A 113,213-nucleotide genomic window follows, 5' to 3' on the forward strand; every position below is an offset into this window, starting at 1 on the left:
CGTCCTGACCCGGCCCGCGGTGGAAGCCGGCGAGCGGTTGGGTTTCCTGCCCGGCGACCTGGCTCAGAAGGTCGACCCGTACCTGCGCCCTTTGTACGATGCCCTGTACGACCTGCTCGGCTTCGACAAGACCCAGAAAATGTTCGAGCGGCAAATGATCGAGATCGCGCCGCTCGCCTATATGCGGGGTCGCACCCTTAATCACGCCTTCATTATTTTGGATGAGGCGCAAAATACCACGCCGGAACAGATGAAAATGTTCCTCACACGGATCGGTTTCGGCAGCAAGGCGGTGGTCACAGGCGACACCACGCAAGTCGACTTGCCGCGCGGTCACAAAAGCGGCCTGATGGAAGCCCAGCACATCCTGAAAAATGTCCGCGGCATTGCGATGACGCGCTTCTCGAGCGTCGACGTCGTGCGCCACCCGCTGGTCGCCCGGATCGTCGAGGCGTATGACGAACATGCCCGTCACGCCGAAGCCGGTCTCGATGTGCCCGACGGTGTGGGCGACACCAAACGCAGCCGCTGATGACTCGCGCCCCCGCCCTGAAACTCACCGTGCAGTTCGCCACTGCGGATTGGCCTACGCACAAGACGGTATTGCCCCGCGCCACCCTGAGCCGCTGGGTCAAGGCAGCCCTGTTTGCCGACGCCGCGCTGACGCTGCGCTTTGTCGATGCCGACGAGGGCCGGATGCTGAATCGAACGTATCGGGGCAAGGACTACGCCACCAATGTCCTGACCTTCGCCTACGCGGAGTCCGAGAGCGACCCGGTCAGCGGCGATATCATCCTGTGCTGCCCGGTGGTCGAGCGCGAAGCCCGGGAACAGGGCAAGGAGTTGCGCGCGCACTACGCCCATCTGATCGTCCATGGCGTGCTGCACGCACAGGGCTATGATCATCAAACCGAGGCCGAGGCCGGTGAAATGGAAGGCATCGAAACCGAGTTGCTGACCGGCATGGGTTTTCCCGATCCCTATCTGGAACCGTCGCCCGAAAACCCGAAAAAGCGGCCCGCAACACCATCATGAACCGCTCGGCCTATCCACCCGATCTCGGTATTGCCCGCCACTTGAGCCAGGAAGAAATGGCCGCCTCGCTCGATGGCGCCCTGCGGCACTGGGACGGCAAGGCCGATATCTGGCTATTCGCCTACGGGTCACTGATCTGGAATCCGGGCGTGCCTGTGGTCGAAACCCGGCGGGCCAAGGTATTTGGCTACCACCGGGGTCTTTACCTGTGGTCACGGATCAACCGCGGCACGCCCGAGCAGCCCGGCCTGGTGCTCGCGCTCGACCGGGGCGGCTCCTGCAACGGAATGGCGATGCGCCTGGGAGCCGATCAGGCGCGCGCTCATCTGGCGACGCTCTGGCACCGCGAGATGGCCATGGGGTCGTATAACCCCGCCTGGCTGCGTTGCACACTGGCCGACGGGCATGACACGCGCGCCCTGGCTTTCGTGATGCGGCGCGACGTCAAGACCTACGCCGGCCGGCTCAACGACGATCTGATCCGTCATGTATTCAGTCGCGCGCAAGGGCGCTACGGCACCACGCACGATTATGTTGCCCGCACCGTGCAGGCCCTGCGCGAGGCCGACATGCCCGATCAGGCGCTCGAAGCCATCCTGCGGCGCTGTCGCTAGCCATGCCGCGACATGCGATTAGTGTATCCTTGAGACTCTCTTGTTAACGCCCGCGCCCAGAAGTGATGGACGCACAGTCATGACCGACCCCTACCCCAGTCGCAAACCCGTGGACAAACCGCGCTCCCTGCTGGAGCGCTTGACCGACCTCATTTCCCCCGAACCCGAATCGCGCGCAGAACTCCTGGAAATCCTCCAGGATGCGCACGAGCGCAATCTCGTCGATGCCGACTCCCTGGCAATGATCGAGGGGGTGTTCCAGGTTGCCGAATTGTGCGCCCGCGACATCATGGTGCCGCGCGCCCAGATGGATGCCGTCAACATCGCCGAGACGCCCGACCAGTTCCTGCCCTTCGTGCTGGAGCAGGCCCATTCGCGCTATCCGGTCTATGAGGGTAACCGCGACAACATCATCGGCATCCTGCTGGCCAAGGATTTGCTGCGCTGCTACGTCAACCAGGACTTCGACGTGCGCGACATGCTGCGCCCGGCCGTCTTCATTCCCGAATCGAAGCGCCTGAACGTGCTGCTGCACGACTTTCGCGTCAATCGCAACCATATCGCCATCGTGGTCGACGAGTACGGCGGTGTCGCCGGATTGATCACCATCGAAGACGTGCTCGAGCAGATCGTCGGCGACATCGAGGACGAATACGATTTCGACGAGGAAGAAGACAACATCATTGCCGCGCCCGACGGCAGCTACCGGATTCGCGCCCTGACTGAAATCGAGCAGTTCAATGAAGCGTTCGGCACCCAGCTGCACGACGAAGAGAACGACACGATCGGCGGCCTGGTGACGCACCAGTTCGGTCGCGTGCCGCGGCGCGGCGAGCGCATCCGCATCAACAACGTGCTGTTCGAGGTGCTGCGCGCCGACGGGCGGCAAGTCCATGTCTTGCTGATCCGCAAGACCCCGCCGCCCCAACCCGTGGCACAGGAATAGGACATGCGCGTGACGACGGCAACACTGCCGCATACCCGGCAGGGCTGGTCGTATGCCACGATCGGCGCGGTATGCGGCGCGCTTCACATGCTGGCGTTCGCGCCGCGCGACTGGTGGTGGCTGGAGATCGCCGCCCTGGCCGGCCTTTATGCGCTGGTCGAGCGCAGCGCCAGCGTGCGCCAGGCCATCGTCAGCGGTTGGGCCTTTGGCCTGGGCTGGTTTCTGGCCGGCATCTGGTGGTTATACGTCAGCATGCATACGTATGGCGCCATGCCGGCGCCCATCGCCGGCCTGGCGGTGGTGCTGTTCGCAATTTACCTGGCACTCTTCCCCGCGTTGGCCGCTGGGCTGAGCAGAAGCCTTGCGCCGCGTCCGGGCGTGCGCCGCATCCTGTGTTTCGCTGCCGCATGGCTGTTATCGGAGTGGTTGCGCGGCACCCTTTTTACCGGCTTCCCGTGGCTTGCCAGCGGCTACGCGCATACCGACGGCCCGCTCGCCGGCTACGCCCCCGTGGTCGGCATGTATGGGGTGAGCGCCGCGGCGGCCTGCAGTGCGGCGCTGCTTGCCACCTTGTGCCGCGGCGGCATGCCGCTGGTGCGGCGCCTGCCGCCATTGCTGGCACTGCTGTTCGTGACCGGACTCGGCTTCGGCCTTTCTCATATTGCCTGGACCCATCCCAGCCACCGGCCGATCTCGGTGCGCCTGCTGCAAGGCGACGTCCCTCAGGAAATGAAATTCGAGCGCAGCGGCGTCGAGCGTGCCATGCGCCTATACCGCGACATGATCGTGGCCAAGCCGGCAGACCTGATCGTCACGCCGGAGACCGCCTTCCCGGTGCTGCTGCAGCAGATTCCGGACGACGTTGCCACGCCGATACGGGCATTTGCCGACGCCACCGGCTCGCACATCCTGCTGGGTGCGGTCGGCGACACGCTCACCCCGCAGGGTCCGACCGACTTCACCAACAGCCTGTTCGGGCTCACCCCCGGCAACCGGACGCTATACCGTTACGACAAGCACCATCTGGTGCCCTTCGGTGAATTCGTGCCCTTCGGCTTTCGCTGGTTCGTCGACCTGATGAAGATTCCGCTGGGCGACTTCCATCGCGGCGACGCGATTCAGCCCAGTTTTGCCGTCGGCCCGAACCGCATTGCCGGCGATATCTGCTACGAAGATCTGTTCGGCGAAGAGATCGCGCGCACCTTGCGGCATCAGGCAGAGCCCGCCGACTTGCTGGTCAACGCGTCGAATCTTGCCTGGTTCGGCGATACCATCGCACTCGACCAGCACTTGCAGATCGCCCGCATGCGTTCGCTGGAGACCGGGCGCCCGATGCTGATGGCGACCAACACCGGCGCAACCGCCATCATCGACGCCAACGGCCGGATCCAGGCGGCTTTGCCGCGCGAGACGCCCGGCGTGCTCGAAGGCTCGGTACAACCCTACGCTGGCCTCACGCCATACATCCGTTTCGGCAACTGGCCTGCGCTGATTCTGGCCGCAGCGGTGCTCGGCGCCGCCGCCGCCATCGCAAAACGTAACAAAACCCGCTAAAATTCAATGTTTTAGCAACAGGCGCCAGCCCGCGACCGCGGCCGGGCGAGTGCGCCTGAATCGACTTGCCGCGCGAACTTATCATGCTCACCTTTCAACAGGTCATCCTGACCCTCCAGGATTACTGGGACAAACAGGGTTGCGCGCTGCTGCAGCCTTATGACATGGAAGTCGGGGCCGGCACCTCCCATACCGCAACGTTCCTGCGAGCCATCGGCCCGGAACCCTGGCGTGCGGCCTACGTGCAGCCGTCGCGCCGTCCCAAGGACGGCCGTTACGGCGAGAACCCCAATCGGCTGCAGCATTACTACCAATACCAGGTCGTGCTCAAGCCCGCGCCGGAAAACATCCTCGACCTTTACCTCGGTTCGCTGCGGGCGCTCGGACTCGACCTGACCCAAAACGACGTGCGCTTCGTCGAGGACGACTGGGAGAATCCGACGCTGGGCGCCTGGGGCCTGGGTTGGGAAGTGTGGCTCAACGGCATGGAAGTCACCCAATTCACCTATTTTCAGCAAGTCGGGGGCATCGACTGCAAGCCGGTGCTGGGCGAAATCACCTACGGCCTCGAACGGCTGGCCATGTACCTGCAAAAGGTCGAGAACGTCTACGACCTGATCTGGACGCAATGGGAAGAGAACGGCCAGCAGCGCCGCCTGACCTATGGCGACGTGTTTCACCAGAACGAGGTCGAGCAATCGACCTACAACTTCGAATTTTCGAATGCCGAACTGCAATTCGGCTTCTTCGACAACTACGAAGCCGAGGCCAGGCGGCTCATCGAGGCGCAACTGGCCCTGCCCGCCTATGAAATGATTCTCAAGGCGGCGCACGCCTTCAACCTGCTCGATGCCCGCGGCGCCATTTCGGTCACCGAGCGCGCGGCCTATATCGGCCGCATCCGCGCGCTGTCGCGCCTGGTGGCGCAAGCCTATTTCGACTCGCGCGCCAAACTCGGCTTCCCGATGTGGTCGTGGGACGGCGCCGACGCCGATACGCTCTCGAAGGAATACGGTGACATTTACACGGCGGCCATGACGGTGCGCTCCGGAGCTGCAGTCGCATGAGTCATAACACCCCCCTCCCGCTGCTGGTTGAATTATTCACCGAGGAACTGCCGCCCAAAGCGCTGGCGCGCCTGGGTGACGCCTTCGCGCAAGGCATCGAGCGCGGCCTGAAAGAGCGCGGCCTGTTGCCGCCCGAGGCGCTCGCAACACCATTCGCGACACCGCGGCGACTTGCCGTGGGTTTCGATGCCGTGCTGGGCAAGGCCCCCGATACGGCGATCCGCGCCAAGGTGCTGCCGGTGTCGGTGGCACTCGACAAAGACGGCAATCCGGCGCCGCCACTGGCAAAAAAGCTCGCCGCCATGGGCTTTGCCGATCTGCCGCTCGACGCCCTCGAGCGCGCCAGCGACGGCAAGGCCGAAGCTTTCTTTTACACCTATACGGCTCCTGGGCTGGCGCTGGCCGAGGCTCTGCAAGCCGCGCTGGATGAAACGCTCGGCAAGTTGCCGATCCCCAAGGTCATGAATTATCAGCGCCCGGATGGCAAATCCGTGCAATTCGTGCGCCCGGTGCATGCGCTGGTGGCCCTGCACGGCAGCCAGATCGTGCCGGTCACGGCGCTGGGACTCGCCGCCGGCAACACCACCCTGGGACACCGCTTTCTGTCACACGGCCCGATCTCGCTGGACGCGGCACAGAACTATGCCGGCCTCCTCGCCGAACAGGGCAAGGTAATCGCCAGCTACGCCGAACGCAAAGCGACGATTCGCCGCGAACTGCTGGCCAAGGCGGGGGGCGATCACGTGGTCATGCCCGAAGCCCTGCTCGACGAAGTGTGCGCGCTGGTGGAGTGGCCTGTGGTCTATGAGTGTCACTTCGAGGCGGCATTCCTGGAGGTCCCGCAGGAGTGCCTGATCCTGACCATGCAGACGAACCAGAAGTACTTTGCCGTGACCGACCGCCCGCTCGAGCAGGGCGGCCGCTTGCGCAACCGCTTTCTGATCGTCTCGAATATTGCCACCGCCACGCCGCAGCATATCGTCGAGGGCAACGAGCGCGTGGTGCGCCCGCGTCTGGCTGACGCCAGGTTCTTCTTCGCGCAGGACCAGAAAAAGACGCTGGCGCAGCGGGTGCCGCAATTGGCTCAGGTGGTCTATCACAACAAGCTCGGCACGCAGCTCGAACGCACCCGGCGGCTCGAGAAGCTGGCCGGTGCCATCGCCGCCGATCTCGGCGCAGACCCGTCTCAATGCGAGCGCGCGGCGCATTTGTGCAAAGCCGATCTGCTCACCGACATGGTCGGTGAATTCCCCGAGTTGCAAGGCACCATGGGCACCTACTATGCCCGCCATGACGGCGAGTCGGAGGAGGTCGCGCTGGCTTGCTCGGAGCACTATCAGCCGCGCTTTGCCGGCGACAACCTGCCGGCCTCCTTGACCGGCACCGTGGTGGCGCTGGCCGATAAGCTCGAAACGCTGGTCGGCATCTGGGGCATCGGCCTGCATCCGACCGGCGAAAAGGATCCGTTTGCGCTGCGCCGCCACGCGCTGGGCGTATTGCGCATTCTGATCGAAAAGCCGCTGCCGCTGTCGCTGCCCGCTTTGTTGGACGCGGCATACGCGCAATTCACCGGCGGCGTCAAGGCGCCCGATTATCTCGCCGACGTCTATCAGTTTTTGCTCGACCGGCTGCGTGGATACCTCAAAGACAAAGGGTATTCTGCCAATGAGATAGAAGCGGTACTCAGTCAGAACCCCGCTCGCATGGACGACGTGCTGATGCGCCTGGAAGCCGTACGCGCGTTCTCCGCGCTGCCGGAGGCCGAGGCCCTGGCGGCCGCCAACAAGCGTATCGGCAATATTCTCCGAAAAGCCGGTGAGGATCGCGAGAGCAGCGGCATCGCATCGATCGTGACCCCGGCGTTGCTCAAGGAGGACGCCGAGCGCGCGTTGGCCGCGGACGTCGCCAGGGTCGCCCCGGTGGTCAGCGAGCGCCTGACCGAGCGGGCCTATGGCGATGCGCTGGCCGCATTGGCACAATTGCGCACCGCCGTCGACGCCTTCTTCAACGACGTGATGGTGATGGCCGACGACATGGCGCTGCGCAACAACCGGTTGGCGCTACTCGCGCAGCTGCATGCGCAGATGAACTGCGTGGCCGATATTTCCAAACTCGCCGCGTAGCGCGCTGCCCATCCCCGGAATCGATACGCCATGGACGCCCGCAAGGAAAAGACGCAGCCGCCCCACTCACGCAAGCTCGTGATTCTCGATCGGGACGGCGTTATCAACGCCGACTCGGATCAGTTCATCAAATCTCCGGAGGAGTGGATCGCCATCCCCGGGGCGCTCGAGGCAATTGCCCGCCTGAATCAGGCCGGCTACCGGGTTGTGGTGGCCAGCAACCAGTCGGGTATCGGCCGCGGGCTGTTCGACATGGTCGCGCTCAATGCCATCCACACCAAGATGCATCGCGCCGCGGCCACCGCTGGCGCGCGCATCGACGCGGTCTTTTTCTGTCCGCACACCGCAGAGGATCGCTGCGAATGCCGCAAGCCAAAGTCCGGCCTGCTCGAGGAGATCGCGCGACGCTACGAACTCAGCCTGAGCGGCGTGCCGATCGTCGGGGATTCGTTGCGCGACCTGCAGGCCGGCGTACCGCTGGGCTGCGATCCGCATTTGGTCCTCACCGGCAAGGGCCGTAAAACACTCGCGCACGGCAACCTGCCGCCACACACCCAGGTGCACGACAGTCTGCAAGCGTTCGCCCTGGATTTTCTTGCCGCAGGGCAGGACTGAACGGGACGGTTGCATGCTTTTTTTTCGCTCTCTGCTGTTTTTCCTGTTCCAGATTTTCTGGACCATCCCCTACGCCGTGGCCTGCATGGTCGCCTTTCCTTTCATGCGTGCGCAAAGCCGCTACTGGTTTGCGGTTGGCTGGTGCCGCACCATGCTGAAGGCCGCCGACGGGCTGTGCGGCATTCGGTTCACCGTCATAGGCAGGGAGAATCTCCCCGACAGACCGGCGGTCGTGCTGTCGAAACACCAGTCCGCGTGGGAAACCATTGCCTTGCCGGCGCTCATGCCGCGGCCGCTGTGCTACGTCTTCAAGCGGGAGTTGCTCTACATCCCCTTTTTTGGCTGGGCTTTGGGCCTTCTGAGCATGATTCACATCAACCGCAAGGACGGCATCAACGCGTTCAACTCGGTCGTCACGCAAGGTAAGGCGCGCTTGGCCGAGGGTTCGTGGATCATCATCTTTCCGGAAGGCACGCGCACGCCGACCGGAAGTCGGCGCAAATACAAGTCGGGCGGCGCACGGCTGGCCACCTCCACGCAGGTGCCGGTCATTCCGATCGCTCACAATGCCGGCCGGGCCTGGCCTCGAAAATCGTTTCTCAAATATCCGGGTCTCATCACAGTGTCGATCGGGCCGTTAATCGAAACGGCCGGCTTGACGCCGGAACAGGTCGGCGGCAAAGTGGAAGCCTGGATCGAGGCTGAAATGGAGCGTATCGATCCGCAAGCCTACCGTTCCTGACCGGTTGAACACCATGCGGCCCGCCCCTGCTGTGCGCCCTGCCTCGCCGCGACGCTCGTCGCCCCATACCGAGCCACAGTCGCAACTCGAACTGCCCTTTTTCGGTGCCGACGACGGCGCGCGTGATGCCGTACCGATGCCCCTGCCGAGCAATCCGCCGGCGGCCGCTCCTGGCACACCGTCCCGGCATCAGCGCGCGCTGGCGCTCGACGGACATGTGTTGAGTTATCACTTCAAGCGATCGTCGCGCCGAACCATCGGCTTTATCGTCGACGAATCCGGTCTCACCGTAACGGCGCCACGCTGGGTGACCATTGCGGATGTCGAGGCCGCCATTGCCGAAAAACAGCGCTGGATTTTTGCCAAACTTGCCGAATGGCAAGACCGGGCGGTGCGCCGCCGTGTACCGCGCGTGACGTGGGTCGACGGCGCCAGCCTCCCTTATCTGGGCCAGCCACTGATGCTGCGGCTTGGCCGCCCGGGCGGTCCCGGCGGCCCGCTTCACGACGCCGCAAGCGGCACGCTTTGGCTGGACCTGCCGCCTCAGGCACAAGCACAACAGATGCGTGATCGCGTCCAGGGGTGGCTGCAGCAGCAGGCGCGGCTGCTTTTTGTCGAGCGCCTCGACTTTTATGCCCTGCGCCTAGGCACGCGTTATACGGCTCTGGCGCTGTCATCCGCAGCCACCCGCTGGGGCAGCTGCAGCGCCGATGGACGGATTCGGCTCAACTGGCGGCTGATCCACTTTCCGCTGAGCGTTATCGACTATGTCGTCGCGCACGAACTGGCCCACCTCAAGGAAATGAATCATGGTCCGCGGTTCTGGCAAACCGTGGCGTCGGTCTTCCCCGATTTCGAAATCGCCCGCGCCAACCTCAAGGAGCATGCGCCGGAACTGGTTCCGGAGTTCTGAAGCACGCTGCGCCATATGGCGGCCCTGCGTCGCACGGGCCTCTGCAAAACACGGGACACGCCATTACAATGACGCTTTCCCCTCAATTAAAAATTAACTTAATTCAATGAACATCCTTCATACCATGCTGCGCGTGGGTGACCTGCAACGCTCGATCGACTTCTACACAAAGATCCTGGGCATGCGGTTACTGCGCAAAAGCGAGAATCCGGAATACAAATACACCCTGGCTTTTGTCGGCTATGGCGGCGAAGGAGCGGCCGAGCTGGAGCTGACCTACAACTGGGGCGTCTCGACGTATGAACTCGGCACCGCTTTCGGTCATATCGCGATTTCGGTCGACGACGCCTACGCGGCCTGCGAACGCATCAAGGCGGTTGGCGGCAAGGTGACGCGTGAAGCCGGCCCGGTCAAGGGCGGCACGACCGTCATCGCGTTCGTCGAAGATCCTGACGGCTACAAGATTGAACTGATCCAGAAATCGTCGGCTGCCGTGACGTTGTGAGGCGTCCGCCCGACGCACTGGCCGTCGGCCTGATGATCGTGCTTTGCGCGATCTGGGGGCTGCAGCAAGTCGCTATCAAGGTCGCCGTGCCGACCGTTCCCGCTGTGCTACAAGCGGGCGTTCGCTCGACCATCGCCACCGTGCTGGTAATGCTTTGGATGGCCTCGCGTGGCCAACCGGTATGGAAGCGCGATGGCACCCAAGGCGCGGGGTTGCTCGCCGGCTTGCTGTTTGCCGGCGAGTTCGCTTGCGTGTTCATTGGCTTGACGCACACGTCGGCCTCGCGCATGGCCGTCTTCTTGTATACGGCGCCCTGCTTTACCGCACTCGGCCTGCACTGGTTCGTGCCCGGGGAGCGGCTACGCAAATCGCAGTGGGTGGGGATCGCCCTGGCGTTCGGCGGCATGCTGTTGGCCTTCGCCGACGGCCTGAGCGCATCACACACCGGACGGAGCACATGGCTGGGCGATAGCCTCGGGATTCTGGCCGGCATTTTTTGGGCCGCAACCACAGTACTCGTGCGCGCCACCTCGCTGGCCGACGCCAGCCCGAGCAGGACCCTGCTTTACCAGTTGGCGGTGTCTTCGATCGCCCTGCTGGCGCTCGCCGGTGTCGACGGCCACTGGCGAATTCAGGCGTTGCCGCCCTTGGTCGTCGCCAGCATACTTTACCAGGCCGCAGTGGTCGCGTTTATCAGCTATCTGGCTTGGTTTTGGCTATTGACGCGTTACATGGCCTCGCGCCTGTCGGTCTTCTCGTTCCTGACGCCGCTGTTCGGCGTGAGCTTCGGGGTACTTTTGCTGGGTGATCAGATCGGCCCGCGCTTTTTGGGTGCCTCCGCCATGGTGCTCACGGGGATCGCGCTGGTCAACCTGCGGCGCTAGCTGGCGGCGTGCACGCGGCAACCGCGTTGGCCAGCGCGACATACTCGGCCACCGGGACCTCTTCGGCGCGACGCGTCAGATCAAAAGCGAGCGCCTCGAAATCGACATGCTCGAGATACTCGGCCAGCGTGTTGCGCAGCATCTTGCGTCGTTGCGAAAACGCGCTGGCCACCACACGTCCCAGCACTACCGGATCGACCGAGGGCAAATCCGCTCGTGCCAGCGGGATCATTCTCACCACCGCTGAATTGACCTTGGGGGGCGGGTTGAACGATGTCGGGGGCACGTCCAGTACCTTGTCCATCCAGTAGCGGAACTGCAGCATGACCGACAGGCGCCCATAGTCCTTGGTGCCCGGTTCGGCCACCATGCGATCGACGACTTCGTCCTGCAGCATGAAGTGCTGGTCGCGCACGCGGTCGGCGAATTGCATCAAATGAAAAAGCAGCGGACTGGAGATGTTGTACGGCAGATTGCCAACGATGCGCAATCCGCCGCTCGGCGCGAGTTGACCGAAGTCGAACGCCAGTGCGTCACCCGCGTGCAGCGTCAGTCGGGCGCCAAAGCGCTTTTCCAGCCGTCCCAGCAGATCGCGGTCGAGTTCGACCGCGTGCAGATGATCCAGATGCTCGAGCAGCGGCGCGGTCAGCGCGCCGAGTCCCGGGCCGATCTCGACCATCAGATCCTGGCGTTGCGGCGCAATGGCCGCAACGATAGCGTCGATGATGCCCAGATCGACAAGAAAATTCTGCCCGAAACGCTTGCGCGCGATGTGGCCCTGGTGGGCCGCCGGCCGGTGCGGGGGTTTGACCATACTGCAAAATTCCTTAGGCGGCGGGTTCGATCCGACGCGCAGTTCGCGCCATCTGGTTCGCCGTGCGCAGTGCCTCGATGAGGCTGCCGCAATCGGCGCGGCCCGAGCCGGCCAGATCGAGCGCCGTGCCGTGATCGACCGACGTGCGAATGATCGGCAAGCCGAGCGTAATATTGACGCCGCGCCCGAAACTGGCGTACTTGAGAACCGGCAGGCCCTGATCGTGATACATGGCCAACACGCAATCGGCATCGGCCAGATAATGCGGCTGAAACAGCGTATCGGCCGGATACGGCCCCATCGCATCAATACCTTCGGCACGGGCGTCGGCCAGCGCTGGCGCGATCACGTCGATCTCCTCACGCCCGAGATAACCGTGCTCGCCGGCATGCGGATTGAGCCCGGTGACAAGGATGCGCGGGCGGCGCTTGCTGAAATAACGGCCCAAATCCGCGTCGATGATGCGCAGCGTAGCCAGCAAATCACCGCGTTCGAGCGCCGCGGGTACGCGGGCGAGCGGCAGGTGCGTAGTGGCCAGAGCAACGCGCAAGCCGCCGCCGGCCAGCATCATCACCACTTTGGCAACACCCGTGCGCTGCGCCAGATACTCCGTATGGCCGGTAAACGGCACGCCGGCGTCGTTGATGGTGCTCTTCTGTAATGGCGCCGTGACCAGTGCGTCGTAGCGCCCGTGCAGTGCGCCGTCGATCGCGTCGTCGAGCAATGCCAGAACATATGGGCCATTACGGGCATCGAGATGCCCGGGCGCGGCCGGTACGGCCAGCGCGTGATGAGTCATGACAACCCGGCCGCCGGCGAGCATGTCGGCCCACTCGGCTTGCAGACCGACCGCGCCGGCCCGCTGCGCCAGCAAATCGGCATCGCCCAGCACGTGGCACCGAACGTCGGTCAACTCATTTTGGGTGTCGAGTTGTGCGAGCGCCTGAATTGTCAGCTCCGGCCCCACTCCGGCGGGTTCACCGGAGGTCACGGCCAGTTCGAGCGGGCGGTCGGCGGTCACCATGACATGAAGCCGTCAGCCCGGCTGGTTCAGCCGGTTATCGACGTAGGCGCTGTCGCGCAGTTGCAGCAGCCAGTTGCGATAGGCAGCCTCCGCTTTGCGCGCACGGATTTCCTGCAGCGCCAGATTGCGCTCCTGATCGCCCGTGACGCGTTCTTCCCGGTGCCCCAACACCTGAATCAGGTGATAGCCGAACTGGGTGCGTACCGGATCGCTGATCTGACCGTCCTTCAAGGTGCTGAGCGCCCGCTCGAATGCCGGCACCGTCTCGCCGGGAGACAGCCAGCCAAGGTCGCCGCCTTGCGAAGCCGAACCGTCCGCGGAATATTTTTTCGCGTATTCAGCGAACGTCCCGTCGCCGGCCTCGATCTTGTGCTTGATCTCGAGCAGTTGCTCACGTGCCTGTTCTGCCGTGACGCCGTTGCCGATCTTGATCAGGATGTGGCGGGCATGAATCTGCGGCACCAGCATGCCGGCGCTCGCGCCGCCCTGACGGACGTCGAGCAGTTTGACGATATGAAAGCCGTCCTTGCCCCGCAGCACTTGCGGCACAACTTCGCCGCCCTTCAAATTCTTGACGGCGTCGAGCAGCAGGTCGGGCAAGCGTTCGGCGATGCGGTATCCCAAATCGCCGCCTTTGGCGGCGGCCTCGCCATTGGAGTATTTTTCCGCCAAGGCGGCGAAGTCGGCACCACCCTTGACCTGGGCAAGCAGATCATCGGCCTTGCGCTTGGCCTGGCTTACCTGGTCGGCTGTGGCGTTGTCCGGCACACCGATGACGATTTGCGCAACGTGATATTCAGTCGGCTTGTCCTGCGCCTGGCCATTGTTCTGGCTCGCCAGATAGGCATCGATCTCGGATTGCGACACTTCCACCTTGCTGTCGACTTCGGCCTGGCGCACGCGCGCGATCAGCATCTGGTCGCGCACCTCCGTGCGGAACACGGACCAGGACACGCCCATCGAGGCCAGGCGCTGTTTGTATTGATCGACCGACATCTTGTTGTCGGCGGCAACCCGTTGAATCGCCTGCGAGAGATCGTCGTCACTGACCGTGATGCCATCTTCCTTGGCTCGTTGCAGCTGAACGTCGATCAGAATCATTTGATCCAGCACTTGCTGCTGCAACGTCTCGTCATCCGGAACCGGACGCCCTTGCAGCGTGAGTTGCCGCTTGGTGTCCCTGACGCGCGCATCCAGCTGATTGCGGGTAATCACGGCATCGTTGACCACCGCGACAATCGAATCCACCGGCCTCAAGGCTGCCGGCTGGTTCGCAGACCCTGCGCCGACCGCCTGTGCGAATGCGCCGCCGGCAACCAGCCACAGGCCGAGGCACAAGCACGAAAGCAGCGAGGCCGGGGCCCGCTGTGCACGAATACGCTTCATGATGACGTCATTCATAGTTGGTGAATCGAGAAGGAATCGGTGTCGGTGTCTGAGGCGCGTAGCCTGGTATCGCCTGTTGGAACGCCCGTGTCACGCTGGTGCCGGTCTTCGACAGGCCTTTCAGTTCGAGTTGAGCGAAAACCCCGGTGTTCGATGTATTGAGACTCGTGGTGTAGCGCTGGAAAGCGATCCGGAACGCCCAGCAATCGGCATCATACTCGAAACCCGCCAGCGCATCGACGACGTTATGCGTATTGGGCGCGTAAGTGACGCTGCCGGCCAGGCCAATCCGGCGCGTCAGCGGCCACTGCGCCGAGAGCTGGATCTGGTCGACTTCGGTGTTGTTGAGCAGCGGCGAGACCGGCAGGTAGTGGTAATACGCATTGAACACACGGCGCCCACCCGGACGCCAGGTCAAGCCGACGTCGGTCTGGTTGACCTGACGGGTGTTCGGGCTGTACTGCAGGTCGGAGGTGAATTGCCAGTTATAGGGCAATTGCGTCGACGCGCCGACCACCACATCCGACATGGTCGAGTCGTCGGGCTCGCCGCCGGGCAGCAGGGTCACCCGCGAGGGCCGGAAGTTATAGCGTTGCGCGATCACGAAGCGGGCCAACTCGGCACCGGTATCGGCATTGATGAAGCGCGAGGTCACACCCACCGTGATGCGGTTGGCGTCGGAGATCCGGTCGTTGCCGACAAAGGAGTTCTCGCTGAAGATCTCCGCCATATTGAAATTGGCCGCGGACGTATCGAACAGCGGAATCGCGTCCTGATTGCGGTACGGCGTGTACACATAGAACAGTCTCGGCTCGAGCGTCTGAATCAGGTTCAGGCCGAACCAGTGCAGATTGCGTTCGAAGTCGAGTCCGGTGTCGAAACTGAGGGTCGGCACCGTGCGGTTGATGTTGTTCGGCACGCCGGATGCCAGATTACTGATCTGATACGAGGTCGCGTTGAAGATGACCTTCGGGATCGCGTAGTAGCCCGGTGTCAGGAACGGATAACTGACTGTCGCCTTGGAGTAGATCCGTTGGCCGTCCGGTTGCGAGGCGGACGGCGTCGGCATGCGGAAATTCGTGTAATCGTTGACGACGTTGATGTCGAACCCATGCCAATCGTACTTGTTATATGTCGCCTGAAACTCCGGCTTGATGTCGTACGGCGGCGCATTCGGCGCAAGCGTCTGATAATCGAGCACCTGCGTCATGAACGACCAGCCGCCGATTCCCCAAGACAGGCCCGCCTGCTGCGTGTATTGGCTGGTCACGCCATACTGGAAGTTATTCGCGCCGAAGTCCTGCGGGTACGTCGAATCCGATACCCTGGTGTAATTGACAAAGGCGCGCACGCCGAACGGCAGAGTCTGGTTGTGTTGCAGCGAGTACAAATACCGGTTGGTGCCGGTCAGGTGGTCGTTATTCAGGTACTCGATATGGAACTTGCCCGCGTAGGTCGGCTCGAGATAGCGGAATTCGGTGTTCCACTGGATGCCTCGCTTGGTCAGGATACGCGGCGCAAAGGTCAAATCGCGGTTCGGTGCGATATTGAAATAGTACGGCTGCATGAACTCGAACCCGCTGGTCGAGCTCTGCCCGAAAGTCGGCGGCAGCAACCCCGAGCGGCGCGCGCTGGTGAGCGGGAACGTCAGGTAGGGGCTGGCGAGAATCGGGACATGCTGAAAGAACAGCACGCCGTTATATGCGGTGCCCACGCCTCGGTCGGTATCGAAATCCATTTCCTTGGCGCGGAAATACCAGGCCGGATCCTTCTGGCAACTGCAGCCGGAATAGGTGCCGTCGGTCACCTTGATCTGAGTCTGATCGGCGATATCGATGCGCTTTGCCTTGCCGCCGCCATTGGTCGCGCCGATATGGTACGACGGCGTGAGCATGAAACCGTCGCCGGCATCCAGATGAAGACTCGCTTGCGGCCCGATAAAGCGGTTGCCGTTGTCGGTCAGCCGCACGCTGCCGGTGGCGCGAACCACGTCGCTGTCCTCGTCGTAATGAATGTGATCTGCCTTGACCACCGAGCGATAGTGCCGCATCTGCGCGGCGCCTTCGAGCGTGACGTCCTGGTCGACATGCCCCTGGGCACTGTCGCTCTTGGTGAAAATCGCCACGCCCTGGTTCGGCCCCAGGGAGAAGTCCTGCAATGCCGGCACGCTCTGCAGTTGCAGACCGCCGGCGCCCGCCACCACGGGCGGCGTCATTTCCTGCGCGACGGCGTGTGCGGCCCACCACCCCGGCAAGGACAGCAGCAGCACGAGCGGTTTCAGCCTCAGCCCCAAGGGCGAATAAGTGGATCTAGGCGGCATGAATGCAAATGGCGAGACAACCAGGGCGCCACCTGCAGGCGGCCAAATTCGCGTCCGATACGGTCTGGGCCGGAACGGGCGAAGCGGTCGGTCGGGTTCGAGAAGTAGGGTGTTTGGAAAACATCATCGGGTATTATATGGCAAGACGTTTTCACCCCCACATCATGACCGCACTTCCTGCCACCGCGACTCCCGATCCGCTCGCGCAAGCCCACGCCGAAGCACGCCAGGCCGCTCTCGAACACTGGCTGGCCGAGGTCAAGGCACCTTTCGCACTCGACCTCGCCACCGTCGCGCCAGCCTCGGTCGATGCAAGCTTTCGCCGTTATTTCCGTGTCGCCAGCGCTTCGCCCGCGCACCCGACCCTGATCGTCATGGATGCGCCGCCCCCTCAGGAGGATTGCCGGCCGTTCGTCCATGTGAGCGGACTGCTGCACGAGGCGGGCCTGAACTCCCCCAGAATACTGGCGCAAGACCTGACCCAAGGTTTCCTGCTTCTGAGCGACCTGGGGCGGTCCACCTACCTGGACGTGCTCGACGAGCATAACGCCACGCGGCTGTATCGCGCCGCCTTCGACGCGCTGATCGCCTGGCAGCTTGCCAGCCGGCCGGGTCAGCTGCCGCCGTATGACAAGGCCCTGCTGCAGCGCGAACTGGATCTGTTTCCGACCTGGTACATCGAGCGCCATCTGAACATGGCTTTGTCGCCATCGCAGCAGGAGGTACTGGCCCAAACCAATACCTTGCTGATCGACAGCGCGCTGGCGCAGCCGCAGGTCTATGTGCACCGCGACTACATGCCGCGCAACCTGATGGTGAGCGAGCCTAACCCGGGCATCCTGGATTTCCAGGACGCCGTGTACGGCCCGCTGACCTACGATGTCATCTCGTTGTTGCGCGATGCATTCATCAGCTGGGAGGAAGACCTGCAACTCGATTGGCTGATTCACTACTGGGAAAACGCCAAACGTGCGGGCTTGCCGGTGCGGCAGGATTTCGGCGAGTTCTACCAGGAATGCGAGTGGATGGGCCTGCAGCGCCATCTTAAAGTGCTCGGCATTTTCGCGCGAATTCAGTATCGCGACGGCAAACCGCGGTATCTGGCAGACACGCCGCGCTTCCTGCAGTACGCGCACAAAGTGGCCGCGCGCTACCGCCCGCTGCACCCACTCGCCCGCCTGCTCGATACGCTCGACGGCAAGAGCGCGGCCGTCGGCTATACGTTCTGATCGATGAAAGCGATGATTTTCGCGGCCGGGCGCGGCGATCGCATGCGCCCGCTCACCGACACCACGCCAAAACCGTTGCTGTGCGCCGGCGGCAAGCCCCTGATCGTCTGGCAGATCGAGCAACTGGCCGCCGCCGGCTTCGAGCGCATCGTGATCAATCACGCGTGGCTCGGCCAGCAGATCGAGGATACGTTGGGCGACGGCCGGCGCTTTGGCGTGCGAATCGACTATTCCGCCGAGAGTGAAGCGCTCGAGACAGCCGGCGGCATCGCCCACGCGCGCGAGCTGCTCAGTGGCGAAGGCGACATCTTCCTCGCCGTCAGCGGCGACATCCACACCGATTACGATTACGCACGCCTGCGCCGGCACGCCGAGCGCCTCGGCGAGCGCGCCGAACCCGGCATGCACCTGGTGATGGTGCCCAACCCGCCGTTTCACCCCGAAGGCGACTTTGCGCTGTGCGACGGGCGCCTGTCGCTCGACCCCGCCCTGGCATCGCAGCGACTGACCTTCGGCAACATCGGCCTGTACGACCTGCGCCTGTTCGATGCCATGGCCCCGGGCACGCGACAAGCGATGACGCCGTTCTACCATGCCAGTATTGCCGCAGGCACGGCCAGCGGCGAATGCTGGCGCGGCGCGTGGGACAATATCGGCACGCCCGCGCAACTGGCCGCCCTCGACCGGCGCCTGAGCGCTGCCGGCAACCCATCGCCAGCAGCGCTAGAATTGCCCTGAGTTGCAGCGCTTCCCATTTACGCACGCCAATCCACCGGACTATTCATGGACGCCCTTCGATATCGTCAACGCCGCGAGCAGATTTTCGATCACATGACGCGCCTGGGCGGCGGTGTCGCCATCCTCCCGACAGCCCCGGAAGCCACGCGCAATCGCGACAGTGACTTCCCCTATCGGCACGACAGTTATTTTTACTACCTGAGCGGTTTTGGCGAGCCCGAGTCGGTACTGGTGCTCGACAGCCGCAATCGCACGGCGACCCTGTTCTGCCGGCCCAAAAACGAAGAACGGGAAATTTGGGATGGGTTCCGGTACGGGCCCGACGCCGCGCGCGAGACCTTCGGCTTCGACGCGGCCTACCCGATCGATGTGCTCGACGAGCGCATCGCAGTCATGCTCGCGGATGCGACTGCGCTGTTCTATCCGCTCGGTACATCCGCGCGCTTCGACCGGCAGGTGCGTCATTGGCTTGCCGCGGTACGCGCCCAGGCCCGCGCCGGGGTCAGCGCCCCATCCTCGGCGCATGACCTGTGCGCCGCGCTCGACGAGATGCGGCTGGTCAAGGATGCGGATGAACTGGCGATCATGCGCCGCGCCGGGCAAATTTCCGCGCAAGCCCACGTGCGTGCGATGCAAGCCTGCCGGCCGGGCATGCGCGAATATCAGCTCGAGGCCGAGCTGCTGTACGAATTCCGTCGGCACGGTTCACAGTCGCCCGCCTACACGTCGATTGTCGCGACCGGCGCAAACGCGTGCGTGTTGCACTACCGCGCGGGCGATACCGAATGCCGCGACGGCGATCTGTGCCTGATCGACGCGGCCTGCGAACTCGACGGCTATGCGTCCGACATTACCCGGACCTTCCCCGTCAACGGCCGTTTCAGCGCGCCGCAGCGCGAACTCTACGATCTGGTGCTGGCCGCCCAGCAGGCCGCCATCGACGCCACGCGCGCGGGAGTCAGCTTCAACGATCCGCACGACGCCGCAGTGCGCGTGCTGACCCAGGGCATGCTCGACACCGGACTGCTGCCTCGCGACAAGCACGGCACGCTCGACGACGCGATCGCCAGCAAGGCCTACACGCGCTTTTACATGCACCGCACCGGGCATTGGATCGGCATGGACGTGCACGATTGCGGCGACTACCGGGAGCCCGCAAGCGGCGGTCAGGCCGGCAGCGAGCGGCCTTCGCGCATCCTGAAAACCAACATGGCACTGACGGTCGAACCGGGCATCTACGTGCGGCCCGGGCCCGACGTGCCGGAGCGCTATTGGCGCATCGGCATTCGCATCGAAGACGATGCCGTGGTCACGCCGGCGGGCTGCGAACTGCTCACCCGCGACGTGCCCGTCAAGGCCGACGACATCGAGGCATTGATGCGGCAATGACGCAGCCAGGCACGCCCCTCGCACAACCCGGAACATTCGATCTGGCGATCGTCGGTGCAGGCCCGGTCGGCGCCGCGCTGGCGCTGATGCTGGCGCAGCGCGCGCCCGCGCTGCGCATTGCACTGATCGATGCGCGCCGGCCGCCGCTGCAGTACGACGCCGATCCGCGGGCGCTGGCCCTCTCGCACGGCAGCCGCCTGTCGCTCGAGCGGCTGGGCGCATGGCCGTCCGGCCCGCGGGAAGCGACACCAATACAGCACATTCATGTATCGCAGCGTCGTCATTTCGGCCGCGTCGTGATCGACCATCTCGAGCACGGCGTGCCGGCCTTGGGATACGTGGTGCGCTACGGCACCGTCATGCGCGCGCTGGACGCGCGGCTCGACGCATTGCCGACCGAGACCTTCACGCATCTGCGGCAAACGCGCGCCACGGCGCATCGGCAGAACAGCGGCGCAGTCACGCTCACGCTCGAGCGGGATGCCGGGACGACTACGTTGCGCGCCGCCCTGGCGATCAATGCCGAAGGCGGGCTTTTCTCGACCCAGCAGCAAAAGCCGCGCACCCGAGACTACCGGCAAAGTGCACTGGTGGCCTTCGTGACCTGCGACCGGCCGCTGCCGGCCTGGGCCTGGGAGCGCTTCACCGCCGAGGGACCACTTGCGCTGCTGCCGCTCGAAAACGGCTACTCGCTGGTCTGGTGCTGCTCGCCGGCGCTGGCCGAGCAGCGCCAGCAATTGCCCGACGACGCCTTCCTGACGGCCCTGAACGACGCCTTCGGTAGGCGGATGGGCCGCTTTACCAGCGTCAGCGGACGGGCGGTTTTCCCGCTTGGACTGAACGCCTTGCCGCATCTGGTCGAGGGCCGCATCGCCGCGATCGGTAACGCAGCACAAACCCTGCATCCGGTGGCCGGACAAGGGCTGAACCTCGGTTTGCGCGATGCGTTCGCACTGACCGAGGCGATTTGCCGCACCTCGCCACCCGACGCAAGTCCGGCGGCGTTGGCGCGCTTCGCGCGGCAGCGCGCCATCGACCGTCAGCTGACGATCGGCCTGACCGACCTGCTGCCCCGGCTGTTTTCGAACGATGCGGCACCACTGGCGACCTTGCGCGGCCTGGCGTTGGCTGGGCTGGAACTGGTCCCCCCGCTCAAGACCGCCTTTGCGCGCCAGATGATGTTCGGCCAGCGGCGCTAGCCGTCCATACCGGACCCAGCGCGGCGGGTATCGCAAGCGGTCGGGCCGGGCCCGGTCAGGGTCCGCCGTCATTTTTCGTGCCAGGTAAAACCGCACATATCCCGCCAATTTGCCGGACGGGGGGTGTTTTTCGCAGTAAAATACAAACTTTTTCCCGGCTTTCTTCGCAACGTGCGCATCGGCTCCCACGAACTCCGCAACAACCTGTTCGTCGCCCCCATGGCGGGGGTGACGGATCGCCCTTTTCGTCAGTTGTGCAAGCGACTGGGGGCGGGTTATGCCGTGTCCGAGATGGTCGCGTCGAACGCGCAATTGTGGAAAAGCGAAAAGACCCAGCGGCGCGCCAACCATGAAGGCGAAGTGGCGCCGATCGCCGTGCAGATCGCCGGCGCCGACCCGTCGATGCTGGCCGAGGCCGCGCGCTACAACGTCGATCGCGGCGCACAGATCATCGACATCAACATGGGGTGCCCGGCCAAGAAGGTCTGCAACGTGTATGCGGGCTCGGCGCTGCTGCAAAACGAGGAACTGGTCACGCGCATTCTCGAAGCGGTGGTCGGCGCGGTCGGTTGTGGGCCGAACGCCGTGCCGGTGACGCTGAAAATCCGTACCGGCTGGGACCGCGCGCACAAGAATGCGCTCAACATTGCGCATATCGCCGAAGCCAGCGGCATCAGCATGCTCACCGTGCATGGCCGCACGCGCGCCGATCTGTACCACGGCGAAGCCGAATATGACACGATCGCCGCAGTCAAGGCCGCCGTGCGCATCCCGGTGGTGGCCAATGGCGATGTCGACTCGCCCGCCAAGGCCAGGCACGTGCTGAGCGTTACCGGCGCCGACGCGATCATGATCGGCCGGGCCGCGCAGGGTCGTCCCTGGCTTTTCCGCGAAATAGCTCATTACCTGGAAACCGGCGAGACCGGTCCGGCGCCGCGCGTGGATGAAATCCAGCAGATCATGAACGAGCACCTGCTCGATCATTACGCGTTTTATGGCGAATTCACCGGCGTGCGCACCGCGCGCAAGCATATCGCCTGGTACACGCGCGGGCTGCCGGGCGCGAATCTGTTCCGGCACCACATGAACACGCTCGACTCGAGCCAGGAGCAACTCGCTGCCGTCAATGAATTTTTCGAACAACAGAAGATGTACTCGGAGCATCTCTGTTACGAACAAGAATCTCCGAGGGAGCTTTTAGCCGCATGAGCAAACACAACATCGAACAATGCGTGCGCGACAGTCTGGACTCGTATTTCCGCGATCTCGACGGCGCACATCCGCACGGGGTGTATGAGATGGTGGTCTCGGTGGTCGAGAAGCCGCTGCTGGAATTCGTGCTGCACAAAGCCGACGGCAACCAGTCGCTGGCAGCCGAATACCTGGGCATCAATCGCAACACGCTGCGCAAGAAGCTGCAACAGCACGGCTTGTTGTAATCCCGTTATCCCGTCTCCTCCATTCCCGCCATGATCAAGCAAGCCCTCATTTCCGTATCCGATAAATCCGGCATCGTCGAATTTGCCAAGTCGCTCGCCGCACTCGGCGTGTCGATCCTGTCCACCGGCGGCACCGCCAAACTGCTGTCCGAGGCGGGCCTCGAGGTCACCGAGGTGGCGGACTACACCGGCTTCCCGGAAATGCTCGACGGCCGCGTCAAAACCCTGCATCCCAAGGTGCATGGCGGCATTCTCGCGCGCCGCGATCTGCCCGAGCACATGGCCGCGCTGGCACAGCACGGCATTCCGACCATCGATCTGCTGGTGGTCAATCTGTATCCGTTCCAACAGACCATCGCGAAACAGGAATGCTCGCTCGAGGAAGCGATCGAGAACATCGATATCGGCGGCCCGACCATGCTGCGCTCGGCCGCCAAGAACCACCGCGACGTCACCGTGCTGGTCGATCCGGCCGATTACGCCGCCGTGCTCGACGAGATGCGAGCGGCCGGCAATACCGTCAGCTACGCCACCAATTTCCGCCTGGCGACCAAGGTATTCGCCCACACAGCGCAATACGACGGGGCGATTACGAATTACCTGACGAGCCTGGGCGAAGATCTGCAGCACACCCAGCGCCAAACCTACCCGGCCACCCTCAACCTGCATTACAGCAAGGTGCAGGATCTGCGTTACGGCGAGAATCCGCACCAAAGCGCTGCCTTCTATCGCGATCTGGTGGCACCGGCCGGCGCGCTGGCGAACTACCGGCAACTGCAGGGCAAGGAGCTGTCGTACAACAACATTGCCGACTCGGACGCCGCCTGGGAATGCGTCAAAACCTTCGATCTGCCTGCCTGCGTCATCGTCAAGCATGCGAATCCGTGCGGCGTGGCGGTCGGAGCCAACGTAACCGAGGCCTACGGCAAGGCGCTGCAAACCGATCCCACCTCGGCCTTTGGCGGCATCATTGCCTTCAATGGCGAAGTCGACGAAGCGACGGCCCAGGCCGTCACTCAGCAGTTCGTCGAAGTGGTGCTCGCGCCGGCCTTCAGCGAGGCAGCTCGGCAGGTATTCGCCGCCAAGCAGAATGTGCGTTTGCTGGAAGTCCTGCTCGGCAGCGGCGCCAATGCTTTCGATTTCAAACGCGTCGGCGGCGGCTTGCTGGTGCAATCGCCCGACGCCAAGAATGTGCAACCCCATGAGTTGCGCGTAGTCACCAAGCGCCATCCGACGCCCAAGGAAATGGAGGATCTGCTGTTTGCCTGGCGCGTGGCCAAATTCGTCAAATCGAATGCGATCGTGTTCTGCGGCAATGGCATGACGCTCGGAGTCGGCGCCGGCCAGATGAGCCGCGTGGATTCAGCCCGCATCGCCAGCATCAAGGCGCAGAACGCCGGCCTGTCGCTGACTGGGTCGGCGGTCGCCTCCGATGCGTTCTTCCCGTTCCGTGATGGCCTGGACGTCGTGGTCGACGCCGGCGCGACATGCGTGATCCAGCCCGGCGGCTCGATGCGCGATGACATCGTCATCGCTGCGGCCGACGAGCGCAATGTCGCGATGATCGTCACCGGCACACGGCACTTCCGTCACTGAACGCGGGGGCGCAATCATGCAAAAGGCCGCACGATGTGCGGCCTTTTGCGTTTCGGCATCTCATTCGCGCATGGGCACGAGAGCCGGCTTTGCCTATTCGCGAACCTGCCCGCTGCCCAGCACGATGTATTTCAGGCTTGTAAGGCCCTCCAGTCCGACCGGACCGCGCGCATGCAGTTTATCGTTGGAGATACCGATCTCTGCGCCCAGGCCATATTCAAAACCGTCGGCAAAACGCGTACTCGCATTGACCATCACACTGGCCGAATCGACTTCACGCAGAAACCGCATCGCGGTCGAGTAATTCTCGGTGACGATGGCGTCGGTATGGGCCGAGCCGTGCATATTGATGTGTTCGATCGCCTCGTCGAGTCCGGCGACGATCTTGAGCGCCAGGACCGGCGCCAGATACTCAGTTTCCCAGTCCTCGTCGGTTGCGCTGACCAGCGCACCGATGCCGGCTGCCTCGACGATCGCCCGCGAGGCGGCGCAGCAGCGCAATTCGACCTGCTTGGCCTGGAAGTCGCGCGCCATGTCCGGCAAAAAGCGCGGCGCGACGCTTGCCGCCACCAGCAGAGTCTCCATGGTGTTGCAGGTGCCGTACCGATGCGTTTTTGCGTTATCGCAAATCACCCGCGCCTTGGTCAGATCGGCCAGATCGTCGACGTAGACGTGGCAGATGCCGTCCAGGTGCTTGATCATCGGCACGCGCGCCTCGTCGATCAGCCTCGCGATCAGGCTCTTGCCGCCGCGCGGCACGATGACGTCGACGTATTCGGTCATGGTCACCAGCGCACCGACCGCGGCGCGGTCGGTGGTGCCGACCACCTGCACGGCATCGGCGGGCAGGCCGGCCTCGGCAAGCCCTTGCTGTATCAGTGCGGCCAGCGCGGTATTGCTCTCGATCGCCTCCGATCCGCCACGCAAAATGGTGGCATTGCCTGATTTCAGGCACAGTGCGGCCGCATCGATCGTCACGTTCGGGCGGGACTCATAAATGATGCCGATCACGCCCAGCGGCACGCGCATTTGTCCGACCTGAATGCCGGTGGGACGAAATTTCAGGTTGGAGATTTCCCCGATCGGATCCGCCAGCGCGGCAATCTGGCGCAGACCTTCGATCATAGTGGCGATGGCCTTGTCGGATAACGTCAGGCGATCGATGAACGCCGGGTCCTGGCCGTTGGCCCGGGCGCGCGCCACATCCCGGGCGTTGGCCGCCTGCAGCGCCGCCTTGTCGCGCGCAATGCCAGCCGCGACCGCCAGCAGCGCGGCGTTTTTGGTCGCGGTCGAGGCCCTCGCCATTTCGCGCGATGCGCCGCGCGCGCGGCGCCCGATGTCCTGCATATAGTGTTGGATATCCATCATGCCTCCTGCGGCAAATCCTCGCTTCTGTCAGTGCCTGGCTGCCGGCGCTATCGTCATGGCCAGTTGCAGCAAGCCGTCCCACGGATCGCCCGACAGACCCGCGACACGCAGCCCCTTGACTTGGCGATCGAGCTGCGCGGCCAGCATCAGCGCCGCTTCGAGCTCAGCCTCGCTCACGCGCTTGAGCGCGCCTTCCATCAGGCGTTCGCGCGGCCCCCACACCCGGTGCTCGCGCAACAACGCGGCCAGCGGTTTGCCGCCCGCCAGGCCGCGGCGCACTTTGGCGAGTGTCCGAATCTCTTCGGTCAACGCCCACAATACCAGCGGCGCGGCCTCTCCTTCTCCGCGCAGGCCGTCGAGCATGCGCACCAGCCGCGGCACGTCGCCGACGAGCAAGGCTTCGTTGAGCTTGAATACGTCGTAACGGGCAACGTTGAGCACGACGTCCTGAATCTGTTCGAAGGTCAGGGCGCCGGCAGGATAGAGCAAACCGAGTTTGAGAATCTCCTGGTGCGCCGCGAGCAGGTTACCCTCGACGCGATCGGCCATGAATTGCAGCGCGCGCCTGCCGCTGTCGCCGCTCTCGACGCGCTGCCCCTGTAGCGCCAACCTCTGTCCGATCCAGTCCGGCAAACGATTTCGCTCGACCGCGTCGATGCGCACGGCCGCACCATGCTGCTCCAGGGCGCCGAACCATGCGGACTTCTGGGTTGCGGCATCGAGCCTGGGGAGCGTCACGATGGTCAGCAGATCGTCGGAACGCAGCGCTGCGTGCCGGCACAGTGCCTCGGCGCCATCCTTGCCAGGCTTGCCGGTGGGAATTCGCATTTCCAGCACTTTGCGCTCCCCGAACAGCGACATGGATTGCCCGGCGGCGCTCAACGCGCCCCAATCGAAGCCGCGCTCGCACACCAGCACCTCGCGCTCGGCAAAGCCGGCCGCCCGCGCCGCGGCACGAATGCGATCGACGGCCTCCTGCACCAGCAGCGCCTCGTCGCCATAAACGGCATACAGCGGCAACAGCGATTTACCGAGTTGGGCCTCGAGGGAGTCCGCACGCAGTTGCATGGTGTCAGCGCGACTTGACGGCTTCGAGCCGGCGGATGATCTGCTCGACCGTGTCCTTGATCATGTCGTTTTGCAGCAGCACCGACTCGGAAGCGAATGCCTGCGCCAACGAAACGTTATATGGCAGGCTGCGCGACAGGCTGATACGGGTCGGCGGGATCAGCACCTTGCCGTGCACGTCGACCAGTTGAAAGGTCGTCACCGTGGTGAGATCGTATTCGCCCGGCTGCCCTTGCGGGTTGATGCCGATCGGCGTGCTGCCGGTGGCGATATTCAGCACCTGCAGTTGGACATCGGCCTGCGCCGGGCTGTCCACTACTGTCGCGTTGCTGCCGTAACGAATGTAGCGTGTCAGCCCAACCGTCATTTGCTGGTTGGGTGTCTGAATGTAGATGGTGCTGAACGGAAACTCACTGGTGCCGCGCAGCTGGAAGCCGCAAGCGCCAAGCAGCAGCGTCAATGCCATCACGCAGAATCCACGACGCCTCATCCTCGACTCCTTGCTTGGGACTCCGCCATCACATCACCAGGTTGACCAGTCGGCCTGGCACGACGATGATTTTCTTGGGGGTCGCACCGGACGCGAATTTCGCGGTCATTTCGTGCGCCAGCGCCGCTTGCTCGATCACTTCGCGCGGCGCATCCTTGGCGACCGTCACGCTGCCGCGCACCTTGCCGTTGATCTGCAGCACCAGTTCGATCTCGCTTTGCACCAACGCGGCCTCGTCGACCTTCGGCCAGGCGGCGTCGAGCAGGTCTGCCTGCTGGCCGGCGTAGCCGAGCTCTTGCCAGAGCACGTGCGTGATGTGCGGTACCACCGGGTACAACACGCGCAGCAGAATCCCGTAGCACTCGCGGACCACGGCCGATCCGGCATTGCCCTTGTCCGCTTCGATCGCGTTGAGCATTTTCATCGCAGCCGAAACCACCGTGTTGTACTGAACTCGCTGATAATCGTAATCGGCCTGCTTGAGCACGCCGTGAATCTCGCGGCGCAGATTCTGGGCGGCTTGCGGATTCGCCGAGGCCGCCTGCCCGCCAAGCAGCTCGGCATGCGTGTGCCCGAACGCCCATAGCCGGCGCAGGAAGCGGCTGGCACCCTCGACGCCTGAGCCAGACCATTCGAGTTGCTGCTCGGGCGGTGCCGCGAACATGGTGAACAGTCGCGCGGTATCGGCGCCGTGCAGATCGATCAGCGCCTGCGGATCGACGCCATTGTTCTTCGACTTGGCCATCTTCTCGATGCCGCCCAGCACGACCGCTTGTCCGTCGCTCTTCAGGGTCGCGCCCTGCGGCCGGCCCTTGTCGTCGAACTGCACTTGCACATCGGCCGGGTTGTACCACGTCTTCTTGCCCTGGGCGTCTTCGCGGTAGAACGTCTCGTTGAGCACCATGCCCTGCGTCAGCAGATTCTGAGCGGGCTCGGAGAAGCGCACCAGCCCGAGATCGCGCATCGCCTTGGTCCAGAAGCGCGAGTACAGCAGGTGCAGGATCGCGTGTTCGATGCCGCCGATGTACTGATCCATCGGCATCCAGTAATCGGTGCGCGCGTCGACCATGGTGTCGGCGTCCGGGCATGCGTATCGCGAGAAATACCAGGACGAGTCGACGAAGGTGTCCATCGTGTCGGTCTCACGGCGCGCGGGCTTGCCGCAGCTCGGGCATTGACAGGCAAGAAATGCCTGCGATTTTGCCAGCGGATTGCCGGTGCCGTCCGGCACCAGGTCTTCCGGCAGCACGACCGGCAGGTCCTTTTCGGGAACCGGTACCGCACCGCAATCGTCGCAATGAATAATTGGAATCGGCGTGCCCCAGTACCGCTGCCGAGAAATTCCCCAGTCGCGCAGCCGATAGGTCACTTGCTTGTCACCCAAGCCGATCGCCTTGAGATCGGCGGCGATGGCGTCGACCGCCGCCGCATAGGCCAGCCCGTCGTATTTGCCGCTGTGTACGCAAGTGCAGTTTTCTTTGTCGGCGTACCAATCCTGCCATGCTTGATCGGAGAACGTTTGGCCGGATACGGCGACGACCTGCTTGATGGGCAATCCGTATTTTCGGGCGAACGCGAAATCACGCTCGTCGTGCGCCGGCACGCCCATCACTGCGCCTTCGCCGTAGCTCATCAACACATAATTGCCGATCCAGACTTCGACGGCCTCGCCGCTGAGCGGATGCTTGACGAAAAAGCCGGTCGGCACGCCCTTCTTTTCCATGGTGGCGACATCGGCTTCGGCCACGCCGCCCCGCTTGCACTCGTCGATGAATGCCTGCAGTTGCGGATTGTCCCGCGCGAGCCGGGTCGCCAGCGGGTGCTCGGCCGCAATGGCGCAGAAGGTCACGCCCATGACGGTGTCGGCCCGCGTGGTGAACACGCGCAGCAGTTTTTGTTCGCCGTCGAGCTCGTAGGGAAACCCGAAGTTCACGCCAAAGCTTTTGCCGATCCAGTTCTGCTGCATCACCTTGACGCGCTCGGGCCATCCCAGCGCATCGAGGTCGCCCAGCAGCTCGTCGGCGTATTGCGTGATCCGCATGTAATACATCGGAATCTCACGCTTCTGGACCAGTGCGCCGGAGCGCCAGCCGCGCCCGTCGATCACCTGTTCGTTGGCCAGTACGGTTTGATCGACCGGGTCCCAGTTCACGGTGCCGGTCTTCAGGTAGACGATGCCTTTTTCCAGCAGCTTGAGAAACAGCCACTGGTTCCATTTGTAGTACTCGGGCTTGCAGGTCGCCACCTCGCGCGACCAGTCGATCGCCAGTCCCATCGCCTGCATCTGCTTCTTCATATAGGCGATGTTGTCGTAGGTCCAGCGAGCCGGCGGCACGCCATTGGCCATCGCCGCGTTCTCGGCCGGCATGCCGAAGGCATCCCATCCCATCGGCATCAGCACGTTGTAGCCGTTCATCCGCAAATAGCGATACATCACATCGTTGATGGTGTAATTGCGGACATGCCCCATATGCAATTTGCCGGACGGATAAGGCAGCATCGAGACGCAATAGAATTTCTTCTTGTCCTGGCGCTCGGTGGTCTTATAGGCGTCGATCGCCTGCCAATGCGCCTGGGCTGCGGACTCGACGTCGGCTGGAACGTATTTTTCTTGCATCATGGATCGGGTCGGATCTGGCAAATCGGATCGGAGTGAATCGCCGCCTCGCCACACTGTGCGGTGCGGCGAGCGAACGTCGATTTCCGGGGAAAGCGAAGATTATAACGCTGCGCACGGCGCTTGCCGCGCTGCAACGGAAGCAAAATCGTCAGCGCCGCGGCGCTGACTTGCGTCGGCCTCGCTCAGCGCAAGCCGAGGACGTCCTGCATGTCGAACAGACCCTGCGTCTTGCCTTGCAGGAAACGCGCGGCTCGGATGGAGCCTTGCGCGTAGGACAGTCGGCTCGATGATTTATGCGTGATTTCGATACGCTCGCCGATACCGGCGAACAGTACCGTGTGGTCGCCCACGATATCGCCGCCACGGATGGTCGAGAAGCCGATCGTCGACGGGTCGCGCTCTCCGGTGACGCCTTCGCGGCCGTAGATCGCGCACGCCTGCAGATCGCGGCCAAGCGCCTCGGCGACGACTTCGCCCATGCGCAGTGCGGTGCCCGAAGGAGCATCCACCTTGTGGCGGTGGTGGGCTTCGATGATTTCGATGTCGTAACCGGTATTCAGGATCTTGGCTGCGACTTCGAGCAGCTTGAAGGTGGCATTGACTCCCACGCTCATATTCGGCGCGAAGACGATCGCCAATCCCTGGCTGGCTTCGCGCAAGGTGAGTTTCTGCGCTTCGGAGAACCCAGTGGTGCCGATGATCATCTTGACGCCCGCGCGGCGCGCAACGGCCAAGTGCTCGAGCGTGCCCTCGGGGCGTGTAAAGTCGATCAGGAACTCAGCGTCGGACAGGCCGCTGCGGATGTCGTCGGTGATCTTGACTCCGGTTTCCCGCCCGAGGAAGGCCCCTGCATCCTGGCCCAGCGCGGCACTGCCGGCGCGATCCAAAGCACCGGCCAGGGTGGCGTCGGCCGTATTCAACACGGTTTCGATCAGCATGCGGCCCATGCGGCCGGAAGCTCCTGCAATAGCGATCTTCATCGTCAGCCTTACTTCGGAAGTACGAACATACCCGATTGGGAAGTGATCGGCGGCGTGGGCACCGTGGATGGCGCCGACCCGCTGGGCTGCGACGCAGCGGCAGCGGAAGCGCTGGATGCCGACGCGGGCTCGCTCGCCGGTGCCGGTGCCGGTGCCGGTGCCGGTGCCGCAGGCGCCGCGGCGGCGGCCGCAGACGCCGCGGCGGCGGCCGCAGACGCCGCGGCCGGGCTCGAGGCGGGCGCCGCAGCGACGGCGGACGCCGGCTCCGGCGCCTCCGGCTTACCCTTCTGGCCGTCGATCTCCCGCACCAGTTCGTTCTCGGACGGCAAATTCTCGCCGCCGCTCCAGCTCACCAGTTGATCGCCCTCGAAATTGAGGGTCAACCGCCGCTCCTGCACCACCTCGGTATTGCCGCGCTTGAAGTAGAAAATGTAGTCCCACCGATTGTCGTGGAACATGTCCGTCAGCAGCGGCGTCCCGATCAGCAGGCGCACCTGCTCGCGCGTCATTCCCTTGTGCAGCTGGGAATAGGCCTCCTTGGAGACGAAGTTGCCCTGCACGATGTTGATGCGGTACGGGGTAATGTGATCAGCAATCGTGCTGGTCACGCTGTTGTAAGTCGAGCAGCCTGCCAGTGTCAGCAAAGCTCCGGCCACGCATAAGGTAAGGGAACGACGCAAATCGGACTCTCTTCTAAAATGTGACTTCATGACAAACCGCGAGATGCAGCGGATTCCGTTTCGGCTGTCCGCCGATGACAAAAGGCATTATTATTGGGGCTGTATTGTACTCTAGGGACGTCCAGCAATGCCGAATCCCGCCGATCTGAAAAACATCGGTCTGAAAGCCACGCTGCCGCGCCTCAAAATTCTGGAAATTTTCCAGAACAGCGAGGTCAGGCATCTGACTGCCGAAGATGTCTACCGACATCTGCTCAATGAACAGCTCGATATCGGATTGGCCACCGTATACCGCGTCCTGACCCAATTCGAGCAAGCCGGCCTGCTCTCGCGCAGCAACTTCGAATCCGGCAAGGCGGTTTTCGAGCTGAACGAGGGGCATCATCATGATCACCTCGTTTGCCTCGACTGCGGCCGTGTCGAGGAATTTTTCGACTCGGAAATCGAGCGGCGCCAGAAGCTGATCGCCAAGGAGCGCGGGTTCGCGCTGCAGGAGCATTCGCTGGCCATGTACGGCAGCTGCACCAAGACCGACTGCCCGTATCGCCATCGCACCTGAGGCGCCCGCGCCCTAACCAGTCCCCCCTCAAAACGCAAAGCCGCTGGAACATCCAGCGGCTTTGCGTTAGTGCCGGCCAGTCCCGCGCGCGCGGGGCTCACCGGAACACTTCGATTACTTCGCGCTCATCAGGGCGACCGTGGTGTCGAGCATGCGGTTGCTGAAACCCCACTCGTTGTCATACCACGACGACACCTTGACGAGGTTGCCGGACACTTTGGTCAACGTCGCGTCGAAAGTCGACGATGCCGGATTGTGATTGAAGTCGACGGACACCAGCGGCGCGGTGTTGTAATCGAGAATCCCCTTCAGTTCGCCCTCGGAAGCCGCCTTGAGAATCGCGTTGACTTCATCGACGGTCGTTTCGCGCTTGGCGATAAAGGACAGATCGACCAGCGACACGTTGATGGTGGGTACACGAATCGCGAAACCGTCCAGCTTGCCGTTGAGTTCCGGCAGCACCAGGCCGACTGCGGAGGCAGCGCCGGTCTTCGTCGGGATCATGCTCATCGTTGCCGAGCGCGCGCGGCGCAGATCTTCATGGTAGACGTCGGTCAGCACCTGGTCGTTGGTGTAGGCATGGACCGTGGTCATCAGGCCCGAGACGACACCCAGCTTGTCGTGCAGCGGCTTGACCAGCGGCGCCAGACAGTTGGTGGTACAGGATGCGTTCGAGATGACCGTGTGCTCGGCCTTCAGGACGTTGTGATTGACGCCATAGACCACGGTCGCATCGACATCCTTGCCGCCCGGTGCCGAGATGATGACTTTCTTTGCGCCGCCTTTCAAATGGGCGCTGGCCTTTTCCTTGCTGGTGAAAAAGCCCGTGCACTCGAGCACCACGTCGACGCCCAGTTCGCCCCACGGCAGCTCGGCCGGATTGCGGTTGGCCAGCACGCGGATCTTGTCGCCATTGACCACCATGTAATCGCCGTCGACCGCGACCGTGCCGGGGAACTTGCCATGCGCGGTATCGTACTGCGTCAGGTGAGCGTTGGTCTGAGCGTTGCCCAGATCGTTGATGGCGACAATCTGGATGTCGTGCTTCTTGCCGCTTTCGTAGTGGGCGCGCAGCACATTGCGTCCAATCCGGCCGTAGCCGTTAATAGCAACGCGAATCGTCATGGAAGTTCTCCGTGATAGGTTGAAATCGAGAATCAGGCAATCACCGCTTTGACCGTGGCCACCACTTTCTCCACGGTAAAGCCGAAATGTTTGAACAGCGCACCCGCAGGCGCCGACTCGCCGAACGTGTCGATACCGACGACGCCGCCCTCGAGCCCGACATACTTGTGCCAGAAGTCGGTCACGCCGGCCTCGATCGCCACGCGCGGCATCCCCTTGGGCAACACGCTGGCGCGATAGGCGGCTTCCTGGCGGTCGAACACCGTGGTCGCCGGCATGGAGACCACCCGTGCGGCGATACCTTCTTCGGCAAGCACAGCGGCCGCCTTGAGCGCCAGATCGACTTCGGAGCCGGTGGCCAGCAGCGCGACCTTGGCATTGGCCGCATCGCGCAGTACGTAGCCGCCGCGGCCGATCGCAGCGATCTGGTCAGCCTCGCGCGCCACGAATGGCAGGTTCTGGCGACTGAAGATCAGGCAGCTCGGTCCGCTCTGATTGGCGCCGTGGCGTTCGACCGCGGCGATCCACGCGACAGCCGACTCGACCGTGTCGCACGGACGCCAGACATCCATGTGCGGAATCAGGCGCAGGCTCGACACATGCTCGATCGATTGATGAGTCGGGCCGTCTTCGCCAAGCCCGATCGAATCGTGGGTGAACACGAAAATCGAGCGGATTTTCATCAGCGCCGCCATGCGCAGCGCGTTTCGGCTGTAATCGGAAAAGGTCAGGAAAGTGCCGCCGAACGGGATGTAGCCGCCATGCAGGGCAATGCCGTTGAGGATCGCGCTCATGCCGAACTCGCGCACGCCATAGTTGACGTGATTGCCCCACTGCAGCCCTTCGTTGGAGGTGCGCACCGCCTTGCAGGCCTTCCAGTTCGTCAGGTTGGAGCCGGTCAGATCGGCCGAGCCGCCCAGGAACTCGGGCAGTACCGCCGCCAGGCCGTCGATCGCCTGCTGCGATGCCTTGCGGGTGGCGACCGTCTCGCCCTTTTCGTTGGTGCGGGCGATCAGCGCCGCGGTCGCGGCTTGCCAATCAGCCGGCAGTTCACCCTTCATGCGACGCTCGAACTCTCCGGCCTCGGCCGGATAATGCTTGCGGTAAGCCTCGAATGCCTCGCTCCAGGCGGCCTCCCGCGCAGCGCCCGCAGCCTTGGCATCCCATGCCGCATAGACATCGGCGGGAATTTCGAACGGGGCCGCCTGCCAACCCAGCGCCTCGCGCGTGGCGGCGATTTCCTCCGCGCCCAGCGCCGCGCCGTGCACGTCGTGGGTGCCTTGCTTGTGCGGCGACCCTTTGCCGATGGTGGTCTTGCAGCAAATCAGCGTCGGCCGGTCGGACCGCTTGGCAGCCGCAATCGCCGCATCGACCGCGTCGACGTCGTGCCCGTCGACGGCATGGATCACGTGCCAGCCGTAGGCCTCGAAACGCTTGGGCGTGTCGTCGCCGAACCAGTGAATGACCTCGCCATCGATTGAAATGCCGTTATCGTCATACAGTGCGATCAGCTTGTTCAGACGCAGCGTGCCGGCCAGCGAGCAGGCCTCATGGGAGATCCCCTCCATCAGGCACCCGTCGCCGAGAAACACATAGGTGTAATGGTCGACGATACTCGCCTCGGGCTTGTTGAATTCCTTCGCCAGCAAGGCTTCGGCCAAAGCCATGCCGACCGCGTTGGCCAACCCTTGACCCAGCGGCCCGGTGGTGGTCTCGACGCCGGGCGTCATGCCGTACTCGGGGTGCCCCGGGGTTTTGCTGTGGAGCTGCCGGAAGTTCTTGAGCTCGCTCATCGGCAAATCGTAGCCGCTCAGGTGCAGCAGCGAGTACAGCAACATCGAGCCGTGGCCGTTGGACAGCACGAACCGATCGCGATCGGCCCACAGCGGATTGGCGGGGTTGTGCCGCAAATGCCGGCCCCACAGGGCGACGGCGATCTCGGCCATGCCCATCGGCATGCCGGGGTGGCCAGAGTTGGCCTGCTGCACGGCGTCCATGGCCAGGGCGCGGATCGCGTTGGCCATCAACGCATTTTTCGGGTTTGAAAGATTCATCATGGGACCGACCGGAAGAGCGGGACTCCCCGCCGTTTTGGGCGGACGAGCTGCGCAAGAACCCCTGCTTGGAAAACTTCAGATTTTAACAGATGCGGGGTACCGTCGGGCATCTGGCCGCGCCGCTATAATTTTCGGCATACCGTCCCAAAACACTCTCATGCCAGGCTTCCAATCGCCCACTGCCGCCGCACCGCCGACCGACACGGAGGATCACGCTGCCGGCCTCCTGCTCGAATGGCTGGCGCCGCACACTGCGCTCGGGCTCAAGAACGCCGTACTGGTGGAGTCGATTCAGTCTCCCTACCAGCGCATCGATGTGTACGACACCCCGCAATTCGGCAGGGCCTATCGCCTGGACGGGCGGTTCATGGCCTCCGAGGGGGATGAATATTTCTATCACGAGTGCATCGTCCACCCCGCGGCGCTGAGCCTGCCCGCATTGCGCTCGGCGCTCATCGTCGGCGGCGGCGACGGCGGCTCCGCGCGGGAAATCCTCAAATATCCCGGGGTGGAGCGTGTCGTCGTCGCTGAACTCGATGCGCAGGTCATCGAAGTCACGCGCCGCCATCTACCCGGCATTGCCTGCGGCGCCTTCGACGATCCACGCCTGCGCATCTGCGTTGGCGATGGTCGTGACTATGTTGCTCAGGCGAATGCTCGGGGCGAGCAGTTCGACATGGTGGTGTTCGACCTCACCGAAGCCGATGGTTCGGCCAGCGCACTGCATGCCGAGGCGTTCTTCGAACAGATCAAACAACTGCTGGGACCGCACGGCGTGCTTTGCCTGCATCTGGGCGCCCCGCTATTCCAGGCCGAGCTGGTTCGCCGCTTACTGCACGACCTGGGCGCCTGCTTCACGCACGTTCGCCCCGGGACCCTGTACATTCCGCTGTATGGGACGCTTTGGGCTTTCGCCTGCGCCAGCCAAACGCACGATCCCGCAACCTTGTCACCCGCGACGATCGACAGGCGTCTGCGCGAATTCGGGATGACCGGCTTGCGGTATTACAATGCTGAGCTTCATCCGGCGCTATTCGCACTGCCAACCGCACTCAGGCGCAGCCTGTTGCCATGACCGTGGCGCCTTGATCTCACTTGCAGGCGCAGCGTATCGCGCCGAGTACTCGAGCACAGGAGAATCTCCATGACCGACCCCCGCCCGGCGCATGCCCCTTGGCTCACACCGTACCTGACGGTGCGCGACGCCAGGGCCTGCACGGCATTCTACCGAGACGCCTTCGGTTTTGCGGTGCGTGATCAGGTCGATGACGACGGTATCGTCATGCATGTGGAAATGACCTATCACGGCGACCTGATCGTCATGTTCGCGCCCGAGGGTGCGTTCGGCACGACGGCCAAGGCACCGCGCTCGTCGGGGGTCGAAGCGTCGCAGAGCTTTTACGTTTATTGCGATGATGTCGACGAGTTGTACGCCAGAGCGGTTGCCGCCGGCGCGATGGGCATCATGCCGCCGCAGGATCAGTTTTGGGGCGACCGTTTCTGCCAGCTGGAAGATATCGACGGTTACCGCTGGGGGTTCGCCAAACCGCTGGGCCGCCGGTCATGACATCCTCAGCCGGCACGCCGCGCTTTTTCATCCCCGATTCACTGCAGGTCGACACGACAATAACGTTGCCCGCCGACGTGGCTCGCCACCTGCAGGTCCTGCGACTCAGACCGGGCGAAGACATCACGCTGTTCAACGGTCTCGGAGGCGAATACCTCGCACGCCTGGAGGATGTTGCAAAGAAGCACGTCATTGTTGCCGTGCTGGCACATGTCCCTCGCGAGGTCGAGCCGCCCTACCGGGTCGTGCTGGCCCAGGGCGTCGCCGGCGGCGACAAAATGGATTGGCTGATCGAGAAAAGCGTTGAACTGGGCGTTCACGCCATCCAACCGCTGATGACGGAGAAATGTGTGACCCGCCTTGGCGGCGAACGCGCCGAGCGGCGCGTGGCGCACTGGCAAGCGGTGGTGAGCGCCGCCTGCGAGCAATGCGGGCGCAACAGCGTGCCGGCCGTCGCGCCCATCATGGCGTTTGCGGATTGGATTTCGAGCGTGCGCGACGAACGTCAAATTCGTGTGCTATTGTCTCCGCGAGCGTCCGTGGGGTTCGAATCTTTACCGGCAACGGCGCCTGCCGAGCCGGTCGTGTTGCTGATCGGCCCCGAGGGCGGTTTGTCGAACCCGGAGGAAGAGCAGGCGGGCGAAGCCGGATTTGCCGCGCTGAGCCTGGGTCAGCGGGTGCTTCGTACGGAGACCGCCGGCATTGCGACGCTCGCCGCGCTGGCCACACGCTGGCACGGCTGGTAGCACATCGTACGTCCGTAAATGCTGTGGGCGCTTTTGCCTCGATAGGAGACTGTTATGGGTTTGCTCGATTCAATTCTGGGTGCGGCAGATGGCGCCACATCCGGCGGTAACGATAGCCCCGCAGCGGGTGGCAGCGATCCGAAAATGAGGTTGCTCATGGGCGTGCTCAGCATGATCGCCAGCCATCAGGGGAATCAGGCGAGCACCCAACAGGGGCAGAGCGGCCTGCTCGGATCACTGGGTGGACTGCTTGGCGGCGCGGGCAACGGCGGCGGTCTGGCCGGCATGCTCGAGGGTGCATTGAACAGCGCTCAAGGCAATGGCGCCGGCGCGGCCCCGCAAATGGCGGGGGGGCTCGGCGGGTTGACCGAATTGCTGCGTAACAGCGGCCTGGGCGACGCCGTCGAATCCTGGATTGGCACGGGCGCCAATCAGTCCGTTTCGGCCGAGCAGGTCGGACAGGCGCTCGACCAGAGCGGTCACCTCCAGCAGCTGGCAGATGCCGCCGGCATTTCGAAGGATCAGGCCGCGCAGCACCTGTCGGAGTTGTTGCCGGAGATCATCAATCGATTGACGCCCAATGGCAGCTTGCCGGAAGGCCAGCTCAATCTCGGCAGTCTGGCAGGGCAGCTTCTGAACCGCTGAGAGTCACGCTGGGGACAGCGGGAGCGCGACGCAGCGCTCTCGCCGTCAGGCGAACGAGTAGAAAACGCGGAAGTTGATTTTGCGCTCCGCCCAGAACTCAGCGGCGTCACGGAATACGTCCAGCAATGTCTCCCGCGCTTCCTTGTCGAACTTCGGCGTTGCGGGGAGCCCTTCGAGCACAATGACGAAACCGGGTTGCGGCCCCGCCTTCCAAACCAGATCCGTCACGCTGTCGTGCAGCGCGTCGAAATTCTTGCCGAAGTGCTTCGGAAACATGAACGAACTGGCGATGACGTCGAGCACCTCCGCCTTGGTTTGCGCATGCGCGCAATTGGCGTAGAGGAAATGCTGCCCCAGCCGCTCGGCTTCGGCCGCCAGCTCGGGCACCCGGAAGGCGCGGATCGACTGCACGATGTTCGGTCTGACGGTCTTGAAAAGACTCATATCTCCCTCGTCGGACAACAAATGACGGCGCTGCGCCCGCTCGGTGCTTTGCAGGTGCACCACTTGTCTGAACAAGTTATTTTCACCCGCACCGAATTGATCCGTCAAAACACGCTCCTGTGCGAAAACCTGCTCGTTCATCCTGCTGTCATTCCTCGATAAATTGGAAACTGTTGTAGTGGTCGCCAGTGTAGTAACAATTCCGCGCGGCGCGCTGGTCGCCGCCGCAAACGATGCGCCTGGCGCCACGATTGTGCGCGCCTCGCGTCGGGACGGTGTACTCGTGGTAATACCCTCGAGGCCGCCTGGGCAGTCGCTTCTCGTAATTGCCGAATACCACGCCGTCCTTGGCATACGGAAACGGGCCACCGCGGCGAATCGTCGCAAGCGTTCGCTGCGCAGCGCGGGGCAATTGACTCTCGGCGACAGTGCCCAGATGACCCGTCATCGCCGGTTCGGCCCACGCCCTCGGTGCACGGGCTTGCGCGTCGGCCATGCCAAACGCAAGGCTCGCCGCGACTCCCAATGCCAACAACCCGCGATAGAGCCACCGGCCTGATTTCATATTTTGCAATGCGCTGCGGCGAATGCTGAGTGATTTCGCCTGATTGGGTGAAGGTGCAAGGGTATCGCTATATGAACCGATAATCAATGTCGGTTTACATTTTGAAATCATTCCCTGCACCCGCAAGCGAATGCAATCTAACTATCAATGATAGTGTGTGCTCACACTCATTTTTCAAGGATCGCCAATGAAAACGCCGGCTCGAGGCCGGCGTTTTCGATCTCACGTCAATGTTGATCGATTATCTATGCTGCGCCGCAGCATCCGCGACGACCAGCGCGACCATATTGATGATCCGCCGAACCGTGGCAGATTCGGTCAAAATGTGCACCGGTTTGGCCGCACCCAACAAAATCGGCCCGATAGCGACGTTATTGCCCGCCGCAGTCTTCAGCAAATTGTAGGCAATGTTGGCCGCATCGATATTCGGCAGCACCAGCAGGTTTGCCTGGCCATGCAGGGTCGAATCCGGCATGATCCTGGCGCGCAGCGCGGGGTCAAGGGCGCAATCACCATGCATTTCACCGTCGACTTCCAACTCGGGCGCCCGTTCGTGCAGGATCGCCAGCGTTTCCCGCAACTTGGATGCGCTCGGCGCATCGCTGGTCCCGAAATTCGAGTGAGACACCAGCGCTACCTTGGGCTCGATACCAAAACGCCGAATTTCTTCGGCCGCCATCAGCGTGATTTCGGCCAGGTCCGCGGCATTGGGGTCCTGGTTAATATGCGTGTCGACAAGGAAAATTTGCCGATCGGGCAACACCAGCGCATTCATGGCGCCATAGACTTTCCCGCCTGGGCGCTTGCCGATCACCCGATCGATGAAATGCAAGTGGCGGCCCGGCGTGCTGACCGTGCCGCAAATCATGCCGTCGGCCTCGCCCTTGGAGAGCAGCATCGCGCCGATCAGCGTGGTACGCCGGCGCATTTCGACGCGGGCATAGGAAGACGTCACGCCCTTGCGTGCCGTCAGGCGATGATAGGTCTCCCAGTAATCGCGATAGCGCTCGTCGTGCTCCGGGTTGACAACGGTATAGTCGACGCCCTCGTGCAGACGCAGGCCATAGCGTTCGATGCGCTTTTCGATCACGGCGGGCCGCCCGATCAGAATCGGCTTGGCGATACGCTCGTCGATCACGATCTGCACGGCGCGCAGCACGCGCTCTTCCTCGCCCTCGCAGAACACAATGCGCTTTTGCTCGGGCGGCGTCTGGCGTGCGACCGCAAACAACGGCTTCATCAGCGAGCCGCTCTGATAAACAAACTGCTGAAGCTGCTGCGCATAAGCGTCCATGTCCGCCAACGGGCGAGTCGCCACACCGGCATCCATGGCGGCCTGGGCAACCGCCGGCGCGACCTTGACGATCAAACGCGGATCGAAAGGCTTCGGAATCAGGTATTCGGGGCCGAACGAGAGGTTCTCGATGCCGTATGCGGTGGCGACGATGTCGCTTTGCTCCTGCCGCGCCAGCTCGGCCAGCGCATTGACCGCGGCGATTTCCATCGACCGGGTAATAGTGGTCGCACCGACGTCGAGGGCGCCGCGGAAAATAAACGGAAAGCAAAGGACGTTGTTGACCTGGTTCGGATAGTCGGTGCGGCCGGTCGCCATGATCGCATCCGGCCGGGCCGCTTTCGCCACTTCCGGAGCGATTTCCGGATTGGGGTTGGCCAGCGCGAAAATCAGCGGGGACGGCGCCATTTCCTTGACCATCTCGGGCTTGAGCACGCCGGCGGCCGACAGGCCGAGAAACACGTCCGCGCCGCCGATCACGTCGCCGAGCTTGCGAGCATCGGTTTGTTGGGCGAACCGCGATTTTTCCTCGTCCATCAATTCGGTGCGGCCTTCATAGACAACCCCGACGATATCCGACACCCAGATATTCTTCAGCGGCAAACCGATATCGACCAGCAGATCCAGGCAGGCCAGAGCCGCGGCACCGGCGCCGGAGCACACCAGTTTGACCTCGCTGATATCCTTGCCGACGACCTTCAGGCCATTCAACACGGCTGCGGCAACGACGATGGCCGTGCCATGCTGGTCATCGTGGAACACCGGGATTTTCATGCGCTCGCGCAGTTTGCGCTCGACGATAAAGCATTCCGGGGCCTTGATATCCTCGAGATTGATCGCGCCGAAAGTCGGTTCCAGGGCCGCAATGATGTCAACCAGCTTTTCGGGGTCTTTCTCATTGATTTCGATATCGAACACGTCGATATTGGCGAACTTCTTGAACAGCACTCCCTTGCCTTCCATGACCGGCTTGGACGCCAGCGGCCCGATGTCGCCCAGCCCCAGGACAGCCGTGCCGTTGGTGACGACACCCACCAGATGGCCACGTGCGGTGTAGCGCGCAGCGTTGACCGGGTCCGCGACGATCTCCTCGCATGCCGCCGCCACCCCGGGCGAATACGCCAGCGCCAGATCGCGCTGGTTCACCAATTGCTTGGTTGGCGCGATCGCGATCTTTCCGGGGGTGGGAAATTCGTGGTATTCGAGCGCGGCATCGCGCAGTTTTTTGTCAATAGGTGTGGACATGAAAGCAGCCTGCATTCAATAAGAAAAAACTACCCTGGCCGCATTGTATCGCCAATCTACCCCGCGATTTACCGCAAAAAAGGATAAGGCGAAGAACTTTTTAGGGCGGAAACCCGCTTGACAGCATGCTTGGATATCACATGTACGGCCCCGAATGTGACAAATCGACGTCCCTCGGACGTTACCCATCGATATGGGGTGGCGACGGATTTACAATATCGCCTTACAACAAGCCATCCAGATCGTGCTGACCGAATTCACCCTCATCGAGCGCTATTTCGCGCATGCGACCCCCGCCGCCGGCCATGTGCGACTGGGCGTCGGCGACGATTGCGCGCTGATAGCGCCGCCCGCCGGCAGCCTCCTGGCGGTATCCACCGACATGCTGGTCGAGGGGCGCCACTTCTTCGCCGATATGGCGCCACGCGCGCTCGGTCACAAAACGCTGGCAGTCAATTTGTCCGATCTGGCAGCCATGGGCGCCCGCCCGCTGGGCTTTACGCTGGCGCTGGCGTTGCCCGAGGCAGATCCTGACTGGCTGGCGCCGTTCAGCGAGGGGCTGGCCGCGTTGGCCAACCGGTATGCATGCCCGCTGATCGGCGGCGACACCACCCGGGGCCCGCGCAATCTGTGCGTCACCGTTTTCGGCGAAGTTCCCGATCAACAGGCCCTGCGCCGCGACGCCGCCGTGGCTGGCGACGATATATGGGTGTCCGGCGCGCTCGGCGATGCGCGTCTCGCACTGGGCGCGCTGCGTGACGAATGGGCGCTGTCCGATGAAGCATTGGCTGACAGCCGTCGCGCGCTCGAGTGGCCCGAACCTCGCATCCAACTTGGCATGGCTTTGCGCGGCATCGCTCACGCCGCGCTCGACATCTCGGACGGCCTGCTCGGCGATCTTCGCCATATACTGGAGCGCTCGCATGTCGCGGCGTGCGTGAATGTCGACGCCGTGCCGCACTCTCCCTGGCTCGCCGCTCAAAGCGAAGCGGTCCGCCGCACCTGCGCGTTGGCCGGCGGGGATGATTACGAGTTGTGCTTTACGGCACCGGCCGCCGCGCGTGCGGCGCTCGACGAGATCGCCCAGAGCCTTGCACTGCCGCTGACGCGCATTGGCGCCATCGTGCCGCTCGAGCGCCCCGGCAGCGCCCTGACCCTGCATGACAACGCCGGACAACCGGTTTCCCTCGCATTCCAGAGCTTCGATCATTTTCGATGAATTCCGCTCCTTCTCCCGACCAGCCCAATCCGCCGCACGGCAAACCGCTGCCAGGCAGCGCCCCGGCACGACGGCCGATCACCGTGGGTTTCATGCTCTCCCACCCGGCCCACTTCATCGCGCTGGGCTTCGGCAGCGGTCTGTCGCCGATGGGCCCCGGAACGGTCGGCACATTGTTTGGCTGGGCGTCCTACCTGGTATTGAGTCTTTACCTCTCCGTGTCGGATTGGGCCGTGCTGCTTGCGTTGAGCATCGTCGGCGGAGTCTGGATATGTGGCCGCACCGCCCGCGCGCTGGGTGTTTCCGACCCTGGTTCGGTGGTATGGGATGAAATCGTCGCCTTCTGGCTGGTATTGCTGGTGGTGACTCCGGCATCGTTTTGGGGACAATGCGTCGCGTTTTTGCTATTCCGCTTCTTCGACGCAGTCAAGCCGCCGCCGGTGCGCTATTTCGACCGCACCGTCAAGGGCGGCTTGGGTATCATGCTGGACGATCTGGTCGCCGCTTTTTGCACTTTGCTGGTGATCGCCCTGTGGCATGCCCTTTGAAGGGTGCCGCGCACGTAACGAAGCAGCATGACAAATACTTTATTGCATCAACTGGCGGTCAAGGCCGGCAATCGTCTGCGCGAGGAGCGCCTGCTGCTGGCCACGGCCGAGTCCTGTACCGGCGGCATGGTGGCGGCGGCAATGACCGACATCTCCGGCAGCAGCAATTGGTTCGAACGGGGATTCGTTACCTATTCCAATCAAGCCAAGATCGACATGATCGGCGTTCCGGCTGAACTCATCGACAAGCACGGCGCGGTCAGTGAGCAGGTCGCGCGTGCCATGGCGGAGGGCGCGCTGCGAAACAGCCGCGCGCAATTGTCGCTGGCGATTACCGGCGTTGCCGGACCGGGCGGCGGCACCGCCGAAAAGCCCGTAGGAATGGTGTGTTTTGCCTGGACCAACCGTCTAACGACGGTCGTTGAGACGCAGCATTTCAAGGGCGACCGGGCCCAGGTACGCAATCAGGCGGCGCAGCACGCCTTGCGCGGCCTGCTCAAGCTGATCGACACCGCCGAGGCATAGCCCGCCGCCGCATCCCGGCAGCGCCGTTACCGGGGCGCCGAGCGGTGCTCGTTGATGGCATCCCGGGTTTGGCAAGCCGCCTGCGCGGCCGCCTGCCCAAAATCTTCGCCGCTGCCAGCGTAGATAATGGCGCGCGACGAATTGATCATCATGCCGCTGCCGTCGGCCGTGCGGCCTGCCGTGACGGTCGCCGCCACGTCCCCGCCCTGAGCGCCGATCCCCGGAATCAGCAGCGGCATATCGCCGACGATCGCGCGCACCGCCGCGATTTCGTTCGGGAACGTCGCGCCGACCACCAGACCGATCTGGCCGCTGGTGTTCCAGGGACCGGCTGCCAGCCGCGCGACGACCTCATACAGCGGCTGGCCGTCGGCCGTGCGCAGGAACTGAAGGTCGCTGCCCCCCGGATTCGAGGTGCGGCACAACACGATCACGCCCTTGTTCCCGTATCCGAGGTAGGGCGCAATCGAGTCGAAACCCATGTACGGGTTGACCGTGACCGCATCGGCCTGATACCGCTCGAATGCTTCTTTGGCATATTGTTCGGCGGTGCTGCCGATGTCGCCCCGTTTGGCATCGAGCACTACCGGCAGGCCAGGATGGTGCTCGTGAATGTGGGCAATCAGCCGCTCCAGTTGAATTTCGGCGCGCTGCGCAGAAAAATAGGCGATCTGCGGCTTGAACGCACAGGCATAGGGTGCGGTTGCATCGACGATGGTCCGGCAAAACTCGAAGATCGCATCGGGATTGCCCCGCAGATGCGCCGGCAGTCGTGACGGCTCCGGATCGAGCCCCACACACAGCAGAGAGTCTCGTTCATGCCAGGCGGCACGCAGTTGATCGATGAATGTCATGGTGGTTGCGCGATGAAAACGTGCGCCATTTTAACTCACCGCATCCGAGGGCAGCTCCGTTCCTCGCGACGCTCGGCGAGACTGCCGCGATGCGGCGCAGGCGGGTCACCCAAGAACAGCGCCAGCCGTTTATTGGCATAGCTAATCATTGGTTTGTGCTAGATTGTTGGGCAAACCTGTTGGCAATGCGCCGCCGGATATCTCTGGACAGAACATTCAATAGGAGCAAAAAACCCATGAATCACGCATCCCTCGCCGCCGCAACAGACGCGCTCTGGACTGCCGCGGCACAAAACGCTTTGCATTATGGTGTCACGGCAATCCAGGCAATCGTGATCCTGCTGTTGGGCTGGTGGCTTTCCAACCTTCTGACACGCATCGTCAGACGCGCGCTGGACCGCTCGCCCCAGTTCGACAAGACGCTCAAGCCTCTGACCTATTCGGTCGTGCAATGGTCGGTGCGAGGTATCACGATCGTCGCTGTTCTGGCGCAGTTCGGAGTCCAGACAGCCAGCATCATTGCCGTGCTGGGTGCCGCCGGCCTGGCCATCGGCCTGGCGCTGCAAGGCACGCTGCAGAACATCGCAGCCGGCACAATGCTGTTGGTGCTGCGGCCTTTCAAGATCGGCGACTATATTTCGGCAGGCAGCAGCATCGGCGGGACGGTCGAAGAGATCGGCCTGTTCACCTCGACACTTACCACGGCCGATGGCGTATACATGTCGGTGCCCAACAACCAGATCTGGGGCAGCGCGATCACCAATTACAGCCGCAATTCACGCAGACGCATGGACATCACCGTGAATATCGACCTGCGCGACGATCTGGACAGCGCCATCGCGGCATTGAGCTCGCTGACTGCCACGCACGAACACGTGTTGCGCGACCCCGCGCCGGAAGTCATGGTCAAGGAGATACACGAACAGGCCGTCGTCATCAACGTGCGGCTGTGGACCTTGAGCGAATACTATTGGGCGGTGTATTGGGAGCTGCAACGCGGGGTGAAGAAAACCGTCGAGGCCGCGGGCTGCTCGCTGCCATATCCGACCCGCACGATTGTCATGACACCGGCGCCCACCACGCCGCAGTGATCGCTAGGGCGGCAACTCGGCCGCGCCCATGCGGCGCGCAATGACGCGCGTTCGACGCGCCAGATATGCGGAGTTGCGGTGCGCATCGTAATAGCGCGGACGCGGCAGCATGACAGCGAGGCGAGCCGCCTGCCAGGGTGTCAGTTGCGCGGCCGACACGTGGTAGTAGTGCTCGGCCGCAGCCTGCGCACCAAAAATACCCTCGCCCCATTCGACCGAATTCAGATAGATTTCGAAGATGCGCTCTTTGCTCATCCAGAATTCGAGCATCCAGGTAATGCACAATTCCTCGGCCTTGCGAATGTAGCTGCGCTCACCCGATAGGAAGAGGTTCTTCGCAAGCTGCTGGGTGATGGTCGAGCCGCCCGCCACGATATGACCTCTTTTCTCGTTCTTCTCCCAGGCATTGAGCATCGCATCGATTTCAAAACCATTGTTATTGACGAAATCGGCGTCCTCGCTGGCAATGATGGCCCGCTTCAGATTGCGGGATATTCGATCGTAAGGCATCCAGACACGCTCGATGCGTGCCTGCGGATCGGTCTGGCGAAGTCTGTCCTGGGCCGCACGCATGAACGCCGTCGAACCCGGATTGAAATGCGTCCACCAGGCGATCTGCAAAAAGTAGTAGCACTGCGTGGCCAACACGCCTGCCGCGAAAACCATCGCGACATAACCGCACCAGCGCCGCACACCCCAACGCGCATTCGACCCGCGCCTGCGGCTCGTCACTCGCCGCCCCCCGCCTGGGCATAGCGCTCGCGCAGCATTTTCAGCACCGGCGCGGTTTGCGGCCGCACGCCCCGCCAGCGAGCAAACGACTCCGCAGCCTGCTCGACCAGCATGCCCAGGCCATCGGCTGTGAGCGCCGCGCCATGCGCGCCGGCGAAGCGCAGGAATATCGTCGGTTGCTTGCCGTACATCATGTCGTAGGCCAGCGCATCGTGCCCGAACACATCGGCGGGCAATGGCGGCAAATCACCCTGCAGGCTGCTGGCCGTGCCGTTGATCACGACATCGAACCCGCCGGCAATGTCATGCCATGAGCCCGCCGCAAGCGTGACGCGGAGTGCCTGGGCTTGCGCACCGAAGTGCGCGGCCAGCGCCCGGGCCTTGTCGGGCGTCCGGTTGGCGATGAAAATTTCCGCCGGCCCGCTTTGCAGCAACGGCAGCAGCACACCGCGTGCGGCGCCGCCGGCACCCAGCAGCAGCACACGGCGGCCTCGCAGCGGCCGCGCCAGATTGACTTCGATATCGCGCACCAACCCTACCCCGTCGGTGTTGTCGCCCTCGATTTCCCCGCCTTCGAAACATAGCGTATTGACCGCCCCCGCGGCGCTGGCCCGCGGGCTCAAGCGCGTGGCCAGCGCATGCGCCTCGAGCTTGAAAGGCACGGTGACGTTGAGACCTTTGCCGCCTTGTGCGGCGAATTCGCGCACTGTCGCGACAAACCTGTCGAGCGGCGCCAACAGGCGCTCGTACACCAGGTGCTGGCCGGTCTGCGCGGCAAATTGCGCATGGATAAACGGCGATTGGCTATGTTCGACCGGATGGCCGATCACCGCGTAGCGATCGGGCTGCTCAGCGGCAGCATCGGCGATGTCCCCGTGATTTTCGCGTGTCATGTTAATCAGGCTTGAGCCGCATTTCGCGGCCGAGATCAAAAAGGGCTGCGCTGTGCCGTTTGGTGCCGCAACCCGACAGCGCTACAGTATACGCATCCTTGCGCCACCGGCGACGCGCAGTTCAGTGGGATGGGCCCTGAATCGCCTCCGCATGCACGCCGTGGTGGCTGAACGTCATGCGCGTCACGATCTGGAGGATGTCATAGCGCGCGCGCATGGCTTTGGTGAATTTGGCGAAGGGCGCGCTGGCCCGTACGATCGCGACCGCACGGCGATCCAGTTCGCGGTCGCCCGAACCGCGCTCTATCTCGACGCCGATCACATGGTAGCCATTGCGGTCATACCCCAGTTGGCCGTCCTGACTGACGTTGAGCGTCACGATCAACTGACCGTAGAGCCTGCGCCCGCCCGCTTCGGGAAAATGCTCGGTACCAAGACGTTCGATCTTGCGCCGCAACGCGTCGTAGTATTCCGCGTAGACGACTTCCCGCGTGTTGGCGGTGATTTGCCCGCGCTTGGGGCGCTCCTCATAGGCACGCACATTCTGCGCAATCACGGCTTGCAGCTTGGCAATCTGCTGATCGACCGCCCGCTCGTCCTTGCCGTTTTCGCGCTGCGCAGGCAACGTCCTGGGCCGCTGCTTCGAAAGCGAGCGCATCTGGGTCAACAACTGTTCCTGCAGAGTCTCCAGCGAACTGACCTGGTGCTCGGCCCGCGCGACGCGGCTGCCCGGCTGCTGCATATCGCGCGCGGGCAACGGAGTGGTCGCATGAACCTTGTCCTGCTCGCCGCCGCCGAGCAGGTTGGCTTGTGCGACCAGTTTGGCATTGACCGGTGCGTTATCCGATTTTGCGTTGACCAGCACGACGTCGAGCGGTGTATCGGTCGAGTGAAGCCGAAAGGCGTCGGGCGCGACAAAATGCACCGCCAAGACCAGTGCATGAACCAGCACGGAAAAACTCAATCCCGCCGCCAGCGGGTTTTCGCGAACCCACTTGCTAAATGCGACGAATTGCGTACGGGCATACGGAATGAGCGCGACCTGCGTGCGGCTAACGTGCTTCATGCGACATGCTCACCCACCGGTTCCATCGCCCCGGCTCGTCATTGCGTCGTTTTCATTGTCGGCGGACTCAGCCGCATCGCCCTCGGCAATATCGCGCTCGGCGTCGGCCGTGCCAACTTCGTCGCCCTCGTCGATACCGCCGGACTCATCCGTCTCGTCGTCGGAAGCTTCGGCGGTCACCGCGCCAGCGCCTTCGCCCAACACCTGTGCCAGGCGACAGGAGACGTCGAGCGTGACGTCGTCGACCGAGAGAATATCCAGCAATACCTGCGTGCCCCTGGCTTGCACGCCAAGCCCCGGCACAATCACGGTCAGCGGTATGTCGTTCAGGCGCACCAGATCGCCCTTGAGCACGCTTGCCTGAATCTGCCGCATATTTTCCTGCTGCAGCCAGCGCAGGCACCAGAACCTTTCCATGCGGGCCTGGTGCTCGCCGTAGGCGGCATGCGCCGCCTCGAAATTGGAAACGGTGGCATACAGGTCGGCATCTTTCGGCTTGAAGGGCGCGGCGAGCTTGGCGGTGACGCCATACTGCACGCAGGCGAGCAGCTGCCACTGGTTGACCAGGTCGACGTAGCGACGCAGCGGCGACGTGCTCCACGCATATTGCTCCACGCCCAGCCCCTCGTGAGGCGCCGGCGTGGTCTGCATGCGCGTGCGGTTCACGCCGTACGCGCGCTGCGCGCGGTAGATGCCGGGCACTCCGCATTCGGCCAGCAACCGTCCCCAGGTGCTGTTGGCCAGAATAGCCATTTCGGCAACGATCAGATCTAGCGGTGCGCCACGCCGACGCGGCAGGATCGTCACGTGTTCGCCATCGACATAAAAGCTGTAATCCGTCTTGTTTTGCACTTCCGGCTTGAGACCATAGCCCTCGCGGGCAGCCTGCCGCTTGCCATAAAGCGCTTGCGCAAGCGGCCATAGACGGGCGATCTGGTCTTTGTGCGGGTAGTCGCCGGTGCCGGCGGCCAGCGCCTCGGCCGTCACGATGTCGTCCAGCTCGTTATGACGCAAATTCGTGGCGATCGGCACCAATTCGGCGCGCGTCTCGGTGGCGATCACGTCGTAACTGGCGGCGTCGACGATCACATACAGCGACAACGCCGGGCGGGGAGCGCCCTCCTTGAGCGTGTACGCGTCGACCACGGCATCCGGCAACATGGTGATTTTGTCGCCCGGCACGTACACGGTGGACATGCGCTCGCGCGCGATCGCGTCGATCGGATCTCCGCGCACGATGCCAAGCCCCGGGGCCGCGATGTGAATGCCGATGCGCAATCTGCCGTCGGCCAGCGCCTGCACCGACAGCGCATCGTCGATCTCGGTGGTCGTGACGTCATCGATCGAAAATGCCGCCACGTCCGCCAGCGGCAGTTCGATGCCTGGTTGCGGCGGTTCTTCGATCGGTGGGAAAGCTGTGCCGCGCGGGAAGTACTCGAACAGGAAGCCCGCCTCGTGCAATGCCCGCGGCGATGCAATGCCGCCGCACGCGAGCAGTACTTTGGCGTGGGTCGTGCCCAGCGCGGCGGCAGCGGCGTCCAGCGCCTTCCACTCGATGGTGTTCTTGTCGGCCTTGAACAGCAGCTGCAGCTCCTTGCCGCGCAACGCATCCGGCAAGCGATGCGCGATCAGTTCGGCCTGATAATGCGCCTGCAGCTCCAGTTGCTGCTGCTTGCGGGCGAGGCCCGCCAAGGCCGCCTGCAACTGCTCTTGCGGCGCACGCTGATATTGCCCGCGGCCCCGACGCCGAAAGTACACCGGTGCGCCATGCATGCGCAACACCAGCGCGGCCTGCTGGACGGCCGACGCGCCGTCGCCGAAATACTCGGTCGCCAACGCAGCGAATGCAAACTCCTCGTCTGAAGCACACTCCCACAGAAACGGCAGATCGATCTCTTCGCCCAGCGTTTCGGCCTGATGCATAAACTCGGTTGGCGTCGGCGCCTCGAAGCGCAACAGCACGTCGCGCCCCTTGATCTTGCTGCGTCGCCCTCCCGGCAGCTCGACCTGGTACGACTCGGCCTGCTGGCTCAGGATCGTCCCCGCCTTGAAACTGCCGGATTCCTCAAAAAAAATATTCATGAAACTGCCATTGTCCGCAAGAGGCGCTATTGTAAACCCGTCGCACTCAAACGACGCGGGGATCGACCCGGTCGGCGACCGCGCTCTCGTTCAGCTCGTCGCGGGCATCGGTCTCGAGGTGGGCGACGTCGCCCCATTGCCCGATGCGGCGATTCTCGCCATCGACCTCGATACCGTTGATGCTGGCATTGAGTAGCGGATAGGTTCGTGGCGCGTCGAGCGGCAGGCCGACAGCCCACCGGTAGAGGCAGTCGAGCACGCCGCCGTGGGCCACGCAGGCGATGCGCGCGCCGGCATGGCGCTCCACCAGTTGCTCCACGCCATCGACGATGCGCCGATAGAAGGCACTCAGCGACTCGCCATCGGGCATCGCGTAATGAATGTCGCGGCTTTGCCAGCGCGCGTAGGGTTCAGGGTACGCGGCATGTATCTCATCGGCCGTCAGCCCCTCGAACGCGCCATAGGACCGTTCACGCAAACGCCCCGTTTGCATCACTGGCAAGCCGCAGACGTCGCCCAGTGGCGCTGCGGTCTGGGCCGCGCGCGACAGGTCGCTGCTGTACAGCACATCGATGCGGTCCGCACCAGCCGCCTGCTCTTGCTGAAATCGGTAAGCGAGTCGCGCCGCCTGCGCCAGCCCGACCTCGGACAACGGGATATCGAGATGCCCCTGGATGCGCTTGTCGCGATTCCAGGCGGTCTCGCCATGGCGAATCAGAATCAACGTTGTGGATGCTGGCATAACGGCAGAAAGTCGTTGGCGCGCCACCGACCGGGTTTGCCCGGACCGGATGGCGTGTCGGTGAGAGTTAAAGCAGGTTGGGATTGAGCGTATAGACGCCGGTCAGGTGAGCCTCGGCCAGCACATGGCCAGCCATTGCCTGGCGCACCTGCGCGCCGTCGAACCGCCCCTCGACCGGCAAGCGCTCGATATCCAGCGCGTACACGGTAAACACGTAATGATGCAGCAGCGTGTCGTTCCACGGCGGGCAGGGGCCGTCGTAACCGTAGTAATCGCCGGCCATGTCCGGGTCGTTGGCGAACCATCCGGTGTAATCGTTGATGCCGTGCCGCATATTGTGCAGCGCTTCGGGCCCGAACTTGCCGTGCGGCGTGATGCCATGACTGTGGCTGGTCGCGGCAATCTCACGAACGTCGGCGGGAATGTCGATCAGCACCCAGTGGAAGAAGTCCACGCGCGGCAAATCGGCCGGCACCGTGCGCCCCTCCTGGTTGACGTCGTCGCCCTTGCTGGGCACGTCGACGTCATGACAAATCACAACGAACGATTTGGCCCCCTCCGGCACATCGTTCCACGCCAGATGCGGGTTCTTGTTCTGTGACAATTTGACGTGCTGTTCCGGGTCAATGACGCCAAACGCGAATTCGCCGGGAATCGCGGCATTGTCGGCAAATGAATCACTCCAGATTTTCATACGGATCTCCTAAGGGAAAAGAGGGAGAATCGCGGCGCCTTTGCTATGGCAAAAGCGGTCGATCAGCGCTGACAAACTACGGAAATGGCGGCAGGACACAAGCCGCGACGCACGCGTCGGGCGCCCGGCTTTATCCAGGACACCCCGTATTGTGACGAAATTCTTGAGACTTGTCCGGGAACCGCGCGACAAGCTAGCCGTCCGAGCGCAACCAGAACGTGACAGGCCCGTCATTGACCAGGGCGACCTGCATATAAGCACCGAATTCACCCGTTTGCACGACCGGATGGCGCGCGCATGCCTGCGCGACGAAGTAATCGAACAAGCGTCGCCCCTCGTCTGGGGTTGCCGCGGGAGTGAAACTCGGTCGCGTGCCGCTGGTGGTATCGGCCGCGAGCGTGAATTGAGGCACCAGCAAAAGCCCGCCGGCCCGACCGGCGCCGTCGATATTCTGCACGCTCAGGTTCATCTTGCCCTGTGCGTCGGAAAATACGCGATAGGCGAGCAATTTGTTCAGCAATTTGTCGGCCACTGCCTGCGTGTCGCCGCGCTCGGCACAGACCAGCGCCAGCAGCCCGGGGCCGATTTCGCCGACGGTGCGCCCGTCGACGTCGACCTTGGCCTTCAATACCCGCTGTATCAGTGCAATCATGCGTCCGGCGTCAGCGTCACGCGCGCAAAACGCCGCTTGCCGACCTGCACGACGTAGGTCCCCGCATCGATTTTGAGGCCTTTGTCGGTCACCACGGTGCCATCGATGCGCACACCGCCCTGCTCGACATTGCGCAGCGCCTCGGACGTCGACGGCGCCAGTCCAGCCTGCTTGAGCAACTGCCCGACCGCCAGCGGCGCGCCGCCGAGCGACACCTCGGGGATGTCATCCGGCACACCGCCGCGCGCGCGCAGATTGAAATCTTCCAGCGCGCGCTCGGCGTCGCCAATGGAGTGAAAGCGCGCAACGATCTCCTGCGCCAGCAGCACCTTGATATCGCGCGGATTGCGGCCCTGATCGACGTCCCGCTGCATTTGCGCAATTTCCGCCAACGGGCGAAACGACAGCAACTCGTAATAACGCCACATCAATTCATCGGAGATGCTCATCAATTTGCCGAACATATCAGCCGGCTTCTCGCTGATACCAATGTAGTTGCCCTTGGATTTGGACATCTTCTCCACGCCGTCGAGCCCCTCGAGCAGCGGCATGGTAAGAATGCACTGCGGCTCCTGGCCGTACTGCTTCTGCAACTCCCGGCCGACCAGCAGATTGAACTTCTGATCGGTACCGCCCAGTTCGAGATCGGCCTTGAGCGCGACCGAATCGTAACCCTGCATCAGCGGATACAGAAACTCGTGAATGGCAATCGGAATGCCGCTTTGAAAGCGCTTGGTGAAGTCCTCGCGCTCGAGCATGCGCGCCATCGTGTAATGCGACGCCAGTTTGATCATGCCGTCGGCGCCAAGCGCCATCGACCACTCGCTGTTGTAGCGGATTTCCGTTTTGCTGCGATCGAGCACCAGCGCAGCCTGCTCGAAGTAGGTTTTCGCGTTGGTCTCGATTTGCTCGCGCGTGAGCGGCGGACGAGTACTGTTGCGGCCCGACGGGTCACCGATCAACGAGGTGAAATCGCCGATCAGGAAGATCACGGTGTGGCCAAGATCCTGCAACTGCCGCATCTTGTTGAGCACGACCGTGTGGCCGATATGAATGTCCGGGGCCGTCGGATCCAGGCCAAGCTTGATGCGCAAAGGTACGCCAGTCGCTTTGCTGCGGGCCAGCTTTTGCAGAAACTCTTCCTCGACCAGCAATTCGTCGCACCCGCGCTTGGCCACCGCTAATGCGTCACGTGTCGCGTCGGTCACCGGGTAGGCCGCAGGTTTTGCCGGTGTGTGTTCAATCGTCATAAAAATCGCCCGCACTGATTTGGGATTTACCTTACCGGCCCCGGCGGCGCCCCTTGTTACAATGCCGCCTGAACCTCGAGTTCGGGCCGCGCAAGGTGCGCTACCGAACGTTTTCTCTTTGAGTTGCGCAGAATTTTACGTGATGTGGCCAAAACTCCGTGATTTTTTTGCGCGCGAGCTGCTTATTCTGATCGACCCAACGCACGACCTGCATCGCCGCCGCAAGCGGCAGATCATCAGCGTCGTCGGGTCGGTGTTGACCCTGGGAATGGTGACCGCGTTCGGCATCGCCCCGATGGTGCCCGACGCCGCCTTGCGCGGGGATCGCGTACAAATGCCCATCGCCTTCCCCGACCTGACACCGCAGATTCGCCAGATCGACGCGCACGAGCAAACCTTCGTCAGCCAGGCCAGCCTGCAGCGGGGCGATACCGTCGATGGCCTGCTGCAACGCCTGTCGATCAACGATCCACAGGCCGAGCGGTTCATTCAGGCGGACCGCCACGCTCGGGCGCTGTTTCGCCTGCCGTCGGAGCAGTTGATCAGCGCCGTGACCGACGATGCGGGCAAGTTGCTCTCGCTCACGGCGATGCTCTCGTTCGACGCCGAGCAGTCGCGCGAGCTCAAGATCTCCCGCAACGCACAGAACAGGCTGGGCTCGAGGGTGAATGTGCTGCCCAACGAAACGCAATGGGATATGCGTTCAGGCACCATCGACGATAAGTTTTTCCGCGCCATGGACGACGCCGGCGTACCCGAGAGCGTCGTGGCGCAAATGGTGCGCATTTTCTCGGGCGTCGTGAATTTTCACAAGGACGTGCGCCGCGGCGACCGCTTCCGGCTGGTATTCGAGAACATCCAGCAGCAGGGCCGTACGGTCCGATACGGACGCGTGCTGGCAGTCGAGTTCGTCAATCGCGGCAAGACCTATCAGACCGTCTGGTATGCCGAGCCCGGCCAGGCATCGAACGGCACCTACTATACCTTCGACGGCAAGCACCTCAGGCAGGCCTTCTTGCGCACCCCGGTCGAATTTTCCCGCCTGACGTCCGGTTTCGGCACTCGCAACCACCCGCTTTTCCAGGACTGGCGGCAACACAACGGCGTCGACTTCGCCGCGCCGGTCGGCACGCGCGTGTTCGCCGCGGGCGACGGCACCGTGAGTTTCGTCGGCCAACAGAATGGCTACGGCAATATCGTCATGATCAAGCATGCCGGCGGCTATTCGACGCGCTATGCCCATCTGTCGGGATTCGCGCCTGGTGTGCGCGCCGGCCAGCGCGTCGCCCAGGGCGCGGTGATCGGCTTCGTCGGGCAAACTGGCTGGGCTACCGGGCCGCATCTTCACTACGAGTTGCGCTATCGTGGGCAGCCGCTCAATCCGTTCGCGACGTCGTTCGCCGCCGCCCCGCCGCTGGATGGCAAGCGCCTGGAGCGGTTCAACCTGTACACTACGCATTTGCTCAAGCGCATCGATCTCATGCGCACCGTGCACATCGCGCAAATCAGCTGACCATGCCAAACGCCGACGAGTCTTCTGCCCATCCACCCGCATCGTCCGACGTCGGGCCCTGGTACATCGGACTCATGTCGGGCACGAGCCTGGACGGCGTCGATGGCATCCTGGTGCGATTCGACGCCCGTACCGGCCGACAGCAGACCGGCGCCGAAGCCTACGTGCCGTTTCCGGAGACGCTGCGGGCTGAATTGCTGGCGCTACAGGCACCGGACGCGAACGAAATCCATCGAGAAGCGCTAGCCGCCAATCGGCTGGCGCAACTATACGCCGCGTGCTGCGGCCAGTTGCTTGAGCGAGCACAACTCACCGCGGGACAAATTCGGGCGATCGGGGTGCACGGCCAGACGATCCGGCATCGACCGGGGGAATTCGACGGCATTGGTTACACCCGTCAGATCAACCAGCCCGCGCTGCTGGCCGAACTGACCGGGATCGACGTCGTCGCGGACTTTCGTAGCCGCGATGTCGCCGCCGGCGGCCAGGGGGCTCCGCTGGTGCCGGCCTTTCATGCGTCGGTCTTCGGCAGCCCCAGCGAGACCCGGGTTATCTGCAACATCGGCGGCATCAGCAATCTGACGATCCTGCCGGCGGCCAGCGCGGGCGCCGCAGGACACGCCATCGGCTTCGACTGCGGCCCTGGCAACGCATTGCTCGACGGCTGGGCCATGCAGCACCTCGGCACCCCTTACGATGCGAACGGTCAGTGGGCCGCCACCGGCGAGGTCGCTCCGTCACTGCTCGCCGACTTGCTGGCCGATCCTTATTTTGTCGCACCGCCGCCCAAGAGCACCGGACGCGACTTGTTCAACGCAACCTGGTTGACCGGCAAATTATCCGCTTTCGGGGCAGTCGCACCGGCCGACGTGCAAGCCACCCTGCTCGCCCTGACCGTGCGCGGCATCGCTGACGCGACTCGGCGATACGCACCCGATTGCCGCACTCTTTTTGTTTGCGGCGGCGGCGCCCACAACACCAGCCTGATGGCGGCGTTGCGGCAAGACCTTGCGCCTTGCGCGATCGACACGACCGGCGCACTCGGTATTCCACCTCAGCAGGTCGAGGCACTGGCTTTCGCCTGGCTGGCGCAGCGCTGCGTCGAGCGGCAGCCCGGCAATTTGCCGCGGGTCACCGGCGCGTCGGGCCCGCGTGTGCTGGGCGCCATCTACCCCGCCTAGTGCGCCGCCTCGATACTCGGCGCCCATAAAAAAAGGACCCCGCGGGGTCCTCTCGATAGGCCGACAGCCGACTTCAGACGGAAAACGACGAGCCGCAACCGCATGTCGTCGTGGCTTGCGGATTCTTGATAACGAACTGTGCTCCGTTGATATCTTCCTTGTAATCGATTTCCGCGCCGACCAGGTATTGGTAGCTCATCGAATCGATCAGCAACTTCACACCGTTCTTGTCCATCACGGTGTCGTCTTCGTTGATATCCTCGTCAAAGGTAAAGCCATACTGGAAACCTGAGCAGCCGCCGCCTTGCACGAACACGCGCAGCTTCAGTCCAGGGTTACCTTCTTCGTCGATCAACTGTTTGACCTTGTCGGCCGCGCTGTCAGTGAACAGCAGCGGAGCGGGCATGTCGGTTACAGCGGTCTCTGCCAGAGCACTCATCAGCATTCTCCAAAAAACGTTTCGATCCTATTGTAGGCCTGATTCGAAGATCGTGCAGATACCCCTAAAGAATCAAGGCATTATCGGGATCGGCGGCAAACAGGCAGCCGCACCGCACCGTCGGGAAAAGAAAAAGCCGCACAAGGCGGCTTTTTCCAGGCGAACCAGCGCTCGCGCGATTAACGCTTCGAGAACTGTTTGCGCCGGCGTGCTTTGTGCAGACCGACTTTCTTACGCTCGACTTCACGCGCATCGCGGGTCACCAGGCCGGCGCCGGACAATGCGGGCTTGAGCGTCGCGTCGTAATCGATCAACGCACGGGTGATGCCGTGACGCACCGCGCCGGCTTGACCGGTCTCACCACCACCGGACACGTTGACTTTGATGTCGAACGTGGTGCCGTTGTTGGTCAGTTCGAGCGGCTGGCGCACGATCATCAGCGAGGTTTCGCGAGCGAAGTATTCGCTGATCGGCTTGCCGTTGACGACGATGTCGCCCTTGCCCGCCTTGATGAAGACGCGGGCCACGGCGCTTTTGCGGCGGCCGGTGCCGTAGTTCCAATTTCCAATCATGGCTGGCCCCTTAGATCTCGAGCGACTTCGGTTGTTGCGCTTCGTGCGGATGATTGCCGTCGGCGTAAACCTTCAGCTTCTTGATCATCGCATAGCCCAACGGACCTTTCGGCAGCATGCCCTTGACCGCTTTTTCCAGCGCACGGCCCGGGAAACGCTCTTGCATCTTGCCGAACGTCGTTTCGTAAATACCCCCCGGGTAGCCGGAGTGGCGATAGTATTTCTTGTCGGTGACCTTGGCGCCAGTCACTTTCAATTTCGCCGCGTTGACGATGATGATGTAATCGCCGGTATCAACGTGCGGGGTGAATTCAGGTTTATGCTTGCCGCGCAAACGGCGTGCCACTTCGCTGGCGACACGGCCGAGGACTTTGTCCGTCGCGTCAATCACGTACCATTCGCGCTTCACCTCATGCGGCTTTGCGGAAAACGTCTTCATGATCGATCCAAATTTGACCTGCCCAATCTTTTGTCTTCCTGCTTATTGGTTGCTGCAGGCTCTCCCAGTTCTTTTCCGCGGGCATTTCCGGAAAAGCCGTTGATTATACAGAAATTTGCTGCGACAAGGAAAACAAATGGGGCGCGGCGTGCAATTTCCGTCGGGACTTTGGAAACGGCCATAAAAAAACCCGAACCGCTAAGGGTTCGGGTTAAATCCACCAAAGGAGGAGGGTGGAGGAGACACCTGCCGATTGCGCTACTGCTGCAATCCATGAAAACCATTATAGGCACATCGTTTGTGCAATGCAAGAAATTTACACTGCGAAACACAAAATCACATTGTGAAATTTTGACCGTGCCAAATAAATTTCCCAATGCATTCAAATACTTAGAAAGTAATTTCAGAATCCTCCACTTATTTTTAGAGTCGTCGCTCTAACCGTCTTGGTGGATCTCGCAGGGAATATGCCGATACCCGCACCTATTGCATCGCAGCATAATGACTGCCAATCGTTGCGCTGGTGCGAGCCACGACACGTCCGACCAACATCACAAATCGTCTGTACAATTTTCATTTAAGCAGCAAAATCGGAGCAAGCAATGGAATGCAAGGTAAGTTGGCTGGGGCAGGACGGCATGGGGTTCGTGGCCGAAACCGGCAGCGGCCATATCGTCGCGATGGATGGCGCGCCGGAGGGCGGCGGGCATAACCTGGCCCCGCGTCCGATGGAAATGGTGCTGCTGGGTACGGGCGGCTGCACCGCCTACGACGTCGTCCTGATTCTGAAGAAGAGCCGCCAGGAGGTTCATGGCTGCAGCGTGGTGCTCAAGGCGGAGCGCGCGAGCGAGGATCCCAAGGTATTTACCAAGATCCATTTTCAATTTACCGTCACGGGCCGGAATCTGAATCCGGCGACGGTCGAGCGAGCGATCAAGCTGTCTCACGACAAATACTGCTCAGCTTCGATCATGCTGAGCAAGACGGCCGAATTGACTCACGGGTTCGATATCGTCGACGCCTGAGCCCGCGTCGCGCGAGCTTAAAGTGGCAGAGCCGGCCGATAAGCCGGATTCTGTGCCCGCGCCGAAGCGCGGTTGACAGTCATTCCTCTAGGCGGCGCATTGCTGCGCCGCTCAAGCTTCCTACCCGCAAGCTCACGTGAGCCCCGTTGTGTCCCGCATCGCACGAAGCCATGCGGGACGCGCTTGCCTATTTGGAATTGCTCCGGGTGGAGGTTACCGTGCCGTGTGCGTTGCCGCACGCCGCGGTGCGCTCTTACCGCACCGTTTCACCCTTACCTGAGCCGCCGGCTTGCGCCGGGCGGCCATCGGCGGTTTGTTTTCTGTGGCCCTGTTCCGCGTGTCGCCACGGATGGCCGTTAGCCATCACCCTGCTCTGTGGAGTCCGGACTTTCCTCCCCTTTCCGAAGAAAGCGGCGACTGTCTGGCCGACTCTGCGGGCGTAGTCTAGCACGCAGCGACGGTGCGGCGCCGGCCGGTGCGGAACACCGGCGTATCGGCGTAGAAACCGGCATCCTCATTGGCCGGCCACCAGCCGGGAATCCCCAACACGGGAAGCGGAGCGAACATCGCGCTGTGCAACGGCGAGTCTCGCAGGCTCGCCGCCACCCGTCGGTCGAGCTCGCCGATGCGCTCTGCCGGGGCAAGTGAAAAGAACTCGCCGTCGACCGGCACCACCCAGGCATGCGCGGTAATCGATTTATAAGGCCGCACCAGCTTTTCCAATAATGCGTGGCCGAATACCAGCGCCTCGCAGCATTGCCCCCAGTCGGCGCGCCGGCCAAGCATTAGATCGTGCCAATCGAAGCGTCGCAACGTGTCGGCCATCGTCATATCGCTACAGGCAAACAACACGGCATTCTCGTCGAAGAGCGTTGCCGCATCGCGGGCCCGCCCGCGCTCGGCGCCGATGCCGGCGCGCGCGATCTCCGCTGCCTGACGGGCGTTCAGGCATGCTTTGATGCGCGGAAAAGTCAACCAAATCAAAGCGTTGAAAAAGTCATGCGGGTTGATTCGCGTGGGCACTTCACCGCTCGCGTGGATGTGCGCCTCATAAGCGCATCCGGCCGGCAAGCTCGCTTGCGGCACGAATCGGATCGGCTTGCCGGCCGCGTTGCGCAGGCCGCGGCGGCCAGCCTCGAGATCAAGCGCCGCACGCCAATCGCCGGTGCCGGCGGCATATCGCCCGACCGTCGCGGTGGTGGAAAACCAGGGGCGAGCCCAGTCGATGGCAGCCAGCGCGGCGCCGACATCCGTCTGATCGGGCAAAGACGTCAAGCCCGCAACTTCCACGGCAGCACTTCGCCGCCTCGCAGCGGGACGACCGTCGCACCGTCGCCCAGCGGCAACTCCGCAGGTAACGTCCATGGTTCACGGACCAGCTCGATTTTGTCCGTATTGCGCGGCAACCCATAGAAATCAGGCCCGTGAAAACTGGCAAAGCCTTCGAGCTTGTCCAGCGCGCCAGCCGCCTCGAACGCCTCGGCGTAAAGCTCGACGGCGTGCAGCGCGGTGTAGCATCCGGCGCAGCCGCAGGCATGCTCTTTCAGGCCGCGCGGATGCGGAGCGCTGTCCGTGCCGAGGAAAAAACGCGGACTGCCGGAGGTCGCCGCCGACACCAATGCCTGGCGGTGCACCTCGCGCTTGAGCACCGGCAGGCAGTAATAATGCGGACGGATACCGCCGGTGAAGATGGCATTGCGGTTGTATAGCAGGTGATGAGCGGTGATGGTCGCGGCGATCGGCCCCTCGGCTTGCCGCACGTAGTCGGCGGCGTCGCGCGTGGTGATGTGCTCGAAAACCACCTTGAGCGCCGGAAACTGGCGCCGCAACGGCAACATCACCTGATCGATAAACACTTTCTCGCGATCGAAAATATCGATCGCCGAGTCGGTGACCTCGCCATGCATCAGCAGCGGCATGCCGACTTCCTGCATGGCCTCCAGCGTCCTGGCGCATTTGCCCAGATCGGTGACGCCAGCGTCGGAGTTGGTGGTCGCTCCGGCCGGGTAGAGCTTCACGCCATGCACGATGCCCGAGTCCCGCGCGCGCCGGATTTCGTCCGGCGGCGTATTGTCAGTCAGATACAGCGTCATCAGCGGCTCGAAAGCGCAGCCGGCGGGCAGCGCCGCCAGGATGCGCTCCCGGTATGCCTGCGCCTGGGCCGTGGTCGTCACCGGCGGCTTGAGGTTGGGCATGATGATGGCGCGGGCGAATTGACGGGCGCTGTCGGGCAGCACGCTGCGCAGCGTGGCGCCGTCGCGCACGTGCAAATGCCAGTCGTCGGGCCGCGTGAGAGTAAGCTGGGTCATGATCGGTACCAGTGAGGCCGGCTGCCGCCGGCGGCGGCCGGCGCCATGTACGGCGAGGAACGTGAGTGCTATGCTTGAACAGCCTTTTATTGTAACGGCTGTTGGCGCCGCCGCATCATTGCCGCGGCAGCAGGGGCGACACAGCCGGGATTCGCCTACCGGGTCAGCACATGTGCCAATTGCTGGGGATGAACTGCGCCACCCCAACCGACATCACGTTTTCGTTTACCGGCTTCGCCGCGCGCGGAGGCGTCACCGATCACCATGCCGATGGCTGGGGCATTGCCTTTTTCGAAGACAAGGCATGCCGTCTCTTTATCGATCATCAGTCCGCCGCGACGTCGCCCATCGCGGAGCTGGTCAAAAGCTACCCGATCAAATCGAAAAACGTCATCGCCCATATCCGCAAGGCAACGCAAGGCCGCATCGAGCTGGAGAATTGCCATCCGTTCCAGCGTGAGCTGTGGGGCCGGCACTGGATCTTCGCTCACAACGGTGATCTGAAGGACTACCAGCCCTTCCTGAGCGGCGTCTATCAGCCGGTCGGCACCACCGACAGCGAGCTGGCCTTTTGCGACATCATGCAGGGCCTGCGCAAGCGATTTCCCGGCTCGCAGCCACCGCTCAACGAGTTATTCCACACGCTCGAGGAGATCACGCGCTCCATTACCCGGCACGGCGTCTTCAACTATATGCTGTCGAACGGTCAGGCCCTGTTTGCCCATTGCTCGACCCGCCTGCACTATATCGTGCGCCAATGGCCCTTTCAGGCGGCGCATCTGATCGACTCCGACATGACCATCGATTTCGCTCAGTACACGACCGAGGCCGACCGCGTGTCGGTCATCGCCACCGCTCCGCTGACCGACAATGAAACCTGGACCAGCTTTGCCCCCGGCGAACTGATCCTGTTCGAGGCCGGTCAGCCCACGCTGAAAACCGTGGTGCCGATACCCGACGAGGTCCGGCTGAAAAACGCGCAAAACTCCGCCTGCCTCTAGACCTTCCAAAATAAAAAAGCGCGCCGCAGCGCGCTTTGACGTTCGCTCAGGTCCAGCTCAGTGCAGGATCTTGGCAAGAAAATCCTTGGCCCGGTCCGACTTCGGGTTGGCGAAGAAATCTTCCTTGCGATCATCTTCGACGATTGCGCCGTGATCCATGAAAATTACGCGGTGCGCGACCTTCCTGGCAAAGCCCATCTCGTGCGTGACGACCATCATCGTCATCCCTTCCCGAGCCAGTTCCACCATCACGTCGAGGACCTCGTTGATCATTTCCGGATCGAGCGCCGAGGTCGGCTCGTCGAACAGCATTGCAATCGGCTCCATGCATAATGCGCGCGCAATCGCCACGCGCTGCTGCTGGCCACCCGACAGTTGCCCCGGATATTTGCCCGCGTGCGCCTTGAGCCCGACCCGGTCGAGGAGCTTCATGCCCTTCTCCATCGCCTCGTCCTTGCTGCGCCCCAGCACCTTGATTTGCGCGAGCGTCAGGTTCTCGGTGATCGACAGATGCGGGAACAGCTCGAAATGCTGGAAAACCATGCCCACGCGCGAGCGCAGCTTGGCCAGATTCGTCTTGGGCGCGCCCACGGAAATGCCGTCGACGATGATTTCCCCTTGCTGAAACGGCTCCAGACCGTTGACGGTTTTGATCAAGGTCGATTTGCCCGACCCCGACGGCCCGCACACCACGACCACCTCGCCTTTTTTCACTTCAGTGGTGCAATCGGTCAGCACCTGAAACTGACCGTACCACTTCGAGACGTTCTTGAGTGAAATCATTTCACAATCCTTTGTTGAAGACTTCTCGTCCGCCGCGTATCCCGCCGGTCCGGACGATCCCGGCATGATACGCCGCCTGTGCCCACATGCAGGCTGAAGGCGGCATATCTGTCGGCCCGTGGCAGACACGAACAGCTCGGATCGCCCTTCAACAAACACAAAGGGGGCTGTGAAAGCCCCCTTGAAATGATCATTCAAAGTCCGCCGGAACACGCAATTCTCGGACGGAGCCAACGCTGGGGCGATGGCTCCGGCATGCCGGCGAAATACAACTCAGGGATACAGGCCGCGCATCTGACGCGCCTGCAGGATTCGTGTACAGGCCACGATAAAGGCAGCGGTACGCAGCGATACCTTGTGGTCCTGGGCCACGTGCCACACCCCGTCGAACGCTTCACGCATGATGCGCTCCAGGCGGTGGTTGATCTCCTCTTCGGTCCAGAAGAAGCTGGAGAAATCCTGCACCCATTCGAAATAGCTGACCGTGACGCCACCCGCGTTGGCGACCACGTCCGGCACCACCAGCGTGCCGTTTTCGTGCAGGATGTCGTCCGCCTCGGGCGTGGTCGGGCCATTGGCCCCTTCGACCACGATCTTGGCGCGAATCTGCCCGGCATTATGTTGGGTAATCTGCCCTTCGAGCGCGGCCGGAATCAGAAACTCGCAGTCCAGCCCCCAAAATTCGCTGTCCGGAATCTTGTCGGCGCGAGCGAAGCCGCCGACCCCGCCGGTCTCGGCCACGTGCGCGAGCAGCGCCGGCACGTCGAGGCCGCCGCCGTTGTAGATCGTACCGGTGTGATCCTGCACGCCGACCACCTGCGCCCCGGCCTCATGGAACAGGCGCGCGGCAATGCCGCCCACGTTGCCGAAGCCCTGCACGATGACGCGCGCACCCTTCACTTCCAGGCCAATATGCCGGGCCGCCTCGCAGCTCACCACGAACACGCCGCGGCCGGTCGCTTCACGACGTCCCAGGCTGCCGCCCAGCGAAATCGGCTTGCCGGTGACGACCCCGCTGGCGGTGGATCCCTCGTTCATCGAGTAGGTATCCATCATCCACGCCATGATCTGCTCATTGGTGTTGACGTCGGGCGCGGGAATATCCTTGGTCGGCCCGATGATGATATTGATTTCGCTGGTGTAGCGGCGCGTCACGCGCTCGAGTTCGGCCATCGACAGCTTGCGCGGATCCAGCCGGATGCCGCCCTTGGCGCCGCCATACGGCACATTGACCGCGGCGTTCTTGACCGACATCCAGGCCGACAGCGCCATCACTTCCGACAACGTCACATCCTGGTGAAAGCGCACGCCGCCCTTGCCCGGGCCGCGCGAGGTGTTGTGCTGCACGCGATAGCCTTCGAAGTGGGCGATCGTGCCGTTGTCCAGCTCGATCGGCACATCGACGATCAGAATGCGCTTGGGACGCTTGAGGGTCTCGACCCAGCGCGACAACGAACCAAGATAGGGGGTGACGCGATCGACCTGTTGCAGGTAAATCCCCCACGGGCCCAGGTCGTCGGGTCGCAGGTAGGAAGGCAAGGCATGGGTGGTTTGGGACATCGGTGATCTCCAGCATCTGGGTTACCGCGACAGCCCCCGCCATCCAGAAGATGGCAAAGGGCCGGGACTCGTGATCCTGATTCGCGTTGCCGCATCGACGCTGTGTTTGTCGATACGACTGGGCGCACTTTAAAAAAACCCAGGCCAAGAATCCAATGCCAATTTCACATGCTTCTATGCAATTTTTGCATAATCATTCGACGATTCCGCGCTACCGGCCATGCCGCTAACGGCTTCCCATAACGCCTGCATCGCGTCGCGCTTGGCGCGATCGCGCCGGCTGCGCGCTTCGCCGAACGCCAGGCGGTCCCGATACAGGCGAATCTCCATCTCCAGATGCAGGTCGCCAGCGTTCGCTGTCCGTTCTTTAGGTGCGATGCGCGTCGCGCCATCGAGCCGTACCAATTGGCCCTGTTTCACCTCATCGGTCACGGCACTGTGCGGCAGGAAGGCCACGCCGTGTCCGGCCAGCGCCATCGATTTGAGCGCTTCGGCCATATCGGTTTCGTAGCACTTGTCCAGATGCGGCGCCGCGGCCGCATCGGCCAGCAACAAATCGGCCATGCGCCCCAAATACGCGTTCGGCGTATAGGCCAGATACGGCACCGGCGCGGCGGACGTACCCGGCAGACGGTACAAGGGCTTGCCTTGCGCATTCGTTGCGCTGTAGGGGTCGAAGGACTCGGCGCCGAGAATCAGCTTGTCGTAGCGGGCCGCATCGAGCTGCAGCGGCTGGCGCGGGTGGTAATAGCACATCAGCAGATCGCACCCGCCGTCGGTCAGCGACATTGCCGCGTCGTGCACATTCAGCGCCCGCAGCCGGCAGCGCAGCTTGCCCACGCGCTGTTCCAGGGTCTCGAGCCAGCGGGGGAAGAAGGTCAGCGACAGCGTATGCGGCACGGCAAAATCGATCACCGAGGCATCGGCCGAGCGCTGCTCGCGCAGCAGCGCTCGTGCCTCCTGGGCCTGCGCCAGCAGGGTGAGCGCCTGCTCGTAGAACACTTCGCCGGCTGGCGTCAGGTTGGTCGGGTAGCTGGAGCGATCGATCAATTCACTGCCGAGCCATGCCTCGAGCGCCTGGATGCGCCGCGAGAACGCCGGCTGAGTCACGTGCCGCAGTTCGGCAGAGCGGCTGAAACTGCGTGTCTTCGCCAGCGACACGAAATCCTCTAGCCATTTGATTTCCATGGTGCCCCTTCCCCGGTTGCAGGCTCAAGCCGATGCGGCTACCGCCGGCGCTACATCGGCTGCCATCTCGTCATCCCGATCGTCGCGCCGTTGCTGCAGCCACCACATTTGCGCATACAGCCCGCCGGCCTGCAGCAACGATTCGTGCGTGCCGCGCTCGACGATGCGCCCCTTGTCCAGCACGAGAATCTGCTGGGCATGCACCACGGTCGAGAGCCGATGCGCAATCACCAGCGTGGTGCGCTCTTGCGCGATTTGCCGCAACTCCGTCTGGATCGCCTGCTCCGAGCGTGAGTCGAGTGCCGACGTTGCCTCATCGAAAATCAGGATATGCGGGTTCTTCAGGATCGTTCGCGCGATCGCGACCCGCTGCTTTTCGCCTCCGGAGAGCTTCAGGCCGCGCTCGCCGACCATTGACTCATAGCCGGCGGGCAGGCTCTCGATAAAGTCGTGAATGTGAGCAGCACGCGCCGCGGCGATGACCGCCTCGCGATCGGCCGACGGATTGCCATAGGCGATGTTGTAGTAGATCGTGTCGTTGAAGAGCACGGTGTCCTGAGGCACGATCCCAATCGTCGCGCGCAGCGAATCCTGCGTCACTTCGCGAATATCTTGCCCGTCGATAGTGATGCGGCCGGCGTTGGCCCCGCCGGCGTATCCGACATCGTAGAAGCGAAACAACAGTCGCGACAGCGTCGACTTGCCCGACCCGCTGTGACCGACCACCGCGGTGGTGGTGCCGGCCTGGATCCTGAAATCGACGTCGAACAATATCTGCCGTGCCGGCTCATAACCGAAATTGACATGCTCGAAACGCACCTCTCCGCCGCGGCACATCAGCGGCTGCGCGCCGGGGGCGTCCGCCACCTCGCGATTGGCGTCGAGCAGCGAAAACATCCGATCCATGTCGGTCAAAGCCTGCTTGAGCTCGCGGTAGATCACACCCAGAAAATTCAGCGGGATGTACAACTGCAGCATAAAAGTATTGACCAGCACCAGGTCGCCCAGCGTCATGCGCCCGCTCATCACCTCCCCGGTCGCATGCCAGAGAATCAGCACCAGTCCGCTGGCAATGATCACCTGCTGGCCAAAATTGAGCACCGACAGGGAGTTCTGCGAGCGTATCGCGGCGTTGCGATAGCGCTTGAGATTTTCGTCGTAGCGGCGCGCCTCGAAGTCTTCGTTGCTGAAATACTTGACGGTCTCGTAGTTGATCAGCGAATCGATCGCCCGTGTATTGGCCTTCGAGTCGAGTTCGTTCATGGTGCGGCGAAAATGCGTGCGCCACTCGGTCACCCGCACGGTGAAAGCAATATAGAGCGCCAGCGCCACCAGCGTCACCACGACATAAAAAATGTCGTAATGAATAAAAAAGTAGCCCAGCACCAATCCGACTTCGATCAAGGTCGGCAAGATGCTGTACAGCGAATAGGAAATGATCGATTGGATGCCGCGCGTGCCCCGCTCGATATCGCGGCTCATGCCGCCGGTCTGCCGCTCGAGATGAAAGCGCAGCGAGAGCGAATGCAGATGCCGGAACACCTTGAGCGCGATTTGCCGCACCGCGCTCTCCGTGACCTTGGAAAATAGAATCTCCCGCAATTCAGTAAACAGCGAAGTCGACAGCCGCAATACACCGTAAGCAACGACCAGCAGCCCGACACCACCGACCATCACAAGGGCCGGCGTTTGCTGTGCGCGCGCCAGCGTCGAGAGTTGGGCGAAGCCGGTCAGATGATCGACGATATGCTTCATGAGCACGGGGACGCCGAGATTGGCAACCTTGGCCCCAATCAGGCACAGTAAAGCAAAGCCTACCCGCCCCTTGAAGTCGATCAGGTAGGGGAACAGCGAGCGAAGAATCTGCCAATCGCTGCGCGACTTGCTCTGCGACGAGGGAAGCGGCGAATCGGCGTGGGCGTACCGGCGCATGGATTTATCGAGTCGGGATTTTGAGATGAGAAACGGGTATATTCTCGCAGAAGCCGGAGCCTCGCGCTGACGGCCCCCGCAACCGCCTCTGAATCAGGATCCCCCCTATGGAATCGACCAACCTCCCTTCCCTGCCCGAGAACAAGCTGCCCACGCTGCGAGTCATGCCGATGCCGGCCGACGCCAACGTCCATGGCGACGTTTTCGGTGGTTGGATCATGGCCCAGGTCGACATCGCCGGCTCGATTCCGGCCACCGAACGCGCCAACGGACGGGTCGCGACGATCGCGGTGAATTCATTTCTGTTCAAGCAGCCGGTCTTCGTCGGCGACCTGCTCAGTTTCTACGCGCAAATCATCAAGACCGGCACCACCTCGATTACCGTCGACGTCGAGGTTTATGCGCAGCGCACCCGTTTGTCGCATGAAATCGTCAAGGTAACCGAAGCCACCCTGACCTATGTCGCCACCGACGAGCACCGCAAGCGCCGTCCGCTGCCCCCCGTGTAGCACCGCGCCCGAGTGCGGGTGCAATACGTCTCATACGTCCGATACGTAGCGAAGCACGCCATAGCGTTACCGCACTCAATCCGCGTCAAGGGGCGGCGCTCGGCGGCCGCCCCCGCCACACGTCCGTCCCGCCAGCTCAAGCCCATCCGTTGTCATCGACACCACCACGCCCTCACTGACTCTGCCGTATGCAGCGCGTCAATCAGACGAACTCGAAACAAGAAATTTTATATTTATAATCAATCATTTAAAAAATTTCCCTGGGTGAACTTTCAGGGTTTCTGCAAGCTCGCTCGTACAATCAAGCTTTCTTGCGATAGCGTTATAGGGAGGATGACCGGCGTTGAAAGGTTCGCGATACAGCTCAGTTCAACCGCCAGTCAACCTCCTAAAATTGCGATCATCATGCGTGGTTGATAGTCGCTGAGGCTACTCACAAAAAAAGCTGCACCATTCCAAAGCAAGAAAATGCAGCGTGGAGCAATCGTAAAAAAATCGGTCATTTCATGACGAAGAGCAGGCCGCATTCGCGCCGGAGCACAGGGAGTTGCAGCACGCTCAAGAAAAACGCGAGAAATCAGGCCGGCGCTTTTCGAAAAATGCCGTGAATGCCTCGCGCGCCTCGGGTGCCTGCAAGCGTCGGCCGAACTCCAGCGCCTCTTCGGCGATGCGCTCGTCCACCATGGCGTGCTGATCGCCCTTCATAAGGCGCTTGGTCGCGCGCAGCGACGCGGCTGGCAGTTGGACCAGTTTGGCCGCCTGGGCCTGGGCAAACGACAGCAGGTCGGTAGCCGGCAGGATGCGATTGACCAGCCCCATCGCATGCGCGTCGAGCGCATCGAAGGGCTCGCCGAGCAGGAGTTTTTCGGCGGCGCGCTGGTAGCCCGTCAAGCGCGGCAGCAGCAGGCTCGAGGCGGCTTCGGGGCATAACCCGAGTTGCGTGAACGGTAGCGAGAATCTGGCATTGTCGGCCGCATAGACCAAATCGCAATGCAGCAGCAACGTAGTGCCCACGCCGACCGCCGGGCCTGCCACCGCAGCGACGATCGGCTTGCTGGCGTGACTGATGTGATGCAGGAATTGGAATACCGGAGCATCTTGGCTGGTCGGCGGGTGCTTCATGAAATCTTCCAGGTCGTTTCCCGCGGTAAAGACATCCGCCTGGCCCTGGATCAGGATCGCGCGTATGTCGCTGTCGGCCTCGGCCTCGGTCAGCGCGTCGGCCAGCGCCTGGTACATGGCGGCGGTGATGGCGTTCTTCTTGTGAGCCCGGTTGAAGGTCATGCTCAGCACGTGATGGCTGCGCTCGATAAGGATGTCCATGCTGTCCCTCGTTATTGTTCCAGAAGCGTCAACGGCCCGCGCGAGCGAGCCGTTGACGTCGATGCGAAACGCGCTCAGAGGCGCTCGAAAATACCGGCGGCTCCCATGCCGGTTCCCACGCACATCGTCACCATCCCGTATTTGAGGTTATGCCGCCGCAAGGCGTGCACCACGGTGGCCGAGCGCACCGCACCCGTGGCGCCCAGCGGATGCCCCAATGCGATGGCGCCGCCGACCGGGTTGACTTTGCTCGCATCGAGGCCGAGGTCCTTGATCACCGCCAGCGACTGCGCGGCAAACGCCTCGTTCAACTCGATCCAGCCCATATCGTCGAGCGACAGGCCGGCGGCGCGCAGGGCGGCGGGGATTGCCTCCTTGGGACCGATGCCCATGATCTCCGGCGGCACGCCCCGCACCGCGAACGAGACGAAGCGCGCCAGCGGCGTCAGATTGAATTGCTTGAGGATTTTTTCGCTGACGATAATCAACGCGCCAGCGCCGTCCGACGTCTGCGAGCTATTGCCCGCCGTGACCGAGCCTTTGTTGGCGAACACCGGCCGCAGCTTGGCCAGCCCTTCGAGCGAGGTATCCGCGCGCGGCCCCTCGTCGAGCGACAGCAGGCGTTTCTTGAGATCGATCTGCCCGCTGGCCAGATTGGGGAATTTCTCGATGACTTCGATCGGTGTGATTTCGTCGGTGAATTCACCCGCCTGCTGCGCCTTGAGCGCTTTCTGGTGGGAGGCCAGCGAAAACTCGTCCTGCGCCTCGCGGCTGATCTGCCATTGCTGCGCCACCTTCTCGGCCGTCAGGCCCATGCCGTAGGCAATGCCGACGTTCTCGTCGCGCTCGAAAATCGACGGTGACAACGACGGGGTATTGCCCATCATCGGCACCATGCTCATGCTCTCGACGCCGGCCGCGATCATCACGTCGGCCTGCCCGACGCGGATGCGGTCAGCGGCCATCGCCACGGCCGTCAGGCCGGAGGCACAAAAGCGATTGACCGTGACACCTGCCACGCTGGTCGGCAAGCCCGACAGCAACGCGCCGATGCGCGCCACGTTCAGGCCCTGCTGCGCCTCGGGAATCGCGCAGCCGACGATGATGTCCTCGATCAGTTTGGTGTCGAGCTCCGGCACCTGGCCGACGGCGCTGCGCAAAATCGTTGCCAGCAGGTCGTCCGGACGCAGATGCTTGAAGCTGCCCTTGGGGGCCTTGCCGATCGGCGCACGCGTGGCGGCAACGATATAGGCGTCTTGCAGTTGTTTGCTCATGACTGTCTCCAATGGGCGGGGCTCAGTTGCGCACCGGCTTGCCGGTCTGCAACATGCCCATGATGCGTTCCTGGGTTTTCGGCATTCCCAGCAAATCGATAAAGGCACGGCGCTCCAGGGCGAGCAGCCAGTCTTCGTCGACCAGGCTGCCGGCCTCGACGTCGCCGCCGCATACGATTTCGGCAATGCGCGAGGCGATCAGGAAGTCGTGCGCCGAGATGAAATTGCCGTCGCGCATATTCACCAGTTGCGCCTTGATGGTAGAGATGCCCGAACGCCCCGCCACCGGAATGCCGGCGGGCTTGAGCGGCGGGCGGTAACCGCTCGCCGCCAGCGCGCGCACTTCGTTACAGGCCACCGCCAGCAACTCGTGCACGTTGAATACGATGGTGTCGGACGGTTTGAGGTACCCCATCTCGAGCGCCTCGAGCGCCGAGCCGGAGACCTTGGCCATCGCAGCGTTTTGAAAGGCGTTCTTGACGAACTCCAGATAGTTGGTGCTGCCGGCCGCCTCGGCTGCCGCCGCGGCGCGCAGCGCCGCTTCCTTGAGGCCGCCGCCGCCCGGCACCAGGCCGACGCCGACCTCGACCAGACCGATATAGCTCTCCAGCGCGACCACCCGCTTGGCACTTTGCAGCATCAGCTCGCATCCGCCGCCCAGCGCGATACCCGACACGGCGGGAACCACCGGCACCTGCGCATACTTGATGCGCATCATGCAATCCTGGAACTTCTTGAGGAACGGCTCGATCCCCTTGGGGCCGCCCATCATGAATGCCGGCATCGCCGAGGCCAGGTCGGCGCCCGCCGAGAAGGGCCCGCCGGGCGCGCCGAGCTTGAGCGAGGTCGGCTGCCACACGACCAGGCCCCTGTACTGCTGCTCGGCCAGCGTCACGGCCTTGAGCAATCCATCGATCACGTCCGGCCCGATGGTGTTCATCTTGCTCTTGAACGACACGATCAGTACGTCGCCCTCGCCCGCCCGGTCATCGACCCACAGGCGAACCGAGTCGCTCTCTTCGATGGTCTTGCCGAAGCTGCGCGGATCCGCGCCCGCTTCGCCATATAGCGACGCCTGGAATACCTGGCGTCGATAGACCGGCAGGGTACTGCGCGGCACGAATGCCTGCTTGGCCGGCGACCACGAGCCTGCCGCACCATGCACGCCGCCTTGCTCGGCAACCGGCCCGTCGATCACCCAGGCTGGCAGCGCGGCGTTGCTCAGCGCTTTGCCGGCATCGATATCTTCCTTGACCCATTGCGCCACCTGGGTCCAGCCGGCTGCCTGCCAATCCTCGAAAGGCCCGCTGTTCCAGCCGAAGCCCCAGCGGATCGCGAAGTCGACGTCGCGTGCGTTGTCGGCGATCTGCTCCAGATAGACCCCGATGTAATGAAACACATCGCGGAACACCGCCCACAGGAATTGCGCTTGCGGGTGGGTCGACTCACGCAGCAGCTTGAAGCGCTCGGCCGGCTCTTTCTTGAGGATGCGCAGCACCAGCTCGTCGGCCTTCTTGCCGGCCTCGACATAGTTGCCGCTGACCGGGTCGAGCACCTTGATCGCCTTGCCTTCCTTTTTGTAGAAGCCCGCGCCGCTTTTCTGCCCGAGCGCGCCCTTGTCCACCAGCGCCTGCAGCACCGGCGGCGTGGCGTAGACGGGATAGAAGGGATCGTCCTTCAGGTTGTCCTGCATCGTCTTGATGACGTGCGCCATGGTGTCCAGGCCCACCACGTCGGCGGTACGGAACGTCGCCGATTTGGCGCGGCCAAGCTTGCTGCCGGTCAGATCGTCGACGACGTCGAACGGAATGCCGTACTTCTGTGCCTCGGCGAAGACCGCCAGGATCGAGAAAATCCCCACACGATTGGCAATGAAGTTCGGCGTGTCCTTGGCTCGCACGACGCCTTTGCCCAATGTGCTGGTGAGAAACGCTTCGAGCTGATCGAGAATGGCCGGTTGGGTCGAAGGTGTCGGAATCAGCTCCACCAGGTGCATATAGCGCGGCGGATTGAAGAAGTGGACACCGCAAAAGCGCGCCTTGAGTTCGTCGTCGAATCCCTCCGAGAGTTCGGTAATCGACAGCCCCGAGGTGTTCGACGCGAAAATCGCGTGAGGTGCCAGATGAGGCGCAACCCTCTTGTAAAGGTCGTGCTTCCAGTCCATGCGCTCGGCGATCGCCTCGATCACCAGATCGCACTCCTGAAGTTTCGCCAAATCGTCTTCATAGTTGGCGGCTTCGATAAACTGCGCGCTGCGTTTGACTCCGAACGGTGCGGGATTGAGTTTCTTGAGCGACTCGACTGCTTTGAGAACGATGCCGTTCTTCGGGCCTTCTTTGGCGGGCAGGTCGAACAGCACCACCGGCACTTTGGCGTTAATCAGGTGCGCCGCGATTTGCGCCCCCATCACACCAGCGCCGAGTACGGCGACCTTGCGGATAATCAGATTGCTCACAGTTTCCTCCTGAAATTGGCGTGTCTGGCCCGGCGGCGCGGCGCATGTGTGCCGCGCCGGCACGTTCACCGATCAAAACAGCTCGGCGTCGAGTTCCATCAGCGATTTGGCGCCGGCGCGTGCCGCACGGATGTGATAGGCGGTCTCGGGCAGCAACTTGGCAAAATAGAAGCGGGCCGTAGCCAGCTTGCTTGCGTAGAACGTATCGCCGCTGCTCTGCTTGTCGAGGGCGATGCGCGCCATGCGCGCCCAGAAATAGGCGAATACGAGGTGACCGACCACACGCAGATAATCGACCGCGGCGGCGCCCGCCTCATCCTGGTTGCTCATCGCTTTCATGCCGATTTCCATCGTCAGCTTCTGCACCTTGTCACCAAGATCGGCGAGCGGATTGACGAACTCCTGCATCTCTTCCCTGGTGCCTTCGCGCTCGACGAAGTCCTGCACCAGTTGGCCGAATTTCTTCAACTTGGCGCCCATGTCGCCGAGCACCTTGCGGCCCAGCAGATCGAGCGACTGGATCGTGTTGGTTCCTTCGTAGATCATGTTGATGCGCGCATCGCGCACGTATTGCTCCATGCCCCATTCGGCAATATAGCCGTGGCCGCCGTATACCTGCATGCCCAGGTTGGTGCAAAGGAACGCATTGTCGGTGAGAAAGGCCTTGATGACCGGCGTGAGCAACGCCACGAGGTCGGCGGCTTCCTTGCGCGCACTTTCATCGGCATGCGAGAGTTCGCGGTCGATTTGCAGCGCGGTCCAGTAAGAGAAGGCACGCGCACCTTCGGCATAAGCTTTCTGGGTCAGCAGCATGCGCCGCACGTCCGGATGAACGATAATCGGATCGGCGGGTTTGTCGGTCGCCTTGGGGCCAGTGAGCGAACGCATTTGCAAGCGCTCTTTCGCGTAGACGAGCGAATTTTGATAAGCCACCTCGGTCAGCCCCAGGCCCTGCATGCCGACGCCCAGACGCGCGGCATTCATCATGATGAACATCGCGTTCAGGCCTTTGTTCGGCTCGCCGACCAGCCAACCCTGTGCGTTATCGAGATTCATCACGCAGGTGGCGTTGCCGTGGATGCCCATCTTGTGTTCGATCGAGCCGCACCGCACCCCGTTGCGCGCCCCCGGATTGCCGTCGGCATCGGGAATGAACTTGGGAACCACGAACAGCGAAATGCCTTTGGTTCCGGGCGGCGCATCGGGCAGACGCGCCAGCACGAGATGGATGATGTTGGCGGCCATGTCGTGCTCGCCAGCCGAGATGAAGATCTTGGTGCCGCTGATCGAATACGAGCCGTCCGCCAGCGGTTCGGCCTTGGTCCGGAGCAAACCCAGATCCGTTCCGCAATGCGGCTCTGTCAGGCACATTGTGCCGGTCCATTCGCCGGAGACGATCTTCGGCAGATACAGACGCTGCTGCTCGGGCGTGCCATGCGCATGCAGGCATTCATAGGCGCCGTGCGACAGGCCGGGGTACATGGTCCAGGCCTGGTTCGCCGAGTTCAGCATCTCGTAAAGCGCGTTGTTCATCAACATCGGCAAACCCTGTCCGCCGTGCGCAGGATCGCACGCCAGTGCCGGCCAGCCGGCTTCCACATACTGGCGATAGGCCTCCTTGAAGCCTGTCGGTGTTTTCACCTCGCCGTCGTGATATTGGCAACCTTCACGATCACCGACCTGATTCAGCGGGAACACGACTTCGCTGCAAAACTTCCCGGCTTCCTCGAGAACCTGGTTGATGGTGTCAGCGTCGACATCGGCATGCGCCGGCAACGCTTTCAGCTCTTGTTCGACATTCAGCAATTCATGCAATACGAACTGCATATCGCGCAGCGGCGCCGTGTACTTTCCCATAACAGTCTCCGAACTAAATAAAGCTACCTGTTTCGCCCAACGGGATCGGTATCGGTGCCGCACCAGCAATTGCGCGGCGCCGAATCCTCACCCGCTTTGATATGACAAAATCAATTTCTCCAGCGCGATCCTGGCTATTTCGACCGCGCCCGGCTCTCGCAAAAACCGTGCGTCGTGGTGCAAGCCCAGCGTCAGGCTGTACATCTCGAACAGCATCAGGTGCGGATCGGCATCCTGCCGCAAATGACCGACTTCCTTGGCCTGCGTTATCGCTCGCAATAACGCTCGCCGCCATGCCTGCACGCTGGCGACCAACTGGTCGCGTACCGCGCTCTCGGCGCGATCGTCGTACTCCACCGCCCCGCTGATATAGATGCAGCCTGTCGTCACTTCCCGGATACGCTTGTCCATCCACCGGTTCACCAGCGCTCGCAAACGCGGCAAGCCGCGCGGCAACACCATGCTGGGGAAAAAAACCTCTTCCTCGAAGCGTCGGTGATATTCCCGGATGACCTCGACCTGCAGATCCTCCCGAGACCCGAAATGCGCGAACACGCCGCTCTTGCTCATTTGCATGCGATCGGCCAGCAACCCGATGGTCAATCCCTCGAGTCCATCCCGGCCCGCCAGTTCAAGTGCGGCATTCAGGATCGCAGCCCGTGTTTGTTCGCCTTTTCGCATAACTTTTAACCGCTCGCACACGTTGAAATAAAATCGAACGGCCGTCCTATTATTGTGTGGGGCCGCATGCCAAACAAGCAATTTATTAGAAATCGTTTTCTAAATCCATCGACGTTCGGTGGTGTTTCCGACGTATCGATGGTTCGGCTCACTCATATTTGCCGTTTGTAATGATTTTCATGCTGAGGCGATAAAATAGATATGCACCCCAACTGGCCAGGCGTCGGGGTAGCGCACGCCCGGCAAAGCGCGCGGGGTCAATCCGGTGCGCCTGCTCGAATGCGGCGGCGATGCGCTGGCGCAACTCCGGGACCAACGGATGATTCAGGACTACGACATTGGCTTCGTGATTGAGGAACAGGCTGAACGCGTCGAGATTCGAAGAGCCAACCGTTGCCCAGTGGTTGTCGACTACCGCGACCTTGCCATGCAATTGAGTGCGATCGTACTCGGCGATGCGAACCCCGGCCTTCAGCAGCTTGCCGTATAACGAGGGAACGGCAAGATCGAGCAAGGGGAATTCCTTGTGCCCGATCAGTACGGCAACCTGAATGCCGCGCCCGGCCGCAGCGACCAACGCGCGCCGCACGCGCCGGCCCGGCACGAAATACGGATTGGCCAGCCAGACCGTTTCACGGGCATGGCCGATCGCCATCAGATACGCTTTTTCAATCGCGCGCCGATTTCGAATATTGTCGCGCGCGGCAAACGCCGCCATCGGCTCGCCGGTCGGCTTCAGGCGGTAGCGTCGACGTCGGATCAACGGCCCCATATCGCCGGGCGACAACCGTTGCCATTGCATATCGAACGCCCGCCAGATGTCGTGCACGATAGGGCCCCGGCATCGCACGGTGAAATCCCAGCGCGGTTCCGGTAGTTTGCCGCCATGCACATCGACATCGTCGATGATATTGATGCCGCCGACGAAACCATACAGGCGGTCGATGACGGCGAGCTTGCGGTGAGTGCGCGAAAAACCCTGCTTGCCGAACAGGCGCGGGTTATAGACACGGTGCGCGATGCCGCCAGCGGCCCAGTCGGCAAATAGGGGCAAGCCGCCGGTACCGATGCCGTCGGTGATGACACGCACCGTCACGCCACGCTGCGCGGCCCGCAGCAGCGCCGCCGAGACCCGTTGCCCAACGGTATCGTTGGCGAAAATATATGTCTCCAGCACGACTTCCTGCCGGGCCTGCTCGATCGCATCGATCAAGGCCGAGAAATATGCCGGCCCCTGAAACAGCAAATCCAGTTCGTCGCCTTGCCTGAAATGCAGCCGGGTCTTCATGCCTTCTCCCGGCCCGCCTCAGCGGACCCGTTGCGGCAATTGCCGAATCGCCTCGGCATTGGACGGCGAGAAACATTGCGCCGCAGCCTCCTGCCAGGGCATCCACCGGTATCCGACATGCTCGCGCGCAGACAGGCTCACCGCCGTGCCCGCCGGCACTTGCAGGCCGAACCAGTGCTCGGTGTTGCGCGTGACGCCAGGCGCGTAGCGATAGCGCCAGTGGGGATAGATGCTGTATTCGATCGTGTGATGCCAGTCGCAAAGATTCTCGGCCGGCACCGCAGCGCTGCCGACCACGATGCCGGTTTCCTCCCTCACCTCGCGTGCCGCGGTCTCAAGCAACGGTTCGTCGTGCGCATCCTTGCTGCCGGTGACGGACTGCCAGAAACCGGTTGGCTCGACTCGCTCCAGGACCAGCACGTCAAGTTCCGGCGTGTAGATGACCACCAGCACGGATTCGGGGATTTTGAACGGTTTCATGCAGCGTCAACTGTCGGAATAGAGACTCCATTGTAAAAGCCCCCGGCGCAATGCTCAAAAACAAACGCCCCAGCCTGGGCTGGGGCGCGTTGAGCTGGGGAAGGTCGCCTCAAACCTTGGGCGATTCGGCTTGCCGCAGACGGATATGCAGTTCGCGCAACTGCCGCTCGTCGACCGGCGACGGCGCCTGCGTGAGCAAACATTGAGCACGCTGGGTCTTCGGGAACGCAATGACATCGCGAATCGAATCGGCGCCGGCCATCATGGTCACGATGCGATCGAGGCCGAAGGCGATACCACCATGCGGCGGCGCGCCATATTGCAGCGCATCGAGCAGGAAACCAAACTTCGCGCGGGCCTCGTCGTCGCTGATCTTGAGAGCCCGGAAGACCTGGCTTTGCACGGCCTCCTGGAAGATCCGCACCGACCCGCCGCCGATTTCCCAGCCGTTGAGCACCATGTCGTAGGCCTTGGCCAAACACTTGCCGGGGTCGGACTCCAGATAAGCGATATGCTCGTCCTTCGGGCTGGTGAACGGATGGTGGCTCGCCACCCAGCGGGCATCTTCTTCGTCGTATTCGAACATCGGAAAATCGACGACCCACAGCGGCTGCCAACCGGCTTCGAACAGGCCATTGCTGCGGCCAAATTCGGAGTGCCCGACCTTGAGACGCAACGCGCCGATCGCATCGTTGACGATCTTGGCCTTGTCGGCGCCGAAGAAAATAATGTCGCCGCCCTGCGCGCCGGTGCGCTCCAGAATTGCCGAGATCGCTGCGTCATGCAGATTCTTGACGATCGGGCTTTGCAGGCCGTCGCGCCCCTTGCTGACGTCGTTGACCTTGATCCACGCCAGCCCCTTGGCGCCATAAATCTTCACGAATTCGGTATAGCTGTCGATCTCGCTGCGCGACAACTCGGCGCCGTGCGGCACGCGCAGCGCGACCACGCGCCCGCCCTCGGTCGTCGCCGGGGTCGAAAACACCTTGAAGTCGACGTCAGCCATCACGTCGGTCAGCTCGGTGAATTCCAGCTTGACGCGCAAGTCGGGCTTGTCCGAGCCATAGCGGCGCATGGCTTCGCTATGCTGCATCACCGGGAACTGCGCCGCGAGTTCGACATCGATGGTGTTCTTGAATACGCGACGGATCATGTTTTCGAACAGATCGCGAATTTCCTGTTCGTCGAGGAACGCCGTCTCGCAATCGATCTGGGTGAATTCGGGCTGGCGGTCGGCACGCAGATCTTCGTCGCGGAAGCACTTGGTCACCTGGTAATAGCGATCGAACCCCGCCACCATCAACAGTTGCTTGAACAGCTGCGGCGACTGCGGCAGCGCGAAGAAATGGCCGGGGTTGACACGCGAAGGCACCAGATAGTCGCGCGCGCCTTCCGGCGTGCTCTTGGTGAGCATCGGCGTTTCGATGTCGATAAAGCCCTGCTCATCGAGGTATCGGCGCGCTTCCATGGCCACCTTGTAGCGCAGGCGCAGGTTGTACTGCATCTGCGGGCGCCGCAGATCGAGCACGCGATGCGTGAGGCGGGTGGTCTCCGACAGGTTCTCGTCGTCGAGCTGGAACGGCGGCGTCACCGATGCGTTGAGCACGTTGAGCTCATGGCAAAGCACCTCGATCTTGCCGCTGGTCAGATTGGCGTTCTCGGTGCCGGCCGGACGGGCTCGCACCAGACCGACGATCTGCAGGCAGAACTCGTTGCGCACGCTCTCGGCCGCCTTGAACATCTCCGGGCGATCCGGGTCGCAGACGATTTGCACCAGGCCTTCGCGGTCGCGCAAATCAATGAAAATGACCCCACCGTGATCGCGGCGGCGCTGCACCCAGCCGCACAGTTTGACGGTTTGACCGAGCTGCTGCTCGGTCACCAGACCACAGTAAGAAGTTCGCATCGACATGTTGGTATTCCGTTCTTAAAAATCAAAGCATCACTGCATGACCGACGACCGCTACATGGGCGGGCCGGGCCGGTGACGCGGGTTGTGCAGGGGGGCAACCACGCCCATCGACACAATATATTTGAGCGCGGCATCCACACTCATATCCAGCTCGATCACATCGGCTCGCGGCAGCATCAGGAAGAAACCCGACGTCGGATTCGGTGTGGTCGGCACATAAACGCTCACGTAATCGCCCTGCAGGTGATTGACGACATCGCCGCCGGGCACGCCGGTCAGGAACGCGATGGTCCAGGAGCCCGCGCGCGGGTACTGCACCAGCAAGGCTTTGCGAAATGCGTTCCCGTTACTCGAGAGCAGCGTATCGGAGACCTGTTTGACGCTGCCGTAGAGCGAGCCGACCACGGGAATGCGCCGCAGGATCGCCTCCCACCATTGCACCAGCTTCTGGCCGATGAAATTGTGGGCCAGCAGTCCGACGACGAAAATGAACGCCAATGTCAGGAACGCGCCAAGTCCGGGGATGTGCATCCCGACCAGCCGCTCCGGCTGCCAGCCCTGCGGCAACAGCAGCAGGGTCTGATCCATCGTGCCGATGATCAGACCGAGCACCCACAGCGTGATGGCCAATGGCACCAGCACCAGCAAGCCGGTCAGGAAGTAGGTTTTCAGCGCGGTTTTCTTGATGGACATGGCAAGACCCGTTTAAGCGGCGAAAACAGTGCGACGCGGCATCAATGGCATGCGCAGGAACCGCCGCATCCGCCACCCGCATCGCCGCCGGATTTGCCGGCGCTGTCGCTCGCGCCGGACGACGTCGAATCACTTTTGGTGGTGGAATCGGGCGCGGGCGATTTGCTGGCGCCGCCCTTGAAATCGGTTGCGTACCATCCCGAGCCCTTGAGCTGAAAACCAGCCGCGGTGAGCTGCTTCTTAAAGGTCGGGCGACCGCATTCGGGACACTCCGTCAACGGAGCGTCGCTCATTTTTTGCAGAACATCTTTGGCGAAACCGCAAGATTCACAACGATAGGCATAAATAGGCATGGCTCTTTCCAGTTGGAAAATCACGCAAAGCCTTGAATTATAACCGCTTGTTTGGCTTTTCGGGGATCGTCTCGCGAACCCGCGCGCCACGGTTCGCACAAGCGGCCCGGACGGCCCGCGCCCGTTAGCGGCGCTGCCAAACCATCCATCGCTCCCGCCCCGCGAAAACCGGCAACGAGTCGTCGACCGGCGCTTCCTGCACGAGTGAGAACGCCGGGGATAGCAACGCCAGCAATGTCGCGCGGTCCATCCCGAAAGGCGGCCCGCCGGGCGTATCGCCAAGAAAGAAGAACCCCGCCAGGCGGCCGCCGGTCGGCAGCAATTCGCCCACACGCCGCGCGTATGCTGCGCGCAGGTGCGGCGGCAGCGCGCACAGGAACGCCCGTTCATACACCCAATATACGGGCTTTGCCGGCTCGAAGGTAAAAAAATCGGCTTGCTGCACATGCGCGCCGTGGCGGCCCAGGCCGGCTCGCGCGGCCGCTACCGCCGACGCGGAGAAATCGATCGCACTCACCGGCCAGCCAAGCTCAGCCAGCCAGCCGACCTCGTGCGCCGCGCCGCATCCGGGAATCAGCGTCGACAGCGGGGCCGGCTCGGCACCGACGAAGTCGCGTACTGCCTGCGGCACGCCCCCGGCGTCCCAGGGTGTGAAAGCCTGCTCGAAACGCTCGTCCCAAAAAGCAGGATCGCCCGGATCACGATTGGTGAATTGTGGCTTGTCGCTCATGCCAGAGACATCCACAGGAAGGTGAGAATGACGCCGACGGCGACGCCGCCCAGCAGGTACAGCGCGCTGCCGATCAGCCGATTGGTGCGACGCTGCTCCTCCAGCAGCGCACGCAGCAGTGCGTCGTTCGGCGGCGCCGCGTGAGCCGACAGCGCCTGATGCACGAGGCGCGGCAATTGCGGCAGCGTCTTGCTCCATTGGGGAATCTCGGCCTTAAGTCGGTCCAGCCATCCCCGCAGGCCGAGCTGCTCGCTCATCCAGCGCTCGAGATACGGTTTGGCGGTTTTCCAGAGATCGAGGTCGGGATCGAGCTGCCGGCCGAGTCCTTCGATATTGAGCAGCGTCTTTTGCAGCAGCACCAGTTGCGGCTGAATCTCGACGTGAAATCGGCGCGATGTCTGGAACAGTCGCATCAATACCATCCCGAGCGAAATTTCCTTGAGCGGGCGATCGAAGTATGGTTCGCACACGGCCCGAATCGCCCCCTCCAGCTCTTCGACGCGCGTATCGGGCGGCACCCAGCCCGATTCAAGGTGCAACGCGGCGACGCGGTGATAATCGCGCCGGAAGAATGCCAGGAAGTTTTGCGACAGGTAATTTTTGTCGAACTCGGACAATGCCCCGACGATGCCGCAGTCGAGCGCGATGTAGCGGCCGAAAGTGGCCGGATCGATGCTCACGAGAATGTTGCCCGGATGCATGTCGGCATGGAAAAACCCGTCGCGCAGGAACTGCGTGAAGAATATCTGCACGCCCTCTTCAGCGAGTTTTTTCAGATCGACGCCGGCTTCACGCAGCACCTCGACCTGACTGATCGGCACGCCGTGCATGCGCTCCATCACCAGCACGTTGCTGGAGCTGTATTCCCAGTACATCTCGGGCACCAGCAGCAGGTCCGAGTCGGCGAAATTACGACGCAACTGGGCCGCGTTGGCCGCCTCTCGCATCAAATCGAGTTCGTCGTGCAGGTATTTGTCGAATTCCGCGACCACCTCGCGCGGCTTGAGGCGCTTGCCGTCGGCCCACAGCCGCTCGATCCAGCCGGCGACATCGCGCATCAGCGCCAGATCACTGTCGATCACCGACAGCATGCCCGGGCGCAAGACTTTGATCGCTACTGCCTTGCCGGCATGCGACCCCACTTTGAGGCGCGCAAAGTGCACCTGGGCGATCGATGCGCTGGCCACCGGAACTCGCTCGAATTCGTCGAAAGTGTCCTCCAGGGGCCCGCCGAGCGATTTTTCGATCAGTCGCACCGCCGTGTCGGAATCGAATGGCGGCACCTGATCCTGAAGTCGAGCCAGCTCGGCTGCGATATCGGCCGGCAGCAGGTCCCGGCGGGTGGAGAGCACTTGTCCGAATTTGACGAAAATCGGCCCCAGACTCTCGAGCGCCAGGCGCAGGCGCTCGCCGCGCGGGGCATCGAGCTTGCGGCCAAAAGTGCCCAGTTTGACCAGCAGGCGTATGCCGCGATGACGCACGCCTGACAAGGCGACCTCGTCCAGCCCATAGCGAAATATCGTCAACCCGATTTTGGCGATACGGAAAATGCGCATCGTTCTTATTGCTCCTCGTCGGGCCGGGACGAACGGGACGATGCCCGTGCAGGCGTCTCGCGGTTCAGTCGCTCGAGGCGCTTTTCAAGGCGAGCAAGATCGTCACGCATGCGCGTGACCTGCGCGGAAAACTCATCCAATTCGGGGCGCCGCACCAATTGAGGGTTCTCCTCGACCAGATAGTCGACCAGCGATTCCACGGCGGTCCTGCCGGTGCGTTTGGCATGGTCGGCCGCGGCGCGTGCCGTCTCGGTCAAGCGATGGGCAGCGGTGTCGCCAATCAGCCGGCTCAGATCCTCCGCCACTTCCCAGCGCAAATGCTGCGCCAAATAGGAAATGGTGTTGGCAAACTCCGCATCGCCCTCGATTTTCACATGCTTCATGACCGCGGCTTGGCCGCCCGCCGCAAAGTCACTCAGCGCGGAGAGCGGCACTTCGATGCGCACATTGCTCGCGGACTGTGCCGGCACCTCGTCCTGAGCCCGAACATAGCCGTCCTCCGTGACTTGCAGGTGCAAGGTGATTAGCGTGACGGTCAACTGGGCGGTGTGGCCGGCATGCTGGCTTAGCCGCTCGCGCGCCCACGATTCACGCGCGAGCAAGTGATTTATGGCAGCAGCAAATGGCCTGGCGGCAGGTTTGGCGGCAACGGTCATGGGAATACTGGCAGGAATAAGAAAGCCCGCGCTGGGCGCGGGCTCTCATTGTACGGCAGGTAAGCCGATTCGACGGCGGATTCGCTCACGCGAACATGCGAGGCACCGTCAGTTCAACTGCTGGATACCGGCCAAGAGCCAGCCACCGCCGCCCGCAATGGGCTTGGTGAGATTCCAGACCTCGTTGAACGGCTCCGCCGGCGCCCCCTCGCTCTCCCGCAGAAGGCCGGAAAAGCGCACGCTGGCCATATGCTCCGCACCGGCCTCGTCGATGCCAAGCAGCTCGGCGTCGAGCTTGACGACGTCGGTGCGATTGACACCAGGCGCACGCTCGTCGAGATCCATCTTGATTTCCGCGTACATCTCGGGCGTCGTGAACTCCCGGATGTCCGCCATGTTGCCAGCGTCCCAGGCCGCTTGCAGACGGACGAAATTGACCTTCGCGTGGCGCAGGAACACGTCAGTGTCGAAATCCGCAGGCACGCCCCACGGCTGGCCTGCAGCCAGGCCGCCGGCCCCGCCGGGCAGCGGACTCACCGCCGGCGATGCCGAAACCTCGCGCAGCGCCGGTTGTGTGTTTGCCCCGTTGGCGTAGCCACCGTTGGCGGCGTAGGCCGGCTCAACTGGTCTGCTGCCGCGCAGGCGGCGAATCAGCCAAATCACCGCGAAGGCAATCAAGGCGATCACGATCGCATTGGCCAGCATTTGCGCCGCGGCACCGGCCAGGCCGAAGTGGGACAGAAGCGCGGCAATGCCCAAGCCAGCGGCGATGCCGGCAAGGGGCCCGAGCCACCGGTTGCGGGGCTGGGTTTGAGCCCCGGCCGCGGCCGGCGTCGCAGCCGAACGGGGTTGCTGCGCCTGCGCCGGCGCTTGCGTCGACTGGGGCGCCAGCTGACGCTGCGTCACGGTCGACGACTGCTTGCCGATGCTGCGGCTGCCGCCCATGCGCCGCGCTTCGGCATCATTGGCCACCAGGCCCAGGGTCAACACACCGGCGACGAATCCCAGCAGAACTTTGCTTCGCACGAACTGCAGCATAGACTCCGATTTCTCCATAACTTGTCGATAGATGGCGTTTGGCGCGATGCCGTCAATATTTGGTACCGACGTGCAGCGCCACCACCCCTGCCGTCAGATTGAAGTATTCGACCCGCTCCAACCCCGCTTGTTCCATCATTTCCTTCAACGCCTCTTGATTAGGATGCATCCTAATAGACTCGGCCAGGTAGCGATAACTTTCGGCATCCTTGGCGATACGCTCGCCCAGCCAGGGCAAGACTTTGAAGGAATACGTGTCGTAGACCTTTTCGAGCGGTTGCCAGACCTTGGAAAACTCGAGCACCATGACTTTGCCGCCCGGTTTGATGACACGTCTCATCTCAGCCAGCGCGGCGTCCTTGTGCGTCATGTTGCGCAGGCCAAAGGCCACCGTGACGACATCGAAATAATTCGATGGAAACGGAATCTTTTCCGCGTCGCACAGCAACGTGGGCGTCACGACGCCATGATCGAGCAGGCGATCGCGCCCGACCCGCAGCATCGATTCGTTGATATCGGTCAGCCAGACTTCCCCGGTCGGGCCGGCCCGCTTGGCAAAAGCGCGCGCCAGATCACCGGTGCCGCCGGCGATATCGAGTACCTTGAAGCCGGGCCGCACCGCCGCACGGGCGATCGTGAACGCCTTCCATGCGCGATGCAGGCCCCCCGACATCAGGTCGTTCATTACGTCGTACTTGGCGGCCACCGAGTGAAACACGCCGGCCACTTTCTCGGCCTTCTGAGTTTCGTCGACAGTTTTGAATCCAAAATGCGTCTGTGCCATGCCCTTCTCCAAAATCCCCGCCGCGCAGCGTCAGTGCCGTCCGGCCGTCATCGGCGCATCGCGCTCGACGCCGGCGGCGGCCAGTTTATTCAGATATTCCTGCCACAGCGCGGCTTGCCGCACGCACAGGTCGAACAGGTAGTCCCAGGAATAGATGCCGGTGTCGTGACCATCCGAGAACACCGGCTTCACAGCGTAATTGCCCACCGGCTCGAGTGCGGTGATCTCGACATCCCGCTTGCCGGTTTGCAGCGTCTCCTGCCCTGGCCCGTGCCCGCGCACCTCGGCCGAGGGCGAATAAACGCGCAGCAACTCGAAGGGCAGTCGATATGAATGCCCATCTTCATAGGCCAGTTCCAGCACCCGCGACTGACGATGCAACGTCAGGGAAACCGGGATGGGGGTGTCTCGTTCAAGGCCGCTCATGCGCCGCTCCGCAAGTGTCAAACAAAAAAACCGGGCCGTCAGGGTATCACGCCTGAGCGCCGCCGAAGGTGTTTTGCAATTCTGCCACGACGGCCTCGCGCAGCGCCGGCAACCGGGCCCGCCGGGCACTCAGCGCCGTTGGCGCGATCTCCCGCTGTGGCGAGCTCCACACCGAGCCCGGGAAATGCGGGTCGTCGCCAAAACGCGGAATCACATGCCAATGCACGTGCGGCACCTGGTTGCCCAGACTCGCCAGATTTACCTTGTCCGGCGCCAGAGCCTTGCGCTGCGCGCGCTCGAGCGCGAATACCGCCTGCATCAGATGCTGCTGCTCGGCGGCCGTGAGATCGGACATCTCGGCGACGTGGGCGTGCCAGATCACGCGGCAAAATCCGGGATAACCGGCTTCGTCGGCCAGCACCACACGCAGTCTGGCGTCGCGCCACAGCAGCTCGCCGCCATCGGTTTGGCAAAAGGGACAATTCGTCATGGAGTAATTCAGTGTCAAGGATTGATGCGCCCCGCGCCAAGGGCAATTTCAGCATAGTCGATTTCGCGCAGAATCTCGCGCAGGGTCTCGTCATTGATACGATGAGTGACGCGCAAGCGGGCCAGTTCGGTACGCTCGGCCTGCAACGCGCTGCGCCGCAGCGCCCGTTCGACCTCCACCACCCTTCGCGCGTGCGCACGCGTTTCATCGGCACCGACGGCCGCCTCCATGCGTGCGCGGTAGCGCACCATGACGCGCGCGGCAATTTCGGCGCATAACGCCCGATCGGCCTCGTCGCCGCTCAGTGCAATCTTTTCCTGAGTCTCGTCGATGGCGCGAATCGCCGCCTCCGCGGCGCTCGCTCGCGCCTCGCGCGCCTCACGCTGGAGCGGGTCCTCGTCCCGCGCACGCATGCCGCGCAGCAGCCATGGCAAGCCGATACTGCCGGCCAGCAGCGACAGCAAAATCACGCCGGCAGCCAGAAAAATCAACAGATCCCGGCCCGGAAACGGCTTGCCGTCGAGCATGGCCAGCGGCACCGACAGCGCGGCGGCCAGCGTCACCGCGCCTCGCACGCCGGACAGCGAAATCAGGCTGATCATCCGCGTACTCACGCGCAGCGGCTTCTCGCCCCGAAAACGTCCGACGAAATTGATCGCGCGCCAGGCAACGAAGACCCAGCAAAAGCGCAAAATCACCAGCGCCAGCGAGATGGCGACAACGTAAAACAGCAATTGCCCGACACGCTCGACGGTTGCAAAGTGCCCGTTCGGCCGCACCGCGGCGCGTACGATATCAGGCAATTGCAGCCCAAGCAGCACGAAGATCATGCCGTTGAATACGAACTCCTGCATCGACCAGACCCCGGTGCCCATCACGCGGGTGGCGCTGCGACTTGTCAATACGTCGGTGTAATTAACCGTCATGCCGGCGGCCACTGCAGCCAGAATGCCGGAAAAATCGAAATGCTCGGCCAACAGATAAGCCGCGAATGGCAGCAGCAGGAGCAACAGAATCTCGGTGGCGGGTTCCTCGCTATTGATCGAGAAGAATCGGCGCCGCAAAAAGGAAAAGAGCCAGGTCAGCGCCCAGCCGGTGGCCAGGCCGCCAAGCGCTACCACGAAAAAGCTGAGTGTCGCCGCGCGCCACGAAAACACGCCGGTAAGGGCGGCGGCCAGCGCAAACTTGAACGCCACCAGGCCCGATGCGTCGTTCATCATCGCCTCGCCCTCGAGCAAGTGCATCAGGCGCGAGGGCATCGTCAGCCGGCCGGTCAGCGCCGACACCGCGACAGCGTCGGTCGGCGAGAGCACGGCCGCCAGGGCAAACGCCACCGCCAACGGAATCACCGGAATCAGCCAATGGATGAACCAGCCGACGCCCGCCACGGTAAACAGCACCAAGCCGAGCGCCATGGTCAGAATCGGCACCCGCAGGCGCCAGAACTCACGCTTGGGGATACGCCAGCCATCGACAAACAGCAGCGGCGGGATGAATAGCAGGAAAAAGATGGCAGGATCGAGCGACACATGCAGGCCCCAGCCCGGCCACGCGAGCGCCGCGCCGACGGCGATCTGCACCAAAGGCACCGGCACCTTCACGAAACTGACCAGCACGCCCGTCAGGCCGACGGCCACGAGCAGGATCAGCGACGTCAACACCGCATCCATCGGGGTGCCTACGTCGCCCAGGGCCGCTGTGCGCGACGACTACACCAGCACGCGCTCGATGCCGCCATTGTTTGCCTGACTCACGTAGTTTTCCAGCCAGCTGGCGCCGAGCACGTGCTTGGCCATTTCGACGACGATGTAGTCGGCATCGACATTGACGTCCTCGCTGTAACGCGACAGCCCTTGCAGGCACGACGGGCAGCTCGTCAGGATCTTGACGTCGCTGGCGTTGCCCTCGCGCAGCTTGGCCGCGCCCCGGCGCATCTCTTCTTCCTTGCGAAACCGCACCTGCGTCGAGATATCCGGCCGCGTGACCGCCAGCGTACCCGATTCGCCGCAGCAACGATCATTCTTCGCAATCCGGTAACCATTTTGCTCGGCGCCCATCAACTGATTGACCAGTTTGATCGAGTCCATCGTCTTGATCGGCGTGTGGCAGGGATCGTGGTACATGTAGCGCACCCCTTCCACGCCTTGCAGGCGCACGTCCTTCTCGAGCAGGTATTCGTGGATATCCAGAATCCGGCAGCCGGGGAAGATCTTCTCGAATTCGTAGCCGGCCAGCTGATCGTAGCAAGTGCCGCAGGAAACGATCACCGTCTTGATATCGAGATAATTCAGCGTATTGGCCATCCGGTGAAACAGTACTCGGTTGTCGGTAACGATCTTCTCGGCCTTGTCGAACTGACCCGAGCCACGCTGCGGATAACCGCAGCACAGATAGCCCGGCGGCAGCACGGTCTGCACGCCGGTGTGCCACAACATCGCCTGTGTCGCCAGGCCGACCTGCGAGAACAGCCGCTCCGAGCCACAGCCCGGGAAATAGAACACCGCCTCCGAGTCGGCCGTGGTGGTCTTCGGATTGCGAATGATCGGCACGATCTTGTCGTCTTCGATATCGAGCAGAGCGCGCGCGGTCTTTTTCGGCAAATTGCCCGGCATCTTCTTGTTGACGAAGTGAATCACCTGCTCCCGCACCGGCGGCTTGCCGACCGTGGCCGGCGGATGCTGGGTCTGTTTGCGGGCGAATTTCTTCAGAAAATCATTGCCGAAACGCTGCGCCTTGTAACCCCATTCGATCATGACCTTGCGGGTCAGGTTGATCGTCTCGGGATTGGTCGCATTCAGAAAGAACATGCTCGCGGCCGAGCCGGGATTGAATTTCTTCTTGCCCATCTTGCGCAACAGGTTGCGCATGTTCATCGAGACGTCGCCGAAGTCGATCTTCACCGGGCAGGGCGTCACGCACTTGTGGCACACCGTGCAATGGTCGGCCACGTCGTTGAATTCCTCCCAATGCTTGATCGACACGCCGCGCCGCGTCTGCTCCTCGTAGAGGAACGCCTCGATCAGCAGCGAGGTGGCCAGAATCTTGTTGCGCGGGCTGTACAGCAGATTGGCGCGCGGCACGTGAGTCGCACACACCGGCTTGCATTTGCCGCAGCGCAGGCAATCCTTGACGCTATCGGCGATCGCGCCGATATCCGACTGCTGCATGATGATCGATTCGTAGCCCATCAAGCCGAAGCTCGGGGTATAAGCGTTGCGCAGATCGGCCGGCAACTCCGGCAAGTGCAGCAGCTTGCCCTTGTTGAAGCGCCCCTGCGGATCGATGCGTTCCTTGTAGACCCGGAACTCGGCGATCTCGTCGTCAGTGAGGAATTCGAGCTTGGTAATACCAATGCCGTGTTCGCCGGAAATCACGCCATCGAGCGAGCGCGCCAACTTCATGATGCGCGCCACGGCCCGGTGCGCGTCCTGCAGCATCTCGTAATTGTCGGAATTGACGGGGATGTTGGTATGCACGTTGCCGTCGCCGGCATGCATGTGCAGCGCCACGAAAACCCGCCCGTGCAGCACCTTTTTGTGAATCGCCTGGCATTCGGCCAGAATCGGCTCGAACTCGCCGCCATTGAAAATCTTGCGCAACTCGCCGCGCACTTCGCTCTTCCACGAAATGCGCACCGTGCGGTCTTGCAGGATATCGAACACCGTCGCCGCGGGCTGCCGCTTCAGGCGCTCGCCAAGCATCATGTTCAAATCGCGAATGCCGTGCCGATTGAGCAGTGGAATCGCCTCGGCCAGCGGCGCATCGAAATGATCGCGCAGGTACAGCCAGCGCTCGCGCACCTCGCGCAACAGGGTCAGCGCCTGTTGCACGCGGTCCTCCAGCAACTCGGCCGACGGAATCTCATTGGCGTCGTCGCTCTTGCCCAGCGGCAGATTGCCAGCCCCGAAGAATGTCTCGAGCGCATCGATCAGCTGCAGCTTGTTCTTGAGCGACAGCTCGATATTGATGCGCTCGATACCGTCGGTATATTCGCCCATCCGGTCGAGCGGAATCACCACGTCCTCGTTGATCTTGAAGGCGTTGGTATGCTTGGCGATGGCCGCCGTGCGCGAGCGGTCCAGCCAGAATTTCTTGCGCGCCTCGGCCGACACCGCGACAAAGCCCTCGCCGCTCTTGCCGTTGGCCATGCGCACCACCTCGGAGGTGGCCTGCGCCACGGCAGCATCGTCATCGCCGACGATGTCACCGATCAGCACCATCTTCGGAAAAGCGTTGCGCTTGGATTTGGTCGCATATCCGACCGCGCGCAGATAGCGTTCGTCGAGGTGCTCAAGCCCCGCCAGAATCGCGCCGCCCTGCTGCGTCTGGGCGAACATATAGTTCTTGATGTCGACGATGCTCGGGATCGCTTCGCGCGCCTGGCCGAAAAACTCGAGACAGACCGTGCGCGTATGCGCCGGCATCTTGTGCAAAATCCAGCGCGCGCTGGTAATCAGGCCGTCGCAGCCTTCCTTCTGGACACCCGGCAGGCCGGCCAGGAATTTATCGGTGACATCCTTGCCGAGCCCTTCCTTGCGAAAGCGCTGCCCCGCGATCTCGAGCATTTCGCTGCGCAGCAGCTTGATGCCGGGGGCATGATTGCCGTCGAACCACTTGAGCTCGAACCTGGCCACCGGCACGTCGTGAATTTTTCCGCAATTGTGATCCAGCCGCGTGACTTCAAGCCAATTGCCGTCCGGATCGACCATGCGCCACCAGGCCAGGTTGTCCAGCGCCGTGCCCCACAGCACGGCCTTCTTGCCGCCCGCGTTCATGGCGACGTTGCCGCCAACGCACGAAGCGTCGATCGAGGTCGGATCGACCGCGAACACATAACCAGCCTGCTCGGCCGCGTCTGCCACCCGCCGGGTGACCACGCCGGCACCCGAGAAAATCGTCGGCACAGGGTTCTCGACGCCGGGCAACGACGTCAGCTCGACCGCCCCCAGCATTTCCAGCTTCTCGGTATTGACCACCGCCGACAGCGGCGTGAGCGGAATCGCGCCGCCGGTGTAGCCGGTGCCGCCGCCGCGCGGAATCACGGTCAGGCCGAGCTCGAAGCACCCCTTGAGCAGCGCGGCGATTTCTTCCTCGCTGTCGGGCGTGAGCACCACGAACGGGTATTCCACCCGCCAGTCGGTCGCGTCCGTCACGTGCGAGACGCGCGACAGACCGTCGAACTTGATGTTGTCACGTGCGGTCACCCGTCCCAGCACGCGCTGCGCGCGGCGGCGCAAGTCGCTCATCTGGGCAAACTCGGCGGCAAACGCGTCCACCGCGCGGCGTGCGGCCGCCGTCAGCTGCTCGACCCGGCTGGCGCGCTCCTGGCCGTGGGCATCGCCGTGCTCGGCCACATCGGCGCGGCGCCGTTTCTCGATTTCGCTCAGACGGTGGTTCAACGCATCGATCAACAAGCGTCGCCGTTTCGGGTTATCGAGCAAATCGTCCTGCAGATACGGATTGCGGCGCACCACCCAAATATCGCCCAGCACCTCGTACAGCATGCGGGCCGATCGCCCGGTGCGGCGCTCCGCGCGCAGCTCGTCCAGGATATGCCAGGCTTGCTCGCCCAGCAGGCGAATCACGATTTCCCGATCGGAGAACGACGTGTAGTTGTAGGGAATCTCGCGCAGGCGCGGCGGCATGGCGGCCACCGCCTGTTTGGCATCGTGCGGATCGAAGGCAGGCAGGGGAGCATTCATCTTGTCGGTCTCGTGGTTGCGGCGGGATTAACGCCGTCGGCGAGCGTCTCACGGGACGCGCCGGAAATCAGGTCAGGTTGCGTTCGAGCGAGCAGCCGTGGCGGCGTTTGCGCGCGCCTTGGCCGTCATCCTGGATAGTCAAGATCGCCAGTTGCCGCAAGCGCCGTGCAGACTCGCACGGGCAGCCCGGTTGCGGCGACAGGGACGTGCCGGCCGGCACGTAAAGGTACGGAGGTCGAAGCGCATGCCCAACTCTTTCTTCCGGCAGATAAGGAAATTTTTATCGGATGTTCGGATTGTACTGCATCGCACTGCAACATGCGGCGCGCCGATCGGGTGCCTGCAAGATCGCCGAAGCTGAGGTATCGTAAGCCGCTCATCCCCCTCCAACAAGAGGCGCTCCATGATCTCGTTCCAACTCAACGGCCGGGCCGTTCAGGTCGATGTCGATCCCGCCACCCCGCTACTCTGGACCCTGCGCGATAACCTGTCGATGACCGGCACCAAATTCGGCTGCGGCATGGCGCTGTGCGGCGCCTGCACGGTCCATCTCGAGGGCCAGCCGATTCGCTCATGCGTGACGCCCGTGTCGGCAGTCGCCGGCAAGCACATCACCACCATCGAGCACGTCGGGGAAGACCCCGTCGGCCATGCCGTGCAAACCGCCTGGGTCAAGCACGACGTGCCGCAATGCGGGTATTGCCAGAGCGGCCAGATCATGAGCGCCACCGCACTGCTCAAGAGCAATCGCCAGCCAAGCGACGCCGACATCGACAACGCCATGGCTGGCAATATTTGCCGATGCGGCACCTACGCCCGCATTCGCGCCGCCATCAAAGACGCCGCCGCGTCACTGGCCTGACCCCAAGGAGACGCTCATGCAGCCATTTCGCTTTCAACTGCCGGCCGATCCCGACGCCGATGCAGGCAACGCAGCCAGTGCGTCGCGTCGCGCGTTCCTCAAGACTTCCGCCGTCGCCGCCGGCGGCTTTCTGCTCGAATTGAGCGTGCTGCCCGGCAGCCAGGGCGCGGCGACCGCTGCCGAGACCGCAAACCAGCCTCGCAAGGGTCTGGCACCGGCCGCTTTCGTCCATATCGCGCCGGACGAAACCGTCACCATCCAGGTCAACCGCCTCGACTTCGGGCAAGGCGTGCAAACCGCGCTGCCGATGCTGATCGCCGAAGAACTCGACTGCGACTGGCAGCACGTGCGCAGCGAGCTGGCGCCTGCGGCCGAGGTCTACAAGGATCCCGTCTACGGCATGCAAATGACCGGCGGCTCCGGCTCGGTGGCCCACTCATGGCTGCAATACCGCCAGATCGGCGCGACCGCGCGCGCCATGCTGGTATCGGCCGCCGCCGCCCGCTGGAAGGTAAAACCGGCGCAATGCCGCACCGAATCCGGCACGGTGATCGGCCCGCGTGGTCAGCGTGCCAGCTACGGTTCGCTGGCTGCCAGCGCGCAACGCCAGCCGTTGCCTGCCGACGTCGTACTCAAAGATCCCCGCGAATTCCGCCTGCTGGGCAAGCCCACGCCCCGGCTCGATGCGCGCGCCAAGTCGACTGGCGTGCCGATGTACGGCATGGATTTCAAGCTGCCGGGCTTGAAAGTGGCCGTACTGGCACGCCCGCCCGTCTTTGGCGGCAAGGTTGCGCATTTCGATGCAAGCGCCGCGAAAGCGATCAAAGGGGTGCATGAAATCTTCGAGATTCCCTACGATCGGGGCGGCACGGCAATCGCCGTAGTGGCCGACGGCTACTGGCCGGCCAAAACCGCGCGCGACGCGCTCAAGATCGAATGGAGCCACGCCGGGCTCACACCGGCCGACACCGAGGCGATGCTGGCCGAATACCGGACCTTGGCCAAAAATCCAGGCACCGTCGCGCGCCCCGGCGACCTCTCGAAACTGGCCTCGGCGCCCAGGAAAATCGTCGCCGAATTCACCTTCCCCTATCTGGCGCACGCGCCGATGGAGCCGCTGAACTGCACCGTGCGATTGAGCGAGCATGGCTGCGAGGTCTGGGCCGGCACGCAATTCCAGACCGTCGACCAGCAGGCGGCCGCGCGCGTGCTGGGCCTCAAGCCCGAGCAGGTCAAGCTGCATACCCTGATGGCCGGCGGCGGCTTCGGGCGGCGCGCGGTGCCCACCTCCGACTACACCGTGGAGGCGGTGCAGGTCGCCAAGGGCTGGCGCGCGCGTGGCCGTCACGAGCCGGTCAAGTTGATCTGGAGCCGCGAGGACGGCATCCAGGGCGGCTATTACCGCCCGGTGTACCTGCATCGCGCCGAAATCGGGCTGGACGCGCATGGCCAGGTACTCGGGTGGGACCACCGCATCGTCGGGCAATCGATCCTGAGCGGCACGCCATTCGAGAAATTCGCGGTGAAGAACGGCGTCGACAGCACTTCGGTCGAAGGATTCGCCAACACGCCTTATGCACTGCCGCTGCAGGTATCGGTGCACAACACCGAAGTCAATGTCCCGGTTCTGTGGTGGCGCTCGGTGGGCAACACCCACACCGCCTACGTGATGGAAACACTGATCGACGAACTGGCCCAGACCGCAAAGCAGGATCCGGTTGCCTATCGGCGCGCGTTGCTGGGCGACAGGCATCCGCGCCACCTGGCCGCGCTGGAACTCGCCGTGGCCAAATCCGGCTACGGCACGAAAACCCTGCCCAAGGGCCATGCCTGGGGCGTCGCGGTGCACGAGTCGTTCGGCTCGGTGGTTGCTTACGTGGTCGAGGCGACGCTGGTCGATGGCAAACCCAAGCTGCTGCACGCCACCGCCGGCGTTTGCTGCAACTTTGCCGTCAATCCGCTCACCGTCGAGGCGCAGGTTCAAGGCGCCGCGCTCATGGGGCTGGGCACCACGTTGCCCGGAGCCGCCATCACGCTCAAGGACGGCGTCGTCGGACAGTCCAACTTCGACCGGTACATCGTCGCGCGCATGCCGGACATGCCTCGCATCGACGTGCATCTGGTGCCGTCGGCCGCAGCGCCCACCGGCATGGGCGAGCCCGGCCTGCCGGCGCTGGCGCCGGCCTATGCCAACGCGATCGCCGCGCTCACCGGCAAGCGCCTGCGCGCCCTGCCGTTCGACCTGGAGAACGCATGATCGGGTACTAACCGGCCAGCGCCCGCAACGGAGCGAGGATGCCCGACCAGAAACTGTCGGGCACCCACAGCAACAGGCCCGTCACGGCGAGATAGCGCAGCAGCTTGCCGATTGCCATGTAGATCAGGCAGGCGCCCCACGGCAGGCGCAGCCAGCCGGCCAGCGTGCAGAGCGGATCGCCGATGACCGGCAGCCACGACAGCAGCAGCGTGGCCGGCCCGTAACGGCGCATCCAGGCGAAGTATTTCGCTCCCAGCGTCGGCTGGCCGTTGCGGCGCGCGCGGGGCACTGCACCGGCAGCGCCATGCAGTCGGCGCCGCTCGCGCAGCCGTATCACCGCGAGCTTGGCGCCATACCCCATCCACCAGTCGATCATGCCGCCGATCGTGTTGCCCAGCGTGGCGACCACGATGGTGGGCCACAGCATCTCCGGGTTGAGCTTGACGTAGCCGAACACGGCCGGCTCCGAGCCCATCGGCAGCAGGGTGGCCGACACCAGGCTGATCAGGAAGACGGCCGGCAGGCCCACCTTCGGCAGTGCCAGCACCCCGAACAACCAATTGATGAAATGTTCCATGTCGTGAAGAAATTCCGGCGCCCGGCCCCGTGCCGGCACCACGCGCGCAAGTCGAGCCCGAAGCGATAAGTCCCGCGCCGCGGCGCAAGGTTCCGCCCCGGGCGCTGTGCGTAGCGGCGCCCGGGGCGCGCAGCGCATAATACCGCGTATGTCACGACACTCCCTCCTGCCCGTTGCCATTCTGCTGGCCGGCGGCATCGGCAGCCGCTTCGACGCCAGCGGCCAGCGCAACAAGTTGCTGCAACCGCTGCCAGGCGACGCATCCGGACGCAGCGTCGCGTCGGCCAGTGCGCACGCATTGCTCGCCGTGCTGCCACGCGTGATTGCCGTGGTTCGGCCCGATCGCGCCGAACTCATGGCGCAGTTGCGCGCCGCCGGCTGCGAGATCGTATCGAGCGAGGCAACCTTGCGCGGCATGGGTGCCAGCCTGGCGGCAGGCGTTCGGGCCTCGCTCGCCAACGCACCGCCCACCGCCCTGGGCGCACCGCGAGGATGGCTGGTGGCACTGGCCGACATGCCGTTCATCCGACCTGCCAGTATTCGCGCCGTGGTCGATGCGCTGGACGATCCGCAGGCTGTGGTCGCGCCGCGCTACCAGGGCCAGCGAGGCCATCCGGTCGCCTTCGGGCAGGCCCACGGCGCCGCGCTGGCCGAACTCGATGGCGATCTCGGCGCGCGCGCGCTGCTGCGCGACAGCGCCCGCGTGAGCTGGGTCGATCTGGACGATCCCGGCATTGTGCGCGACATCGACACACCGGCCGACCTGGATTTGCAGCAATAAAAAAGCCGGATCCCCCGGCGGGAGGTCCGGCAATGTCCGGCAAGCCGGCGCCGCATCAATAGACGCCGGGCGGCGGCGGCGGGGGTGTCCCCGGTGGAGGCGGAGGCGGCTCATCGGCCGGCGGGGGCGGCGGGTTATAGCGCTGCATCACGCCGCCGCGCACCGGCACCTGATTACCCCGGGCGTACATGCACTGGACGTAGGCGTAATCGTAGCGGCGCTGCGAGCCATAGCCGGAGGCAGCCGCACTATCGGCGCCGATCGCGCTGCCGGCCAGCAGGCCGGCCCCGGCGCCGACCGCCGCGCCGCGTCCGCCGCCGAATGCCGCGCCCGCGAGCGCGCCGACCGCGGTACCCAGCGCGGCGCTGCCAACCGCGCTATCGGTGACGGCCTGCTGCGCTGCCGGTCCGCCGATCTGCTGGTATGCATACTGGCGACAGATGGCATCATCGGTCCTGAATTGATCGAACGTCTTGCCGTTGCCGGGCAGGGCCAGCACGGTCGGCCCCACCGGCATCACCGTGCAGCCGCTGAGCACGGCCGCCGCCACTGCTGTCAAGCAAACCCATCGTTTCATGACATTTCCTCCGCGTTACCGGCGCCCTAGCGCGGGCGGGCCGGCACGGTTTGCCAACCTTCCGGACACGTCTTTACATACGGATAATAGGCACGGGACGAGCGGCAGTAGTACCAGTTGCCGCCTTGATCCTGCGTATCGGTCGGGTCCTGCTGAATATAGACCGGTGGGCTGGGAGGCGCCACCATCACTGGCGGCGCATAGTAGTACGGCGCGGGCGCATACGGATAATAGGGATACGGATAAGGGTAGCTGTAGATCGGCGGTCCGATAAACACGCCGACGTGCGTGCGCGCCATGGCAGCGCCCCCGGCACTGCAGAGCACGGCTGCCAGGGTCATGGCCACGCCTAGATGCCTGGATATTTTCATGCAACTCTCCCAACGGATCGCATCGAAGACCTGCCGATTCATTCAATCGGCTTTACCTATGACGGCCGCGATGCTTTATTGATTCCCGCTTCTGCGCGAATACAGGGAAAGCCTAGGTTTTATGCTGCCCGGCAGTCTTGATCGACGTCATGCCCGACACAGTTTGCGCACACGCGAACACCGTACGGGCCCATGCCCGGCAAAGACCGCGTCGGTATTTTCGACGCGCCCGGCGCGATCGAACCCAGGCACTCGCCAGCCCGGCTATGGCTCCGTTCACCGGAACGCGTCCGCTCTCGCGCACCCCCCGGTTGCCGGCGATGCTCTATCATTGAGGCTTTTTCCTGCTTTCGGCGCCGCCCGCCCGACACCATGTCCGCCTCTGCCCTCGATTATTTGAAAAAGGTTCTCACCGCCAAAGTCTACGACGTCGCCCGCGAGAGCGAACTCGAACTGGCGCGCACGCTGTCGATGCGACTGCACAACCGCATCCACCTCAAACGCGAGGACAACCAGACGGTGTTTTCCTTCAAGCTGCGCGGCGCCTACAACAAAATGGCCAACCTGCCCGAAGCCGAGCTCGCGCGCGGCGTGATTACCGCCTCGGCCGGCAATCACGCGCAAGGGGTCGCGCTGTCGGCCGCCAAGCTCGGCTGCAAGGCGGTGATCGTGATGCCGGTCACCACCCCGCAGGTCAAGATCGATGCGGTGAAAACCCACGGCGGGCGGGCCGTCGAGGTTGTGCTGGCGGGCGACTCCTACAGCGATGCCTATCAAAAAGCAGCCGAGCTCCAAGAGGAGCGCGGCCTGACCTTTGTGCACCCGTTCGACGACCCGGATGTGATCGCCGGCCAAGGCACCATCGCAATGGAGATTCTGCGCCAGCATCCCGGACCGCTGCACGCGATTTTCGTACCGATCGGCGGCGGCGGCCTGATCGCCGGCGTAGCGGCGTACGTCAAGGCGTTGCGCCCGGAAGTGCGCGTCATCGGCGTGCAGACCCAGGACTCCGACGCGATGGCGCGCTCGATGCACAAAGGCCAGCGCGTGCAGTTGCACGATGTCGGGCTGTTCGCCGACGGCACCGCCGTCAAGTACGTCGGCGCTGAAACGTACCGGCTGTGCAAGCAGCACGTCGACGAGGTGATCCTGGTCGATACCGACGCGCTGTGCGCGGCCATCAAGGACGTCTTTCAGGACACCCGCAGCGTACTGGAGCCGTCCGGCGCGCTGTCGGTGGCCGGCGCCAAGCGCTATGTCGAGCGCGAAAAGCTCAAGGGCGAGACGCTGGTGGCGATCACCTCCGGCGCCAACATGAATTTCGACCGGCTGCGCTTCGTCGCCGAGCGGGCCGAGGTCGGCGAGGCACGCGAAGCGGTTTTCGCCGTGACGATTCCCGAGGAACGCGGCAGCTTCAAGCGCTTTTGCGAACTGGTCGGCAACCGCAACGTCACAGAGTTCAACTATCGCATCGCCGATGCCACCCAGGCGCATATCTTCGTGGGCATCCAGACGCACAATCGCGACGAGGGCGCGAAGATCGCGGCCAACTTCCAGCGTCATGGCTTTGCCACGGCCGACCTGTCGAACGACGAGCTGTCCAAGCAGCACATCCGCTACATGGTCGGCGGCCATTCGCCGCTGGCGCGCGACGAACTGCTGTACCGCTTCGAATTTCCGGAGCGGCCCGGCGCGCTGATGAAGTTCCTCTCGTCGATGAATCCGAACTGGAACATCAGCCTGTTTCACTACCGGAACCAGGGCGCCGACTACAGTAATATCCTGGTAGGCATTCAAGTGCCGAAGGACGAAAAACGCGTGTTCCAGGAATTTCTCGACACGCTTGGCTATCCTTATTGGGACGAAAGCGAAAACCCGGTGTATCGGCTGTTTCTCGCCTGAAGCCCGCACCGCGGCCCGGCGCCAGGCGGCGCCCGGCCCAACCGCCCGGGAATCGCACTCATGTCATTCACGCTCAACGATAAGCTGGTGGTCGCCATCTCCTCGCGCGCGCTGTTCGACTTCGAAGAAGAGAACCGCGTCTACGAGCAGGGCGACCCTGCCGCCTACGAAAAGCTGCAGCGTGAGCGTCTGGACGTGCCGGCGCAGCCCGGCGTCGCGTTCGGGCTGATCCGCAAGCTGCTCGCGCTCAATACCGAGCGCGAGCGTCGCGTCGAAGTCGTGATCCTCTCGCGCAGCGATCCGATCAGCGGCCTGCGCGCGTTCCGCTCCTGCCGCGAGCAGCAACTGGCGATCGAGCGTGGCGTGTTCACGCGCGGCAGTCCCCCATTTCGCTACCTGAAGCCGCTGGCCGCGCACCTGTTTCTCTCCGCCAACCGCGACGACGTGCAGGAGGCGCTGGCCGCCGGCTTTCCCGCCGCGCATGTCTACCCGCGCTCGACCGCGCAGGCGGAACTGCGGCCCGATGAGATCCGCATCGCTTTCGACGGCGACGCCGTGCTGTTCTCCGACGAGGCCGAGCAGGTCTACCAGGCCAGCGGCCTGCCGGAATTCATGCGCCACGAAGTGCAAAAGCGAGACATTCCGCTCGCACACGGCCCGCTCAAGCCGCTGCTCGAAGCGCTGCATCGGCTGCAGAAACTGGCCGACGACGCCGCGACCATGCGCATTCGCACGGCGCTCGTCACGGCACGCGCGGCCCCCGCCCACGAACGCGCGATCCGCACACTGATGGCCTGGGAGATCGAAGTCGACGAGGCGATGTTCCTCGGCGGACTCGACAAGGGCACTTTCCTGCGCGAATTCCAACCCGACTTTTTCTTCGACGACCAACTGCGTCATTGCGAATCGGCACGCGAGGTCACAGCGACCGGCCACGTGCCCATTGGAATCACCAATCATGCAAGCTGAACACTCGCCGCTGGGCAAACCCGTCAATTACACCGAGCAATACGACCCCGCTCTGCTCTTCCCGATCGAGCGCCAGCCGGCGCGCGAGGCGATCGGCGTGCCCGCGCCGCTGCCCTTCTTCGGCGCCGACCTGTGGAATGCCTACGAGTTATCGTGGCTCAACCCGAAAGGCAAGCCGCAGATCGCGCTGCTCACCGCCATCGTGCCGGCCGATTCACCCAACATCGTCGAATCGAAGTCCTTCAAGCTCTACCTGGGCTCGTTCGCACAAACGCGCCTGGCCAATGCCGAGGCGGCGCGCCAGCTGATCCAGCAAGACTTGAGCGAGGCGTGCGGTGCGGCCGTACAGGTGCGGCTTACCGAAGCCACGCATTTCGATCAACTGCGTCTGGCCGAGCTCGAAGGGCTGTCGCTCGACCGTCTCGACATCGAGACCGACATCTACACGCCGGACCCGACGCTGCTGCACGCCAATCACGACGAAGCGCCCGTGGAAGAGACGCTGGTGTCGAACCTGCTCAAGTCGAACTGCCCGGTGACCGGCCAGCCGGATTGGGGCAGCGTGCAGATCCGCTACGTCGGCGCGCCGATCGATCATGCCGGCTTGCTCAAGTACCTGATCTCGTTTCGCAATCACACCGGCTTTCACGAGCAGTGCGTCGAGCGCATTTTCATGGATATCCTGCGCACCTGTGCGCCCGGCAAACTGGCGGTCTACGCGCGCTATACGCGCCGCGGCGGCCTCGACATCAATCCGTTTCGCACCAACTTCAATCTGCCGCTGCCCGACAATCGGCGCAATGCGCGGCAGTAACGCGCCGCAGCGGCATCGGCATCAACACGATCCATCGAAATGAACGACATCCCCCATCAAAGCGGCATGATCGATATCGTCGACAAAGGCCTCGGGCCGCTCGAGGAGCCTTTGCGCCCGGACGACACTGCCGGGCTGCGATGGCAATTGCTACGCGAAGACCTCAGCCTGCCCGCCGCGGTGCTCTACGAGAGGCGCCTGGCCAACAACCTGGACTGGATGCAGCGGTTCGTCTCCGAATACGGTCTCAAACTGGCGCCGCACGGCAAGACCACCATGGCGCCCAAGCTGTTTGCCCGGCAACTCGCCGGCGGCGCCTGGGGCATCACGCTGGCCACCGCGCCACAGACCCGCGCGGCTTATCAGCACGGCGTGAGGCGCGTGTTGATGGCCAACCAGCTGGTCGGCAAGCAGAACATGACGCTGATCGCCGAGCTACTTGAGGACCCTGCCTTCGAATTTTTCTGCCTGGTCGATTCCGCCGCCAGCGTCGATCATCTTGGCCGCTTTTTTCGGGCGCGCGGGCAGACCATCCACGTGCTGCTCGAACTCGGCGTGACCGGTGGCCGCACCGGCGTGCGCGACGACGCCGGCCTGCGCGCGGTACTGGACGCGCTCGTGCAATGGCACGGCACTGTCGCATTGGCCGGCGTCGAATTGTACGAAGGCGTACTCACGGAAGAAGACGAAATTCGTGCGCTGCTGCGTCGCGCCGTGGCCATCACTCAGGAGCTCGCCCAGGCGGGTCGCTTCGAGCGCCAGCCGGCCATTCTCTCCGGAGCAGGCTCGGCCTGGTACGACGTGGTCGCAGAAGAATTCTCCAAAGCAAATATCGGCGCGCCGCTCGATATCGTGCTGCGCCCGGGTTGCTATCTCACGCACGACGCAGGCATTTACCAGGCGGCACAAACGCAAATCCAGAGCCGCAACCCGATAGCCCACAAGATGCGCGCCGGCCTGTTGCCGGCGCTGCAGGTCTGGGCCTACGTGCAATCGGTTCCGGAACCGGGCCAGGCCATCGTCGCCCTGGGCAAGCGCGATACCGCGTCCGATGCCGGCATGCCTCGCCCGGCCAGCCACTTCCGCCCCGGCATCCAGTCAAAGCCGTCGCCCGCGCCCGCGCACTGGGAAGTCATCCGCATGATGGATCAACACGCGTTCTTGCGCATCGCCCCAAACGACGACCTGCAGGTGGGCGACATGCTCGCCTTCGACATATCGCACCCCTGCCTGACCTTCGACAAATGGCGGCAAATTCCCGTGCTGGACGACGCCTACCAGGTCATCGACGTGGTCCAGACGTTCTTTTGACGGCGCGTGCGGACCGCGCACTCCCACGCCTCAAAGGGACTGCTTGAGCTGCTCGAGGATGGCCGGGTTCTCCAGGGTGGAAGTGTCCTGGGTAATCTCCTCGCCCTTGGCGATCACGCGCAGCAGGCGCCGCATGATCTTGCCCGAACGGGTCTTCGGCAGGTTCTCGCCGAAGCGGATGTCGCGCGGCTTGGCGATCGGCCCGATCTCCTTGGCCACCCAGTTGCGCAGATCGGTGGCGATCTGCTTGGCCTCCTCGCCAATCGGACGCGTGCGCTTGAGCACCACGAACGCGACCACCGCCTCGCCCGTCGTGTCGTCCGGGCGCCCCACCACGGCCGCCTCGGCCACCAGCGGATTGGCCACCAGCGCCGACTCGATCTCCATCGTGCCCAGCCGGTGCCCCGAGACGTTGAGCACGTCGTCGATACGACCCATGATCGTGAAGTAGCCGGTCTGCCGGTCACGAATCGCGCCGTCGCCGGCCAGATAGATCTTGCCCCCCAGCTCCGCCGGGAAGTAGCTGTTCTTGAAGCGCTCCGGGTCGCCCCAGATGGTGCGCAACAGCCCCGGCCACGGCCGCTTGATCACCAGCATCCCGCCCTGCCCGTTCGGTACGTCCTGCCCCGTCTCGTCGACGATCGCCGCGGCCACCCCCGGCAACGGCAGCGTGCACGAGCCCGGCACCTGCGGCGTGACCCCCGGCAGCGGCGCGATCACGTGCCCGCCGGTCTCCGTCTGCCACCACGTGTCGACGATCGGGCAGCGCTCGCCGCCGACGTTCTTGTAGTACCACATCCAGGCTTCCGGATTGATCGGCTCGCCCACCGACCCCAGAATGCGCAGCGACGACAGGTCGTACTGCGTCGGGTAGATGCTCTTGTCCGACTCCGCCGCCTTGATCAGCGAGCGGATCGCCGTGGGCGCCGTGTAGAAGATCGATACCTTGTGGCGCGCGATCATGTCCCAGAAGCGCCCCGCGTTCGGGTAGGTCGGCACCCCTTCGAATACGATTTGCGTGGCCCCCACCGCCAGCGGCCCGTAGGCGATATACGTATGCCCGGTCACCCAGCCGATGTCGGCGGTGCACCAGAACACGTCGCTGGGCTTGATGTCGAAGGTCCACTGCATGGTCAGCGTGGCCCACAGCAAATAGCCGCCCGAGCTGTGCTGCACGCCCTTGGGCTTGCCGGTCGAGCCCGACGTGTACAGAATGAACAGCGGGTGCTCGGCGCCCACCCATTCCGGCTCGCACTGTTCCGATTGGCCCGCGCTCAGCTCGTGCATCCACACGTCGCGCCCGGCCTGCATCGTGGCTGGCCCGCCCGTGCGCCGGTAGACCACCACCGTGTGCAGCGCGTCGCACCCGCCCAGCGTGAGCGCCTCGTCGACCACGTTCTTGAGCGGCAGCGCGCGGCCCCCGCGCATCTGTTCGTCGGCCGTGATCACCGCCACCGCCCCCGCGTCGATGATGCGCTCGTTGAGCGACTTGGCCGAAAAACCCGCAAACACCACCGAATGGGTCGCGCCGATGCGCGCGCAGGCCTGCATCGCCACCACGCCTTCGATCGACATCGGCATGTAGATCACCACCCGGTCGCCCTTCTTGATGCCGCGCGACTTGAGCGCATTGGCAAAGCGGCAGACCCGCTGGTGCAGCTCGCGATAGGTCACCGGCGTGCTGGTGCCGTCGTCCGCCTCGAAGATGATCGCTGTCTTCTCGGCATTGCCGTTCTGCAGATTGCGGTCCAGGCAGTTATAGGAGACGTTCAGCTGGCCGTCTTCGAACCACGTGTAGAAAGGCGCATTGGATTGGTCCAGCACCTTGGTGAACGGCCTGTGCCAGGCGACGTTCTCGCGCGCCAGACGCGCCCAGAACCCTTCATGATCGCGCTCGGCCTCGGCGCACAGCGCCTGGTACGCCGCCATGCCCGAGATGTTGGCCTGCTCGACCAGAGCCTGCGGCGGCGCAAACACGCGTTGCTCATGCATTACAGATTCGATGGATGCCATGATTGTCTTTAAAAAACGATAGCTTGCGAATTACCCCTCGACAACGAGCGATAAGGAAAATAAGCGGCGGCGGCTTTATGCCGCCGCCTCGACCGGATGCCTTGCCAGCCACGCGATCTCCTCGTCCGTATAGAGTCGCGAGCGCGTCAGAAAGCGCAGGCCGGTGCGTCCTTCAAGCGAAAACATGCCGCCGGCGCCAGGCACCACGTCGATGATCAGTTGCGTATGCGCCCAGTACTCGAACTGCGATTCGCTCATGTAAAAAGGCGCACCGCCGATGGCTCCCAGCTTGACGTCCGACGCGCCCACCATGAAATCGCCGCACGGATAGCACATCGGCGCGCTGCCGTCGCAACAGCCGCCGGATTGGTGAAACATGACATCGCCATGCTCACGGCGAAGCCTGGCGATCAATTCAAGTGCCGCAGGCGTGGCCACCACGCGCGCCACCATGGATTCATTCATTGCAATTTTCCGATCCCTGTCGAAGCATCCGGGCCCGCCGCGAACGCACTCGGTAATCGATTGCGTTCGCGGTTCGGTGGGCCGCTCGCGCGGCACGCGTCCGGTCAGAAGAACCCCAGCGCCTTCGGGCTGTAGCTCACCAGCAGATTCTTGGTTTGCTGATAGTGGTCGAGCATCATCTTGTGATTCTCGCGGCCGATGCCCGACTGCTTGTAGCCGCCGAATGCCGCGTGGGCGGGGTAGGCGTGATAGCAATTGGTCCACACTCGCCCGGCCTGAATCTCCCGGCCCATGCGATAGGCGCGCGTGCCATCGCGCGTCCACACGCCGGCTCCGAGGCCGTACAACGTGTCGTTGGCGATCTCGAGCGCTTCCTCTTCCGTTTTGAAAGTTGTCACCGACACCACCGGGCCGAAAATTTCTTCCTGGAAAATGCGCATCTTATTGTTCCCAAGGAACACCGTCGGCTTGATGTAGTAGCCGTCTTTCAATTCCCCCTCGAGCTGATTTCGCTCGCCGCCGATCAGGCATTGAGCGCCTTCCTGCTTGCCCAGATCGATATACGACAGAATTTTTTCGAGCTGCTCCTCGGACGCCTGTGCACCGATCATGGTGGTGCGATCGAGCGGATGCCCCTGCTTGATCGCGGCCACCCGTTTGAGCGCTCGCTCCATGAAACGGTCATAGATCGATTCTTGAATCAGCACGCGCGACGGACACGTGCATACCTCCCCCTGGTTCAGGGCGAACATCGCGAAACCTTCGAGCGCCTTGTCGAAATAATCGTCGTCGCGCTCGAGCACGTCGGCAAAGAAAATGTTCGGACTCTTGCCGCCCAGCTCCAACGTAACCGGAATGATGTTCTGGCTGGCGTATTGCATGATCAGCCGGCCCGTCGTGGTTTCGCCAGTGAATGCGATCTTGGCGATGCGCTTGCTGGTGGCCAGCGGTTTGCCGGCCTCCAGGCCAAAGCCGTTGACCACATTGAGCACGCCCGGCGGCAAAAGATCCTGAATCAACTCCACCATCACCAGAATCGAAGCCGGCGTTTGCTCGGCCGGCTTGAGCACCACGCAATTGCCTGCTGCCAATGCCGGCGCCAGCTTCCAGGTCGCCATCAGAATCGGGAAATTCCACGGAATGATTTGCCCGACCACGCCGAGCGGCTCGTGGAAATGATAGGCCACCGTGCTGTCGTCGATTTCGCAGACCGAACCCTCCTGGGCGCGAATGCAGCCGGCGAAGTAGCGGAAATGGTCGATCGCGAGCGGGATGTCGGCCGCCAGGGTCTCCCGCAGCGGCTTGCCATTGTCGATCGTCTCGGCCACGGCCAGCCGAGTCAAGTTCTGCTCCATCCGGTCGGCGATCCAGTTCAACAGAATGGCACGCTCGGCGGGGCTGGTACGCGACCAGGCGCGTTTGGCCAGATGCGCGGCGTCCAGTGCGAGATTGATATCGGCCTCTGTCGAACGCGGCACGCTGCAAAAAGCTTTGCCGGTCAGCGGCGAGACGTTTTCAAAGTACTCGCCGGTCGTAGGCTCGACCCAAGCGCCGCCGATAAAGTTGCCGTATTCCTTCTTGTAAGGGAATTCGATATCCAGGAATTTCATTTCCGAGTGGTTCATGGTGTCTCCTATGGGAAGGTTGCTTGCTTCGTATAGCGATGGGAATCAGGGGACGGCGCGCTCGGCAATATCCTGATCCGTCGTCTGTATCGCAAGTCAACTCACGCAAATTGCATGCCACGGCCGAATCGCCGGCCGATGGGAGGCCGCGTGCCGGTGTGCGGGCGTACCTCGCGGATATGACCAACACGCCAGCTGTCGCGAGATGGAACAGATGTGTCGTTTTGCAACAGGACACGATGGCGCCGGCATGAACAGGCCTGAATCGGTTGTCGACGAAACCGTGTTAACCCTGACGGATTCGGGACGACAAAAGTCTATGCTTGAAATTTAAGCAATGTTAGAGTCGAATCCCGACCCGCCGCCGCCGACCTTCCCGCCCCGAGGGAAGCGTCGCAATCCAGCTTCTGAAGAAACCGGCATGCTTCGAATGGACACACCGCCCTCCCAGGATGGAGCAAATCTTGCTAGAGATGACGCGTTGTCATCTCCGCGGGAGGAGCTCATGATCGACCAGTCGCACGAGCGCTCCGTCTCATTCGGTCTGTCAGAGACCATGAAGCCGGACTACGATTTGCTCGGCCAGCACGAATTGCGTCTGCAACTGGCGCGCAACCGCGTGCTGCACGCCCACGCCGCGCCGGTCATGGAATCGCTGCACGAACAGATCGCCAATACGCAGAGCATGGTCGTGCTCACCGATCCTCAGGGCCTCATTCTGATGTCGCTGGGCGACGACGATTTTCTGAGCCGCGCGGAAAAAGTGGCATTGAAGCCGGGCGCGCTGTGGAGCGAGGAGTTCCAGGGCACCAATGCGATCGGCACCGCAATCGCCGAAATGGCGCCGACCACCGTACACGGCGATCAGCACTTCCTGCGCGCCAATCACTTCCTGACCTGCTCGAGCGTACCGATCATCGGTCCAAGCGGAAAGTTGGCGGGCGTGCTCGACGTCACTGGAGATCATCGAAGCTATCATCGCCATACCATGGCGCTGGTGCGCATGTCGGCGCAAATGATAGAGAATCAGTTGTTCGCCAACGCTTTTCCGGAAGCATTTCTGGTTCGGTTTCACGGCCGCCATGAGTTTCTCGGCACACTGATGGAAGGCATCGCCGCCTTCTCGCGCGACGGCCGCTTCCTGTCCGCCAATCGCAGCGCGCAATTCCAGCTCGGCTTGAGTCTTGCCGCGCTAGGTGCCCACACGTTCTCGTCGTTATTCGGCATCACGCCATCGGCAGTATTCGATCATTACCGCACGGCGCAGCCCGGGCTCTTGAAGCTCTGCCTGAATAACGGCGTTCGGGTCTTCGGCAAGGCCGAATTTCAATACACCGGATTGACCTTGCCGACGAGCATCGCTGCGCCCGAACCCGCGCCTTTGCAGACCGCGTCGGATGACGGAACGAACGCCGCAAAAATGCGAATGCGCCTGTCCAGCCTGCGCTATCTGGACACCGGCGATCCACAGATCACCGCCTTGATCGACAAGCTACGCAAGGTAATCGGCAAAGACATTTCGATCATGATCACCGGCGAAACGGGCACCGGCAAAGAGTTGCTGGCGCGCGCGATTCACAACGACTCGCCGCGGCGCAGCGGGCCGTTCATCGCCGTCAATTGCGCATCGATTCCGGAAACACTGATCGAATCGGAACTGTTCGGCTATGAAGAGGGCGCTTTTTCCGGCGCTCGCAGAAAAGGCGGCACGGGGCGGGTGCTGCAGGCCAACGGGGGCACGCTGTTTCTCGACGAGATCGGCGACATGCCGATTTCATTGCAGGCGCGCTTGCTGCGCGTCTTGCAAGAGCGCGTCGTGACGCCCTTGGGCAGCACCAAATCGATCGCCGTCAATGTCGCCATCATCTGTGCGACGAACCGTAATTTACGCGAGATGATTCGGACCGGCTCGTTCCGGGAAGACCTGTACTATCGGCTCAACGGCATGGTTGCCAGACTACCGCCGCTGCGCGAGCGCGGCGATCTGGAAATCGTCATCGCCAAGATCCTGCACGACGATCTCAATGTCGAGCGTCGCCTGCATATCGACCCTGAGGTAATGGGCTTGTTTCGCCGCTACCATTGGCCGGGGAATTTCCGTCAGTTGAGCAATGTGCTGCGCACCGCCGCAGCCATCGTCGACGACGACGGCCATATTCGCCGCGAGCATTTGCCGGATGACTTCCTGGAAGATCTGTCGGACATCCCCGCCGCGCCAGTCATGCAACTGCCGTCCGGCAACACCCGCCTCGACGAACTGGAAGTATCGGCCATCGCGGCTGCCTTGCGCCAGCATCAAGGCAACGTTTCCGCAGTCGCTCGTATGCTGGGCGTCTCCCGCAATACCATCTATCGCAAAATGCAGGCGCTTCAACTGCAGGGCAAGACCGACGCCTGAGCTCGGCGCGAGGCGCTCACGGCCGCTTCGATGGCGTGCCGCAAGGCATCGCGCATGGCAGGGCCGGCCACCGTGTGACCCGCCTCGACCCAGGTGACTTGCAGCACAGGCCAGCATGCCTGCAGCCGGCGCAATCCGGCAGGCGGGCAGACCCGATCGCGCATCCCGTGAATCGCCATGGCGATCCCTTCCCAACGCCTGAGCGCTGCGGCCAACGCCAATATCCCACGCGGCCCAAGACCGCCGAGGCGCGCCAGCAGATGCGCCTGTATCCGATATTTGCGGCATGCCGCAGGCCGCAGCCGTCGAGGCCCGGTCATCGGGGATGGCATCTCCAGCAACGCGCGTTCTCGCGCCTGCCAAGCTGCGGCCAGCCGATGCGCGACAGTCGGTGTGTCAAATTGGAACGCATGTGCCCAATTGTGCAACACCCGTGTCACCGGTGCTCGCACGGCGCTGCGCCTGGCCACGCTGTGCCTGGACTTCAAGCGGCGACGCGGCGCGAAAAAATATCGCAGCTCCGCCTGGCTCGCCGTAAATGTGCCGCGCAGCACCAGCGCACGCACCGCGCCAGGACACCGCGCCGCATACGCCAAGGCCAGCGTCGCGCCCCACGAGCCGCCCACCACCACCCACGAGGCGATATTCAATGCGCGACGAATGCGCTCGAGGTCGGCAATCAGATGCGGCACGCCATTTCGGCGCGTGCATCCCCGTGGTCGCGACAGGCCGGCGCCGCGCTGATCGGGCAGCACCAGGCGCACCTGCCGCAGATCGACCCAGTCCGCCATGGCAGGCGAACAACCGCTGCCGGGGCCGCCGTGCAAAACGACCACCGGAACGCCTTGCGGGTTGCCCATCGTGCGCACCGATAGCCGATGCCCATCGAGGGTGCGCATCACCAGACGAGACGAGGCAGGCGTTTCCGGCATGGATTTTGCTGGTTTAGGCATGACTTGCTAATGGCGGTTGATTGGCAGTCCGGCAATACAAACACTTTCCATGCCAACCCGATTCACAGGAGGAACATCATGCAGTGGACCACGCCAGCGTATACCGATTTGCGCTTTGGATTTGAAATCACGATGTATATCGCCAATCGTTAAACGGAACCGGGCCGCGCGGCACTTCACCGGTCAGCGGCCCGTCATCATCATGCAACTCAAGGTATTGGGTTCTTCAGCCGGCGGCGGCTTTCCTCAATGGAATTGCAATTGCGGCAATTGCCGGGCGGTGCGGCGCGCGGACCCCGCCGTGACAGCCCGCACGCAGTCGTCGATTTGCGTGAGCGAAAACGGCTCGGACTGGGTACTCATCAATGCGTCGCCCGATATCCTGCAGCAGGTTCGCACCACGCCAGAATTGTGCCCGGCCAGGGCGCCGCGCGACAGCGGTATCGCTGCGGTCATGCTGATCGACGCTCAGATCGACCACACCGCGGGGCTGCTGCTGCTGCGGGAGCGCACCGCACCGCTGCCGCTATACGCCACCGAGCCGGTCTGGCAGGACCTGAGCACCCGCTTCCCGATCGGTCCGATGCTCGATCATTACTGCGGTGTCGATCATCACTCGATACCGCTCGAAGGCGCGCCATTTCACGTGGCAGGCCTGGACGCCACGAGTTTCACGGCGATCCCGCTCGAGAGCGCTGCGCCGCCCTACTCGCCCCACCGGCATGCGCCCGAGCCGGGCGACAACATCGGGCTGCTCATACGCAATGAAAGTACGGGCCGGCAGGCGTTCTACGCACCCGGTCTGGGCCGGATCGACGCGCGAACGCGCGAAGCGATGCAAGGCGCGGATCTGCTGCTGGTCGACGGCACATTCTGGCGCGACGACGAAATGCAGCGTCTTGGCCTGTCGCCGAAGAGCGCCGCCGAGATGGGCCATTTGGCGCAAAGCGGCCCGCACGGCATGATCTCGCACCTGGACGCGCTGGCCTCGGATACGTGCCGCAAGGTTCTGATCCATATCAACAACACCAATCCGATCCTGCGCGACGACAGCCCGGAGCGCGCCGAATTGGCGCACCACGGCATCGAGGTCGCGCACGACGGCATGACATTCAACTTTTGACGCTCGCCATGGACATTTTCGAGGAAGCCAGTGAGTTTCGGCCTTGGAGCCGGGTCGACTTCGAGGCGCGCTTGCGCGCCAAGGGCGGCCGCTATCATATTCACCACCCGTTCAACGTGCGGCTCAATGGCGGTCGCTGCACGCGCGAGCAGGTCCGCGGCTGGGTGGCCAACCGCTTCTACTATCAGATCAGCATTCCGCGCAAGGACGCCGCGATTCTGGCCAATTGCCCCGATCGCGAAGTCCGCCGCCAATGGATCGTGCGGCTGCTGGATCACGATGGCTGGCAGGACAACGCCGGGGGCATCGAGGCATGGGCCTGTCTGGGCGAGGCCGTCGGGCTGGACCGAGATACGCTCTGGTCGCAGGAACTGGTATTGCCCAGCGTTCGCTTCGCGGTGGACGCGTATGTGAATTTCGCGCGCCAGGCGCCATGGCAGGAGGGCGTGTGCTCGTCGCTCACGGAAATGTTCGCGCCGCAGATTCATCTCGACCGATTGGCAGGCTGGCCAACCTTCTATCCGTGGATTGCCGCCGAGGGACTGAATTACTTCCGCTCCCGCGTGTCGCTGGCGCAGCGCGATGTCGAACATGGTTTGCAGGTCACGCTCGATCATTTCCGTACCTTCGAGCAGCAGCAACGCGCTCTGGATATCCTGCAGTTCAAGCTCGATATACTTTGGAGCATGCTCGACGCGATCGAACTGGCCTATCCGGAAAGAGGCGCGGTATGAGCGCGAATGCTCCGTGTCTGCAGCAGGGGTTTCGCCTGCAATGGGAAGAGGTCCAGCAAGCCTATGTGCTGCTCTACCCCGAGGGCATGGTCCGCCTGAACGACGGCGCGGCCCAGATCCTCAAGCGCTGTGACGGTTTGCGCTCGCCGGCCCAGATCATCGGTGAACTGGAGGCGCTCTTTGTCGATCAGCCCATTGCCGCCGACGTAAAAACATTCATCGAGCACGCAACCACGCGCGGCTGGCTCGGTTAGCCGGGCGCCAAACACATAGCGAGCGGACCTGGCCGGCGCAAAGCACGCCTTTTAGCGCGCCGGCGGCGCCGCTCGCGCCCACTTGGAGGTGCCGTCATGACAATCACCACTGCCGATCCTTGCGAGCCAGCGATGGTCCGGCCGGGGCCGCCGCTCTGGCTGCTGGCGGAGTTGACCTATCGATGCCCGCTGCACTGCCCCTTTTGCTACAACCCAACCGACCACATTCGCTATCGCGATGAGCTGACCACCGATCAATGGATCGACGTGCTGCGCCAGGCGCGCGCACTCGGTGCGGCGCAACTCGGCTTTTCCGGCGGCGAGCCATTGCTGCGGGACGATCTCGAAGTGCTGGTCGACGCTGCGCATCGGCTCGGCTTTTATACCAATCTGATCACCTCCGGAGTCGGGCTCACCGAGCAACGTCTTGGCGCGCTCAAGCACGCCGGACTCGATCACATCCAGCTCTCATTCCAGGACGCGACGCGCGAACTCAACGATTTTCTGAGCAGTACCAAGACCTTCGAGTTGAAGAGCCGGGTCGCTCGTCTGATCAAGCGCCATGGTTACCCGATGGTGCTCAATTGCGTGCTGCATCGGCACAATCTGCCGCACGTCGATAAAATCATCGAAATGGCCCTGGAGATGCAAGCCGATTATCTGGAGCTGGCCAACACCCAGTACTACGGCTGGGGCCTGGTCAACCGCGCGCAATTGATGCCCGACGCGGCTCAGTTGCGCGAGGCGGAAGCCGTCGTCAATGCCTACCGCGCCCGCATCGGCCAGCGATGCCGCATTCTTTTCGTCGTGCCCGATTATTTCGAGAGCCGCCCCAAGGCCTGCATGAGCGGATGGGGCAGTGTCTTCCTGGCTGTAGCACCCGACGGCAGCGCGTTGCCCTGCCACGCGGCGCGCGTGATTCCCGGTCTGTCGTTCCCGAATGTCGCCGCGACACCGCTATCGGATATCTGGTATCACAGCGATGCCTTCAACGCCTTTCGCGGCGACGCCTGGATGAAGGAGCCTTGCGGCAGTTGCGACGAACGCAAGCAGGATTTCGGCGGGTGCCGCTGCCAGGCCTACCAGTTGACGGGTGACGCGCGCGCCGCAGATCCGGTTTGCGCCAAATCACCGGAGCACGGCGT

Annotated in this window: 105 protein-coding genes and 1 other RNA gene (2 of these 106 cut by a window edge); 46 read left to right on the forward strand and 60 right to left on the reverse strand. The window is 63.0% G+C overall.

Translation table 11 applies throughout. From position 1 onward, the window contains the following. The 12 genes from PATSB16_RS15405 to PATSB16_RS15460 all read left to right on the forward strand — a co-directional run. A protein-coding gene (locus tag PATSB16_RS15405; protein WP_072628664.1) for a PhoH family protein crosses the window boundary here: on the forward strand, nt 1-532 show its 3' portion. The gene continues 515 nt to the left of window position 1, outside the view; the window shows 532 of its 1,047 coding nt (coding positions 516-1,047); its start codon lies off the left edge, out of view; the stop codon is at nt 530-532. Beyond that, entirely contained in the window at nt 532-1,035 is a 504-nt protein-coding gene (gene ybeY / locus PATSB16_RS15410; protein ID WP_047214964.1) for an rRNA maturation RNase YbeY, read from the forward strand. The genes PATSB16_RS15405 and ybeY overlap by 1 nt, the downstream gene beginning before the upstream one ends. Then, complete coding sequence (locus PATSB16_RS15415) at nt 1,032-1,649, forward strand: gamma-glutamylcyclotransferase (protein ID WP_047214965.1); 618 nt, start codon at nt 1,032-1,034, stop codon at nt 1,647-1,649. Before ybeY ends, PATSB16_RS15415 begins: the two co-directional genes overlap by 4 nt. Before the next feature lie 79 nt (nt 1,650-1,728). Beyond that, complete coding sequence (locus tag PATSB16_RS15420; RefSeq protein WP_047214966.1) at nt 1,729-2,595, forward strand: HlyC/CorC family transporter; 867 nt, start codon at nt 1,729-1,731, stop codon at nt 2,593-2,595. 3 nt (nt 2,596-2,598) lie between these two features. Then, complete coding sequence (lnt, locus tag PATSB16_RS15425; RefSeq protein WP_156884782.1) at nt 2,599-4,149, forward strand: apolipoprotein N-acyltransferase; 1,551 nt, start codon at nt 2,599-2,601, stop codon at nt 4,147-4,149. An 83-nt stretch (nt 4,150-4,232) separates the two neighbouring features. Further along, nucleotides 4,233-5,216 carry a glycine--tRNA ligase subunit alpha gene (gene glyQ / locus PATSB16_RS15430; protein WP_047216646.1) on the forward strand — a complete coding sequence of 328 codons (984 nt, stop codon included), beginning with the start codon at nt 4,233-4,235 and terminating at the stop codon, nt 5,214-5,216. Then, nucleotides 5,213-7,339: a glycine--tRNA ligase subunit beta gene (glyS, locus tag PATSB16_RS15435; protein WP_047214967.1), complete on the forward strand. Its 2,127-nt coding sequence runs from the start codon at nt 5,213-5,215 to the stop codon at nt 7,337-7,339. Before glyQ ends, glyS begins: the two co-directional genes overlap by 4 nt. Nucleotides 7,340-7,369: 30 nt before the next feature. Beyond that, complete coding sequence (gene gmhB, locus PATSB16_RS15440) at nt 7,370-7,954, forward strand: D-glycero-beta-D-manno-heptose 1,7-bisphosphate 7-phosphatase (RefSeq protein ID WP_047214968.1); 585 nt, start codon at nt 7,370-7,372, stop codon at nt 7,952-7,954. 13 nt (nt 7,955-7,967) lie between these two features. Further along, nucleotides 7,968-8,696, forward strand: coding sequence for a lysophospholipid acyltransferase family protein (locus PATSB16_RS15445; RefSeq protein WP_047214969.1), 729 nt, complete (start codon nt 7,968-7,970; stop codon nt 8,694-8,696). Between the two features lie 13 nt (nt 8,697-8,709). After that, nucleotides 8,710-9,609, forward strand: coding sequence for a M48 family metallopeptidase (locus PATSB16_RS15450; protein ID WP_083566894.1), 900 nt, complete (start codon nt 8,710-8,712; stop codon nt 9,607-9,609). A 106-nt stretch (nt 9,610-9,715) separates the two neighbouring features. Then, a complete protein-coding gene (gene gloA / locus PATSB16_RS15455) occupies nt 9,716-10,114 on the forward strand; it encodes a lactoylglutathione lyase (RefSeq protein ID WP_047214970.1) in 399 nt (132 codons plus the stop codon). 32 nt (nt 10,115-10,146) lie between these two features. Beyond that, a complete protein-coding gene (locus PATSB16_RS15460) occupies nt 10,147-10,998 on the forward strand; it encodes a DMT family transporter (RefSeq protein ID WP_047216649.1) in 852 nt (283 codons plus the stop codon). Here the strand turns inward: PATSB16_RS15460 and rsmA are convergent. Genes rsmA through PATSB16_RS15480 form a run of 4 tightly spaced genes read right to left on the reverse strand, consistent with a single transcriptional unit; the run spans nt 10,982 to nt 16,491 of the window. After that, a complete protein-coding gene (rsmA, locus tag PATSB16_RS15465) occupies nt 10,982-11,812 on the reverse strand; it encodes a 16S rRNA (adenine(1518)-N(6)/adenine(1519)-N(6))-dimethyltransferase RsmA (protein WP_047214971.1) in 831 nt (276 codons plus the stop codon). The genes PATSB16_RS15460 and rsmA overlap by 17 nt on opposite strands. Before the next feature lie 13 nt (nt 11,813-11,825). Further along, nucleotides 11,826-12,836: a 4-hydroxythreonine-4-phosphate dehydrogenase PdxA gene (pdxA, locus tag PATSB16_RS15470; protein ID WP_047214972.1), complete on the reverse strand. Its 1,011-nt coding sequence runs from the start codon at nt 12,834-12,836 to the stop codon at nt 11,826-11,828. 12 nt (nt 12,837-12,848) lie between these two features. Beyond that, on the reverse strand, nt 12,849-14,222 hold the full coding sequence (locus PATSB16_RS15475) for a peptidylprolyl isomerase (protein ID WP_047214973.1): 1,374 nt from the start codon (nt 14,220-14,222) through the stop codon (nt 12,849-12,851). A gap of 7 nt (nt 14,223-14,229) precedes the next feature. Then, nucleotides 14,230-16,491 carry an LPS-assembly protein LptD gene (locus PATSB16_RS15480; protein WP_052892713.1) on the reverse strand — a complete coding sequence of 754 codons (2,262 nt, stop codon included), beginning with the start codon at nt 16,489-16,491 and terminating at the stop codon, nt 14,230-14,232. A gap of 215 nt (nt 16,492-16,706) precedes the next feature. Between PATSB16_RS15480 and PATSB16_RS15485 the strand changes: the two genes are divergently transcribed. The 7 genes from PATSB16_RS15485 to purH all read left to right on the forward strand — a co-directional run bounded on the left by PATSB16_RS15485 (nt 16,707) and on the right by purH (nt 24,132). After that, nucleotides 16,707-17,771 carry an aminoglycoside phosphotransferase family protein gene (locus PATSB16_RS15485; RefSeq protein WP_047214975.1) on the forward strand — a complete coding sequence of 355 codons (1,065 nt, stop codon included), beginning with the start codon at nt 16,707-16,709 and terminating at the stop codon, nt 17,769-17,771. 3 nt (nt 17,772-17,774) lie between these two features. Then, a complete protein-coding gene (murU, locus tag PATSB16_RS15490; protein ID WP_047214976.1) occupies nt 17,775-18,509 on the forward strand; it encodes an N-acetylmuramate alpha-1-phosphate uridylyltransferase MurU in 735 nt (244 codons plus the stop codon). Nucleotides 18,510-18,554: 45 nt separating this feature from the next. Next, nucleotides 18,555-19,898 (forward strand): aminopeptidase P N-terminal domain-containing protein, encoded by a 1,344-nt coding sequence (locus PATSB16_RS15495; RefSeq protein ID WP_047214977.1) that lies wholly within the window; start codon nt 18,555-18,557, stop codon nt 19,896-19,898. After that, entirely contained in the window at nt 19,895-21,097 is a 1,203-nt protein-coding gene (locus PATSB16_RS15500; RefSeq protein ID WP_047214978.1) for a UbiH/UbiF/VisC/COQ6 family ubiquinone biosynthesis hydroxylase, read from the forward strand. The genes PATSB16_RS15495 and PATSB16_RS15500 overlap by 4 nt, the downstream gene beginning before the upstream one ends. Nucleotides 21,098-21,268: 171 nt before the next feature. Further along, complete coding sequence (dusB, locus tag PATSB16_RS15505) at nt 21,269-22,306, forward strand: tRNA dihydrouridine synthase DusB (RefSeq protein WP_206093710.1); 1,038 nt, start codon at nt 21,269-21,271, stop codon at nt 22,304-22,306. Continuing rightward, nucleotides 22,303-22,536, forward strand: coding sequence for a Fis family transcriptional regulator (locus tag PATSB16_RS15510; protein WP_047214979.1), 234 nt, complete (start codon nt 22,303-22,305; stop codon nt 22,534-22,536). Before dusB ends, PATSB16_RS15510 begins: the two co-directional genes overlap by 4 nt. Nucleotides 22,537-22,566: 30 nt before the next feature. Next, on the forward strand, nt 22,567-24,132 hold the full coding sequence (purH, locus tag PATSB16_RS15515; protein WP_047214980.1) for a bifunctional phosphoribosylaminoimidazolecarboxamide formyltransferase/IMP cyclohydrolase: 1,566 nt from the start codon (nt 22,567-22,569) through the stop codon (nt 24,130-24,132). A 93-nt stretch (nt 24,133-24,225) separates the two neighbouring features. On the opposite strand, the gene PATSB16_RS15520 is transcribed toward purH, so the two are convergent. The 6 genes from PATSB16_RS15520 to PATSB16_RS15545 form a co-directional block, all read right to left on the reverse strand. Further along, nucleotides 24,226-25,497 carry a glutamate-5-semialdehyde dehydrogenase gene (locus PATSB16_RS15520; RefSeq protein ID WP_047214981.1) on the reverse strand — a complete coding sequence of 424 codons (1,272 nt, stop codon included), beginning with the start codon at nt 25,495-25,497 and terminating at the stop codon, nt 24,226-24,228. 30 nt (nt 25,498-25,527) lie between these two features. Further along, nucleotides 25,528-26,568, reverse strand: coding sequence for a DNA polymerase III subunit delta (gene holA, locus PATSB16_RS15525; protein WP_047214982.1), 1,041 nt, complete (start codon nt 26,566-26,568; stop codon nt 25,528-25,530). A gap of 4 nt (nt 26,569-26,572) precedes the next feature. After that, nucleotides 26,573-27,058, reverse strand: coding sequence for an LPS-assembly lipoprotein LptE (locus PATSB16_RS15530; protein ID WP_047214983.1), 486 nt, complete (start codon nt 27,056-27,058; stop codon nt 26,573-26,575). Nucleotides 27,059-27,086: 28 nt separating this feature from the next. Continuing rightward, the gene (leuS, locus tag PATSB16_RS15535) at nt 27,087-29,675 is read right to left on the reverse strand and encodes a leucine--tRNA ligase (protein ID WP_047216652.1); all 2,589 of its coding nucleotides are present in this window, start codon (nt 29,673-29,675) and stop codon (nt 27,087-27,089) included. Nucleotides 29,676-29,860: 185 nt separating this feature from the next. Beyond that, nucleotides 29,861-30,658, reverse strand: coding sequence for a 4-hydroxy-tetrahydrodipicolinate reductase (dapB, locus tag PATSB16_RS15540; protein ID WP_047214984.1), 798 nt, complete (start codon nt 30,656-30,658; stop codon nt 29,861-29,863). 8 nt (nt 30,659-30,666) lie between these two features. After that, complete coding sequence (locus PATSB16_RS15545; protein WP_083566814.1) at nt 30,667-31,338, reverse strand: outer membrane protein assembly factor BamE; 672 nt, start codon at nt 31,336-31,338, stop codon at nt 30,667-30,669. 127 nt (nt 31,339-31,465) lie between these two features. Here PATSB16_RS15545 and fur point away from each other — a divergent pair, with 127 nt between their 5' ends. Then, nucleotides 31,466-31,897 (forward strand): ferric iron uptake transcriptional regulator, encoded by a 432-nt coding sequence (gene fur, locus PATSB16_RS15550; protein ID WP_047214986.1) that lies wholly within the window; start codon nt 31,466-31,468, stop codon nt 31,895-31,897. A 114-nt stretch (nt 31,898-32,011) separates the two neighbouring features. On the opposite strand, the gene gap is transcribed toward fur, so the two are convergent. Next, complete coding sequence (gene gap, locus PATSB16_RS15555) at nt 32,012-33,022, reverse strand: type I glyceraldehyde-3-phosphate dehydrogenase (protein ID WP_047214987.1); 1,011 nt, start codon at nt 33,020-33,022, stop codon at nt 32,012-32,014. Nucleotides 33,023-33,054: 32 nt separating this feature from the next. Beyond that, on the reverse strand, nt 33,055-35,079 hold the full coding sequence (gene tkt / locus PATSB16_RS15560; RefSeq protein WP_047214988.1) for a transketolase: 2,025 nt from the start codon (nt 35,077-35,079) through the stop codon (nt 33,055-33,057). Nucleotides 35,080-35,236: 157 nt separating this feature from the next. Here tkt and speE point away from each other — a divergent pair, with 157 nt between their 5' ends. The 4 genes from speE to PATSB16_RS15580 all read left to right on the forward strand — a co-directional run bounded on the left by speE (nt 35,237) and on the right by PATSB16_RS15580 (nt 38,037). Continuing rightward, nucleotides 35,237-36,154 carry a polyamine aminopropyltransferase gene (gene speE / locus PATSB16_RS15565; RefSeq protein WP_083566815.1) on the forward strand — a complete coding sequence of 306 codons (918 nt, stop codon included), beginning with the start codon at nt 35,237-35,239 and terminating at the stop codon, nt 36,152-36,154. Between the two features lie 69 nt (nt 36,155-36,223). After that, nucleotides 36,224-36,646 carry a VOC family protein gene (locus PATSB16_RS15570; protein ID WP_047214989.1) on the forward strand — a complete coding sequence of 141 codons (423 nt, stop codon included), beginning with the start codon at nt 36,224-36,226 and terminating at the stop codon, nt 36,644-36,646. Further along, nucleotides 36,643-37,392: a 16S rRNA (uracil(1498)-N(3))-methyltransferase gene (locus tag PATSB16_RS15575; protein ID WP_047214990.1), complete on the forward strand. Its 750-nt coding sequence runs from the start codon at nt 36,643-36,645 to the stop codon at nt 37,390-37,392. Before PATSB16_RS15570 ends, PATSB16_RS15575 begins: the two co-directional genes overlap by 4 nt. A gap of 144 nt (nt 37,393-37,536) precedes the next feature. Then, on the forward strand, nt 37,537-38,037 hold the full coding sequence (locus PATSB16_RS15580; protein WP_237170244.1) for a YidB family protein: 501 nt from the start codon (nt 37,537-37,539) through the stop codon (nt 38,035-38,037). 45 nt (nt 38,038-38,082) lie between these two features. On the opposite strand, the gene PATSB16_RS15585 is transcribed toward PATSB16_RS15580, so the two are convergent. From PATSB16_RS15585 to PATSB16_RS15595, 3 genes are all read right to left on the reverse strand, one after another. Then, a complete protein-coding gene (locus tag PATSB16_RS15585) occupies nt 38,083-38,622 on the reverse strand; it encodes a barstar family protein (RefSeq protein ID WP_047214992.1) in 540 nt (179 codons plus the stop codon). Nucleotides 38,623-38,629: 7 nt separating this feature from the next. Then, the gene (locus PATSB16_RS15590; RefSeq protein ID WP_047214993.1) at nt 38,630-39,046 is read right to left on the reverse strand and encodes a guanyl-specific ribonuclease; all 417 of its coding nucleotides are present in this window, start codon (nt 39,044-39,046) and stop codon (nt 38,630-38,632) included. 241 nt (nt 39,047-39,287) lie between these two features. Further along, the gene (locus tag PATSB16_RS15595; protein ID WP_169834625.1) at nt 39,288-41,585 is read right to left on the reverse strand and encodes an NADP-dependent malic enzyme; all 2,298 of its coding nucleotides are present in this window, start codon (nt 41,583-41,585) and stop codon (nt 39,288-39,290) included. A gap of 244 nt (nt 41,586-41,829) precedes the next feature. On the opposite strand from PATSB16_RS15595, the gene thiL reads away from it, so the two are divergent. Genes thiL through PATSB16_RS15610 form a run of 3 tightly spaced genes read left to right on the forward strand, consistent with a single transcriptional unit; the run spans nt 41,830 to nt 43,877 of the window. Further along, complete coding sequence (gene thiL / locus PATSB16_RS15600; RefSeq protein ID WP_047216655.1) at nt 41,830-42,804, forward strand: thiamine-phosphate kinase; 975 nt, start codon at nt 41,830-41,832, stop codon at nt 42,802-42,804. Beyond that, complete coding sequence (locus tag PATSB16_RS15605) at nt 42,801-43,352, forward strand: phosphatidylglycerophosphatase A family protein (RefSeq protein WP_047214995.1); 552 nt, start codon at nt 42,801-42,803, stop codon at nt 43,350-43,352. The genes thiL and PATSB16_RS15605 overlap by 4 nt, the downstream gene beginning before the upstream one ends. A 27-nt stretch (nt 43,353-43,379) precedes the next feature. Then, complete coding sequence (locus tag PATSB16_RS15610; protein ID WP_047214996.1) at nt 43,380-43,877, forward strand: CinA family protein; 498 nt, start codon at nt 43,380-43,382, stop codon at nt 43,875-43,877. Nucleotides 43,878-43,903: 26 nt separating this feature from the next. On the opposite strand, the gene pyrF is transcribed toward PATSB16_RS15610, so the two are convergent. After that, nucleotides 43,904-44,731 (reverse strand): orotidine-5'-phosphate decarboxylase, encoded by an 828-nt coding sequence (pyrF, locus tag PATSB16_RS15615; protein ID WP_047214997.1) that lies wholly within the window; start codon nt 44,729-44,731, stop codon nt 43,904-43,906. A 236-nt stretch (nt 44,732-44,967) separates the two neighbouring features. On the opposite strand from pyrF, the gene PATSB16_RS15620 reads away from it, so the two are divergent. Further along, nucleotides 44,968-45,822 (forward strand): mechanosensitive ion channel family protein, encoded by an 855-nt coding sequence (locus PATSB16_RS15620; RefSeq protein ID WP_052892714.1) that lies wholly within the window; start codon nt 44,968-44,970, stop codon nt 45,820-45,822. A 3-nt stretch (nt 45,823-45,825) separates the two neighbouring features. On the opposite strand, the gene mtgA is transcribed toward PATSB16_RS15620, so the two are convergent. The 8 genes from mtgA to tyrS all read right to left on the reverse strand — a co-directional run bounded on the left by mtgA (nt 45,826) and on the right by tyrS (nt 53,933). Further along, nucleotides 45,826-46,554: a monofunctional biosynthetic peptidoglycan transglycosylase gene (mtgA, locus tag PATSB16_RS15625; protein ID WP_072628666.1), complete on the reverse strand. Its 729-nt coding sequence runs from the start codon at nt 46,552-46,554 to the stop codon at nt 45,826-45,828. After that, complete coding sequence (gene aroE / locus PATSB16_RS15630; RefSeq protein ID WP_047214999.1) at nt 46,551-47,447, reverse strand: shikimate dehydrogenase; 897 nt, start codon at nt 47,445-47,447, stop codon at nt 46,551-46,553. Before aroE ends, mtgA begins: the two co-directional genes overlap by 4 nt. 121 nt (nt 47,448-47,568) lie before the next feature. After that, on the reverse strand, nt 47,569-48,513 hold the full coding sequence (locus tag PATSB16_RS15635) for an energy transducer TonB family protein (RefSeq protein WP_052892715.1): 945 nt from the start codon (nt 48,511-48,513) through the stop codon (nt 47,569-47,571). Between the two features lie 9 nt (nt 48,514-48,522). Further along, on the reverse strand, nt 48,523-50,595 hold the full coding sequence (locus PATSB16_RS15640; RefSeq protein ID WP_047215000.1) for a ribonuclease catalytic domain-containing protein: 2,073 nt from the start codon (nt 50,593-50,595) through the stop codon (nt 48,523-48,525). Nucleotides 50,596-50,641: 46 nt separating this feature from the next. After that, the gene (locus PATSB16_RS15645) at nt 50,642-51,337 is read right to left on the reverse strand and encodes a histidine phosphatase family protein (protein ID WP_047215001.1); all 696 of its coding nucleotides are present in this window, start codon (nt 51,335-51,337) and stop codon (nt 50,642-50,644) included. Nucleotides 51,338-51,404: 67 nt separating this feature from the next. Further along, entirely contained in the window at nt 51,405-52,031 is a 627-nt protein-coding gene (locus tag PATSB16_RS15650; RefSeq protein WP_047215002.1) for a YbhB/YbcL family Raf kinase inhibitor-like protein, read from the reverse strand. Between the two features lie 193 nt (nt 52,032-52,224). Next, complete coding sequence (dtd, locus tag PATSB16_RS15655; RefSeq protein WP_047215003.1) at nt 52,225-52,683, reverse strand: D-aminoacyl-tRNA deacylase; 459 nt, start codon at nt 52,681-52,683, stop codon at nt 52,225-52,227. Beyond that, nucleotides 52,680-53,933 (reverse strand): tyrosine--tRNA ligase, encoded by a 1,254-nt coding sequence (tyrS, locus tag PATSB16_RS15660; RefSeq protein WP_047215004.1) that lies wholly within the window; start codon nt 53,931-53,933, stop codon nt 52,680-52,682. Before tyrS ends, dtd begins: the two co-directional genes overlap by 4 nt. Before the next feature lie 142 nt (nt 53,934-54,075). Here tyrS and PATSB16_RS15665 point away from each other — a divergent pair, with 142 nt between their 5' ends. Next, nucleotides 54,076-55,446: a M23 family metallopeptidase gene (locus PATSB16_RS15665; RefSeq protein WP_047215005.1), complete on the forward strand. Its 1,371-nt coding sequence runs from the start codon at nt 54,076-54,078 to the stop codon at nt 55,444-55,446. A 2-nt stretch (nt 55,447-55,448) separates the two neighbouring features. Next, on the forward strand, nt 55,449-56,627 hold the full coding sequence (locus PATSB16_RS15670; RefSeq protein WP_047215006.1) for an anhydro-N-acetylmuramic acid kinase: 1,179 nt from the start codon (nt 55,449-55,451) through the stop codon (nt 56,625-56,627). A gap of 73 nt (nt 56,628-56,700) precedes the next feature. Here PATSB16_RS15670 and erpA read toward each other — a convergent pair whose 3' ends face one another. From erpA to rplM, 3 genes are all read right to left on the reverse strand, one after another. After that, nucleotides 56,701-57,066 (reverse strand): iron-sulfur cluster insertion protein ErpA, encoded by a 366-nt coding sequence (gene erpA, locus PATSB16_RS15675; protein ID WP_047215007.1) that lies wholly within the window; start codon nt 57,064-57,066, stop codon nt 56,701-56,703. A 179-nt stretch (nt 57,067-57,245) separates the two neighbouring features. Beyond that, a complete protein-coding gene (gene rpsI / locus PATSB16_RS15680; protein WP_047215008.1) occupies nt 57,246-57,638 on the reverse strand; it encodes a 30S ribosomal protein S9 in 393 nt (130 codons plus the stop codon). Nucleotides 57,639-57,648: 10 nt separating this feature from the next. After that, a complete protein-coding gene (gene rplM / locus PATSB16_RS15685) occupies nt 57,649-58,077 on the reverse strand; it encodes a 50S ribosomal protein L13 (protein ID WP_047215009.1) in 429 nt (142 codons plus the stop codon). A gap of 602 nt (nt 58,078-58,679) precedes the next feature. Between rplM and PATSB16_RS15690 the strand changes: the two genes are divergently transcribed. Beyond that, nucleotides 58,680-59,102: an OsmC family protein gene (locus tag PATSB16_RS15690; RefSeq protein ID WP_047215010.1), complete on the forward strand. Its 423-nt coding sequence runs from the start codon at nt 58,680-58,682 to the stop codon at nt 59,100-59,102. 23 nt (nt 59,103-59,125) lie between these two features. On the opposite strand, the gene rnpB is transcribed toward PATSB16_RS15690, so the two are convergent. The 3 genes from rnpB to pyrC form a co-directional block, all read right to left on the reverse strand. After that, nucleotides 59,126-59,535, reverse strand: an RNA gene (gene rnpB, locus PATSB16_RS15695) — RNase P RNA component class A. 11 nt (nt 59,536-59,546) lie between these two features. Next, a complete protein-coding gene (locus PATSB16_RS15700; protein WP_047216659.1) occupies nt 59,547-60,377 on the reverse strand; it encodes a DUF3025 domain-containing protein in 831 nt (276 codons plus the stop codon). Next, entirely contained in the window at nt 60,374-61,411 is a 1,038-nt protein-coding gene (gene pyrC, locus PATSB16_RS15705; protein ID WP_047215011.1) for a dihydroorotase, read from the reverse strand. Before pyrC ends, PATSB16_RS15700 begins: the two co-directional genes overlap by 4 nt. A 170-nt stretch (nt 61,412-61,581) precedes the next feature. On the opposite strand from pyrC, the gene PATSB16_RS15710 reads away from it, so the two are divergent. Then, nucleotides 61,582-62,412, forward strand: coding sequence for a class II glutamine amidotransferase (locus PATSB16_RS15710; RefSeq protein WP_047215012.1), 831 nt, complete (start codon nt 61,582-61,584; stop codon nt 62,410-62,412). A 57-nt stretch (nt 62,413-62,469) separates the two neighbouring features. Here the strand turns inward: PATSB16_RS15710 and PATSB16_RS15715 are convergent, their stop codons facing one another. From PATSB16_RS15715 to PATSB16_RS15730, 4 genes are all read right to left on the reverse strand, one after another. Beyond that, nucleotides 62,470-63,195, reverse strand: coding sequence for an amino acid ABC transporter ATP-binding protein (locus PATSB16_RS15715; RefSeq protein WP_047215013.1), 726 nt, complete (start codon nt 63,193-63,195; stop codon nt 62,470-62,472). Between the two features lie 273 nt (nt 63,196-63,468). Further along, complete coding sequence (locus tag PATSB16_RS15720; protein ID WP_047215014.1) at nt 63,469-64,755, reverse strand: Glu/Leu/Phe/Val family dehydrogenase; 1,287 nt, start codon at nt 64,753-64,755, stop codon at nt 63,469-63,471. Between the two features lie 174 nt (nt 64,756-64,929). After that, nucleotides 64,930-65,943 (reverse strand): LysR family transcriptional regulator, encoded by a 1,014-nt coding sequence (locus PATSB16_RS15725; RefSeq protein ID WP_047215015.1) that lies wholly within the window; start codon nt 65,941-65,943, stop codon nt 64,930-64,932. 24 nt (nt 65,944-65,967) lie between these two features. After that, complete coding sequence (locus tag PATSB16_RS15730; RefSeq protein WP_047215016.1) at nt 65,968-67,875, reverse strand: ABCB family ABC transporter ATP-binding protein/permease; 1,908 nt, start codon at nt 67,873-67,875, stop codon at nt 65,968-65,970. Nucleotides 67,876-67,982: 107 nt separating this feature from the next. On the opposite strand from PATSB16_RS15730, the gene PATSB16_RS15735 reads away from it, so the two are divergent. Beyond that, entirely contained in the window at nt 67,983-68,384 is a 402-nt protein-coding gene (locus PATSB16_RS15735) for an acyl-CoA thioesterase (RefSeq protein ID WP_047215017.1), read from the forward strand. Between the two features lie 558 nt (nt 68,385-68,942). Here the strand turns inward: PATSB16_RS15735 and PATSB16_RS15740 are convergent. The 19 genes from PATSB16_RS15740 to PATSB16_RS15830 all read right to left on the reverse strand — a co-directional run bounded on the left by PATSB16_RS15740 (nt 68,943) and on the right by PATSB16_RS15830 (nt 92,082). Further along, nucleotides 68,943-69,707: an enoyl-CoA hydratase gene (locus PATSB16_RS15740; RefSeq protein ID WP_047215018.1), complete on the reverse strand. Its 765-nt coding sequence runs from the start codon at nt 69,705-69,707 to the stop codon at nt 68,943-68,945. A 74-nt stretch (nt 69,708-69,781) separates the two neighbouring features. Further along, a complete protein-coding gene (locus tag PATSB16_RS15745) occupies nt 69,782-70,981 on the reverse strand; it encodes an acetyl-CoA C-acyltransferase (RefSeq protein ID WP_047215019.1) in 1,200 nt (399 codons plus the stop codon). Between the two features lie 22 nt (nt 70,982-71,003). Further along, entirely contained in the window at nt 71,004-73,436 is a 2,433-nt protein-coding gene (locus tag PATSB16_RS15750) for a 3-hydroxyacyl-CoA dehydrogenase/enoyl-CoA hydratase family protein (RefSeq protein ID WP_047216660.1), read from the reverse strand. Between the two features lie 72 nt (nt 73,437-73,508). Further along, on the reverse strand, nt 73,509-75,293 hold the full coding sequence (locus tag PATSB16_RS15755; protein WP_047215020.1) for an acyl-CoA dehydrogenase C-terminal domain-containing protein: 1,785 nt from the start codon (nt 75,291-75,293) through the stop codon (nt 73,509-73,511). A gap of 87 nt (nt 75,294-75,380) precedes the next feature. Beyond that, nucleotides 75,381-75,974, reverse strand: a complete 594-nt coding sequence (locus PATSB16_RS15760) for a TetR/AcrR family transcriptional regulator (protein WP_047215021.1) — start codon at nt 75,972-75,974, stop codon at nt 75,381-75,383. Between the two features lie 148 nt (nt 75,975-76,122). After that, nucleotides 76,123-77,262, reverse strand: coding sequence for a cardiolipin synthase ClsB (gene clsB / locus PATSB16_RS15765; protein ID WP_047215022.1), 1,140 nt, complete (start codon nt 77,260-77,262; stop codon nt 76,123-76,125). 18 nt (nt 77,263-77,280) lie between these two features. Beyond that, on the reverse strand, nt 77,281-77,742 hold the full coding sequence (nudB, locus tag PATSB16_RS15770; protein ID WP_047215023.1) for a dihydroneopterin triphosphate diphosphatase: 462 nt from the start codon (nt 77,740-77,742) through the stop codon (nt 77,281-77,283). A gap of 109 nt (nt 77,743-77,851) precedes the next feature. Then, entirely contained in the window at nt 77,852-79,654 is a 1,803-nt protein-coding gene (gene aspS, locus PATSB16_RS15775) for an aspartate--tRNA ligase (RefSeq protein ID WP_047215024.1), read from the reverse strand. A 51-nt stretch (nt 79,655-79,705) separates the two neighbouring features. Continuing rightward, the gene (locus PATSB16_RS15780; protein ID WP_047215025.1) at nt 79,706-80,347 is read right to left on the reverse strand and encodes a DUF502 domain-containing protein; all 642 of its coding nucleotides are present in this window, start codon (nt 80,345-80,347) and stop codon (nt 79,706-79,708) included. A gap of 41 nt (nt 80,348-80,388) precedes the next feature. Then, complete coding sequence (locus tag PATSB16_RS15785; protein WP_047215026.1) at nt 80,389-80,700, reverse strand: FmdB family zinc ribbon protein; 312 nt, start codon at nt 80,698-80,700, stop codon at nt 80,389-80,391. Nucleotides 80,701-80,824: 124 nt separating this feature from the next. Then, nucleotides 80,825-81,430: a class I SAM-dependent methyltransferase gene (locus PATSB16_RS15790; RefSeq protein WP_047215027.1), complete on the reverse strand. Its 606-nt coding sequence runs from the start codon at nt 81,428-81,430 to the stop codon at nt 80,825-80,827. Then, nucleotides 81,427-82,986, reverse strand: a complete 1,560-nt coding sequence (gene ubiB / locus PATSB16_RS15795) for a ubiquinone biosynthesis regulatory protein kinase UbiB (RefSeq protein WP_047215028.1) — start codon at nt 82,984-82,986, stop codon at nt 81,427-81,429. Before ubiB ends, PATSB16_RS15790 begins: the two co-directional genes overlap by 4 nt. A 5-nt stretch (nt 82,987-82,991) precedes the next feature. After that, nucleotides 82,992-83,642 carry a ubiquinone biosynthesis accessory factor UbiJ gene (locus tag PATSB16_RS15800; protein WP_047215029.1) on the reverse strand — a complete coding sequence of 217 codons (651 nt, stop codon included), beginning with the start codon at nt 83,640-83,642 and terminating at the stop codon, nt 82,992-82,994. A gap of 108 nt (nt 83,643-83,750) precedes the next feature. Next, nucleotides 83,751-84,680, reverse strand: coding sequence for a Tim44 domain-containing protein (locus PATSB16_RS15805; protein ID WP_047215030.1), 930 nt, complete (start codon nt 84,678-84,680; stop codon nt 83,751-83,753). Between the two features lie 52 nt (nt 84,681-84,732). After that, a complete protein-coding gene (ubiE, locus tag PATSB16_RS15810) occupies nt 84,733-85,464 on the reverse strand; it encodes a bifunctional demethylmenaquinone methyltransferase/2-methoxy-6-polyprenyl-1,4-benzoquinol methylase UbiE (protein WP_047215031.1) in 732 nt (243 codons plus the stop codon). 30 nt (nt 85,465-85,494) lie between these two features. Continuing rightward, nucleotides 85,495-85,890, reverse strand: coding sequence for a gamma-butyrobetaine hydroxylase family protein (locus tag PATSB16_RS15815; protein ID WP_047215032.1), 396 nt, complete (start codon nt 85,888-85,890; stop codon nt 85,495-85,497). 46 nt (nt 85,891-85,936) lie between these two features. Then, complete coding sequence (locus tag PATSB16_RS15820; protein WP_047215033.1) at nt 85,937-86,380, reverse strand: HIT family protein; 444 nt, start codon at nt 86,378-86,380, stop codon at nt 85,937-85,939. Nucleotides 86,381-86,394: 14 nt separating this feature from the next. Then, nucleotides 86,395-88,050: a Na+/H+ antiporter gene (locus tag PATSB16_RS15825; protein ID WP_047215034.1), complete on the reverse strand. Its 1,656-nt coding sequence runs from the start codon at nt 88,048-88,050 to the stop codon at nt 86,395-86,397. Between the two features lie 39 nt (nt 88,051-88,089). Then, nucleotides 88,090-92,082: a DUF3683 domain-containing protein gene (locus PATSB16_RS15830; protein ID WP_047215035.1), complete on the reverse strand. Its 3,993-nt coding sequence runs from the start codon at nt 92,080-92,082 to the stop codon at nt 88,090-88,092. Between the two features lie 403 nt (nt 92,083-92,485). Between PATSB16_RS15830 and PATSB16_RS15835 the strand changes: the two genes are divergently transcribed. Together PATSB16_RS15835 and PATSB16_RS15840 are read left to right on the forward strand one after the other, a co-directional pair. Then, nucleotides 92,486-92,944: a (2Fe-2S)-binding protein gene (locus PATSB16_RS15835; RefSeq protein WP_047215036.1), complete on the forward strand. Its 459-nt coding sequence runs from the start codon at nt 92,486-92,488 to the stop codon at nt 92,942-92,944. 16 nt (nt 92,945-92,960) lie between these two features. Next, nucleotides 92,961-95,201, forward strand: coding sequence for a xanthine dehydrogenase family protein molybdopterin-binding subunit (locus PATSB16_RS15840; protein ID WP_052892717.1), 2,241 nt, complete (start codon nt 92,961-92,963; stop codon nt 95,199-95,201). Nucleotides 95,202-95,208: 7 nt separating this feature from the next. On the opposite strand, the gene PATSB16_RS15845 is transcribed toward PATSB16_RS15840, so the two are convergent. Next, complete coding sequence (locus PATSB16_RS15845; protein ID WP_047215037.1) at nt 95,209-95,778, reverse strand: YqaA family protein; 570 nt, start codon at nt 95,776-95,778, stop codon at nt 95,209-95,211. Between the two features lie 148 nt (nt 95,779-95,926). Here PATSB16_RS15845 and PATSB16_RS15850 point away from each other — a divergent pair, with 148 nt between their 5' ends. Then, nucleotides 95,927-96,559 (forward strand): nucleotidyltransferase family protein, encoded by a 633-nt coding sequence (locus PATSB16_RS15850; RefSeq protein WP_047215038.1) that lies wholly within the window; start codon nt 95,927-95,929, stop codon nt 96,557-96,559. A 55-nt stretch (nt 96,560-96,614) separates the two neighbouring features. On the opposite strand, the gene PATSB16_RS15855 is transcribed toward PATSB16_RS15850, so the two are convergent. Continuing rightward, a complete protein-coding gene (locus PATSB16_RS15855; protein ID WP_047215039.1) occupies nt 96,615-97,136 on the reverse strand; it encodes a YMGG-like glycine zipper-containing protein in 522 nt (173 codons plus the stop codon). A 26-nt stretch (nt 97,137-97,162) separates the two neighbouring features. Next, nucleotides 97,163-97,507: a hypothetical protein gene (locus tag PATSB16_RS15860; RefSeq protein WP_072628668.1), complete on the reverse strand. Its 345-nt coding sequence runs from the start codon at nt 97,505-97,507 to the stop codon at nt 97,163-97,165. 372 nt (nt 97,508-97,879) lie between these two features. On the opposite strand from PATSB16_RS15860, the gene ilvA reads away from it, so the two are divergent. Genes ilvA through PATSB16_RS15880 form a run of 4 tightly spaced genes read left to right on the forward strand, consistent with a single transcriptional unit; the run spans nt 97,880 to nt 102,503 of the window. Next, entirely contained in the window at nt 97,880-99,409 is a 1,530-nt protein-coding gene (gene ilvA, locus PATSB16_RS15865) for a threonine ammonia-lyase, biosynthetic (protein WP_047215041.1), read from the forward strand. A 60-nt stretch (nt 99,410-99,469) separates the two neighbouring features. Continuing rightward, nucleotides 99,470-100,378: a 5'-nucleotidase gene (locus PATSB16_RS15870; protein WP_047215042.1), complete on the forward strand. Its 909-nt coding sequence runs from the start codon at nt 99,470-99,472 to the stop codon at nt 100,376-100,378. Beyond that, nucleotides 100,368-101,192: an NADPH-dependent 7-cyano-7-deazaguanine reductase QueF gene (queF, locus tag PATSB16_RS15875; RefSeq protein ID WP_047215043.1), complete on the forward strand. Its 825-nt coding sequence runs from the start codon at nt 100,368-100,370 to the stop codon at nt 101,190-101,192. Before PATSB16_RS15870 ends, queF begins: the two co-directional genes overlap by 11 nt. A 39-nt stretch (nt 101,193-101,231) precedes the next feature. Further along, nucleotides 101,232-102,503 (forward strand): amino acid deaminase, encoded by a 1,272-nt coding sequence (locus tag PATSB16_RS15880; RefSeq protein ID WP_047215044.1) that lies wholly within the window; start codon nt 101,232-101,234, stop codon nt 102,501-102,503. A 30-nt stretch (nt 102,504-102,533) separates the two neighbouring features. Here PATSB16_RS15880 and acs read toward each other — a convergent pair whose 3' ends face one another. The 3 genes from acs to adh form a co-directional block, all read right to left on the reverse strand. Continuing rightward, complete coding sequence (gene acs, locus PATSB16_RS15885; protein WP_047215045.1) at nt 102,534-104,516, reverse strand: acetate--CoA ligase; 1,983 nt, start codon at nt 104,514-104,516, stop codon at nt 102,534-102,536. A gap of 75 nt (nt 104,517-104,591) precedes the next feature. Further along, on the reverse strand, nt 104,592-104,981 hold the full coding sequence (locus PATSB16_RS15890) for a DUF779 domain-containing protein (RefSeq protein WP_047215046.1): 390 nt from the start codon (nt 104,979-104,981) through the stop codon (nt 104,592-104,594). Between the two features lie 104 nt (nt 104,982-105,085). Next, nucleotides 105,086-106,606 (reverse strand): aldehyde dehydrogenase, encoded by a 1,521-nt coding sequence (adh, locus tag PATSB16_RS15895; protein ID WP_047215047.1) that lies wholly within the window; start codon nt 106,604-106,606, stop codon nt 105,086-105,088. Nucleotides 106,607-107,111: 505 nt separating this feature from the next. On the opposite strand from adh, the gene PATSB16_RS15900 reads away from it, so the two are divergent. After that, the gene (locus PATSB16_RS15900) at nt 107,112-109,004 is read left to right on the forward strand and encodes a sigma-54-dependent Fis family transcriptional regulator (RefSeq protein WP_052892718.1); all 1,893 of its coding nucleotides are present in this window, start codon (nt 107,112-107,114) and stop codon (nt 109,002-109,004) included. Here PATSB16_RS15900 and PATSB16_RS15905 read toward each other — a convergent pair. Continuing rightward, nucleotides 108,977-109,936, reverse strand: a complete 960-nt coding sequence (locus tag PATSB16_RS15905; protein WP_047215049.1) for an alpha/beta fold hydrolase — start codon at nt 109,934-109,936, stop codon at nt 108,977-108,979. The two genes, PATSB16_RS15900 and PATSB16_RS15905, sit on opposite strands and share 28 nt — an antisense overlap. A gap of 99 nt (nt 109,937-110,035) precedes the next feature. On the opposite strand from PATSB16_RS15905, the gene pqqA reads away from it, so the two are divergent. The 5 genes from pqqA to pqqE all read left to right on the forward strand — a co-directional run. Beyond that, complete coding sequence (gene pqqA, locus PATSB16_RS15910) at nt 110,036-110,110, forward strand: pyrroloquinoline quinone precursor peptide PqqA (RefSeq protein WP_006410019.1); 75 nt, start codon at nt 110,036-110,038, stop codon at nt 110,108-110,110. A gap of 49 nt (nt 110,111-110,159) precedes the next feature. After that, nucleotides 110,160-111,080: a pyrroloquinoline quinone biosynthesis protein PqqB gene (gene pqqB / locus PATSB16_RS15915; protein ID WP_047215050.1), complete on the forward strand. Its 921-nt coding sequence runs from the start codon at nt 110,160-110,162 to the stop codon at nt 111,078-111,080. 8 nt (nt 111,081-111,088) lie between these two features. Then, on the forward strand, nt 111,089-111,814 hold the full coding sequence (pqqC, locus tag PATSB16_RS15920; RefSeq protein WP_047216662.1) for a pyrroloquinoline-quinone synthase PqqC: 726 nt from the start codon (nt 111,089-111,091) through the stop codon (nt 111,812-111,814). Next, nucleotides 111,811-112,068 (forward strand): pyrroloquinoline quinone biosynthesis peptide chaperone PqqD, encoded by a 258-nt coding sequence (gene pqqD / locus PATSB16_RS15925; protein ID WP_047215051.1) that lies wholly within the window; start codon nt 111,811-111,813, stop codon nt 112,066-112,068. The genes pqqC and pqqD overlap by 4 nt, the downstream gene beginning before the upstream one ends. A gap of 96 nt (nt 112,069-112,164) precedes the next feature. After that, nucleotides 112,165-113,213: the 5' portion of a pyrroloquinoline quinone biosynthesis protein PqqE gene (pqqE, locus tag PATSB16_RS15930; RefSeq protein ID WP_047215052.1), read on the forward strand. Its footprint extends 118 nt past the window's final position; the window shows 1,049 of its 1,167 coding nt (coding positions 1-1,049); its start codon is at nt 112,165-112,167; its stop codon lies beyond the right edge, outside the window.

Source organism: Pandoraea thiooxydans, from assembly GCF_001931675.1.
Classification (GTDB): Bacteria; Pseudomonadota; Gammaproteobacteria; order Burkholderiales; family Burkholderiaceae; genus Pandoraea; species Pandoraea thiooxydans.

Excerpts from the sequence above, each read along its gene's own strand:
- ybeY (WP_047214964.1), top strand. The coding sequence starts at position 532 with ATGACTCGCGCCCCCGCCCTGAAACTCACCGTGCAGTTCGCCACTGCG.
- PATSB16_RS15415 (WP_047214965.1), top strand. The coding sequence starts at position 1,032 with ATGAACCGCTCGGCCTATCCACCCGATCTCGGTATTGCCCGCCACTTG.
- PATSB16_RS15420 (WP_047214966.1), top strand. The coding sequence starts at position 1,729 with ATGACCGACCCCTACCCCAGTCGCAAACCCGTGGACAAACCGCGCTCC.
- lnt (WP_156884782.1), top strand. The coding sequence starts at position 2,599 with ATGCGCGTGACGACGGCAACACTGCCGCATACCCGGCAGGGCTGGTCG.
- glyQ (WP_047216646.1), top strand. The coding sequence starts at position 4,233 with ATGCTCACCTTTCAACAGGTCATCCTGACCCTCCAGGATTACTGGGAC.
- glyS (WP_047214967.1), top strand. The coding sequence starts at position 5,213 with ATGAGTCATAACACCCCCCTCCCGCTGCTGGTTGAATTATTCACCGAG.
- gmhB (WP_047214968.1), top strand. The coding sequence starts at position 7,370 with ATGGACGCCCGCAAGGAAAAGACGCAGCCGCCCCACTCACGCAAGCTC.
- PATSB16_RS15445 (WP_047214969.1), top strand. The coding sequence starts at position 7,968 with ATGCTTTTTTTTCGCTCTCTGCTGTTTTTCCTGTTCCAGATTTTCTGG.
- PATSB16_RS15450 (WP_083566894.1), top strand. The coding sequence starts at position 8,710 with ATGCGGCCCGCCCCTGCTGTGCGCCCTGCCTCGCCGCGACGCTCGTCG.
- gloA (WP_047214970.1), top strand. The coding sequence starts at position 9,716 with ATGAACATCCTTCATACCATGCTGCGCGTGGGTGACCTGCAACGCTCG.
- PATSB16_RS15460 (WP_047216649.1), top strand. The coding sequence starts at position 10,147 with ATGATCGTGCTTTGCGCGATCTGGGGGCTGCAGCAAGTCGCTATCAAG.
- rsmA (WP_047214971.1), bottom strand. The coding sequence starts at position 11,812 with ATGGTCAAACCCCCGCACCGGCCGGCGGCCCACCAGGGCCACATCGCG.
- pdxA (WP_047214972.1), bottom strand. The coding sequence starts at position 12,836 with ATGGTGACCGCCGACCGCCCGCTCGAACTGGCCGTGACCTCCGGTGAA.
- PATSB16_RS15475 (WP_047214973.1), bottom strand. The coding sequence starts at position 14,222 with ATGAAGCGTATTCGTGCACAGCGGGCCCCGGCCTCGCTGCTTTCGTGC.
- PATSB16_RS15485 (WP_047214975.1), top strand. The coding sequence starts at position 16,707 with ATGACCGCACTTCCTGCCACCGCGACTCCCGATCCGCTCGCGCAAGCC.
- murU (WP_047214976.1), top strand. The coding sequence starts at position 17,775 with ATGAAAGCGATGATTTTCGCGGCCGGGCGCGGCGATCGCATGCGCCCG.
- PATSB16_RS15495 (WP_047214977.1), top strand. The coding sequence starts at position 18,555 with ATGGACGCCCTTCGATATCGTCAACGCCGCGAGCAGATTTTCGATCAC.
- PATSB16_RS15500 (WP_047214978.1), top strand. The coding sequence starts at position 19,895 with ATGACGCAGCCAGGCACGCCCCTCGCACAACCCGGAACATTCGATCTG.
- PATSB16_RS15510 (WP_047214979.1), top strand. The coding sequence starts at position 22,303 with ATGAGCAAACACAACATCGAACAATGCGTGCGCGACAGTCTGGACTCG.
- purH (WP_047214980.1), top strand. The coding sequence starts at position 22,567 with ATGATCAAGCAAGCCCTCATTTCCGTATCCGATAAATCCGGCATCGTC.
- PATSB16_RS15520 (WP_047214981.1), bottom strand. The coding sequence starts at position 25,497 with ATGGATATCCAACACTATATGCAGGACATCGGGCGCCGCGCGCGCGGC.
- holA (WP_047214982.1), bottom strand. The coding sequence starts at position 26,568 with ATGCAACTGCGTGCGGACTCCCTCGAGGCCCAACTCGGTAAATCGCTG.
- PATSB16_RS15530 (WP_047214983.1), bottom strand. The coding sequence starts at position 27,058 with ATGAGGCGTCGTGGATTCTGCGTGATGGCATTGACGCTGCTGCTTGGC.
- leuS (WP_047216652.1), bottom strand. The coding sequence starts at position 29,675 with ATGCAAGAAAAATACGTTCCAGCCGACGTCGAGTCCGCAGCCCAGGCG.
- dapB (WP_047214984.1), bottom strand. The coding sequence starts at position 30,658 with ATGAAGATCGCTATTGCAGGAGCTTCCGGCCGCATGGGCCGCATGCTG.
- fur (WP_047214986.1), top strand. The coding sequence starts at position 31,466 with ATGCCGAATCCCGCCGATCTGAAAAACATCGGTCTGAAAGCCACGCTG.
- gap (WP_047214987.1), bottom strand. The coding sequence starts at position 33,022 with ATGACGATTCGCGTTGCTATTAACGGCTACGGCCGGATTGGACGCAAT.
- tkt (WP_047214988.1), bottom strand. The coding sequence starts at position 35,079 with ATGATGAATCTTTCAAACCCGAAAAATGCGTTGATGGCCAACGCGATC.
- speE (WP_083566815.1), top strand. The coding sequence starts at position 35,237 with ATGCCAGGCTTCCAATCGCCCACTGCCGCCGCACCGCCGACCGACACG.
- PATSB16_RS15570 (WP_047214989.1), top strand. The coding sequence starts at position 36,224 with ATGACCGACCCCCGCCCGGCGCATGCCCCTTGGCTCACACCGTACCTG.
- PATSB16_RS15575 (WP_047214990.1), top strand. The coding sequence starts at position 36,643 with ATGACATCCTCAGCCGGCACGCCGCGCTTTTTCATCCCCGATTCACTG.
- PATSB16_RS15580 (WP_237170244.1), top strand. The coding sequence starts at position 37,537 with ATGAGGTTGCTCATGGGCGTGCTCAGCATGATCGCCAGCCATCAGGGG.
- PATSB16_RS15585 (WP_047214992.1), bottom strand. The coding sequence starts at position 38,622 with ATGAACGAGCAGGTTTTCGCACAGGAGCGTGTTTTGACGGATCAATTC.
- PATSB16_RS15590 (WP_047214993.1), bottom strand. The coding sequence starts at position 39,046 with ATGAAATCAGGCCGGTGGCTCTATCGCGGGTTGTTGGCATTGGGAGTC.
- PATSB16_RS15595 (WP_169834625.1), bottom strand. The coding sequence starts at position 41,585 with ATGTCCACACCTATTGACAAAAAACTGCGCGATGCCGCGCTCGAATAC.
- PATSB16_RS15605 (WP_047214995.1), top strand. The coding sequence starts at position 42,801 with ATGAATTCCGCTCCTTCTCCCGACCAGCCCAATCCGCCGCACGGCAAA.
- PATSB16_RS15610 (WP_047214996.1), top strand. The coding sequence starts at position 43,380 with ATGACAAATACTTTATTGCATCAACTGGCGGTCAAGGCCGGCAATCGT.
- pyrF (WP_047214997.1), bottom strand. The coding sequence starts at position 44,731 with ATGACATTCATCGATCAACTGCGTGCCGCCTGGCATGAACGAGACTCT.
- PATSB16_RS15620 (WP_052892714.1), top strand. The coding sequence starts at position 44,968 with ATGAATCACGCATCCCTCGCCGCCGCAACAGACGCGCTCTGGACTGCC.
- aroE (WP_047214999.1), bottom strand. The coding sequence starts at position 47,447 with ATGACACGCGAAAATCACGGGGACATCGCCGATGCTGCCGCTGAGCAG.
- PATSB16_RS15635 (WP_052892715.1), bottom strand. The coding sequence starts at position 48,513 with ATGAAGCACGTTAGCCGCACGCAGGTCGCGCTCATTCCGTATGCCCGT.
- PATSB16_RS15640 (WP_047215000.1), bottom strand. The coding sequence starts at position 50,595 with ATGAATATTTTTTTTGAGGAATCCGGCAGTTTCAAGGCGGGGACGATC.
- PATSB16_RS15645 (WP_047215001.1), bottom strand. The coding sequence starts at position 51,337 with ATGCCAGCATCCACAACGTTGATTCTGATTCGCCATGGCGAGACCGCC.
- PATSB16_RS15650 (WP_047215002.1), bottom strand. The coding sequence starts at position 52,031 with ATGAAAATCTGGAGTGATTCATTTGCCGACAATGCCGCGATTCCCGGC.
- dtd (WP_047215003.1), bottom strand. The coding sequence starts at position 52,683 with ATGATTGCACTGATACAGCGGGTATTGAAGGCCAAGGTCGACGTCGAC.
- tyrS (WP_047215004.1), bottom strand. The coding sequence starts at position 53,933 with ATGACGATTGAACACACACCGGCAAAACCTGCGGCCTACCCGGTGACC.
- PATSB16_RS15665 (WP_047215005.1), top strand. The coding sequence starts at position 54,076 with ATGTGGCCAAAACTCCGTGATTTTTTTGCGCGCGAGCTGCTTATTCTG.
- PATSB16_RS15670 (WP_047215006.1), top strand. The coding sequence starts at position 55,449 with ATGCCAAACGCCGACGAGTCTTCTGCCCATCCACCCGCATCGTCCGAC.
- erpA (WP_047215007.1), bottom strand. The coding sequence starts at position 57,066 with ATGAGTGCTCTGGCAGAGACCGCTGTAACCGACATGCCCGCTCCGCTG.
- rpsI (WP_047215008.1), bottom strand. The coding sequence starts at position 57,638 with ATGATTGGAAATTGGAACTACGGCACCGGCCGCCGCAAAAGCGCCGTG.
- rplM (WP_047215009.1), bottom strand. The coding sequence starts at position 58,077 with ATGAAGACGTTTTCCGCAAAGCCGCATGAGGTGAAGCGCGAATGGTAC.
- PATSB16_RS15690 (WP_047215010.1), top strand. The coding sequence starts at position 58,680 with ATGGAATGCAAGGTAAGTTGGCTGGGGCAGGACGGCATGGGGTTCGTG.
- pyrC (WP_047215011.1), bottom strand. The coding sequence starts at position 61,411 with ATGACCCAGCTTACTCTCACGCGGCCCGACGACTGGCATTTGCACGTG.
- PATSB16_RS15710 (WP_047215012.1), top strand. The coding sequence starts at position 61,582 with ATGTGCCAATTGCTGGGGATGAACTGCGCCACCCCAACCGACATCACG.
- PATSB16_RS15715 (WP_047215013.1), bottom strand. The coding sequence starts at position 63,195 with ATGATTTCACTCAAGAACGTCTCGAAGTGGTACGGTCAGTTTCAGGTG.
- PATSB16_RS15720 (WP_047215014.1), bottom strand. The coding sequence starts at position 64,755 with ATGTCCCAAACCACCCATGCCTTGCCTTCCTACCTGCGACCCGACGAC.
- PATSB16_RS15725 (WP_047215015.1), bottom strand. The coding sequence starts at position 65,943 with ATGGAAATCAAATGGCTAGAGGATTTCGTGTCGCTGGCGAAGACACGC.
- PATSB16_RS15730 (WP_047215016.1), bottom strand. The coding sequence starts at position 67,875 with ATGCGCCGGTACGCCCACGCCGATTCGCCGCTTCCCTCGTCGCAGAGC.
- PATSB16_RS15735 (WP_047215017.1), top strand. The coding sequence starts at position 67,983 with ATGGAATCGACCAACCTCCCTTCCCTGCCCGAGAACAAGCTGCCCACG.
- PATSB16_RS15740 (WP_047215018.1), bottom strand. The coding sequence starts at position 69,707 with ATGGACATCCTTATCGAGCGCAGCCATCACGTGCTGAGCATGACCTTC.
- PATSB16_RS15745 (WP_047215019.1), bottom strand. The coding sequence starts at position 70,981 with ATGAGCAAACAACTGCAAGACGCCTATATCGTTGCCGCCACGCGTGCG.
- PATSB16_RS15755 (WP_047215020.1), bottom strand. The coding sequence starts at position 75,293 with ATGGGAAAGTACACGGCGCCGCTGCGCGATATGCAGTTCGTATTGCAT.
- PATSB16_RS15760 (WP_047215021.1), bottom strand. The coding sequence starts at position 75,974 with ATGCGAAAAGGCGAACAAACACGGGCTGCGATCCTGAATGCCGCACTT.
- clsB (WP_047215022.1), bottom strand. The coding sequence starts at position 77,262 with ATGAAGACCCGGCTGCATTTCAGGCAAGGCGACGAACTGGATTTGCTG.
- nudB (WP_047215023.1), bottom strand. The coding sequence starts at position 77,742 with ATGAAACCGTTCAAAATCCCCGAATCCGTGCTGGTGGTCATCTACACG.
- aspS (WP_047215024.1), bottom strand. The coding sequence starts at position 79,654 with ATGTCGATGCGAACTTCTTACTGTGGTCTGGTGACCGAGCAGCAGCTC.
- PATSB16_RS15780 (WP_047215025.1), bottom strand. The coding sequence starts at position 80,347 with ATGTCCATCAAGAAAACCGCGCTGAAAACCTACTTCCTGACCGGCTTG.
- PATSB16_RS15785 (WP_047215026.1), bottom strand. The coding sequence starts at position 80,700 with ATGCCTATTTATGCCTATCGTTGTGAATCTTGCGGTTTCGCCAAAGAT.
- PATSB16_RS15790 (WP_047215027.1), bottom strand. The coding sequence starts at position 81,430 with ATGAGCGACAAGCCACAATTCACCAATCGTGATCCGGGCGATCCTGCT.
- ubiB (WP_047215028.1), bottom strand. The coding sequence starts at position 82,986 with ATGCGCATTTTCCGTATCGCCAAAATCGGGTTGACGATATTTCGCTAT.
- PATSB16_RS15800 (WP_047215029.1), bottom strand. The coding sequence starts at position 83,642 with ATGACCGTTGCCGCCAAACCTGCCGCCAGGCCATTTGCTGCTGCCATA.
- PATSB16_RS15805 (WP_047215030.1), bottom strand. The coding sequence starts at position 84,680 with ATGCTGCAGTTCGTGCGAAGCAAAGTTCTGCTGGGATTCGTCGCCGGT.
- ubiE (WP_047215031.1), bottom strand. The coding sequence starts at position 85,464 with ATGGCACAGACGCATTTTGGATTCAAAACTGTCGACGAAACTCAGAAG.
- PATSB16_RS15815 (WP_047215032.1), bottom strand. The coding sequence starts at position 85,890 with ATGAGCGGCCTTGAACGAGACACCCCCATCCCGGTTTCCCTGACGTTG.
- PATSB16_RS15820 (WP_047215033.1), bottom strand. The coding sequence starts at position 86,380 with ATGACGAATTGTCCCTTTTGCCAAACCGATGGCGGCGAGCTGCTGTGG.
- PATSB16_RS15825 (WP_047215034.1), bottom strand. The coding sequence starts at position 88,050 with ATGGATGCGGTGTTGACGTCGCTGATCCTGCTCGTGGCCGTCGGCCTG.
- PATSB16_RS15830 (WP_047215035.1), bottom strand. The coding sequence starts at position 92,082 with ATGAATGCTCCCCTGCCTGCCTTCGATCCGCACGATGCCAAACAGGCG.
- PATSB16_RS15835 (WP_047215036.1), top strand. The coding sequence starts at position 92,486 with ATGATCTCGTTCCAACTCAACGGCCGGGCCGTTCAGGTCGATGTCGAT.
- PATSB16_RS15840 (WP_052892717.1), top strand. The coding sequence starts at position 92,961 with ATGCAGCCATTTCGCTTTCAACTGCCGGCCGATCCCGACGCCGATGCA.
- PATSB16_RS15845 (WP_047215037.1), bottom strand. The coding sequence starts at position 95,778 with ATGGAACATTTCATCAATTGGTTGTTCGGGGTGCTGGCACTGCCGAAG.
- PATSB16_RS15850 (WP_047215038.1), top strand. The coding sequence starts at position 95,927 with ATGTCACGACACTCCCTCCTGCCCGTTGCCATTCTGCTGGCCGGCGGC.
- PATSB16_RS15855 (WP_047215039.1), bottom strand. The coding sequence starts at position 97,136 with ATGAAACGATGGGTTTGCTTGACAGCAGTGGCGGCGGCCGTGCTCAGC.
- PATSB16_RS15860 (WP_072628668.1), bottom strand. The coding sequence starts at position 97,507 with ATGAAAATATCCAGGCATCTAGGCGTGGCCATGACCCTGGCAGCCGTG.
- ilvA (WP_047215041.1), top strand. The coding sequence starts at position 97,880 with ATGTCCGCCTCTGCCCTCGATTATTTGAAAAAGGTTCTCACCGCCAAA.
- PATSB16_RS15870 (WP_047215042.1), top strand. The coding sequence starts at position 99,470 with ATGTCATTCACGCTCAACGATAAGCTGGTGGTCGCCATCTCCTCGCGC.
- queF (WP_047215043.1), top strand. The coding sequence starts at position 100,368 with ATGCAAGCTGAACACTCGCCGCTGGGCAAACCCGTCAATTACACCGAG.
- PATSB16_RS15880 (WP_047215044.1), top strand. The coding sequence starts at position 101,232 with ATGAACGACATCCCCCATCAAAGCGGCATGATCGATATCGTCGACAAA.
- acs (WP_047215045.1), bottom strand. The coding sequence starts at position 104,516 with ATGGCATCCATCGAATCTGTAATGCATGAGCAACGCGTGTTTGCGCCG.
- PATSB16_RS15890 (WP_047215046.1), bottom strand. The coding sequence starts at position 104,981 with ATGAATGAATCCATGGTGGCGCGCGTGGTGGCCACGCCTGCGGCACTT.
- adh (WP_047215047.1), bottom strand. The coding sequence starts at position 106,606 with ATGAACCACTCGGAAATGAAATTCCTGGATATCGAATTCCCTTACAAG.
- PATSB16_RS15900 (WP_052892718.1), top strand. The coding sequence starts at position 107,112 with ATGATCGACCAGTCGCACGAGCGCTCCGTCTCATTCGGTCTGTCAGAG.
- PATSB16_RS15905 (WP_047215049.1), bottom strand. The coding sequence starts at position 109,936 with ATGCCGGAAACGCCTGCCTCGTCTCGTCTGGTGATGCGCACCCTCGAT.
- pqqB (WP_047215050.1), top strand. The coding sequence starts at position 110,160 with ATGCAACTCAAGGTATTGGGTTCTTCAGCCGGCGGCGGCTTTCCTCAA.
- pqqC (WP_047216662.1), top strand. The coding sequence starts at position 111,089 with ATGGACATTTTCGAGGAAGCCAGTGAGTTTCGGCCTTGGAGCCGGGTC.
- pqqD (WP_047215051.1), top strand. The coding sequence starts at position 111,811 with ATGAGCGCGAATGCTCCGTGTCTGCAGCAGGGGTTTCGCCTGCAATGG.